The sequence below is a fragment of the Tsukamurella sp. 1534 genome, assembly GCF_000312385.1.
Classification (GTDB): domain Bacteria; phylum Actinomycetota; class Actinomycetes; order Mycobacteriales; family Mycobacteriaceae; genus Tsukamurella.
Genome location: NZ_HE997628.1, coordinates 630,201 through 729,203 on the forward strand (window position 1 = coordinate 630,201; position 99,003 = coordinate 729,203).

Consider the following 99,003-nt stretch of genomic DNA (forward strand, 5'->3'; position numbering starts at 1 on the left):
GATCACCAGCCGCGCGGCCGACCGCGGCGAGTACCTGCGCCGCCCCGACCTGGGTCGTGCGCCCGCGGATCTCGGGTCGGTCCCGCGCGTCGAGGCCGATGTCGCCCTGGTGCTCGCCGACGGCCTCTCGCCGCGCGCGCTCGCCGATCACGGTGTCGCGCTCGCGGCCGCGATCCGCGATGCGCTGCCGCCCGACGTGGTCCTCGCGCCGCCGGTGATCGCGACGCAGGCGCGGGTGGCGCTGGGGGACCACGTCGCCCGCGCGCTGGGAGTGCGCACCCTGCTGGTGCTGATCGGGGAGCGTCCGGGGCTGTCCGTCGCGGACAGCCTGGGCATCTACCTCACGCACCGCGCCGACCCGGAGGACTTCGGCGCAGGGGTCACCGACGCGCACCGCAACTGCATCTCCAACATCCATCCGCCCGAAGGGCTGGGATACGCGGACGCCGCGCGGATCGCGGCCGGCCTCGTGGTGGGCGCGCGCCGGCTCGGCCGGTCCGGCGTCGACCTCAAGGACACCTCGCGCGGTGCGATCGCACAGGCCGACGACCTGCGCGGACTCGCCGCTGAATGACCGGCCACGGGGCTACGCTGGCGGCATCCACGCGAAGGAGAGCCCCATGGTTGCGGACCGGATCAAGGACAACATCGACGCGGCGACGCGGATCGCCACCAACGCCGTGCACAAGGCGGGCGACATCGTCGAGGGGGCGTCGGAAGTGCTCAAGGGCGATGTCAAGGCCGGCGCCGGCAAGATCGCGGCCAGCGCCGCGAACATCGCGACCACCTCGGCCTCCGAGGGCGTGAAGATCGCGAGCCAGAACCTCGACGGGGTCCGCGAGGCCGCGGATTCCGTGGCCGACGAGGTGAACAAGCCGCGCTGACCGGGTCACGCAGCAGCGGCCTCGATGAGCGAGTGCACCTGCCCCTCGCGCACCGAGACCCGGCGCAGCCCCGCGGCGGCGAAGAGCCCGTCGAACTCCGCGACGGTGCGTTGCCTGCCGCCGTCGGTGTGCACCAGCATGGTGAGGTCCACCAGCGGGACCAGCGGATGTGCGCGTTCGGGGTTCTGCAGGACCTCGAAGAGAACGAGGCGGCCGCCCGCCTGCATCGCGGCCCGCACCGATCGCAGGATGGTGGTCGCGCGGTCGTCGTCCCAATCGTGCAGGACGTCCTTGAGGAGGAACACGTCCGCCGAGACGGTGAGCGGTGTGAAGAAGTCGCCCACCGTGGCGTGCACCCGTCCGGTCAGCCCGCGCGCGGCGAGGAAGTCGGCCGATTCGGCGATGGGGCCGGCCTGGTCCACGAGCTCACCGCGCAGGCTCGGATCGCGTGCCAGCACGTGGGAGAGGAGCGTCCCCACCCCGCCGCCCACGTCGCACACCGTGGAGCGGGCCCGCCACGGGTACGCGGCGGCAAGGGCGGGGCCGTTGTAGTCGCAGACCGCCCGCATCGTCGCGGCGAAGTTCTTCTCCTCGTCGGGGTGGTCGGCGAACCACTGCCACGAAGTGGACCCGTTGGCCGCCTCGAACTGGGGGAGACCCGACGCGACCGCCTCGGTCAGGCGCGTCCAGGCTCGTCGGGTGGACGTCGCGTGGGAGTACCGGACGAACGGCGCGACGCCACCGGTCTCGGTGTCGCGCAGCGCATCCCCCATGGCGGTGAGGCGATAGCGGCCCGCGGCGTCGTGGCGCACCGCGCCGATCGATTCGGCGACGCGGAGCAGACGCAGGAGGGCGGCCCCGTCGGCGTCGATCCGCTCCGCGAGGTCGGGCGGCGTGAGAGCGCCGTCCGCGAGGGCGCCGGGAATGCCGAGGCGGACGAGGGCGATGAGGACCTCCGCCTCGTAGGCCCGGTTCAGGGTCAGCAGGACGCGCATCTCCGGAGGGACGGGGGCGTCCGCCACGGTGTGGAGGAGGCGACTCAGCGCGGCGCCGGTCTTGACCGCGAGAAGGGGAAGGTTCATGCCTCGATAATAGTCAGAGAGACTGACTATTGGAAGAGGTCGTCCGATATCCACCCGGAGTGAAGCCCAGCACCTTGCGGAAGTCCCGGATCAGGTGCGCCTGGTCCGCGTAGCCGAGTTCCGCCGCGATGGTGGCGATCGGCAGGCCGGCCTCCAATCGCAGTCGTTCCGCCGCCTGCTGCAGGCGGCGCCGGTGGATCAGGGCGAGAGGGGGCAGCCCGACGTACCGCTTCGTGAGCCGCTGCGCGGTCCGGGGCGACATCGCGAGCGCCGCCGCGGCGTCCTCCACCGTCGCGATCGCCGCGTCCTCCTCGATCAGCGCCACCAACCGGTTCGCCAGCTGCGCCTCGTCGGGCACCGTCGGAACCCGTGCGGCGAACCAGGATTCGAATGCTGCGCACGCCCCGGGGATGTCGCCGCGCCCCATCGGCTCCGCGACGGCGGCGTGCAGATCGGGCAGTGCGACGGGGGAGTAGTCGTCGAGCCTCGCCGCGGGGTCGTCGGTGACGGCGGCGGTCGCGGCGGGCCGGAGCAGGGCGCCGACGGCCCAGCCGGTACCTGCGAGGTCCTTGTGGCTGCGCACCGTCGTGGCGCCCTGGAGACCCACGAACTCAGGCTCCACCACGAGGTTCAGGGCCGGGAAGCACAGCACTTCCTGGCGCGAGCTCCGGCCGGGCGCGATGTTCCACTGCGACACCCAGAACCACCGCACCAGGGCTGTGACCGACGGCGCCGGCGGGCGGCGCTCGAACACGGGGAGGGCAGCCGGATAGAGGACGCCGCGGGGGTTCATGCACCGATCCTAGAAGCTGTCGCGAATGTTCAATCGGCGACGCCGGTCCGGCTCGTAATGTCGTGGACATGACAGAGAACATCACCGCCGCGAACGGCGCACACACCACCCACGGCGTCCCCCACTCCTTCACCTCGCTGACACCGTTCCTCGCGGTCCCGAACGCCAAGGCGGCCATCGACTTCTACATCGACGTGTTCGGCGCGCGCTCCCTGGGCGTCACCGAGATGGGCGGCGTGGTGGTCCATGCCGAACTCGACTTCGGGCGGGGCCGGCTGCAGCTCGGCGAACCGAACCCGGAGTTCGGCCTCGTGCCGATGCCCGACGGCGACGCGGACTGCTACTCGTTGGGTCTCTACTGCCCGAACGTCGACGAGGTCGTCGCCAAGGCCGAGGCGGCGGGCGCCACGATCCGGGAGCCGGTCGCGAACTTCGTCTCCGGCGACCGGTTCGCGAGCATCCGCGACCCGTTCGGCGTCCGGTGGTCGATCATGACCCGGGTCGAGGACCTCAGCGACGAGGAGAGCGCGGCCCGGGTCGAGGAGTGGGCCTCGACCCAGGCCTGACGATCAATCCGCGACGGGCCCGGGGATCGGGTCGAGCGGACGGGGCGGCGACTGCGGCATCGTCTGGAACCGGACGTCGGCCTGCCCCGTCGGGGCGGCGTTCGGGTCCCCGGGGTTGAGCCACTTGAAGCGGATGGTCGTCTGCCCCGGCGCCGAGCTGCCGAGCACCTCGGTGAACGCGTCGCCCTTCGGGGTGGGCGTGCCGGCGAACTTCTGGTGATCGAAGAGAAGAACCTGGACGGGCGAGCTCCCGGTGCCGCCCGGGGTGTCCAGCTTGACCCAGTTGAGGGTGCAGTCGACCGAGCCGCCGTGTGCGGTCGGCTGCCAGCGCGCGCCCGGCAGCGGCGGTGCGATGTGGTCGATCGCCGAATCGATCCGGTCCTGCGGGATCGGCGCGCACGGCGCCGGCGTCGCACCGGCGGCGCCGAGCGTGCTGACGGCGGCGGCCCCGGTCAGGGCGGTCGCCGCTGCCGTCGCGGCGGCGAGGCCGAGGGTGGCGAGGGGATTGCGCATGTTCTTCGTCCTTCCGTGCGGGGAACGCCGACGCGGGCTCCATCGACTCGACATGGGGACTATCGGCGACCTCGGCCGGGTCCGTTACGGTCCGCGCGGGATACGGTGGAGGGAAGGCCACCGACGATTCCGCACGGAGCGAGGAACCATGAGCTACTACGACCCCCGCAACGAGAGCACCCGGCGGTACACCTCTGCGGATGCCTACCAGCAGGGGTACGACGACGGGTACGGGTACGAGCCGACGTACCAGCAGCCCACCTACCAGCAGCAGCCGCAGGCCCCGCAGCCGCAGCAGCCCCCGATGATCGACCTGCCGAAGTACGCCATCGGGTCGATCCTCGTGACCGTGGTCATCACGCTGGCGGCGTGGCTGCTGACCGCCGTGATGAACGCGATCTTCCGGTTGTCCGACGCGCCCGCGTTCGCGGCGGCCCAGCGGCCCTTCGACATCACCGTGATCGCGGTGGCGCTGTTGACGCTCTGCGGAGCGGGCCTGCTGGCGATGCTCATCCACACGGCGCCGCGCCCCGGGATGTTCTTCCTCCTCATCGCGGGCCTCGCCGGGCTCATCGTCACGTTCGGGCCCGTGCTGATGGGCACCGCGACGTGGCAGACGTGGGTCGCGACGGGCGTGATCAACGCGATGCTCTCGTTCCTCGTGCCGTACCTGCTGCTCAAGGTCGCGAAGGCCACCACCGATCCGCGGCGCGTCCAGCTCTGAGCGGTTCCTGCGCCTACCCTGGGGCCATGAGCGACGACGCACCCGAGGAGCAGGGCTCCTACGTCCTGGCCGACCAGCCGTACGAGCGGGACACCCGCTACATCGAGACCCGCATCACCCGCGACGGCCGGGACGGTTACCCCGTGGAGGCGGGCCGCTATCGGCTGGTGGCCTCGTACGCGTGCCCGTGGGCCACCCGCACGATCATCGTGCGCCGCCTGCTGGGACTCGAGGACGCGATCTCGCTCGGGATCTGCGGTCCCACGCACGACAAGCGGTCCTGGACCTTCGATCTCGATCCCGACGGGGTCGACCCCGTGCTGAAGATCCCGCGCCTGCAGGACGCGTACTTCGCCCGGATTCCGGACTATCCCAAGGGCATCACCGTTCCCGCGCTCGTCGACGTGCCGACGGGCGCGGTGGTGACCAACGACTTCCCGCAGATCACGCTCGACTTCTCCGGCGAGTGGGGCGAGTTCCACCGGTCCGGCGCTCCGCGGCTCTACCCGGAGGACCTGCGCGCCGACATCGACGAGGTGAACGCGCTGGTCTACCGCGACGTGAACAACGGGGTGTACCGGTGCGGGTTCGCCGGCTCCCAGGAGGCCTACGACGCCGCCTACGACCAGCTGTTCTCCCGGCTCGACTGGCTGTCCGAGCGACTTGCGAACCAGCGGTACCTGGTGGGCGACACGATCACCGAGGCCGACGTGCGGCTCTTCACCACCCTGGCCCGGTTCGACCCGGTGTACCACGGGCACTTCAAGTGCAACCGCGAGAAGCTCAGCGAGATGCCCGTGCTGTGGGCGTACGCGCGCGACCTGTTCCAGACCCCGGGCTTCGGTGACTCGACGCACTTCGACCACATCAAGCGGCACTACTACGAGGTGCACCGCGACATCAACCCGTCGGGCATCGTGCCGAAGGGGCCCGACCTGGAGAACTGGTTCACCCCACACGGCCGGGAGAAGCTCGGCGGCAGCCCCTTCGGCGCCGGCACGGCGCCCGCGCCGCTACCGATCCCCGCAGGCTGACAGGACGCCCGCGCGCGGGTAGTCGGTGTACCCGTGGGCGGTCCGCCCGTACAGGCCGTCCTCGCGGATGGGCGCCAGCGGCAGGCCGTCCCGGATGCGGTCGACCAGATCCGGGTTGGCGATGAAGGACCGCCCGAACGAGACGAGGTCGGCGTGCCCGTCGGAGAGGGCGCGTTCGGCCGCCGCGGCGGTCGTCGGGGCGCGGTTCTCGCCGACGTTGGCGATGACGGTGCCGCCGAACCGCGGCCGGAGGTCGGCCAGGGCCGCGTAATCGTCGTGGTCCGTGAGGTGCAGGTACAGCAGCCCGCGCCGGTCGAGTTCGGTGACCAACGCGCGGTAGAGCGGCGCCGGATCGCGTTCGACCATGGAGAACTGCGGATTGCCGGGGGAGAGGCGGATCGCGGTGCGCTCGGCCCCGATCTCGGCGGCGACCGCGTCCACGACCTCCAGGGCGAACCGCATCCGCCCCGCGATCGATCCGCCGTACCGGTCCTCCCGCTGGTTCGTGTTGTCGGCGAGGAACTGGTGGATCAGATAGCTGTTGGCGCCGTGCAGTTCCACCGCGTCGAACCCGGCGGCGATCGCCAGCCGCGCGGAGGCCGCGTACTGCCCGACGGTCTCCTCGATCCGCTCTATGCTCATCGCCTCGGGGGACGGCCACGCCGCCTTCGACCCGTCGATCAGGTGCAGCACGTCGCCGTCGGGCACGGCGGACGGGCCCGCGGGCACGGAACCGTCGATCCGCGCCCGCGGGTGGCCCTTGCGCCCGCCGTGCATGATCTGCGCGGCGATGCGGCCGCCCTCGGCGTGCACGGCGTCGGCGACGCGCGACCAGGCCTCGGCGTGGGCGTCCGTCGCGAGCCCGGGCACCCACGCCTCGCTCTGACCGGAGGAGTGCGGCCAGATCCCCTCGGTGACGATGAGGCCGGCGCCGGCCCGCTGTCGGTAGTACTCGGCCACGTCGGTGGTGGGCGACCCGTCCCCGTGGGAGCGCAGGCGCGTCATCGGCGCCATGACGATGCGGTTGGCGAGATCGAGTCCGTTCGTGCTGTAGGGAGTCAGTAGCTTCATGCCGGTAGGCTAAAACCTGACATCAGTGTGAGGGGCAAGCGATGCGCATCGGTGAGCTGGCGGAGCGGACGGGCGTGAGTGTGCGGTCTCTGCGCTACTACGAGGAGAAGGACCTGCTCGCGTCCACGCGGACGCCGAGCGGGCAGCGGGTCTACCCGGAGGCGGCCGTCGACCGGGTGGTGCGGATCCAGGAACTGTTCGCGGCGGGTCTGGCGAGCCCCGTGATCGCGCAGTTGTTGCCGTGCATCCACGACGAGGACGGTTCGCCGAACGCATCCGCGACGCCGTGGCTGTCGGAGACTCTGCGGGCCGAGCGGCGGCGCGTGGACGCCGCGATCCGCGATCTGACGCGGGCCCGCGACGTCCTGGACGGGGTGATCGGCGCGGCGCAGGACGGGGTGGCGGATTAGCCGAGCTCGGCCCGTGCCAGGTCGGCCACCGCGAAGTCGCGTTCGAGTTCCTGCCTCTCGCCGTCCTCGGCGAACCACGCCGCGGAGAGGCCGGCGAAGGCGATGACCCAACGCAACAGGCGTTCTCGTTCCAGCGCCGCCGCCTCCACGATGACGTCGAGCTGCCGCCGGAACCGGCGGGGATCCGCCGCCGTCACCAGTTCGGGGTTGGTGAGCAGGTTCGCGTAATCGAATCCCCGCTCGCCGGACACAGCCTTGGGATCGATCGCGAGCCACCCGCGGTCGCCGAAGTCGAGCACGTTGCGGTGGTGCACGTCGCCGTGCAGCACGACCTCGTCGCGCGGCGCGGCGAGCAGCTCGTCGGCCACCGCCCAGGACCGCGCGAACCGCGGGTCGGCTCCGTGGGCCTCACGCAGCGACGCGAACCAGGGGCGCAGCGGCGACAGCGCGGTGTCCGGTCCGCCCGGCCGCGGGCGGTGCAGGTGTTCGACGGTGCGGCACAGGATCCGGGTGGCCTCGTCGTCGTGGCCGTCCAGGGCCATCGCGAGGAGGTCACGCCCGCCGGTGGCCCGCTCCATGAGCACGGTGTCCCCGTCGCTCTCGTAGACCGCGGCGGCGCCGTCGCCGTTCCACCAGCGCAGGACGCGCGCACCCGCGCGTTCCTCCGCGGTGTCCGCCCGCTTGAGCATCGCCGGCCGGCCGCGGTACCGCACCGGCTGGAGGAGGCCGCCCGGTGTGGCGAAGGGCGGCCCGTCGGGCGCCAGGCCCCAGCGCGGGAAGAGCGCGGCCCAGTCCTCGGTCGTCGTCATCGCGCTCCACTGTAAGTGCGCGCATGATGGACGGCGTGAGCGATTTCAATCAGGGCATCATCGACGAGTTCCACGAGAACAACGGCACCGTGACGGCGATGGGCTTCGGCCGATCGTTGATCCTGGTGCACAACAGGGGCGCGAAATCGGGTGCGCCGCGCACGAACCCGGTAGCGGGGATGCGCGACGGCGACGGCTGGCTGATCCCCGCGTCCGCGGGCGGCTCTCCGAGGAATCCCGCCTGGTACCACAACCTGCTCGCCCATCCGGACGTGGAGATCGAGTACCCGAACGACGACGGCGGGATCTCCGCCCTCGCCGTCACGGCCACGGAGTTGACGGGCGCCGACCGGGACGCGGCGTGGGCCCGCTTCGTCGACCGGGCTCCGGCGTTCGCCCAGTACGAGGAGACCGCCGGTGATCGGGTGATCCCGGTCCTGCGCCTCACGCCGCGCTGACGTTTCGGGGTCCGTCAGCAGGAGACGGGTTCCGGGGCGGTGCGGCGCTCCCGCAGCACGATCGCCGCCGCCACCGCGGTGGCCACGAGCAGTACGCCGGACACGCCGACGGTGGTGCTCACGGCGTCCACCCAGGCCGAGCGTGCGGTGTCGGCGAGCGACGCACCGTCGAACCCGCCCTGCGCATCGGCGCGTTCCAGCGTCTCGCCGAGCGTGCGCGACATGCCGTCCCGGCTCGTGAAGACCGCGGTGGCCACCGAACCCAGCACGGCCAGTCCGAGCGCCGTGCCCAGCTCGAAGCTCATCTCGGAGATGGCCGAGGCCTGGCCCGCGCGCTCGGGCGGCGCCGCCGCCAGGGCGGTCTCGGAGACGAAGGTGAACAGGGTGCCGTACCCGGCGCCCGCGATGACGGTGCCCAGGACGTACAGCCACGCGGGCCCGTCGATACCGAGCCCGACGAGGAGGAACTGGCCGGCCGCAGCGAGGAGCAGCGCGACCACGAACGTGGCACGACGCCCGAGGTACCGAGTGATCCACGGTGCGCGCATCGAGAAGTACGCCACCACGGCGGCGGCCGGAAGCCCGAGCAGGGCCGCGGCCAGGACGTCGAAACCCACCACCGACTGCAGGTAGATCCCCGCGAGGTAGGACATCGACCCCAGCGTGGACAGCGCCACGATGGTGCCCGAGATGGCCATGGCGAACGTCCGGTTCCGGAACAGGTCGAACGGGATCAACGGGTGCGCGGCGCGGCGCTGCTGGGTGATGAAGGCGCACAGCATCGCTGCGCCGGCCACCGCGGCGACCACGGTGGTGGCGGTGATCCCGTGCCCCGCCGCGGTCTTCACGGCGTACACGAGCGGGAAGATCGCGGCCATCGAGAGCGCGACCCCGAGCAGGTCGAACCGGGCCGACGTGCGCGAGCGGTACTCGTCGATCAGCAGCGGGCCCGCCACCAGGAACGCGAGGAACACCGGTGCGTTGATGAGGAACACCGAGCCCCACCAGAAGTGGTGCAGCAGGACTCCGCCCAGGACCGGGCCCACCGCCATGCCGAACGAGAACGCGGCGGTCCAGATGCCGACGGCGATTCCGCGGGCCTTCGCGTCGTGGAAGGTGTTCGCGATGAGCGCCAGGCTCGCCGGGAGCAGCGTGGCGCCTCCGATGCCCATGAGGGCGCGCGCAGCGATGAGCAGGGCGGGCGTGGGTGCGAACGCGGCGAACACCGACGCGATCCCGAACAGCGCGGCGCCCCACGTCATGAGGCGTCGCCTGCCCCACCGGTCGCCCAGATTGCCCATGGTGATCAGCAACCCGGCCAACATGAACGGGTAGATGTCGAGCACCCACAGCTGCTGCTCGGGCGTCGGTCGCAGCGCGGCCGTCAGGTGCGGCATCGCGAGATACAGCACGGAGGCGTCCATCGAGACCAGGAACACGGGTAGCAGCAGTGCGGCGAGTCCGGCCCAGGCGCGGCGCGGGGTGGTCGACACGGTCGTCTCTCCTTGGGAACACAGTGATGGAGCGCAGCGCGTACGGCGTACGCAGCGGGCGTGAGTACACTGTACGCACGACGATCGGGCGAGGTCAACGGAGAAGGAGCGCACGTGGCCGAGAGCACCCTCACGCGGGAGGCGATCATCGCCGAAGCGGTCCGCCTGGCCGACGAGGGCGGGCTGGAGAAGGTGTCCATGCGGCGGATCGCCGACGCGCTCGGCACCGGCGCCATGTCCCTGTACCGCCACGTCCCGGACAAGGATGCGCTGATCGGCGAGATGGCCGCCACGGCCGGTGCCGATTACCTGTACCCCGAGGAACTGCGCGGCGATCCGGACTGGCGGCGCCGCGTGCACATCGTCGCGGAGACGGACATGCGCCTGTATCTGCGTCACCCGTGGGTGTTGTTGGCGCACACGGTGCCCCGTGCGTCGATGTCCAGCTCCTCGGTCACCTGCTTCGAATGGATGGTGGAAGCGCTCACGCACCTCACCGGGGCCGTCGACGAGTCCGCCGAACTGGGACTGCACGTCTGGAACTTCGTGCAGGGCGCGGGCCTCGGGGCCGTGGGCAGCAGGCTGCTCGTCCCCGGGGCCTCGCCCGACGGGGCCGGATTCATCGCCGGCCTCGCGGACAATCCCCTCATCGAGGACCTGCCGCTCCTCCGCGCGCTGTCCGAACGCCCGCACCCCGACCTGGGGGCCGCGATGCCGCTCTTGCACTCCGGCATCGACGCCCTGTGCGATGGGTTCGCCGCGCGCTACGATCGCTGAACCTTTCCTGCGGCGTTCAGGGCACTGCAACCACCGGTTAAACCCGGTGCGACAGCGTGGCGCGCGTGAGCTTCGCATCGAGTCGGCGGGCGTTCCTCAGGGCGGCGATCGCGTCGGGAGTGGGGGTGGGCATGGGAGCGTTGCCGGATTCGCTGACCGCGGCCCTCGCCGAGCCGGCGCCGCCCGGCGGGCTGGGCGAACTCCGGCACGTGATCTTCCTGATGCAGGAGAACCGATCCTTCGATCACTATTTCGGAACGCTGCGGGGCGTACGGGGCTTCGCCGACCCCGGGGCGATGCGGCTGCGCGGCGGGCGCAGCGTGTTCGAGCAGCCGACCCGGTCCGGGCTCGCGGTGCAGCCCTTCGGTGTTCGCGGGGCCGCGCAGCGTCAGGACATGGACGCCGAGAACATCGACGCGCTCGACCACACCTGGGAGGGCGGCCAGGCCGCGCTGGCGGGTGGCTGGAACGACGGGTGGATCCGCGCCAAGACCGATTCGACGATGGCCTACTACGACCGCGCCGACCTCCCGTTCCACTACGCACTCGCCGACACCTTCACGATCTGCGACCACTACTTCTGTTCGGCGCCCACGTCGACCTCGCCGAACCGCAACTTCTTCTTCTCCGGCACCACCGGATTCGAGCCGCGCACCGGCGAACGCGCCGTGGGCAACGACGCGTACGACGAGGGGCACCCCGGATACGACTGGCCCTGCATCGGCGAGATACTGCAGGGCGCCGGCGTCGACTGGCGGGTGTACCAGGAATGGGACACCTTCACCGACAACAACATCGAGTACTTCCGCAGATTCAAGAAGGTCTCCGCCGCGGTGTTCGGCAGCATCGAGGCAGGTCCGGAGAAGTTCTACCAGGCGCTGCGCGACCTCCCGGCCGACGAGGCGCGGCGCCGTTCCGACGAGATCGACGCCCGCGCACGCGCGCTGCCGCAGCCCGACCGGGACCTGTTCTTCCGCGGGCTGCGGCGCACCGCGACAGGCACCCTCACCGACCGCATCGCCGCCGACGTCCGGGCCGGCACCCTGCCGACCGTCAGTTACGTCGTCGCGTCGGAACGGGAATCCGAGCACCCCAGCGGATCCTCGCCCCGCGCATCGGCGAACCTCGTGCACCGCATCCTCACCGCCCTCGGCGACGCACCGGACGTGTGGCGGCGCACGGCCCTGTTCCTCACCTACGACGAGAACGACGGCTACTTCGACCACGTTCCGCCACCGCGGCCCCCGCGTGAACAGACCGACGAATGGGTCGGCGACCTGCCCCTCGGGCTCGGCAACCGGGTACCCATGACGGTCGTCTCCCCGTGGACCGTCGGCGGATTCGTGGCCTCGGAGACGTTCGACCACACCTCGAATCTGCGCTTCCTCGAGCGCTGGCTCGGCATCGAGGTCCCCGCGATCTCCCCGTGGCGACGAACGGTCGCAGGGGATCTCACCAGCGTCTTCGACTTCCGTACACCACGTTCGCCGGCGACCCCGCCTCGCCCCGCAGCGACCGGGGCGCTCGTTCCCCGTTGGAAGCCGCACGCCCCCGGCGCCGGCGGGATGCCCGCTCAGGAGCCCGGCATCCGGCCGTCGCGCCTGGTTCCGTACCGTCCCGACGCGCACGCCGAGGCGGCCGCCGGAGTGCTCCGGGTGCGGCTCACCAACTCCGGGCCGCGGAGCGCACACTTCACCGTGTTCCCCTACCACGCACCGGATACGGAGCCGATGCACGCCGATGTGCTCGGCTCCCAGGACATCGCCGTACCCGCCCCGGGAGGGCGCTTCGACGTCGCTGTCCACGGCCCGACGGGGGAGCGGTGGCACTTCCTCAGCGAGGCGAACGCAGCCGCCGGATGAACGCCGCGGTGTGGGCGATCCGCGTGTCCTGGTCACCCGCCAACCGTGACAACGCCGAATCCGCCGCGGCACCCGGGATCTCAGCCACAGCCTGCACCACCCGCTGGCGCACGGCGTAGTCGACGGCGGCATCGAACGCCGCCGTCAGAGCGTCCACGATCGTCTCCTCCGCATCGGCGAGCGCGGCGATCGCGCCCAGCGCCTCGGCGGCCGGCACGTCCCGCACCCCGTCGACCACCATGGTGACGAGCTCGGTGGTGGCGGCGGCGTCCCCGCGGAGCCCCAGCTCCACGGCGATGATCGACCGCACGTCGCGGTCCGGGTGCGCCAGTGCCGACCGCAGTGCGCCCGACCGGTCGGGCAACTCGGCGAGGGCCTCCGCGGCACGGCGGCGGACGGCGCTATCCTCGTCGTCCAGCCCCGCCGCGAGGTCGCGTGCTTCGGCCGCGCCCGACTGTGTCAGCGCCCAGCGGAGCGCACCCGCGACGTTCGGGCTCTCCTCCTGCAGGAGCGCTTCGGTGAGCGCGCCGACCGGGGCGCTGCCGTCGCCCGCAGCGAGTGCCGCGTGCTGACGGGCACCCGGCGAGCGTGAGCCCAACTCCGTCAGCAGCGCGACCGCGGCGAGGACCTCCTCCCACTCCTCGGGCCCCGTCCGCGCGACGTGCCCGAGGCGGCGCAGGAGCTCCGTCTCCAGCCGGATCCGCTCCTCGGTCCGTTCGATCAGGTCCGCCACCAAGGTCGACGGGGCGAACTCGGGGTCGTCGAGGGCCCGCCCGATCTCCTTGAGGCTCAGTCCCAGCGACCGCAGGCTCTCCACGTGGAAGATGCGCCGGAGATCGGGCTCCGAGTACTCGCGGTACCCGGACCCCGACCTACCGGACGGGCGGACCAGCCCCAGTGCGTCGTAGTGCCGCAGCATGCGCGCGCTGACCCCGGAACGCCGTGCCATCTCGCCGATCCGCACCGTTCACTCCTCACCGCGCGGGCCGAGCGCCGCCAGCCGGCGGGCTTCGTGCACCGCGTCGTGCAGCCCCGAATCGGGGTCCTGCATCAACCGGATCGTATCGGCGACGTGCTCCGCGACGCGCGGATCCGCCGCGCCCTCGGCGGCGACGAGCGCCTCGACCCCCTCCTCGTCGAGGCCCATCAGGGCGCGGCTCAGGCTCCGCCGGGTCTCCCCGTCGCCGTGCCCCAGCCGGCCGGCGAGGGCGCGGGCGGCGGACCGTCGGGCATCCTGCGGAACCAGCGCGACGACGGTGCGCCACGCGGCCCGGGCCACATCGTCGTCGCGGTCGCCGACGAGCGCGAGCACGGCGGTCCAGGTGCTCGCGGCGTCGGCGCGACCGATCTTCGAGAGCGTGTGCAGCGCCTGGCTGCGCGCCTGCGGCACGGCCGAATCCAGCTCGGCGTGCAGCAGCGGGACGGTGACCGGCGCGGGCATCCGCGTGAGGGCCCAGGTGAGCATGTCGCGGACGAAGAAATCGGGCTCGACCGCGCACCGCGAGATCAGCTCGGCGGCGCGATCCGGATCGGGCGCGGATCCCGCCGCGAGCGCGGCACGCAACCTGATCGAGGAATTCGGGTGATCGATGTGTGTCTGAGCCATGACGGCACCTCCTTCGGTGCGTCCAGTGCAGACCTTGTCACAGTGAGAAGGTCAAGCGCTGCAGGTCAGACGGGTCGGGGAGGGCATCGTGTGCGATGCCCTCCCCGGAACCGGAAGTCAGTGCGACGACTACTTTTCCTCGACGTCGAGCACCTTGGCGCCCTCGGCTGCGCGCTGCACGGCCGCGGCGCCGTCGTGCGCGCCCTTGCGCGACGAGTACGCCTGACCGGTGGCCACGACCTCGCCGTTGCCGGCCTTGAGGCGGAAGCGGAACTTGCCGGCGTTGTCCTCGTACACCTCGAACTTGCCTGCCATGGTGTGCACCTTTCGTCATCGACGGTCCCCGTCATCAGGGCCGTTTCGCAGCCTATGTGCTCGTTCCGGCGAACGCTGCGTGAAGCGAACGACATGCCGGGGAGGATTCGGTGATAACGGAAATCCCGTACCAGCGGGGTCCCAGCCGGCGCCAAGCGCTCTGGCTATCGTGGAATCAGACACCCGCGAACCGAGGGGATACACATGGGGATCATGGACAAGGTCCGTGGCGAGCTGGTCGACATCATCGAGTGGCTCGAGGACGACCGCTCCACGATGGCGTGGCGCTTCCCGCGCTACAACAACGAGATCAAGAGCGGCGCACAGCTGATCGTCCGCGAGGGGCAGCAGGCGATGTTCGTCTACCGCGGGCAGCTCGCGGATCAGTACGGGCCAGGTGGCTACACGCTGGTCTCGGAGAACATGCCGATCATGTCCACCCTGCAGGGCTGGCCGCACGGGTTCAAGAGTCCGTTCCGCAGCGAGGTGTACTTCGTCAACACCCGGCCCATCACCGATCTCCGGTGGGGAACACCGAATCCTGTCACCATCCGGGACAACGACTTCGGCATGGTCCAGGTGCGCGCCAACGGGCTCTGCGTGGTTCGCGTCGTGGACCCGCCCACGTTCCTGCGCCAGGTGATCGGCACCGACTCCAATGTCGACTCCGACGAGATCGCCGAACTGCTGCGCCGCACCATCGCGACGGCGTTCTCCGAGATGCTGCTCGAGACCGGCGTCGGCGCGATCGATCTGCAGGGCCGCCAGCGCGAACTGGCCGCGAAACTGCAGGAGTACGTCCAGTCCAAGATCCAGCAGCAGTACGGGCTCGCGTGCGAAGCCGTCGAGATGAACATCTCGTTGCCCGACGAGATCACCACCGCCATGACCCGCGGAGTCGCGCGCGGCGTGGAGGAGAAGGGCTACTACGGCAACGTCGGCGACATGAACCGCTTCCAACAGGGCCGGGCAGCGGACTCGATGCTCGGCGCCGCCACCAACGAGGGCGGCGGCGGAGCCGGCCAGTTCCTGGGCGCGGGCATGGGCATGGCGATGGGGCAGCAGTTCGCGCAGAACTTCCAGAGCCGGCAGGGCGCGCCGAACCCCCAGGCACAGCAGGCCTCTCCGCCGCAGGGGCAGGCCGTGCCGCCACCGCTGCCGGGCGCCGAGGTGTTCCACGTCGAGCGGAACGGGCAGGCGGCCGGCCCGTTTCCCGTCGACCAACTGCGCGGCATGGACCTCACGCCGCAGACCCTGGTCTGGTCTCCGGCGCTGCCCGCGTGGACACCGGCCGGGCAGGTGCCCGCCCTCTCCTCGCTGTTCGGCCCCACCCCGCCGCCCCTGCCTCCGCGATGACGGTGCCGCCCCCGCTGCCGGAGGGGCCGCGCCGCCCGCCCGCCGAACAGCGCCCGCCCGCGCCCCCGCCGCTCCCGACCAGGCCGGCGCCGCCCGCCGTGCCCGCGATGTCGCCGGCACCGTCGGCGAACGATCGCGCGATGGTCCAGCCCACCGAGCAGACCCGTACCTACCCGTGTGCCAACTGCGGCGACGCGCTGGTCTACGACCCGGCTCTGGGGGAGCTGCGGTCTCCCAGTTGCGGCAGCACGTACCCGGTGGTCCTCGACGGCGAGCGGTACATCACGTCGCACCCGCTCGAGCCCACGATGGACGCGCTGCACGAGCAGGCACGACGATCCTCCGCACCGCGGGTCGTGGACCACGAGGTGGTGTGCCAGAACTGCGGTGGGCACACGCTTTTCGCGGGCACCCTCACCGCGACGCGCTGCCCCTACTGCAACACCCCGATCCAGCGCACCGACATCCAGGTCGCGCCCGCGCGGCTGCCCGTCGACGGCATCCTCCCGCTGCGAGTGGGGCAGGACCAGGCGCGCACCAACATCGAGGCGTGGGTCAACAGCCGCTGGTTCGCGCCGCGGGAGTTCAAGAAGTACCGCGTGCTGGGATCCTTCACCAGCGTCTACCTCTCGTACTACAGCTACGACGCCGAAGTCACCACCGACTACTCGGGCTCCCGCGGCGTGCACCGCACGCGCAGGGACCGCGACGGCAACATCCAGACCTACACCGACTGGTGGCCCGTCAGCGGCCGCGTGCACGACAGCATCCGGCACCTCACGGAGTGCGCCAACCTGGGGCTCGACGAGCCGCGGGTGCGCGAACTCGAACCGTGGCCGGCTGAGCACGCCGTCGCGTACACCCCCGAGTTCGTCGCCGGCCACCTGGCGCGCACCTACGACGGTGACGCGGGCCAGGTCTTCGAGCGCCAGGCCCGGCCGCGCATCGAGGGCATCGTCGAGAACACCGTGCGCCGCGACATCGGCGGCGACGAGCAGCGGATCAGCCGGATGAATCCCGTCTTCCAATCGATCGACTTCGTCTACCTGCTGATGCCCGTGTGGCTGCTCACCGTGACCTTCGCCGACAAACCCTTCCAGGTGTTCGTCAACGGGATCACCGGCGAGGTCCAGGGCCAGCGCCCCTGGAGCGCGATCAAGATCACGATGGCGGTGCTCGCCGGTGTCCTTCTCGTCGCGCTGGGGGTATACCTCTACATGCAGACGCGAGGAGGGTGAGACATGCCGTGGTTGATCGTGGTCCTGTTGATCGTCGTGGTGCTCGCGGTCCTCGGGGCGACGGCCTTCGCCGTGGCCCTGGTGCGGAACAGCCGCAAACAGCAGCAGGCTGAGGCGGCGATGCCCTTCCCGTCGCGCGCCCCGATCGCGTGGTCGGGCTCGCACGTGCCCGAGGCACGGCTGCACCGCCGGATCCGGAAGTCGCTGCTCGCGTTCGAGCAGCCCGCGGGTGCCCTGACGGCGGCGCAGCTCGACGCGCAGGTGACGCTCACCGTCGCCGCGCAGGAACTGGACGACCGACTCGTGACGATCGCGTCGCTCCCGGAGACGGAGAAGGGGCCGGCGCTGGAGTCGGCCACCGCCGACGTCTCGGACCTCGAGCGACGGATCGCGGAGACCGTGGTCGTGCGGCCGAAGCTGCCGCCCTCGGCGACCTGACGAAACCTGTCGGTGGAGATCACTAGACTGCCGGTGTGACTTCTGCGAACTCCCCGTCCACCGTCGCGCCCACCTCAGCATCGGCGGCCGGTTCGCCCGGGGAGGCGGGCGAGAAGCCCACCATGCTGCTCATCGACGGGCACTCGATGGCGTTCCGCGCGTTCTTCGCGCTGCCGCTCGACGGCGGGCGGTTCCGCACCAAGTCGGGGCAACCGACCAACGCGGTCTACGGCTTCACGTCGATGCTCATCAAGATCCTCGGCGATGAGGCGCCCGGATACGTCGCCGCCGCGTTCGACGTGTCCCGGCAGACCTTCCGTGCCGAGATGTACCCCGAGTACAAGGCGCAGCGCTCCTCCGCCCCGGACGACTTCCGCGGCCAGGTGGACGTCGTCAAGGACGTGCTCACCGCGATGGGGATCCCGGTGATGGCGCAAGAGGGCTACGAGGCCGACGACATCATCGCCACGATGACCACGCAGGCGCAGGAGCAGGGCTTCAAGGTGCTCATCGTCACGGGCGACCGGGACGCGTTGCAGCTGGTCAACGAGAACGTGACCGTGCTCTACCCCCGCAAGGGCGTCTCGGACCTCACGCGGTTCACGCCGGAGGAGGTGGAGACCAAGTACGGCCTCACTCCGTCCCAGTACCCGGACTACGCGGCGCTGCGCGGCGACCCGTCGGACAACCTCCCCGGCATCCCCGGCGTGGGCGAGAAGACGGCGGCCAAGTGGATCCGGGAGTACGGCGATCTCGAGGGGCTCGTCGAGAACGTCGACAAGGTGAAGGGCAAGGTGGGGGACTCGCTGCGCGAGAACCTGGCCACGGTCCAGCTGAACCGCCAGATCACCGAGATGGTCCGGGACATGACGCTGCCCTACACGCCGCAGGACCTCGCGCTGCAGCCGTGGAACCGCGAGGCGATCCACCAGCTCTTCGACGATCTGGAGTTCCGCGTGCTCCGGGACCGGATCTTCACCGAGCTGGCCAGTTCGGAGCCCGAGGCCGACGAGGGCTTCGAGATCTCCGGCGGCATCGTCGCCCCCGGCACGGTCGCGGAATGGATCGCCGAGCACGGCGCGTCCGGGGAGCGGTCCGGGCTCGGGGTGGTCGGTCCCGGGGTCGTGTTCGACGGTGACGCCGAGGCCGTCGTCGTCGCGGCGCCCGACGGGGAGGGCGGGTACTTCGAGCTGTCCGGCCTCGGTCCGGAGGACGAGGCCGCCCTCGGCGCGTGGCTCGCCGACGCGGAGCAGCCCAAGGCGGTGCACGAGGCCAAGTGGGCGATGCACGCGCTGGAGAGCCGCGGCTGGCGCCTCGGCGGCCTCACCTCGGACACGTCGATCGCCGCCTACCTGGTGCGGCCCGGCCAGCGCAGCTTCAACCTGGACGATCTCTCCGTGCGGTACCTGCACCGCGAGCTCCGGATCGACGCGCCGGGCGGCACGGACGACTCGCAGCTGTCGCTGCTGGACGACCCGGACGACACCGCTGCGGAGAAGGCCCGCGAGCAGATCCTGCGCGCCCGCGCCGTCGTGGATCTCGCAGCCGCTCTCGACGAGGAGCTCGCCAAGATCGAATCGGGCCCGCTGCTCGCGGAGATGGAACTGCCGTTGCTGAAGGTGCTCGACGTCATGGAGAGCACCGGTATCGCGATCGACACGGATCACCTCGAATCGCTGCACAGCGAGTTCAGCGAGCGGATCCGCGCCGCGGAGGCGTCGGCGTTCGAGGAGATCGGGGAGCAGATCAACCTGGGCTCGCCGAAGCAGCTGCAGGTGATCCTGTTCGACAAGCTCGGCCTGCCGAAGACGAAGAAGACGAAGACCGGCTACACGACCGACGCGGCCGCGCTGGAGGCGCTGTACGAGAAGGAGCCGCACCCGTTCCTGCAGCACCTGCTCGAACACCGGGACGCGACGCGGCTCAAGGTCACCGTCGAGGGCCTGCTCAAGTCCGTCGCCTCGGACGGGCGGATCCACTCCACGTTCAACCAGACCGTCGCCGCCACGGGACGGCTGTCGTCGACGGATCCGAACCTGCAGAACATCCCGGTGCGTACCGAGGCGGGCCGGCAGATCCGGCACGCCTTCGTCGCGGGCGAGGGCTACGAGACGCTGATGACGGCGGACTACAGCCAGATCGAGATGCGCATCATGGCGCACCTGTCGAACGACGAGGGACTCATCGAGGCCTTCAAAACCGGTGAGGACCTGCACAACTACGTCGGGTCCAGAGCGTTTGGCGTGCCGATCGACGAGGTGACGCCCGATATGCGGCGGCGGGTCAAGGCCATGTCGTACGGCCTCGCGTACGGGCTGTCCGCCTTCGGTCTGGCCGCGCAGCTGAAGATCTCGCGCGACGAGGCGAAGGACCAGATGGAGGCGTACTTCTCCCGGTTCGGCGGCGTCCGGGACTATCTGCAGGACGTGGTGGTCGAGGCCACCCGCAACGAGTACACCGAGACCATCTACGGCCGCCGCCGGTACCTGCCGGACCTCACGTCGACCAATCGGATGCGGCGTGAGGCCGCGGAGCGGATGGCGCTCAACGCGCCGATCCAGGGCAGTGCCGCCGACATCATCAAGGTGGCCATGATCCGGCTCGACGAGGCGATCCGCGATGCGGGCCTGCGGTCCCGGATGCTGCTGCAGGTGCACGACGAGCTCGTGCTCGAGGTGGCCGCCGGGGAGAAGGACCAACTGGAGAAGCTGGTCCGCGAGACCATGGGCCACGCCGCCGAGCTCTCGGTCCCGCTGGAGGTGTCCGTGGGCTACGGCCGCAGCTGGGACGACGCCGCGCACTGACCACCCTGCGGCGACATGAATGAATGCGGCAGCAGGGTCGACATCTGGCGGGACGGTCCGTATCGCCCGATCGCGTAGGGGCTTTCGTCGTGATCAGTGCTCGGACCGTCCCTGGAGAGCCGAGGACACGAGGTCGCTCTTCTCCAGTGCGCTGCCCGTACCGATTGCCGAGATCCATGCGTGGGTGTCGGCGACCGCGGCCCAGTTGGAGGCGAGCAGCACCAGGAGCGTCTCGTGGATCTGCTGTGCCGAGGCGCTGCCTGCGGCGTTCGCGAGGTGGACGGCTCCGGTGGCGTCCGAGAGGACCTCGACCGCCAGGCCCTCGGTCTCGGCGCCCGCCGCGCTTGCGAGGACGCAGTTGTTGGTCATGTAGCCGACCAGGGTGACGGTGTCGATGCCGTTCTCGCGCAACCATTCCTGCAGACCGTCGGCAGCGAACACGCTCGATTGCCGCTTCACCACATGGTTTGCCACGACAGCTGTTCGCGCCTCCACCTCGGGGTGCAGGCGGGCACCTTCGGATCCCTCTGCGAACACGGGAGAGCCCTCGGGCCACACGTGCGCGACGGTGACCACGGGTACGCCGGCGTCGTATGCGGCGTCCATCGCGGAGAGCACCCGCTTGAGCGAATCGTCGCGGGGAGGGTATGCCACGGCCAGCGGCCGGTCGGCATCGAAGTACTCGTTCTGAACGTCGATCACGACGAGTGCGCGTCGGGGGTGCGTCATGGAATCTGCTCCTGTGCATCGGGTTTCTGGGGCGGCGGTGTGAATCGGATCCGCTCGGTGTCCATCGTGGCTCCACTCCGCGGGGTACCGTGAGTGGCAGAAATGACTATCTTCGATGGATTCAGGACAACACCGTGCGCATCGCTGTACACGCCTTCGAGGGCATCTCGATGTTCCACCTCTCTACTCCCCTCATCACTTTCGGCGAGGTCGACAGACTCGGGCTCGCGCCGGACTGGACCGTGCGCATCTGGAGCGCGGAGGGCGGCCCCGTGCGTGGCGCGGACGGGGTCACGATCGACACCGCGGACGGATCGGCGGCGCGCGAGGCGGACCTGCTCGTCTTCCCCTCCTGGCCCACCGATCTGCCCGATGCGGATGTCGATCTCGTCGAGGAGATTCGGGCCGCCCACGCGCGGAGCGCGATGATCGCGGGCCTCTGTCTCGGAGCCTTCCCCGTCGCGGCTTCCGGAATCCTCGACGGTCGTACGGTCACCACCCACTGGGCGTCCGAAGTCGAACTCGCGCAGAGGTATCCGCGGGTCGCTGTCCGGGCGGAAGGCCTCTATGTGGACCACGGCGACGTGCTGACCTCCGCCGGGACCGCTTCCGCGCTGGACGCCTGTCTGCACATCGTGCGAACGCGGATCGGATCGACGGCGGCGACCGCCCTCGCGCGCTACCTCGTCATCGCGCCGCACCGCGACGGCGATCAGGCCCAGTACATCGACCGCCCCGTCCCGGCCGCCGGTGACGGACCGATAGGGGAGGTGACGACGTGGGCGCTGGCCAACCTGGACGCGCCGCTCACCGTCGAGAGTCTCGCGGAACGAGCCGGCATGAGCCCCCGGAACTTCGCGCGGAGATTCCAGGAGAGCGCGGGTGTCAGCCCTGCCAGGTGGGTCCTGCGCCGCCGGCTCGACGAGTCGCGCAGGCTCCTCGAGAACACCGCCTGGAGCATCGACCGCATTTCTCGGGAGTGCGGATTCGCGAGCACCGTGACGTTCCGGCAGAACTTCGTGCGCCAGTACTCCACCACGCCCACGTCGTACCGGCACCGGTTCACCGAACCGTCGTGATCCACGGGCCTCGGGCGCGGTACCGGCGTCGCGGATCGGTAGCGTGGACGGTCGTGTTCACCATCGGATTCGACCTGGACCTCACGCTCATCGATTCCCGGCAGCGGATCCTCACCGCGGCCCAGCGGTCGTTCGCCGACCTCGGCCATTCGGTGGCCGACGAACTGCTGCTGCCCCACATGGGTGTCCCGATCGACGACGTCGCGGTGCACCTGGTGCCGGAGATCGATCCGGTGGCCTTCCTGGCGCGCTACCGCGGCCACTACGACACCGATGAGACGACGCCGGTGCCGGTGCTCGCCGGCGCGCACGAGCTCCTCGAAGCGATACGCGAGCGCGGCGGTCGGTCCGTCGTCGTATCGGCCAAGCAGCAGGCCGCGGCGGAGCGGGCCGTCGCGGATGCCGGACTGGACGTCACCACCGTGGTCGGCGGGCACTTCGGCGCCCGCAAGGGCGAGGCGCTGTTGCGCTTCGAGGATGTGCGCGCCTACCTCGGCGACCACGTCGAGGACGCGGCGGCCGCGAAGGCCGCCGGGTGCCCGTTCATCGGCGTCACGACCGGCGAGTTCGGGCGCGACGCGTTGACGGCGGCCGGAGCACGGTGCGCCGTCGACGACCTGGCCGAGGTGGTAGCACTGCTACCAGAGTTGGTGTAAACGGCTCCCGTCGGAGTTTCGCGAGCCCTCTGACCTGCCCATTTTGAACTGTGCGATTGCAACACAACATATAGGGCAGACAACGGGCCGACTTTGCGACAGCGTAATGCTGATGAGCGGTCCGGAGATCGACTGGGAGACGTACGGCCACGCCCTCGCGCGCCGACTCGTCGTGCTGCGCAAAGCGCGTGGGTACTCGCAGGAGCGGCTCGCGCAGCTCGCCGGAATGCACCGGAACCAGATCTCGAACATCGAGCGCAACGTCAGCTCGAACGAGCGGTACGCGGACCCGCACATGTCCACCGTCTACCGGCTGGCGGCGGCGCTCAGTGTCGCCCCTTCGTTCCTCCTGCCGGACGTCGGGGTCTGCGTGCAGATGCGGTCATCGGAACAGGAGTCCGAGGAGTCGGCCGGCGCCGTCGAATCGGCCGTGCGCGCCGGTATGGGGCCCGTCGTGTACGTGGCCACCCACGACGCGTTCGAGGTGTCCACGCACGACGCCCCCGGGGCGGCCGCTCCCGATCCGGTCGAGACGGCCGTTCCCGAGGGCGTCGGCGCGGAGTGAGGCGGGCCGGAGCCCTGCCGCTGGACTACTTCTTGGCGCTCGCGCAGTTGCGGTACGCGTCGGAGACCGCCCGCTCCACGTTCGCCTGATCGTTCAGCAGGCTGAAGCCGACACCGGACTGCTGGAACGCGAGGCCGGCGACCCGGAACTGACGGGTGAGCGGGTCCGAGGTGGCGATGTCGGCGAACTCCTTGGGGCCGCCGGCGGCCTGCTCGAGCTTCTGCACGAGGCCGGGGGACGAGCGGTCGATCGAGGCCCGCAGCTGTCCGACGTTGCACTTGGTACCGGGCACGGCGCGCACCGAGTTCTTGTCGGCGGGCTTCGGCGCGGGGCTGGGAGCCGCGGCGGCGATGGGAGCACCGACGAGAGCGAACGCTCCGAGAACGGCGGTGGTCGCGGCGAAACGACGGAAGGTCATTGTGCGGGCCTTTCGGTGGTGTGTCAGTACTTGTGGCACTCGGCGATGACCTTGGCGATCTTCGCGTCGACCTGGGCGCGGTTGGCCTTGTAATACGAGGCCGCGGCGGGGTTGTCCTTGGCGAGCTCGGCGATCAGCTTCTCGCGCTCCTTGGGCGGGGCGGCGAGAACCTTCTCGGCGTTCGCGCGGCCGCCCGGGGTTCCGTTCATGACGGCGATGGCCTCGGGGGCGATCACCTGGGTGGCGCGCTCGACCTGAGCGACCGTGCAGTTGGTGCCGGCGACCTTGTCGGTCGGCGCGGCGGAGGCCACTGCGGGGGCGAGGGTCAGGCCGGCGGCCGCCACGGCCGCCGCTCCAGCGATGATGCGCGTGCGAATCATGACACTCTCCTTCTCTGCGGCCGCCTCGATGTGGTGAGGGATGACGACTGCCCGAGCGAGAATACCGGGTTCGTATGAACAACAACAGGACGTCGCCGGGCAAAGGGAACCGGGTGGTAGTCAAGGGGTACCCGGGTACCGGCTCGACTTGCAGATGGCCTCGACCTGCTCGATCCCCGGTCGGGCCTGCGTTTTCACGCGCCTTCGCCCGTTCTTCGCGCTATCGCGGCTTCTCGCAGCAGAAGATCGCGGTGCCCGGGAAGATCGCCCCGCGCAGCGGGCTCCATTGGCCCCACTGCTCCTCGAAGTCCTCGGGCCACTCGGGCTCGACGATGTCGACGAGGCGCAGGCCGGCGCTCACGACGTCCCGGACCCGATCGCCGACGGTGCGGTGGTGCTCGACGTAGGTGGGCGTCCCGTCGGCATCCGTCTCGACGTACGGCGACCGGTCGAAGTACGACAGGGTCGCGACCAGGCCGTCCGGCCCGGGATCGTCCAGGAAGATCCACCGCATCGGGTGATTGATCGAGAACACGAGGCGGCCGCCCGGCCGCAGCACCCGCGCCGCCTCGGCCATGACCCGCGCCGGATCCGCGACGAACGGGATCGCGCCGAACGCGGAGCACACCACGTCGACGGTGCCGTCGGCCACCGGCAGGTTCTCCGCGCCGGCCTGGACCAGGAGCGGGATCCCGTGCCGGACGTGCGGAAGGCCGCGCCGGAGCATCCCGGCCGAGATGTCGAGTCCCACGACGGAGGCGCCCTGCGCGGCGAGCCAGCGCGAGCACGGCGCGCTGCCGCATCCGATCTCCAAGGCGACGGTGCCCGGTCCGATGTCGCCCAGCAGCCCGGCCTCGGACTCGCGGACGCCCTCGGGGCACCAGACGAAGTCACCGTCAGCGGTGTCGACGCCGAGGAACGCCGCGTGCTCCTCGTGGTACGCCTCCGCGTCGGAGTCCCACCACGACCGATTGGCGGCCTCGGAGCCGGCGCTGTCGTTGCGCATGTCCGGTTTCGGTCGATAGGTCATCGGCCTGAACCTCTCTCGGGAGGGCGGTTTGCCCAGCTAGCACCCGGCGGAGTAGCCTGGGGCACGCGTGTGCCCATGCGCACGCGATCTCGACCCAACTACGAGCACCTTGTCCGGAGCAATTTACCCAATGCCCACCTCTACTGTTACGTCCCCGCAGGTCGCCGTCAACGACATCGGCTCCGCGGAAGACTTCCTCGCTGCGATCGACGCGACGATCAAGTACTTCAACGATGGCGACATCGTCGAGGGCACCATCGTCAAGGTCGACCGTGACGAGGTCCTCCTCGACATCGGTTACAAGACCGAAGGCGTCATCCCGTCCCGCGAACTGAGCATCAAGCACGACGTCGACCCGTCCGAGGTCGTCAACGTCGGCGATGCCGTCGAGGCCCTCGTCCTCACCAAGGAGGACAAGGAAGGCCGTCTGATCCTGTCCAAGAAGCGTGCGCAGTACGAGCGCGCCTGGGGCACGATCGAGGAGCTCAAGGAGAAGGACGAGGCCGTCAAGGGCACCGTCATCGAGGTGGTCAAGGGTGGTCTGATCCTGGACATCGGCCTCCGCGGCTTCCTCCCGGCTTCGCTGGTCGAGATGCGTCGCGTGCGCGACCTCCAGCCGTACATCGGCAAGGAGATCGAGGCCAAGATCATCGAGCTCGACAAGAACCGCAACAACGTGGTCCTGTCGCGCCGTGCGTGGCTCGAGCAGACCCAGTCCGAGGTCCGCAGCGAGTTCCTGCACCAGCTGCAGAAGGGGCAGGTCCGCAAGGGCGTCGTGTCCTCCATCGTCAACTTCGGTGCCTTCGTGGACCTGGGCGGCGTCGACGGCCTGGTGCACGTCTCCGAGCTGTCCTGGAAGCACATCGATCACCCGTCCGAGGTGGTCACCGTGGGCGACGAGGTCACCGTCGAGGTCCTCGACGTCGACCTGGACCGCGAGCGCGTCTCGCTGTCGCTCAAGGCGACCCAGGAGGATCCGTGGCGCCAGTTCGCCCGGACCCACGCCATCGGCCAGATCGTGCCCGGCAAGGTCACCAAGCTCGTCCCGTTCGGCGCGTTCGTCCGCGTCGAGGAGGGCATCGAGGGCCTCGTCCACATCTCGGAGCTGGCCGAGCGCCACGTCGAGGTTCCGGACCAGGTCGTCTCGGTCGGCGACGATGCGATGGTCAAGGTCATCGACATCGACCTCGAGCGTCGTCGTATCTCGCTGAGCCTCAAGCAGGCCAACGAGGACTACACCGAGGAGTTCGACCCGTCGAAGTACGGCATGGCCGACAGCTACGACGAGAACGGCGAGTACATCTTCCCCGAGGGCTTCGATCCCGAGACCAACGAGTGGCTCGAGGGCTTCGACAAGCAGCGCGAGGAGTGGGAGGGCCGCTACGCCGAGGCGGAGCGTCGCCACAAGATGCACACCGCGCAGATGGAGAAGTTCGCCGCCGACGAGGCCGCCGAGGCCGCTGCCGGTGGTCCCGCCGCTTCGGGTGGCGCGAACTACTCGAGCGAGACCAACGCCGAGCGCACCGAGTCCACGCAGAGCGCCGGCGGCTCGCTGGCCAGCGACGCGCAGCTCGCTGCTCTCCGCGAGAAGCTGTCGGGCAACGCCTGATTCGCCTTCCGCGCAGCGTAGGAACGCCCCGCATCCCGATCATCGGGATGCGGGGCGTTCCCCGTTCCGCGGTCAGTTCAGGCGCTCGCCCGACTCGGGATCGAAGAGGTGCACGGCGCGGTCCGTCTGACGCAACCGCACACCGTCGCCGATCCGTGCGGGGGTGCGCCGCGGGCACCGCGCCACGAGAGTCACCGGCGTCCCGTCGAGCGTCGTGACGTCGGGGTCCTTGAGGCCCGCGTAGAGGAACGTATCGCTGCCCAGGTCCTCCAGGAGCGCGACCTCCGACGAGACGCCCTCCGCGTCGGCCAGGGCCAGGCTCTCGGGGCGGATCCCCACGGTGACCCTCGACAGGCCGGTTCCGCGGAGCAGGGCCGCGGTGTCGTCGTCCAGGTCGACGGTGCCGCCGCCCACCGCGATCGCGCCGTCGGACACCGGTGCCGTGAAGAGGTTCATGGCGGGGGATCCGATGAATCCGGCGACGAAGGCGTTGCGCGGGCGGTCGTACAGCTCGGCCGGGGAGGCGAACTGCTGCAGTTGCCCGAACTTGAGCACCGCGACCCGGTCACCCATCGTCATGGCCTCGACCTGGTCGTGCGTGACGTAGACGGTGGTCGTGCCGAGCCGCCGCTGCAGCGCCGCGATCTGGGTCCGGGTCTGCACCCGCAGCTTCGCGTCCAGGTTCGACAGCGGCTCGTCCATGCAGAACACCTGTGGCTCGCGCACGATGGCGCGGCCCATGGCCACCCGCTGCCGCTGCCCGCCGGACAGGTTGGCGGGCTTGCGGTCCAGGTACTCGGTGAGGTCGAGCAACTTCGCGGCGTCCGCGACCTTCGCGGTGCGCTCCGCCACGGGGACGCCGCGCATCTTCAGGGCGAATCCCATGTTCTCGCCCACCGTCTTGTTCGGGTACAGCGCGTAGTTCTGGAACACCATCGCGATGTCGCGGTCCTTGGGGGCCACGCCCACCATGCTGCGGCCGCCGATCGAGATGGCGCCCGAGTCGATCTCCTCCAGTCCGGCCAGCATCCGCAGCGCGGTGGACTTCCCGGAGCCCGAGGGGCCGACCAGGACCACGAACTCGCCGTCGGCGATGTCCAGGTTCAGCGAGTCGACGGCCAGCTTGTCGGCGCCGGGGTAGACGCAGCACGCGTCCTCGTAGGTGATGGAAGCCATTTCTCTTGCTCTCCTGATGATCTCGGTCGGTCTACTTGATGGCGCCGAAGGAAAGGCCGCGCACCAGCTTGTTCTGGGCGACCCATCCGGCGATGACGACGGGCAGTGCCACCAGCACGGAGGCGGCGGACAGCTTCGCCCAGAACAGGCCCTGACCCGACATGAAGCCGGTGAGGGCCACGGGGGTCGTCTGCGCGTTGACCGCGGTGAGGTTCACGGCGAAGAAGAACTCGTTCCACGAGAAGATCACGCAGATCAGCGCGGTCGCGGCGATGCCGGGGGAGATGATCGGGAGGATCACCTCGCGCACCGACGTCCACAGACTCGCACCGTCCATGCTCGCCGCTTCGAGCAGCTCGCCGGGAACCTCGAGGAAGAACGAGCGCATCATCCACACCGCGATCGGCAGGTTCATCGCGGTGTACAGGATCACCAGGGTCCAGATGTTGTCGAGCATGCCGATCCTGCCGACGATCACGTACAGCGGGATGATCGCGGCGACGATCGGCAGCATCTTGGTGCTGATGAAGAAGAACAGGGCGTCCTGCGTCTTGCGGACCGGCCGCAGGGACAGCGCGAACGCCGCCGGGATGCCCAGCATCAGCACGAGCAGCGTCGAGACGACCGTCGCGAAAACCGAATTGAGCAGCGGCGTCCCGATGCCGGCGTCGAAGACGGCGCGGAACTGGTCCAGGGTGGGGACGAAGAAGAACGTGGGCGGCTTGGTCGCGGCCTGGCTCTCCTGTTTGAACGCGGTGAGCACCATCCACAGCACGGGGAAGAAGAAGCCCACGGCGATGATCCACGTGAGGGCGGTGAGCGCACCGCCCTTGGGATCGCGGTTACGCCGCGCTACGACGGTGCCCGCCGTAGCGGGTGCTGTGCTTGTCGCGGTCATCACGCCGCCTCCTGTCCTGCACTGAAACTCTTGAAGATCAACCGGATCGCGACGGTGGACACTGCGATCGTGCCGACCACCGTCACCACGCCCATGGCGGCGGCCTGACCGATGTCGAAGCCGAGGAACGCGCGTTGGTAGATGTAGTAGGGGAGGTTCGAACTCGCCACGCCGGGCCCGCCCGACGTCATCATGTAGACCGCGTCGAACGTGTTGACCAGGTAGATCGCGCCCAGCACCGAACCGAGCTCGATGAAGCGGCGCAGGTGCGGCAGCGTGATCTCCCGGAACAGCCGCACGCTGGTGGCGCCGTCCACCCGGGCCGCCTCGGCGATGTCGCGGGGCATGGACTGCAGTCCTGCCAGGATCAGCAGCATCATGAACGGCGTCCACTGCCACACCAGTTCGGCGATCACCGATGCCAGCGGGAACTCGCTGAGCCAGTCGACGTGGATTCCCAGCGGACCCAACGCCCAGTTGACGAGGCCGTTGGTGGGCGACAGCAGGCTGGTCTTCCACAGCAGCGCCGAGGCGACCGGGGTCACCAGGAACGGGGTGATGAGCAGCGTGCGGACCACGCCGCGGCCCAAGAACTTCCGGTCCAGCAGCAGTGCGAACGCGAGGCCCAGCAGCACCGAGATGATCACGGTGCCCACGATCAGCAGGACCGTGTTGAGGGTGACGGTCCAGAACTGACTGTCACGGAAGACCTCCACATAGTTGGACAGCCCGGCGAATTCGCGTGAACCGGGCCGCACCAGGTTCCACGACTGCGTCGAGTAGTACAGCGTGAACACGAACGGCACCTGCGTGACCACGAGCATGAAGATCAATGCGGGCAGCAGGGGGCCCCGGCGGCGCCATCCCTCGGCGCGGGACACGGTGTCGCGCTTGGATCGGATCGGCGCGGTGCGCGGGCCCTCGGAAGCCGGGGAGACCGATGTTGCGGCGGTCATGGCGATCACCCCTTCCTCTGATAGCTCTTGCCGACGACTTCGGCGTACTTCTGGGATTGGGTGAGCGCGTCCTCGACCGAGATCTGCCCCGCGATGGCGGCACTGATCTGCTGGCTGACGCGCGTCCCCAGGTCCTGGAACTCGGGGATGGCCAGGAACTGGATGCCGGTGTAGGGCACGGGCTGCACCGTGGGGCGGCCCTGATCGGCGGCGAGCATCGCGTCGAGGGTCGGCTTACCGAACGGGCCGGAGATCTCCTTGTACGCGGGGAGCTCGTACGTCGACATCCGGCTGCCCGGTGGGACGTGGCTCGGGCCGAGCTTCTCCGCGACGTGCTCGATGTACTTCTTGTCGGTCATCCAGGAGATGAACTTCCAGGCGTCGCCCTTGCGTTCACTGCTGGACGGGATACCCAGCGACCAGGTGTACAACCAGCCGTTGCCGCCCTTGGCCATCTTCGGCGCCGGCAGGTAGCCCACGTCGCCCGCGATGGTCGAGGTCTCGCGGCTCTCCAGGGAGGACACGGCTGCGGTGGAGTCGTACCACATCGCGGCTTGGCCCTGCGCCAACAGGTTTCCGCATTCCTGGAACCCGGTCGACGCGGCGCCCGCCTCGCCGTACCGGCGCACCGTGTCCACGTAGAACTTCACCGCGGCGGCCACCTCGGGCGAGTTCAACTGCGCGTTCCACTCCTCGTCGAACCAGCGACCGCCGTACGCGTTGATCACGGTGTCGAGCGGAGCGAGCACCTCACCCCATCCGGGCTTGCCGCGCAGACAGATTCCGGCGACGTCCCGGCTGTTCAGCTTGGCCGCGGCGTCCGCCACCTCCGGCCACGTCGGCTCGGCGGGGAGCTGGATCCCGTTGGCCGCGAACAGGCGTTTGTTGTACATGAGGAACGAGGATTCGCCGTAGAACGGCGCCGAGTACATGCCGCCGTTGTACGAGAGCGCCTCGCGCAGCGTGGGGATGAAGTCTCCCGCGTCGTACCCGGAGTCCGCATCCATGTACGGGGACAGGTTGGCCAGCCAGCCGTTCTCCGCCCACATCCGGGTCTCGTAGTTGCTGATCATGACGACGTCGAACTCTCCGCCGCCGGTGGACACCGATGCCGTGATCTTGGCGCGAGCCTCGTTCTCGGACAGCGTGATGAACTTGAGCCGGACGCCGGGGTTGGCGCGCTCGAACTCCGGCGCCAGACTCACGGCGTCGGTCATCTGCGAGTTCGAGACCATCGCGACGGTGACGGAGGAACCGCCTCCGCCGGACAGCGCGCCCGCACCGGAACAGCCGGTGGCGCCGACGGCGAGGGCGGTGAGGGCCGCCGCCGCGCCGAGCAGGCGCCGGGTTGATGATCTGCGGATCACCGATTCGCCTCCTGTTGTCGGAGGAGCCACGTCGCGGTGGGGTGATCGGTGACCAGAACGGTCGCGTACCCGCCGCGGAGGGCCCCGAGGATCGATTCCCGGCGGTGTTCCCCGCCGGAGATGAGGATGGACGCCGGGCAGGCCCGGACGTCGTCGAGGGGAACGGAGACCGTCCGCTCGACCAGGCTGGATTCGACGGCCGTCCCGTGGTCGTCGTAGAACCGGCCGCCGATCTCGCCGACCGCACCCAGCGCGCGCAGTTCGTCGAGGACCGTCGCGTCGATGTAGGCGCCCTCGAACAGGGTGGTGGACGTCGACACCGAGCCGACGCCGAAGAGCATCACGTCGGCGGACCGCGCCGCCTCGAGTGCCCGCGACACGATCGAGTCGCGGGCCAGAGCACGCACGGTGTCCGGATCGGCGAACAGGGGAGCCACCAGCCGTACCGGCCGAGCGCCGAGGCGCTCGGAGAACAGCGCGAGAGCGTGGTCGACACCGGTGTGGTACTCGACGGAGGTCATCGAGCCGTCCATCTGGACCACGCGGGCGCAGCGTCCGACTCCGCCCGTCGCGTCCGCCACGGCCACCTGTTCCGGCCCCCAGGTGAAGCCGAGCGTGTCCGTGGGCTGCAGGCGACGGGACAGTACCGCCGCTCCCGCACGGCCCAGCGCGGCGTCGCCGGAACGCGTGCCGTCCGCCGTGTCGTCGATGATGAGCGCCTCGGAGAGGCCGAACACACGCTCCAGGTCCGCCTCGGCCTCGGGGTGGATCGAGCCCGCGAGGTGGTCGGGAGCGGAGACGGTGACCCGCACGAGGCCCTGTGCGCGGGCCCGGGCCACGAGCCGGCCAGCGGTGGGGCGGGAGACGCCGAGACGCTCCGCGATCTGCGCCTGTGTGAGGCCCTCGAGGTGGTACATCGTGGCGGCGCGCACGAGGAGGCGCAGGTCGTGGCCGCTCTCGGTGGCGCTGCGCTGCGGGGATTCCATCCGGTGCTCCGTCGATCGGTGAGCATATGCGCATGCTGCGTGATTCTGCTCACTACGCTAGCATCGAAGTATGACCCAGGCCACACTTTTTTCGATACCGGCCACGATGCGCGCCGCCGTCCTTCATCCGGATCTCTCGCTGACCTGCGAGGATCGCTCCGTTCCTTCGCCCGCCGCGGGGGATGTGCTGATCCGCGTCGCCGCCGTGGGAGTCTGCGGCTCCGATACCCACTACCTGCGCCACGGCCGGATCGGCGACCACGTGGTCATGGGCCCGATCGTGCTCGGCCACGAGGCCTCGGGGACGATCGTCGCCGTCGGGGAGGGCGTCCCGTCGGGCCGGATCGGCGAGCGCGTGTCCATCGAGCCCCAGCGCCCGGACCCGGACAGTGCCGAGACGCTGCGCGGCGAGTACAACCTGTGCCCGGCGATGCGCTTCTACGGAACTCCGCCGGTCGACGGTGCGCTCGCCGAGTACGTCACGATCGGGGCTGCCTTCGCACACGCGATCCCGGACACGGTGAGCGATGAGGCGGCGGCGTTGTTCGAGCCCCTGTCCGTCGGCATCGCCTCCGTGCGGAAGGCGGGCATCGGGCTGGGCGGATCGGTGCTCATCGCGGGCGCCGGGCCGATCGGGCTGTTGTGCGCGCAGGTGGCGTCCGCCGCGGGCGCCACCCGGGTCGTGGTCACGGACCTGGACGCCGGTCGCCGGGAGGCGGCGCTGCGATTCGGTGCGACCGCGGCGCCGGACGCGGGGGAGGATCCCGGAGCCGGATTCGACGCCTTCATCGACGCGTCCGGTGCGCCGGCGGCGATCCGGTCGGGGCTCGGCGCGGTCCGCGCGGGCGGCCGGGTGGTGCTCGTCGGGATGGGTGCGGACGCCGTCGAGATGCCGGTCCCGCTGATCCAGAACCGCGAGCTGATCCTCACCGGTGTGTTCCGCTACGCCAACACGTGGCCCGCCGCGATCGCTCTCGCCGCGTCCGGCCGGATCCGGCTGGACGACATGGTGACCGCTCGGTTCGGGCTCGCCGAGACCGAAGCCGCGCTCAACGCCGACCGCATTCCCGGCACCATCAAAGCGGTCGTCGTTCCCGGCGCCGCCACCGAACACGAGGAGGACGCATGACCGTCCAGCCGCTCCGCGCATCGGCCCTGCCCACGTCGATCCCCGTCCCCGAGTACCGATCCCGCGGCGTTCGCGCCGGGATCGTGCACTTCGGTGTCGGTGGGTTCCACCGCGCGCATCAGGCCATGTATCTTGACAGGCTGCTCGCCGCCGACGCCGCGGCGGGGGACTGGGGCATCTGCGGGATCGGGGTGCGCCCCGCCGATGCAGCGATGCGGGACGCGCTGGTGCCGCAGGACGGTCTCTTCACGCTCACCCTCAAACATCCCGACGGTGCCGTGGACACGTCCGTCGTCGGCTCGATCGTCGACTACCTGTACGGGCCCGATGATCCGGAGGCCGTCGTCGAGCGGCTCGCCGCGCCCGAGGTGCGCATCGTGTCGCTCACAGTGACCGAGGGCGGGTACAACTTCTCGCCCAGCACCGGCGAGTTCGACGCGGCGAACCCCGCCGTGGTCGCGGACCTCCGCGCGGGCGCCGCGCCCGGAACCGTTTTCGGGTACGTCACCGAAGGGCTCCGTCGGCGCCGCGACCGCGGCCTACCGGCGTTCACGGTGATGTCCTGCGACAACATCCAGGGCAACGGCGAGGTCGCGCGCGAGACCTTCCTCGCCTTCGCACGCCTGGCCGATCCCGCGCTCGCCGACTGGATCGAGGCCGAGGTGAGCTTCCCGAGCTCCATGGTCGACCGGATCACCCCCGCCACACCGGAATCCCTCCGGGCCGAGGTCGCCGAACGCACGGGCGTCGACGACCTCTGGCCGGTGGTGGCGGAACCGTTCACCCAGTGGGTCCTCGAAGACGCGTTCTCCGCCGGCCGGCCCGCCCTCGAGACGGTGGGCGTGCAGGTGGTCGACGACGTGGCGCCCTACGAGCTGATGAAGCTGCGCCTGCTCAACGCCGGACACCAGGCGCTGGGGCACTTCGCCCGGTTGCTCGGCTACGAGTACGTGCACGACGCGGCGCAGGACCCGGATATCCGGGAGTTGTTGCGGCGCTATATGAACGACGAGGGCAGGCCCACCCTACGGTCCGTGCCGGGGATCGATCTCGACGATTACGTCGAGACGCTGCTCGACCGGTTCTCGAATCCCGCGATCGCGGACACCGTCGCCCGCCTCTGCCAGGACGCCTCCGATCGGATTCCGAAGTGGCTCGTCCCCGTGATCACCGAGCGGCTCGCCGCAGGCGCCTCCGCGCCGCTCGCGGCCGCGGTCGTGGCCGCGTGGACCCGCTGCTCCGAAGGGCGCGACGACGCGGGGGCCCCGATCGTCATCGCGGACAGGCTGGCCGACGATCTCGCGGCGCGCGCCGAACGCTCTCGCACCGAGCCGCTCGCCTTCGTGGCCGATCCTGAACTGTTCCGCGACCTGGCCTCCCGACGGGAGTTCGCCGAACCGTACGCCGCGGCGCTGGCCTCGCTCCGGGCGCGCGGCGCCCGGGAGACGCTGCGGGAGCTGCTCGCCCGCTGACGGTCAGGGCCGGTTCAGTACGGACTCCGCCGCCGACCGGTAGCGGGCGTAGACCTCGGGCGTCGGCGCCGCCGAGAAGGTCTGCGCCGCGGGGCGTTCCCATGCGGGCGGCTCCTGGCCGCCCGCGAGCGCCCAGGCCGCCTGGCGCGCGGCGCCCCGGGCCACGTACTCGCCGTCGGCCAGGAAGTCCACATCGCGCCCGAACACCGACGGCGCCACGGCACGGACCGCGGACGAGCGCGCGCCGCCGCCCACGACGATGATCCGCCGCACCCAGGTGCCCTGCGCCGCAATGGCGTCCATGCAGTACACGAGCGAGCACAGCAGGCCCTCCACCGCCGCCCGGGCGATGTTCGCCGGGGTGAGGTTCTCGCTCGTGAGCCCGTGGAAGGCGCCGGTGGCGTCCGGCAGGTTCGGGGAGCGCTCGCCGGCGAAGAACGGGACCACTGTCAGGCCCTCCGCGCCCGGCGGAGCGGTCAGCGCCAGGCGGGCGAACTCGTCGAGGTCCACGCCCAGCATCCGGGCGGTCGCCGACAGCACCGGAGCGCCGTTCAGGGTGCACACGAGCGGCAGCTGATGCCCGGTGGCATCGGCGAATCCGGCCACGATGCCCGACGGGTCGCGCGGCGCCGAATCCGTCACCGCGCTCACCACCCCGGACGTGCCGAGGGAGACGATGCAGTCGCCCGGCCGCGCGTCGAGCCCCAGGGCGGCGCCCGCGTTGTCCCCGGCGCCCGCGCCCAGCAGCGTGCCGGGGCGCAGCGGACCGTCGAGTTCGGTGACGGGAATCGATTCGGACGGCCGCAGCACGCGCGGCAGCCGAGGCGTGCGGCCGCGGAACGCGAGTTCCAGGAGGTCCGTTCGGTATTCGCCGGTGGCGGCGCTGAAATAGCCGGTGCCGGAGGCGTCCGAGGCGTCCGTGACGAGTGCCTCCGGGCCGCCCCCGGCGAGCCGCCACGTCAGCCAGTCGTGCGGGAGGCACACCGTGGAGGTGGCATCCGCGTGCGCGGGCTCGGCGTCGGCGAGCCAGCGCAGTTTGGCCGCGGTGAACGCGGCCACGGGAACCACCCCCACCGCGTCGGCCCACTGCTGTGCTCCGCCGAGATCGGCGACCAACTGCGCGGCGGCGGGCGCGGATCGGGTGTCGTTCCACAGCAGCGCGTCTCGGACCACTCCGTCACCGGAGTCCAGGCAGACCATCCCGTGCTGCTGTGCGCCCACCGATGCGGCGGCCACGTCGGCGAGGCCGCCGGCGGACCGCGCCGCGATGCCCAGCGCCTCCCACCACGCCGCGGGCGGCACCTCGGTACCCGGCGGGTGAACCGCGGACCCGGTCCGCACGACCTCGCCGGTGTCGGCGTCGCACACCACCACCTTGCACGACTGTGTGGACGAATCGATTCCGGCGACGAGCGGCATGAGCGCGATTGTTCCAAAGCGCGCCCCGCACCGGGTGCATATGCACGAGTAGACATGCGGCTTTTTGACAATGATTTTCACCACTCGCTAGACATCTCCCATGACGACCCACCGACGTATCGCAATCCCGCTGCTCGCCGCAGCTCTCCTCGCCGCCGGCTGCGGTGGCGCGACCGACGACGGCGCGGCACCGTCCGGCAGCGCTTCCCGGGCGGCGGGCTCCGACGCCGACACCCCCGAGGGCGCGACCGAGGAACGACGGCCCGCCGCTCGCCTCGCCTACGCCTACGAGGGCGGAGTCCAGATCCTGGACGCCGCGACGTTCGCCACGCTCGCGGACTTCCCCGCGAAGGGCTACCTCCGCGTGAACCCCGCGGGCGACGGTCGCCACGTGTTCGTCTCGGAGGACGACGGATTCACCCTCGTCGATACGGGCGCCTGGTCTGTTCCGCACGGCGATCACCAGCACTTCTACTCGGCGCAGCCGCGCAAGACCGACGTTCGGATCGATGCGCCGGAGCCGGGCCACGTCGTGCCGCACGACGGGACGACGGTGCTGTGGTCCGACGGGGAGGGAACGGCGACGTCCATTCCGACGGACAGGATCGCCGAGGCCGACGCACCCCGTTCGGTGTACACCGCACCGAAACCGCACCACGGCGTCGCCGCACAGCGGGCGGACGGCTCGCTCCTGGTGACGATCGGCGACGAGAAGACGAGGACCGGGGTGGCGATCCTGGACAAGGAGCACAAGGAGATCGCCAAGAACGAGCAGTGCCCCGCCGTACACGGCGAAGGGACCGCGGAGGGCGGGGTGACCGTCTTCGGCTGCGAGGACGGCATCCTCACGGTGCGCGGCAACGAGATCACCAAGACTGCTTCCCCCACGCCGGGGTACGCGCGGATCGGCAACATCGCGGCCACCGAGGCTCACCGGGTCGTGCTCGGCGACTACAAGGTGGACAAGGCCGCCGAACCCGAGCGACCGACTCGAGTGAGCCTGCTCGACACCGCCTCCGGACAGCTCAAGCTGGTGGATCTGCCCGCCTCCTACAGCTTCCGCTCGTTGGCCCGGGGCCAGTTCGGCGAGGCCCTCGTCCTGGGCACCGACGGGGTGCTCCGCATCCTGGATCCGAACACCGGCGCCGTCACCCGCGAGGTCAAGGTGACCGGCCCGTGGGTCGAGGACGCGGAGTGGCAGGTCCCGCGTCCCGAGGTGTACGTCCAGGGCTCGACCGCCTACGTCACCGACCCGGCCACGAAGTCGATCGTCGCGATCGACGTGCCCAGCGGCAACGAGGTCAAGCGCGGCACCCTCGAGCACGCGCCCGACGAGCTCACCGGCGTCCCGGGGGCGAAGTCCTGACCCACGCGGATCGCCCCGCCCGATTCGCCGTGCGGGGCGACCCACGCCGGTAGGTTCGTGGGTGTGGATTACCTGCTGGGCATCGATATCGGCACGGGGAGCACCAAGGGAGTGCTGGTGACGCCGGACGGCGTCGTGGTCGAGACCCGGGTCATCGCGCACGGGATGTCGTTGCCGCAGCCGGGCTGGGCCGAGGTGGACGCCGAATCGACGTGGTGGGCGGAGATCTGCGAGATCAGTCGGCATCTCATGGGGTTCGTGGGACCGTCCGACACCGTGGCGGGGATGTGCGTCAGCGGCGTGGGGCCGTGCCTGGTCCTGTGCGACGACGATCTCCGGCCGGTGCGGCCCGCGATCCTCTACGGGATCGACACGCGTGCGGCGGACGAGATCGAGGCTCTCACCGTGGAGTTCGGCGACGAGGCGATCCTCGAGCGCGGCGGCACCCGGCTGAGCAGTCAAGCCGTGGGGCCCAAGATCGAGTGGGTCCGGCGCCACGAACCCGAGGTCTTCGCGAGGGCGCGGCGCTGGTACGGATCGAACGCGTACATCGCCGCGAAGCTGACCGGCGAGTACGCGATCGACCACCACACGGCCAGTCAGTGCGATCCGATGTACGCGACACGCGAGTTCGCCTGGGACGCGGGGTGGTCGGCGCGCCTGGCCGGGCACCTCGAGATGCCCAGGCTGGCATGGCCCTCGGAGGTCGTCGGTCAAGTCCACGCGCAGGCATGCGCCGCGACCGGGGTGCCGGAAGGCACCCCGGTGTGCGCGGGGACGATCGACGCGTACTCGGAGGCCTTCTCAGTGGGAGTCCGTCAGCCCGGAGATCTGATGCTCATGTACGGGTCGACCATGTTCCTGGTGCAGGTGATCGACCGGTTCAGCAGCGATCCCGCACTCTGGACCACCACCGGGGTCGAACGCGGCACCCTGGCTCTGGCGGCCGGTACCTCCACGGCGGGAAGCCTGACGCAATGGTTGCAGGCCGTGACCGGCGACGCGCCCATCGAGGAACTGATGACCGAAGCCCGCGTCGTTCCGCCGGGCAGCGACGGTCTCGCCGTCCTCCCGTACCTGGCCGGCGAGCGGACTCCGGTGTTCGATCCGCACGCGCGCGGTGTGGTCGCCGGCCTCACTCTGCGGCACACCAGGGGGCACCTGTTCCGTGCTGCGTACGAGGGGATCGCGTTCGGGATCAAGCAGATCCTGGAACGGTTCGACGCGGTGGCCCCCGCCCGTCGCGTCGTCGCCGTCGGCGGTGGGCTGCGGAGCCCGATCTGGGCGCAGACCGTCAGCGACGTCACGGGGCGGCGGCAGCAGATCCCCACCCAGGCGATCGGTGCCAGCTACGGCGACGCGCTGCTCGCCGCGATCGGCGTGGGGTTGGTGCCGCCGGAGACCGACTGGGCGACGATCGAGCGGGAGTTGGAACCCGATCAGGACAACGTCGAACTGTACGAGCGGATCTACCCGGTGTGGTCGTCGTTGTATCCCGCTACGAGGGAGCAGGTGCATCGCCTCGGCGGGCTGTGAGCCGCGCCGAGTCCTGATGCGAGGCCCCTCGGTCAGCCCATCGTGTAGCCGCCGTCGACCGGGAGGTCGACGCCCGTGATCATGCTCGCGGCGTCGGATGCCAACCAGACGACGGCGTCCGAGACCTCGCGGGGGATCGCGAACCGCCCCAGCGGGATCCGCGCCAGCATCGGTGCGCTCTTCTCCTCGGGACCCCACACCCTCCTGCCCATGTCGGTGAGGACCACGGTGGGGCAGACCGTGTTCGCGCGGATCCCGTGGGGCCCCAGCTCCTGAGCCAGCACCTTGGTGGCCATGAGAAGCCCGGCCTTGGTGGAGCTGTAGGCGTAGTGCTCGGCGAGCGGAGCCAGTGCCGCGGCGGAGGCGATGTTGACGATCGCGCCTCCCGTGCCCTGACGGACCATCGCGGCCCCCACCGATGCCGCCAGGAGGGCCGGGGCGCGGAGGTTCACCGCCATCGTGCGATCGAAGGCCTCCGCCGTGGTGTCCACGACTCGTTCGGGGAAGGACACCCCGGCGTTGTTCACGAGCACGTCGAGCCCGTCGAACGCGGACAGTGCGCGGTCTGCCAGGGCCGCGGGACCATCCGCGGTGGAGAGGTCGCAGGGCGCAGTCGCGGTGCGGCACCCGTGCGCGGCGGCCAGCTCGTCGCTCAGCGCGTTCAGTTCCGACTCGTCGCGCGCGCTCAGTACGACATCCGCTCCCGCCGCGGCGAGCGCGCGGGCGACGTCGGCGCCGATCCCCTTGGTGGCGCCCGTGACGAGTGCTCGGCGTCCCTCGAGTGGTCGGTCGTTCATGCGGTGCTCCTCCGCTGTCGTCATCGGGGGGACGGCGATTCGGGGTCGAGCCGGGCGAGCAGGCTCGCCGCGGTGCCCGGATCGGTCACCAGTTGGTTGAAGTAGCCTCCTCGGGCGCCGGCGATGATCGAATCCGCCTTCTCGGGTCCTACGGCGACCGCGATGGACACCGGGATCCGGCGTAGCGCTTCGAGTTCGACGGCCATCAGTCGGTCATCGCCGTCGAAGTGCACGGGCTCGCCGTCGCGATCGTAGAACCGGGAGCACACGTCGCCGACGGCGCGGCGCAGCTCGGCGGACTCCATCGGGACGAACCTGGGGATGTCGGAGCGGGACAACGGCGGAGCACCGACGCCCATCAGCGCGCACCGCGCATCGGGCCACAGGTGGAGGACCCTCTGGATCGACGGATCACGGACCAGTGAGTCGTGCAGGTCGGGCCCGGGAACCGCAGGAGCGAAGAGGTAGGTGGCCCTGCCTTCTACACGATCCGCGACCAATCGGGTGATCTCGTTCGTCTGATACCAGCCCTCGGGCTGGTCGTTGCCGCCGACGGTCGGCGCGACGAGGACACCCGGGAGCGCCGGGAGCGGGTGTTGTGCCACTTCGTAGACCGTACGGCCGGAGCTCACGAGCAGGACGTCGCCACTCACGAGCCCCGCGCCCGAGAGGGCTCGACCGACGGCCGGCGCGAGGACCGGGCCCATGGCCCGGAGCGGGTCCACCCGGGCGTCGCCGCCGGGCAGGGGGGCGCTCAGGTGCACCGCGGCGAGTCCGAGTGCCCGGGACAGGCGTTCGGCGATGTCACCGGGCGCTCGGCGGTCGGGGGAGACGACTTCGATGCGGACGATGCCCCGTCGCTTCGCCTCCGAGAGGAGCCTGCTCACGGTGGGGCGACTCACGCCGAGGGTCTCCGCGACCTGTGCCTGCGTCGCGTCGTTCTCGTAGTACTCGCACGCGGCTCGGTAGAGAAGCGCGTCGCTGAACCGGGATCCCTCGTCCGGCGCGTGCGATCCGATCGCCGGACCATTCCTCACCATCGTTCGAGTATGCCTCTTCGCGTCCGGGCGCACAGATGTTCAGCCATATTCGTTCCACTGAACAGATTCTCTGGACAGATGTGCCGAAGCGTGATTACTGTGAGCTGCGACACGTCAGAGGTGGTGTGTTCAGTGGCAGAGGAGGCCGAGATGGCGGAGCGGATACCCGAGACGATGAGTGCCGTGGTGTGCCACGGCCCGGAGGACTACCGGCTCGAGGAAGTGCCCGTGCCGAAGCCCGGACCGGGAGAGGCGCTCGTCCGGGTGGAGGCGGTGGGGATCTGCGCGAGCGATCTCAAGTGCTACCACGGCGCCGCGAAGTTCTGGGGCGACGAGACCCGGCCGGCGTGGGCCGAGACCGAGGTCATCCCCGGCCACGAGTTCGTCGGTCGGGTGGTGCAGTTGGACGCGGCGGCCGCCGACCGGTGGGGGATCGCGGTCGGTGACCGGGTGGTCTCCGAGCAGATCGTGCCCTGCTGGGAGTGCCGGTACTGCCGGCGCGGGCAGTACCACATGTGCCAGCCCCATGACCTGTACGGCTTCAAGCGCAGGACTCCCGGTGCCATGTCGAGCTACATGGTCTATCCCGCAGAGGCTCTGGTGCACAAGGTGTCCGGTGAGATTCCCGCGCACCATGCCGCGTACGCGGAGCCCCTGTCGTGCGCGCTGCACGCCGTCGAGCGGGCACAGATCCTCTTCGAGGACGTCGTCGTCATCGCGGGCTGCGGGCCGATCGGCCTCGGAATGGTGGCCGGCGCGCGCGCGAAGAACCCCGGCACGGTGATCGCACTCGACATGTCCGACTGGAAGCTGGAGCTCGCGGCCGCGTGCGGCGCGGACCTGACCATCAACATCGCGGAACAGGATCCGGTCGCGGTGATCAAGGAACTCACCGGCGGCTACGGCGCCGACGTCTATCTGGAGGGCACCGGCCACCCGTCCGCCGTCCCACAGGGGCTCAATCTCCTGCGGAAGTGCGGCCGGTACGTCGAGTACAGCGTGTTCGGCAGTGATGTCAGCGTCGACTGGTCGATCATCAGCGACGACAAGGAACTCGACGTGCTCGGCGCGCACCTCGGTCCGCACTGCTGGCCCGCGGCGATCGCGATGATCGAGTCGGGGGTCCTCCCGATGAACGAGATCTGTTCACACCAGTACCCGTTGACCGACTTCCAGGAGGGCCTGGACATGGTCTCGCGCGGCGACGAGTCCATCAAGGTCTCCCTGCTTCCGGCGTGAACGAGGAGTTGCACACCATGACAGGCGATCCCATTGCGGGCAGGATGACGAGGCGCGATCTGCTCCGCCTCCTGGGCGCCGGCGCGGGCGCGGCGCTCGGCACCGCCGCATTCTCCGCATGCGGAGTCGGCGGCGGACCCGCGGCACCGAACGGTGCGAGCGAGGTGAGCGGTGGATTCGACTGGCGCAAGGCCGCGGGCACCACGATCCGAGTCCTGCAGACGCCGCACCCCTACCAGTTGGCCTACCAACCGCTCCTGAAGGAGTTCACCGAACTGACCGGAATCGAGGTCGTCGTCGACCTGGTTCCCGAAGCCGACTACTTCACGAAGCTGAACACGGAGCTCGCGGGCGGTACCGGACGGCACGACGCGTTCATGCTCGGGGCCTACTTCATCTGGCAGTACGGCCCGCCGAACTGGCTCGAGGATCTGCAGCCCTGGCTGGAGAACTCGGCGGCGACCGCGCCCGATTACGACTTCGAGGACGTCTTCGAAGGGTTGCGCACCTCCACCCGATGGGACTTCCGCGTCGGGAGCCCGCTCGGCACCGGCGGGCAATGGGCCCTGCCGTGGGGGTTCGAGAACAACGTGGTCTGCTACAACAAGCAGTACTTCGACCAGCGCGGGATCACCCGTCTCCCCGATCGGTTCGACGACTTCGTGCAGCTGGCGATCGACCTGACGGATCGGAGCGAGAACCGGTACGGGATCGCGACCCGCGGATCGAAGTCCTGGGCCACGATCCACCCCGGGTTCATGACGCAGTACACGCGGGAGGGCGCCACCGACTACCGGGTCGAGAACGGGCAGCTCGTCGCGGCGATGGACTCGTCGGCCTCGATCGACTTCACCCGGAAGTGGATCGAGATGCAGCAGAAGGCCGGCCCCACGTCGTGGACCACGTACGACTATCCGCAGGCGACGGGCGATCTCGGCGACGGAACGGCGATGATGGTCTACGACGCGGATTCGGCGACGTACCCGAAGAACAAGCCGGGTGCCAGCCGCATGGCCGGCAATCTCGCCTGGTACCCGGGCCCCGCGGGACCCGACGGCAATTACGCGACCAACCTGTGGACGTGGTGCTGGGCGATGAGCTCGCGATCGCAGAACAAGCTGGCGGCCTGGCTCTTCATGCAGTGGGCGACGGGGAAGGCCGCGATGGCCAAGGCCGTCGCGGGCGGCACCTATGCGGACCCCGTCCGGGCGTCGGTGTTCGATTCCACCCTCAAGCGCGTCGCGGCCGATCAGGTGGGCTACCTCGAGACCTTCGAGACCGTGATCGCCTCGGCCAAGATCCAGTTCACCCCGCAGAAGGCCTTCTTCGACACCACGATGAACTGGGCGGTGGCGCTCCAGGACATCTACGGCGGCGATGACGTGGCCTCGCGGCTTCGCAGCGTCGCGAAGACCAACACGTCCAAGGTCAACCTCTAGGAGCGCCGCCCATGTCAACGTCAACTCCAGCGTCCTCCGTCTCGCCGTCGCCGTCGGCCCCGGCCGGGGAGGCCCCGCGGACCGTGCCCACGGTGCCGGGCTGGCGGCGTCGCCTCCGCCCGTACCTGCTGTCGCTGCCCGCGCTCGTCGTGGTCGTCGGGATCCTGTACCCGTTCGTGGTCGGTGCGTACTATTCGCTGCTCAATTACGCTGCGGTGAACCCCGATCCGCATCTCGTGTGGTTCAAGAACTACGCGTCCGTCCTCGGGGACCAGGTCTTCTGGTCGTCCGTCGCGACGACGGGCCTGTTCGCCGTGGCGGCGACCGCGATCGAAACGGTCCTCGGGGTCGGGCTGGCGCTGCTCCTGAATCGATCCTCGACGGTCGGCCGGATCTTCGAGAAGGTGCTGATCCTGCCGCTGATGATCGCGCCGGTGATCGCCGGTGTGATCTGGAAGCTCATGTTCAACCCCCAGTTCGGCGTTCTCAATCACATGCTCGGCCTGGGCAACACGTTCGACTGGCTGTCCCGGTCCAACGCGTTGTGGTCCGTGATCCTCGTCGATACCTGGATCTTCACGCCGTTCGTCGCGATCCTCGTACTGGCCGGCATCCGATCACTGCCCAAAGAACCGTTCGAGGCCTCGGAGGTGGACGGCGCACCGTGGTTCTACATGTTCCGCAAGCTCATGCTGCCCATGATCTGGCCCTACATCCTGGTGGCGGTGATCTTCCGGTTCATGGACAACCTCAAGGTGTTCGACCACATCTACGTCCTCACGGCCGGCGGACCGGGCGTCGCGACGCGCTCGCTCCAGATCGGCGCGTTCGAGGATTCGATCATCAATCTCAACTACTCCCGCGGCAGCACCTACATGTTCCTGCTGTGGATCATCGTGTTCATCACGGCACGCGTGCTCGTCGGCGTGCTGGGCAAAGCGCAGCGTCGAGCTGCCGGAGCGGAGTCCTGACATGCCCGCATCGAGGAACTTCCTCGCCCCCACGGATCTCCTGCCCGGGCGGAAACGCCTGACGCCGGGGTCGGTGGCCGGCGACCTCACGTTGATCGCCTGGTTCGTGTTCTCCCTGTTCCCGATCATCTGGATGGTGATCCTGGCTCTCAAGAACAGCGAGCAGCAGACGACCACCTACTTCCGGTTCTCCCCGACATGGTCCAACTTCGCCACGGTGCTCTCCGACAAGGGCACGGCGATGACCAGCGTCGATTTCAAGACCTCCCTGTTCACCAGTCTCCTCAATTGTGCAGGTGCCGTTGTGGTCTCACTGGTCATCGGCATCCCCGCCGCATACGCGGCAGGACGCTGGAAGTTCCGGGGCAGCGAGGACCTGATGTTCAACATGCTGTCCTTCCGGTTCGCACCGGAGCTCATGGTGATCGTCCCGTTGTTCGTCATCTACAACCAGATCGGGCTCTTCGACACCACTGTCGGCATGATCTGGGTGCTGCAGTTGGTCACCATGCCGCTGGTCGTCTGGATCCTGCGTTCGTACTTCCAGGATCTGCCCGAGGATCTCGAGCAGGCGGCGCTCCTCGACGGCTACACCCGCACACGGGCGTTCGTGATGGTCGCGCTACCGATCGTGCGGCCCGGCATCGCCGCTGCGGCGCTACTCGCGTTCATCTTCGCGTGGAACAGCTACATCTTCCCGCTGATCCTCGCCGACTCGAACGCGAGCACAGTGACCGTGGCCATCACCAAGTTCCTGGGCGGAGGCGGCCAGGCCTACTACAACCTGACCGCGGCGGCCGCGGTGATCGCCGCGCTACCACCGTTGATCCTCGCCCTCACCATCCAGCGGTACCTGGTGCGCGGCCTCTCGTTCGGGGCGGTGAAGGCCTGATGGCGACGATCGAGCTCACCGAAGTCGCGAAGCGCTTCGGGAAGACGACGGCGGTGGACGGCGTCACCGCGTCGATCGGGAACGGGGAGTTCTTCGTGATCCTCGGCCCCTCCGGCGCGGGGAAGACGACCACCCTCAAGTCGATCGCCGGACTGGTCGACGTGGACGGCGGCAGCGTACGGATCGGCGGGGTCGACATGACCCTGGCCGAGCCGTACCACCGGAACGTGGCGATGGCCTTCGAGAGTTACGCCCTGTACCCGCAGAAGACGGTGAGCGAGAACCTCGCCTCGCCGCTCCGCTCGGGGCGCACGGGCACGTACTCGAGACAGGAGCAGGAGGAACGGATCCGGCAGGTGACCACCACACTGGGGATCGAGCACCTGCTCAGGCGCTTCCCGCGCGAGCTGTCGAACGGCCAGCGCCAGCGGGTGGCGCTCGGCCGGGTGCTGGTGCGCCCGGCGGACGTGTACCTGCTCGACGAGCCGCTCAGTCACCTCGACGCCAAGCTGCGCGCCGAGATGCGAGCCGAGCTGAGGCAGTTGGGCGCGGTATCGGACACGACCACGGTGTACGTCACCCACGACTACCAGGAGGCGCTCTCCCTGGGAGACCGGATCGCGGTGATGCGCGACGGGCGGTTCGTCCACGTGGGCACGCCGGAGGAGGTGTGGCACCGCCCGGCCGACACGTTCGTCGCGCGCTCGCTCGGCCAGCCGGAGATGAATCTCGTCGACGCCGTGGTGGGTGCGGGCCGGATCTCGTTCGGCCGGGCGGGAGCGACGGTTCCGACGCCCGCCGGGCTGCGCGCGGAGCCCGGACGCCCGGTCAGACTCGGCCTGCGGCCGTGTGACCTGCACGTGGACACCGATGACGCGGACGCGGGGATTCCCGCGACGATCACCCAGATCGAGCGGCTCGGCCGCGACGTGGAGCTGGCCGTCGACGTGGGCGGCGTCGAGCTGATCGTGCTGGCATCCGCCCGGCGGGGGCTGGCCGAGGGCGACCGCGTGGCGCTGACGGTCGCCGCCACCGATGTGCACGTCTTCGAGGCGGGCGACGGAGATACCCCGCGCCTGGAACAGGCCGGCCGCACCGAGGAGGAATCACGATGACAGAAGCCACGACGGCACCGTCCCGCGGCGCGCGCGGGCTCACCCTCACGGACCTCGTGAAGACCTACTCCGCCCGCGGCCGAGAGGAGTTCCAGGCCGTCAAGGGGATCGATCTCGACGTCCGGCCGGGAGAGCTGGTCGCGCTGCTCGGTCCGTCCGGCTGCGGCAAGACGACCACGCTCCGCATGATCGCCGGCCTCGAGACGGTCACCAGCGGTTCGATCCGGATCGGCGATACCGAGGTGTCGCAGATGCCGGCCGCCAAGCGCGGCATCGGCGTCGGGTTCGAGAGCTACGCGCTCTACCCGCCGCTGGACGTGCGTGAGAACCTGCTGTACGGCCTCAAGGCGCGCAAGGTTTCCGGTGCCGAGCAAATGGTGGATTCGATCACCGCTCGGTTGGAGATGGAGGACCTCCTGCCGCTGCGCCCGGCAGGACTGTCCAGCGGCCAGAAGCAGCGCGTCGCCCTCGCGAGGGCACTGGTGCGTAATCCACCTGTGCTCCTCCTGGATGAGCCGCTCAGCCACCTCGATGCATCGGCACGGAACCGGGTGCGCCGCGAACTCAAGGCGCTGCAGCGCGAATTCGGGTACACGACGATCGTCGTCACGCACGACCAGGTGGAGGCGTTGTCCCTCGCGGACCGGCTCGCAGTGATGAATCAGGGTGTCGTGCAACAGTTCGGCACGCCCGACGAGGTCTTCGACGACCCGGAGAACCTGTTCGTCGCGGAGTTCGTCGGCGAGCCGAAGATCAACGTGATCGCCGGCGCGGCGGGAGACGGCGGAGCGGCCGTGCGGATCGGCGACGGCGGATCGTTCGCGACGTCGGTACGCGGGTCGCTCGGCGCGGAGGCGACCGTCACCGTCGGCCTGCGTCCGCAGGATTGTGCGCTCGTCGCGGACGACGGCGCCGACGGCGTGCGTTGCCGCGTGACCTATTTCGAGCACCTGCTGGAGTACGGGCTGGCGACCGTCGCGGTTCCCGGCGTCGCCGATCCCGTCGTGGTCGTGACCCCGGCCCAGGACCGGTTCGAGCCCGGTGACGACGCCGTCGTCACCGCGCCCCCGGAACGGGTGTACCTGTTCGATGCCGAGACCGGAGGGAGACTCCGATGACCAAGCTGTACAACGATCCGGCCCGGTTCACCGAGGACGCGCTGGCCGGATTCCTCGATGCGCACGCGGAGCGCGTGGTCGGGGTGGACGGCGGCGTGGTCCGTGCCACCACGACACCGCCGGGAAAGGTCGCCGTCGTGGTCGGGGGAGGTTCGGGCCACTACCCGGCGTTCTGCGGTGTGGTGGGGACCGGATTCGCCGACGGAGCCGTGGTGGGGAACGTGTTCACCTCGCCGTCCGCCCGCGAGGCGGAATCGGTCGCTCGGGCAGCGCACGGTGACGCCGGCGTGCTGCTCACCACCGGGAACTACGCGGGGGACGTCATGAACTTCACCCTCGCGGTCGATCATCTCCGCCGCGACGGGATCGAGGCCGAGTACTTCGCCGTCACCGATGACGTGGCCTCCGCGCCCCGGGGCGAAGAGACCCGGCGCCGCGGCATCGCAGGCGATTTCACCGTCTTCAAGTGCGCGTCGGCGGCAGCGGAGTCGGGGATGGACCTCGCGGAGGTGGTCCGCGTGGCCCGCGCCGCCAACGACGCCACGCGAACCCTCGGCGTCGCCTTCGACGGCTGCACCATGCCCGGCGCGGACACGCCTCTGTTCAGCGTTCGGCCGGGTTCGATGGGCGTCGGCCTCGGGATCCACGGCGAGCCGGGGATCGCGGACAAACCGATGACGTCGGCGGCCGAGCTGGCAGGGCTCCTCGTCGACGGTGTGCTGGAGGACAGGCCCGGTGTGCCGCCCGGGAGAGTCGCGGTGATCCTCAACGGCCTGGGACGGACCAAGTACGAGGAACTGTTCGCGGTGTGGGCCGAAGCCTCGAAGCTGTTGCGGGAGCGGGGGTACACCGTCGTCGAGCCCGAAGTCGGCGAGTTGGTGACCAGCCTCGACATGGCGGGATGCTCGCTCACGGTGATGTGGCTCGACGACGAGTTGGAACGATTCTGGCGCGCCGCCGCGGACGCCCCCGCGTACCGCAAGGGAGCCGTCGATCGTGCCGGCGCGCGACGGTCCGCCCGCGACGCAGCGGCCCCGGCGGAGGTCGCGGCCGGAGGGGCGGGGACGGAGGCCGACGAGGCCGGGGCGGCGGCCGGGACGGACGCCTCGTCGGTTCTCGCGGAGCTCGCGGACCTGCTCGCGGAGCGCGAGAACGAGCTCGGCCGGATCGACGCGGTGGCGGGCGACGGCGACCACGGCCGGGGCATGGCGAAGGGATCGGCCGCGGCGGCCGCGGCGGCGGCGAGCGTCGCGGCGGCGGGGGCCGGACCGGCGTCCGTCCTCTCGGCCGCGGGCCGGGAGTGGGCGGCCCGGGCGGGCGGCACCTCGGGGGTCCTGTGGGGCGCCATGCTGGAGGCGTTCGGCGGGGAACTCGGCGATGCCGGCACACCCCGCTCACACGAGGTCGCACGTGCGGCGGCCGCGGCACTGGACGCCGTCCTGCGGCTCGGTGGTGCCCGGCCCGGGGACAAGACGATGGTCGACGCCCTGTCGCCCTTCGTGACGGAGTTCGAGAGGGACGTCGCCGGCGGCACCCGGTGGACGACGGCGTGGGCGAACGCCGCGCAGGTCGCCGTCCGAGCCGCGGCGGACACCGCGGCTCTGGTTCCGAAGATCGGCCGTGCGCGCCCCCTGGCGGAGAAGAGCGTCGGGACCCCCGACGCCGGCGCCGTGTCCCTGGCGTTGTGCCTCGAGACGGTGGGACGCCATTACCAGGAAGGAGAGAGGCGATGAGCCTGCGCATCGTGGTGGGCGCGGACGACGCCGGGTACGAGTACAAGGAAGCGCTCAAGCGTGATCTCGAGGCCGATCCGCGGGTCGCGTCGGTCACCGACGTCGGCGTCGGCGGCGACGAACACACCGCCTACCCGCACGTCGCGGTCGCGGCCGCACGGCTGGTGGTCGACGACGTCGCGGACCGCGCACTCCTGGTGTGCGGCACCGGGCTCGGCGTGGCGATCGCGGCCAACAAGGTCAAGGGCATCCGCGCGGTCACCGCGCACGACAGCTTCTCAGTGGAACGCGCGATCCTGTCGAACGATGCGCAGGTGCTGTGCTTCGGACAGCGCGTCGTGGGCTTGGAACTGGCGCGGCGGCTGGCGCGCGAGTGGCTCGCCTACGAGTTCGACCCGCACAGCCCCTCGGCGGAGAAGGTGTGCGCGATCGGCGAGTACGAGTGAAGCCACTACTGTAGGTCGCATGTTGCGGATCGGGCTCACGGGCGGAATCGGCGCGGGCAAGTCGACGGTGGCGCGGGAGCTCGCCGCCCTCGGGGCCGTGATCGTGGACGGCGACAAGATCGCCCGCGAGGTGGTGGAGCCGGGCACGCCCGGACTCGCGGCCCTGGTAGAGGCCTTCGGCGACGGGATCCTCGCCGAGGACGGCAGCCTCAACCGGCCCGCCCTGGCGGCGATCGCCTTCTCCGACGACGAGTCCCGTGCCAGGCTCAACGCCATCACCCACCCGCTCGTGGGCGCGCGTTCGCAGGAGCTGATCGTGGCCGCGGGGCCCGATGCCGTGATCGTCCAGGACATCCCGCTCCTGGTGGAGAACCAGGCGGCTCCGATGTTCCACCTCGTGATCATCGTGTGGGTCGATGCCGAGGAGCGGGTGCGGCGTCTGGTGGAGTCCCGCGGCATGGCCGAGGAGGACGCCCGGGCACGCATCGCGGCCCAGGCCACCGACGAGCAACGCCGCGCCGTGGCCGATGTCTGGCTCGAGAACACCGGGACCGAGGAGGAGACCCGCGAGGCCGTCCGCGCCCTGTGGTCCGAGCGCATCGCGCCGTACGCGGCCAACGTCAATTCTCGGCGGGCCGCCGAGGACGCCCCCGCGGTGCAGGACCGCGCCTACGGGGAGCGCCTCGTGGGCCGGCTCTGGGTCACGCTCGGTGCCGAGGCGACGCGGGTCACGGCCGTCGGCGACACCGGAGCGGCCGCGGAGGTCGTGCTCGCCGACGGGGTCGCCACCGGCGACGTGGCGGGCCGCCTCGGCGAGGCGGGCTTCGCCCGCGTCGGCGACACCGACGAGTTCCGGGGCTCCGACCCGGGCCGCGCGGTGACGGTCCGGGTCGCCGCTCAGGGCCCCGCGGGGGCGTAGTAGTCCCGCGCGTGGAGCGCCGCCAGCGGCGTCCAGCGCGGCACGGGCCGCGCCCGCCCGGCTTCGTCGGCCGGTGCGCCCGAGCCGCCGGCGGATTGGATGGCGAGTGCGGTCACCGGCTCGTGGTCGACGAGCGCGGCGAGCGCGTACAGCGCCGCCAGCACGTGCACACAGGCCGTGGACCGGGCCCGGCAGGAGCAGTCGGCCGCCTCCAGCACCGGCGCGGGGCGCAGTCCCGCGGCGACGAGCGCCGCGTGCGTCGCATCGTCGGGTTCGTGCCGATTGCCCAGCGTCGCCCGCAGGGCCGTCGCCGTGGCGGGGGCCATGGCGGCGAACTCCAGGTGTGCGAGCGATGCCAGGCTGCCGCTGTGGACGCGGGCCGTCACCTGCCGGCCGTCGGTCTCGAGGGCCACGCCGCCGTTGCGCGCGATCATCCGGGCGCGGGGCGCCGCGGTGTTGGGGCGGCTCGCCGTGACCGGCTCGGCGATCCGGACCAGGTCGAACCCCCATGCGGTGAACCCGAATCGAGGTGTGGTCATGCTTCCTCCCGGTTGCGGCGTAGGACGTCGAGCAGGCGGTCGTCCGCGAGCGAGGCCAGTTCGGAGACGATGGACCGGTCGTCCGCGTGCACGCCCAGAAGCGCTTTCCGGCGGTGCATCCCGTCGATGTGCTCCTCCAGCGTGGTGGCCGTCGTCAGCGTGGTCACCGTGACCGGCCGGTCCTGCCCGATGCGGTGCGCGCGGTCCGTAGCCTGCGCCTCCACCGCGGGGTTCCACCAGCGGTCGAAGTGCAGCACGTCGCACGCGCGGGTCAGGGTGAGCCCGGCGCCGCCTGCTTTGAGGCTCATCACGAGCACCCCCGGCCCCTCACCGGATTGGAATCCGTCCGCGATCGCCGCCCGTTCCTCAGTCGACAGTCCGCCGTGGAAGAACGGCACCTCCTCGCCGGCCGCGGCGGAAGCGGCGCGGGCCAGCAGCGCACCCGTGTCCCGGTACTGCGTGAACACCAGCGTCGGTCGGTCCGAGGCGATGTTCGCCTCCAGGATCTCCATCGCCACGTCGAGCTTGCCCGACCGCCCGGGTTCGCCGGCGGGCGGAACGCCGGTGGGCAGCGCGGGGTGATTGCAGATCTGCTTGAGCGAGGTCAGAACCGCGAGTAGGCGCCCGTGGCGCGCGACTCCGGTCCCGAAGCCGTCGTCGGCGGCGCGCGCCAGGCACGCGTCGTAGGCCCGGGCCTGCTCGTCGGTGAGGTCGCAGAGCACCGGATTGTCGATCTTGGGCGGCAGGGCTCCGGCGGCGCGTTCCTTGGTGCGGGCGAGCATCACCGGGGCCACGGCCGCGCGGAGCCGGCGGAGGGCGCCGTCGTCCCCCGCGGCGACGGCCTTGGTGAAGCGCCGCCGGAACACCGCCCGGACGGGGAACATCGCCGGGGCGACGACGCGCAGGATCGACCAGAGGTCGTCGAGCGTGTTCTCGATGGGCGTGCCCGTCAGGGCGATCCGCGCCCGGGCGTCCAGCTCCCGCGCCGCGCGCGACACCTGGGTCCGAGGGTTCTTCAGCGTGTGCGCCTCGTCGAACACCACCGCGCCCCAGCGCTTCTCCGCGAGTTGCGCGCCCGAGAGGCGGAGCCGCGCGTAGGAGATCACGGTGATCTCGCCGGCCAGTGCCGGTGCGAATCGCGCGATCTCACGCCGCCAATTGGTGACCAGGCTGGTGGGGCAGACCACGAGGTGGGGGCCGGGGTCGAGGAGGGACAGTGCCGCGACCGCCTGCATCGTTTTGCCCAGCCCCATCTCGTCGGCGAGGAGTGCGCCGCCGTGATCCTCGACGGCGCGCAGCAGCCAGGCGACCCCCGCGAGCTGGTAGGGGCGGAGCGTCCCGTCGATGGTGTCGCCGAGCGGCCCCGCCAGGGCCGCCGCGTCCGAGAACGCCCGGGCGGCGTACTCGGGTGAGGTGACGGCCGTCGCCGTGGGGTCGGGTTCGGCGTGTGCGGCGATGGGCAGCGGACCGTCGGCGCCGGGGGAGGAGACCCGCTCGGCCCAGGCGGCGTGCGACGCCGACGGACGGGCGGCGGCGGGCAGCGCCGTGATGTCGACGACGTCGCAGCGCACGTCCCGGACTGCGAGCGCACCGTCGACGGGGACGGCGAGCGGTACCGCGGTCGTGCGGGCGGGGGTGTCGAGGTCGTGCGACGACCACAGGGCGAACTGGTGGAGATCGGAGAGGTAGGTGACTTCGAGGCTCAGCGGGGTGTCCTTCGGGCCGATCCGATTTAAGATACGTTGTACGGAGTACTCGAACAGTATACACAGTACGGAGAAAATCGCCATGACTCCCGATGACGAGGCGCGCGCCCTGGTCCGCCTGCTCTGGCGTGCGGAGACCGGAGGTCCGGCGCTGCCGCGCAAAGGGCCCAAACAACGGCTCACGGTCGACCGGGTGGTCGCGGCCGCGATCGAACTCGCCGACGCCGAAGGGCTGCCGGCGGTGACGATGCGCGCCCTCGCCGCGCGCCTGGGTGTCGGGCCGATGAGCGTGTACACCTACGTGCCGACCCGGGACGTTCTGGTGGCGCTCATGGTCGACGCGGTCGCGGCGGGGCAGCCACCCGTCGTGCGCCTCGCCACGCTGCGGGACTCCCTCATGGCGGTCGTCCGCGCGCGCCGCGACGAGTACCTCGCGCACACCTGGCTACTCGAAGCGCCGTCCTGGCGCGACGTGCTGGGGCCCGGGAGGATCGGGCAGTACGAGGCGCAACTCGCGCTGCTGGAGGAGGTGCCGATCGGCGACCTCGAACGCGACTGGCTGATCGTGCTCCTCGAGAGCTTCGCCGCAGGTGCGGCGCGCAGTTCCGGCGCGCGCGGCGCGGCGTCCCGGCCGATGACCGATGCGCAGTGGTGGGAGGTCGTCGGGCCGGAGATCGCGACCCTCATGCCGTCCGGGAGGTACCCGCTCGCTGGGCGCGTCGGTTCCGTCGTCGGACAGCACTACAGCGGCCCCGGCGATCCGGATGCCGGCTTCGAACTGGGCCTCATGGTGCTGCTCGACGGGCTGGAATCGAGGATTCCGGGCCTCAGCGCCAGCTGACCGGCGCGCCCGCCGCGGCGAGCCACGCGTCGACGTTGTGTCCGTGGGCCGTCACCCCCGCGACGGCGCGGGTCGCGGCGCGGATCGCGCGTTCGGCGGTCGCGGTGTCCAGGAGCTGCGCCGCCGACGCGGCGAGCAGCTCGTCCACGTCGATCAGCTCAACGGGCCGTCCCGGATGCTCGACCAGATCGAGGTACCAGTCCTCCGTGCGCCACACCGCCCCCTCGCGGGAGACGCCGGCGATGTCGAGGTAGACGCCCTGATCCCGCTCGTTGCCGGCGGTGAAGTGGAAGACGTTCGCCCGCACGTCCAGCCCGGGCAGCAGCCAGGATTCGAGCGCGTCGAACCTCGGATGGTCCGACCGCCGGAACATGTACAGCCCGAACGGTTCCTCCCGGAACTCCTCGACCTCCCGGACGAAGCCCTTGGGGTCGGTGTTGGTGCGCGCCGCCGTCTCGAAGGCCTCGCGCTTCGGCGCGTGCACCCCGCCGTCGTCCACTGCGGCGTCGTCGCCCGGGCGCAGTACGAGCGTGGTCTCCACACCTCCGCGCGGCCGCCCGGATATCGCGCCCGACGGGCGGAAACCGTTGCGCCGCAGCAGCGCGGACAGGGCCTCGTCCGAAGTGCGGAGCAACACGCCGTCCAGCCCGGCGGCCCGCCCCCGCACCTCGTCGAGCAGCGCCGGCACCGCGTCCTCCGCGGCGTCCGCGACGTGCAGGTCGAGCCAGCCGCCCGCGACCGACGCGACCGCGGCCGCCCCGTCGACGTTGATCTCGAACGATGCCGATTCATCCCGGAGGCCCACCATCACACCACGATACGACGCGCGGACCCCCGTGACCCCGGGACCGGAATCGCGTCCGGCGGCTCCGTGCTCGTACGATTCCGCACGTGCCCCAGTACCTCCTGCTCCCCGCACCGTCCGCCAACCGCGTCTACGCCGACGGGGCGTCGGCGATGGTCCGCGCCGAACTCACGGCGCTCGGGGCGGCGCTCGGTGGGCGGATCGGCCCCGTCGAACCCGAGTCCGTGGCCGGCGTCGAATACCTCGCCTTCCACATCGACGAGCCCGAACGCGGTGACCTCGCGTTCCTCGCGCTGACGTCCGCGTTCTACGCGCTCTTCGAGCGCGAGGGGAACCTGCTGCGGCCCGTCGAAGCGCCCTCGGCGGAGCGGTACCCGTCGGACCTGAAGACGATCCTGAAGTACCAGGGCAAGACGAACGAGCAGTTCACCCGGCTGCTGCTCAACGTCACCGCCGCCGCGACCGCCCGCCCCGAGCGGCTCCTCGACGGCGCGCTGCGGGTACTCGACCCCGTGTGCGGGCGGGGCACCACCCTGAGCCAGGCGGCCATGTACGGGCTGGACGCCGTGGGCGTGGACCTCGACGCCAAGGACTTCGAGCTGTACTCGTCGTTCCTCACCACCTGGCTCAAGGACCACCGGCTCAAGCACCGTGCCTCCACGACCCCCGTCCGCCGCGACAAGGCCGTGCTGGCGAAGAAGTTCGAGGCCGTGTTCGCGCCGGACAAGGCGGCCTACGCCGCGGGCGACACCCGGTCGGTCACGTTCTACCTCGCGGACACCCTGCGAACGGCCGAGCTGATCCGGCCGGGCACCGTCGACGTGGTCGTCGCCGACCTGCCGTACGGGGTTCAGCACGGTAGCCGCGGCCCGCGCGGGCTGGTCCGCAGCCCGCTGGAACTGCTCGACGGTGCGCTCCCGGGCTGGGCGTCGACGCTCCGCTCCGGGGGTGCGGTGGGCCTCGCCTGGAACGACCGGGTGGCGCCCCGTGCGCAGGTCGCGGAGGCGCTCGAGTCCGCGGGCCTGACGGTGCGCGGCGGGCCCGGATACGACGAGCTGCGGCACCGCGTGGACCGCTCCATCACCCGGGACGTGATCGTCGCGGTGAAGGGCTGAGCCTGCGGCGGCGAACTTGTCGGTGGGTCGGCCTACCCTTGGGGTATGGCCTTCGCTGCAGAGCAACCCGTCGTAGCGCACTCCGAGTTCCGTCCCATCGGAGAGATCGAACGCGCCACCGCGGACTTCACGGTGGTCAGCGAGTACGAGCCCGCGGGCGACCAGCCCCAGGCGATCGAGGAACTGGCGCGCAGGCTCGGTGACGGGCAGCGGGACGTCGTGCTGCTCGGCGCCACGGGCACCGGTAAGTCGGCCACCACGGCCTGGCTGATCGAGAAGGTGCAGCGCCCCACGCTGATCATGGCGCCCAACAAGACCCTCGCGGCGCAGCTCGCGAACGAGTTGCGGGCGATGCTGCCCAACAACGCGGTCGAGTACTTCGTCTCGTACTACGACTACTACCAACCCGAGGCGTACATCGCGCAGACGGACACCTACATCGAGAAGGACTCCTCGATCAACGACGACGTGGAGCGCCTGCGGCATTCCGCCACCTCGTCGCTGCTGTCCCGCCGGGACGTCGTGGTGGTCGCGTCGGTGTCCTGCATCTACGGCCTGGGCACCCCGCAGAGCTACCTGGACCGGTCCGTGCAGCTCGAGGTGGGGATGGAGGTGGACCGGGACCGGCTGCTGCGATTGCTGGTGGACGTCCAGTACAACCGCAACGACACGGCGTTCACTCGCGGCAGTTTCCGCGTGCGGGGCGACACCGTGGAGATCATCCCGTCGTACGAGGAGCTCGCGGTGCGGATCGAGTTCTTCGGCGACGAGATCGAGGCGCTGTACTACCTGCACCCGCTCACGGGTGACGTGGTCCGCCAGGTGGACGACCTGCGGATCTTCCCCGCCACCCACTACGTGGCGGGGCCCGAGCGGATGTCCCGGGCGATCGAGGGCATCGAGAAGGAACTCGAGGAGCGCCTCGCGGAGTTCGAGCGGCAGGGGAAGCTGCTCGAGGCCCAGAGGCTGCGGATGCGCACCCAGTACGACATCGAGATGATGCGGCAGGTGGGCTTCTGCTCCGGCATCGAGAACTACAGCCGGCACATCGACGGGCGCGAGGCTGGCTCGGCGCCGGCCACACTCATCGATTACTTCCCGGAGGACTTCCTCCTGGTGATCGACGAGTCCCACGTCACCGTGCCGCAGATCGGGGCCATGTTCGAGGGCGACACCTCGCGCAAGCGCAACCTCGTCGACTTCGGCTTCCGGCTGCCGTCCGCCGTCGACAACCGCCCTCTGACCTGGGAGGAGTTCACTCAACGGATCGGGCAGACGATCTACCTCTCCGCGACCCCCGGCCAGTACGAGCTGGGGCAGTCCGGCGGCGAGTTCGTCGAGCAGGTGATCCGCCCCACCGGGCTGGTGGACCCGGAGGTCGTCATCAAACCGACCAAGGGCCAGATCGACGACCTGATCCACGAGATCCGCGAGCGCACCGAGAAGGACGAGCGCGTCCTGGTGACCACGCTGACCAAGAAGATGGCGGAGGATCTCACCGATTACCTGCTGGAGGCGGGAATCCGCGTCCGGTACCTGCACAGCGACATCGACACGCTGCGCCGGGTGGAGCTGCTGCGGCAGCTGCGTCTCGGGGAGTACGACGTGCTGGTGGGTATCAACCTGCTGCGCGAGGGACTCGACCTGCCAGAGGTGTCGCTGGTGGCGATCCTCGACGCGGACAAGGAGGGCTTCCTCCGGTCCACCACGTCGCTCATCCAGACGATCGGCCGCGCGGCCCGCAACGTGTCCGGCCAGGTGCACATGTACGCGGACAAGATCACCGACTCGATGCAGTACGCGATCGAGGAGACGGACCGCCGTCGCGAGAAGCAGATCGCCTACAACAAGGAGAAGGGCGTCGATCCGAAGCCGTTGCGCAAGAAGATCGCCGACATCCTCGACCAGGTGTACACCGAGGCGGACGACACCGAAGCGGCGATCGGGGGGTCCGGCCGCAACAGCAGCCGCGGCCGGCGCGCACAGGGCGAGCTGCGCCCGGCGTCGGCGGTGAGCGCGGGCGTGTACGAGGGCCAGGACGTGAAGTCCATGCCGCGGGCAGAACTCGCGGACCTCATCTCCGAGCTGACCGACCAGATGATGAACGCCGCGCGCGATTTGCAGTTCGAGCTGGCGGGCCGGATTCGTGACGAGATCGCGGACCTGAAGAAGGAGCTCCGCGGAATGGACGCCGCGGGTTTGAAGTGACGAATGCGGTGCAACGGGTGTGTTCCCCGCCGCAATACGCCTGTTCCCCGTACCGTGGCGGTTATTGTGTCCGGGAAGTATGTCGAAGGCACACGTCTTCTCGAGAGATCTAGAGAAAGAGAGACTCGATGAGTGGCTACAGCACGGTTGTGGTCGGCACCGACGGCTCGGAGTCGTCGCTGCGCGCCGTGGAGCGTGCCGCGGCGATCGCCGGGCAGAACATCAAGCTGGTGATCGCGTGCGCGTACCTGCCGAGCGAGGCCCCGGATCCGGCTGCCGCCGACGTCCTGCGTGACGAGGCGTACCAGCTGCAGGGGGCCAACCCCGTCAACGACATGCTCCGCACCGCCGAGGCCCGCGCCCTGCAGGCCGGCGCGGGCAACGTCGAGAAGCGCGCCATCAAGGGGCAGCCCGTCGAGGCGCTGCTCGATCTCGTCAAGGCGCAGCCGGAGCCCTCGCTCCTGGTCGTCGGCAACAAGGGCATGAACTCGCTCACCGGGCGACTGCTCGGCTCCGTCCCCTCGGACGCCGCCCGCAAGACCTCGGTGGACATCCTCATCGTCCACACCACCTAGAACGCGGATCCGCCTTCAGGCGGACTCCAGCGCGCGCATGGCGCGCGGAAGCGACCCGGACGTGACCACGGTCAACGTCTGGGTCGCTCGCGTCAGCGCCACGTACAGGTCCCGTAGGCCGCGGTCGAACTCCACCTCCGCCGGTTCGCCGACGATCAGCCCGGGCTCCACCACGACCACGTGGTCGAACTCGAGTCCCTTGGCGTCGCGCACGCCCATCACCCGCACGTTCCGCGCCGTCAGGCGGCGCAGTGGCGCAACCAGGTCCGACGGTGCAAGCACCGCCGTCAGCCGATCCTCGTCCTCGGGCAGCGCCGCCCGGACCGTCTCCACCAGGGCCGGCCCGCCCCCGTCGGCCCGGAGCAACCGCGGCGGCTCCGCGCCGGACCGCACCGAGGTCGGGGGCGCCAGCCCCGGATCGATCTCCGCCAGAACGTCCGCCGCGAGATCCATGATCTCCTTGGGGGTGCGGTAGTTCACCGTGAGCTCCGACAGCTGGAAGCGGCCGGGCACGTACGGATCCAGAGCCTCGCCCCAGCTGGTCAATCCCGCCGCATCGCCGGTCTGCGCGGTATCGCCCACCAGAGTCATCCAGCGATTCGGGCTCCGCCGCATCAGCATTCGCCAGGCCATCGCCGAGAGTTCCTGCGCCTCATCGATGATCACATGGCCGAAGGTCCACGTTCGGTCCTCGCGGGCGCGATCCGCGGTGGTATTGAAATCGCGGACCGTCTGCCGCTCGGCCAGCTGCTCCGCGTCGATCAGGTCGTACGCCATGAGGATCTCGGCGTCGAACTCGTCGTCCAGGTCCTGCGGGGCGGAGCCGGTGAGGATGTCCAGCGCCTCCTGCGCCTCCTCCAGGCGCTCGCGCCACTGTCGCTCCGCCTCGTCGGCGTCCGCGTCGTCGTCGCCGAGGAACTCCGCGATCTCGTCCAGCAGTGGCGCGTCCGCGGGGGAGAACGCAGGCTTCCCGTTCGCGTCCGTCGCAAGCTCGCGACGGAGGACCGCGCGGTCGGCGTCGGAGAGGCCGGGCGAGGCGTCGGCGAGGCGGTCCTCGTCGCTCCACAGCTCGGTCAGTACCCGTTGCGGCGTCAGCGCCGGCCAGAGCGCGTCGAGTGCGCCGAGGACCTCGCGGTCCTGTGCGAGCTCGTCGCGGATGTCCGAGATGTCCGTGCGGGAGAGCAGCATCGTGTTGTCCACCACCGACGAACCGATCGTCGCGGCGTGCTGCGCGGCGAGGGCGTCGAGGGCGGACTGCCGGAAGATCGCGCGGGCGGTGTTGTGCGGGCGGCGCGAGGATCGGGCACGGCCGCGGGCACGGGTGGCGATCTTCTTGTCCAGGACCAGCGGGTACCCGTCGAATCGCAGCTCGATCGGCTCGTCGGGCACGGTCTGCCACCCGCGGACCGCCTGCTTCATCACCTCGACCATGTCGGTGGAGCCCTTGAGCCGCGCGGCGGCGGCGCTGTCGGGGAGCGTCGCGATCACTCCGGGGAACAGGTCGCCGACGGTGCTGAGCAGGACTCCCGTCTCGCCGAGGCTGGGAAGGACCTGGCTGATGTAGGTCAGGAACGTCTCGTTCGGCCCCACGATGAGGACGCCGGTGCGCGACAGGTTCTGCCGGTACGTGTACAGCAGGTAGGCGGCGCGGTGCAGCGCCACCGCCGTCTTGCCGGTGCCCGGCCCGCCCTGGACCACCAGGACGCCGCGGTGCTCGGAGCGGATGATCGTGTCCTGCTCGCGCTGGATGGTCTCGACGATGTCGGTCATGTGTCCGGTGCGGGCGCGGTTGAGCGCATCGACCAGCGCGGACTCACCGGCGACGTTGGTGCCGGGGCCGTCCGTGGCGGCCGCCGCACCGTCGGTCAGGGTGAGCCGCTCATCGATGACGTTGACGAGTTCCCGGCCGCGGGTGCGCACGTGCCGGCGCACACGCACCCCCTCCGGCTGCGCCGGGGTCGCGAGGTAGAACGGCCGCGCGAGCGGTGCGCGCCAGTCCAGGAGGAGCGTCGAGAGGTCCTCGTCGTCGTCGAGGACCCCGATGCGGCCGATCCGCCGCACGGTGTCCTGGGCGCCGGGCGATTCGGTTCCGTCGGTCATGTCGAGCCGGCCGAAGTAGAGGTTCTGCTCGGCGGCGTCGTACTTCGCGATGTCGTCCGTGTACAGCTGGTGGTACGAATCGCGCTCCGAGATCTCCTGCGGGTTCTCGCCGACCTCCTGCAGGTTGTCGGCGCGGCGCCGGGCCGCGGTGTCCCGCATCGAGTCGATCCGGGCGTACACCCGGTCGAGATGCTCCTGCTCCTCGGTCAGCAGGGGATTGTGTGTCACGGTGCTCCTCGTGGACTCGGCTCCGTCGAATCAGACCGTCCATTGTCCACGATCGGCGGTGCCGCCGCTGCGATCGGCTTCGCGCAGCCGCGTCAGCCCGGGAGCGACTCGCGCCGGGGGCGCCAGAACGCATCGAGCAACCTGTCCCGGTCGGCGTAGAGCAGGCCTCCGAGCAGCACGGTGTAGCCCAGCGAGAAGTACTTGACCGCGGGGAACCCGAACGCGAAGTCCATGAGGGTGATGTTGAGGGAGACCGCGAACAGCGCGGCGGCACCGAGCGTGGACGTTCGTCGCCACAGCAGCAACATCGCGGGCACGAGTTCGAACAGTCCGGTGAGGCGTCCGTACACGGGGGAGTACCCGTAGAACGCCCACACCACACTGGTGCCGTCGGTCGCGCGCTTGTCGATGATCCAGTCTCCGTAATCGAACTGGCCGCCCGACAGCTTTACGCCGCCGTACGCCGCGAACACCGCCGCGAGTCCGTAGCGCACCGCGCCGAGCAATCGTCGCTTCGTCGAGATCGACATCCGTTCTCCCTGAGGTCGGTTTCCGAGGGTGTGACAGGTGGGGCCGACCCTAGCCAGTCCCGCGCCCGGGTGGCGCCGTGCCGAGAGAACCCGGGTGGCGTCGGTCGGGCCCCGGCCCCCGCTGCCCCCGGACCGCCGGTGGAGAGACAGAGACAGGGATTCGTCGTGCGGCCGGCCGCTCTCGGGAATCATCCGGAAACCCGGGGGTGGGCGCGAAAAGCTTCGATCACCGACTGTTTTTGATCTTCTGTGCGTGGTGTAGCGTTCCGGGCCGGAAGCCGCACGACGACTGCGGCCGCGCGCTTGAAGAACCCCGAGCGATGGAGTCCCCACCCCGTATTCCGGGTGGCGGAACGACTTCTCACGAAGGGGAAACGTGCACGACCTCATCGGTTCGCAATCGCAGGGAATCGCCTGCGTTCTCCTCCTCGTACTCGCGTCGTTCCTCCTGCTGCGCCGGAATTGAACGGATATGTCCGGGAGAATGCGTATCGCTGCCTTCGAGTGCACGTCGAGAATGGTGGAATTCGCGGAACTCCGGACCCTGGTCTCTGTACTGCCGCGGCCGGACGCCGCGGCGGGGCGGCGCGGGCATGGGATCCGATCGGCAGCGCAACCGACGTGCATGGAAGGCCACGGTTCGTGAGCGCAGGTATCATCGGCGATGATGCCCGGGCCGGGACGCGCCGGGCGTCGCGCCGAATCACCGTCACGATTTCCGAGCACGCACGCGAGACAGCCGCAGAAAAGATCTGAGACATCTCACATCATGAATGGTCGCACCTCCCGCCCCGTTCTCAGTCAACCCGTGTTCTGGAACGGCCTGTGCGTGGGGTTGATCGTCATCGCGCTGATCACGATGTACCTCGAGACCGTTCCCGCGGAATGGACCATCCTCTTCGGCGGCGCCGGCGTCGTCTGCGGCCTGATCGGCATTCCTCTGTACTTCGCGGGGCTGTTCGCTGCGCGACGCTCGCCGGAGTCGACGCCGGAGCCGGATTCGGGGCCGGGGGCGCTACCCGGCCCGGAGCGCGCGGCGGAGCGGACCGACGCCACCTCGGAGTCGGGAGGAACGGCCGTCCCGGCGACGGCGGGTGAGCCGCCGCGTTCGTCCGCGGCATCCTCGGAGGTCACGGTCGAGGAGCCGCACGGCGGCGCAGTCGGGGAGCGGCGCGATGCCGAGGAGGCCCACGCCGGCGGCGAAGGCGTCGCCGGTGGGGACGCCGCCGACACCGACGGCGAGAAGGCCGTCGACGAGAGTGCGGAGGACGAGAGCGCGGAGGACGATAGCGCCGTCGGCGAGCACGGCGGCGACGAGAGCACCGTCGGCGTCACGGGCGCGGCGGCGGAGGACCAGCCCCGCGACGGGGCGCCGGACACCGTCGAACGGTGCCCCTGCCACGGCCTGCCCGCGCACCCCACGCCGACGACCGCGGCCGAGCCGAGCTGACGTTCTCCCGTGCGGTCCGGCAGTGATCCGGGTCACCGAGGGGCGTGACCTTCGCCTCGCGGCTCCGTCCCGGCCGAGACGGCTCCGTACGTTCCGACGGCCCGGTCACCTGGGCCTGAAAGCGCTGTCCGCCAAGGGATCAACAGTTGCGACGGAGTCGTGTGGCGATGGTGGCCGCGGACCGTCGGGCGTTGCTGCGGGGGCGATGGACGTTCCGGCCCGGTCCCGCCGCCCGGTACAGTCGTCGTACATGCGAGAGAGCGATTGGACGGGCGACGTCGACAGCGACGACGACCTCGACGAGATGGATCCACCGGATCCCATGGTCACCGCGCTCCGATGGCTGGGGATGCTCCTGCTCGGCGCGCTGGCGGTCGTCGTGTACCTGCTCTACGGCGCCTGACGCGCTACCAGCCGCGCTCGCGCCACTCGGCCAAGTGCGGGCGCTCGGCACCCAGCGTGGTGCCCTCGCCGTGGCCCGGATGCACGACGGTGTCGTCGCCGAACCGGTCGAAGAGCTTGGTGGTGACGTCCGCGTAGAGGCGGTCGAAATCGCCCGGCTGCCAGGTCTTGCCGACCCCTCCGGGGAACAGGCAGTCACCCGTGAACAGGTGGACGGGCGCACCGTCGAACTCGGGGCGCAGGGCGAGGGCGACGGACCCGGGCGTGTGCCCGACCAATTCGATCACGTCGAACACGAGATCGCCCACGGTGAGCACCTCGCCGTCGGACAGCGACCGGTCGGTGGGCACGGGGATGCCCTCGGCATCGTTGACCCCGGCGGCCGACGGTACGCTCAGGCCCGCCTTGACCTCGGCGAGCGCCTGCCAGTGGTCGGGGTGCCGATGAGTGGTGAGGATCAGCTCGACCCCGCCCACTTCGCGGGCGGCGGCGAGCACCTCCTCGGCGTCGTTGGCGGCGTCGATGAGCAGCGTGTGGCCGCCGGAATCGCCGACCAGGTACACGTTGTTGTCCATGGGGCCGACGGAGAGCCGGCTGATCGTCGTGGTCACGGCCTCACGGTACCGCTCGACGAAAAACTTGTCGGTGGGCTTGCCTAGCATTGATCGGGGCCCGTGTGTGGGCCTGCAATGAGGTACGGACGAAAGGAACACGGTGGCTGATCGCCTGATCGTGCGCGGTGCGCGCGAGCACAACCTGCGGGGTGTCGATGTGGACCTCCCGCGCGACAGCCTGATCGTGTTCACGGGCCTGTCCGGCTCGGGCAAGTCGAGCCTCGCGTTCGACACGATCTTCGCCGAGGGGCAGCGCCGCTACGTGGAGTCCCTGTCCGCGTACGCGCGGCAGTTCCTCGGCCAGATGGACAAGCCCGACGTCGATTTCATCGAGGGGCTCTCGCCGGCGGTGTCCATCGACCAGAAGTCCACGAACCGCAACCCCCGGTCGACCGTCGGCACCATCACCGAGGTCTACGACTACCTCCGCCTCCTCTACGCCCGCGCCGGCACGCCGCACTGCCCCGAGTGCGGCTCGGTGATCGCGCGGCAGACGCCGCAGCAGATCGTGGACCAGGTGCTCGACATGGAACAGGGCACGCGCTTCCAGGTGCTCGCCCCCGTGGTCCGCACGCGCAAGGGCGAGTTCGTGGACCTGTTCAACCAACTGCAGACCCAGGGCTACTCCCGCGCCCGGATCGACGGCATGGTCCACCAGCTCAACGATCCGCCCAAGCTCAAGAAGCAGGAGAAGCACGACATCGAGGTGGTCGTGGACCGCCTCGCCGTGAAGACCTCCGCCAAGCAGCGCCTCACCGACTCGATCGAGACGGCGCTCCGCCTGGCGGACGGCATCGTGGTGCTCGACTTCGTGGACCGCGAGGAGCACGACGCCGAACGCGAACGCCGCTTCTCCGAGAAGATGGCCTGCCCGAACGGGCACCCCATCGCCGTGGACGATCTGGAACCCCGCGCCTTCTCCTTCAACTCGCCGTACGGCGCGTGTCCCGACTGCGACGGCCTCGGCGTGCGCAAGGAGGTCGACCCGGAACTGGTGATCCAGGACCCCACGATGTCGCTCACCGAGGGCGTGATCGCCCCGTGGTCCGTGGGGCAGAGCGCCGAGTACTTCCTGCGGCTCCTGTCGGGCCTGGGCGACGCGATGGGCTTCGACCTGGACACGCCCTGGAAGGACCTGCCCGCGAAGGCGCGGAAGGCGGTGCTCGAGGGATCGGAGCACCAGGTGCACGTCAAGTACCGCAATCGTTACGGCCGCACCCGCTCGTACTACGCCGAATTCGAGGGCGTCATGCCGTTCCTGCACCGCCGGCTCGAGAGCACCGAGTCCGAGCAGATGAAGGAGCGGTACGAGGGCTACATGCGCGACGTGCCGTGCCCCGCCTGCCAGGGCGCGCGGCTGCGGCCCGAGATCCTCGCGGTCACGCTCGATCACCCGCGGTTCGGCGAGAAGTCCATCGCGGACGTCGCGTCGATGTCGGTGGGGGACTGCGCCGACTACCTGTCGGACCTCAAGCTGGGGGCGCGCGAGGCGGCGATCGCCGGCCGGGTGCTCAAGGAGGTCCAGGCCCGGATCGAGTTCCTGCTGGACGTGGGGCTGGAGTACCTGTCGCTCTCCCGGGCCGCGGGTTCGCTCTCCGGAGGCGAGGCGCAGCGGATCCGCCTGGCCACGCAGATCGGCTCGGGGCTCGCGGGCGTGCTGTACGTGCTCGACGAGCCGTCGATCGGCCTGCACCAGCGCGACAACCGCCGCCTCATCGACACGCTCGTGCGGCTGCGGAACCTCGGCAACACGCTGATCGTCGTCGAGCACGACGAGGACACGATCCGCACCGCGGACTGGGTGGTCGACATCGGCCCGTACGCCGGCGAGCACGGCGGCAAGGTGGTGCACAGCGGCACCTACAAGGCGCTGCTGAAGAACAAGGACTCGCTCACGGGCGCGTACCTCGCAGGTCGCAAGGCGCTGCCGGTGCCGGCCATCCGCCGCCCGATCGACAAGAAGCGCCAGCTCAAGGTCGTGGGCGCGCGTGAACACAACCTCCAGGACATCGACGTCGCTTTTCCCCTGGGCGTGCTCACCGCGGTGACGGGTGTCTCGGGGTCCGGTAAGTCCACCCTGGTCAACGACATCCTCGCGACCGTGCTCGCGAACAAGCTCAACGGTGCGCGGCAGGTGCCGGGACGGCACAGCCGGGTCACCGGCCTGGGAGACCTGGACAAGCTGGTCCAGGTGGACCAGTCGCCCATCGGCCGGACCCCGCGGTCGAACCCCGCCACGTACACGGGCGTGTTCGACAAGATCCGCACGCTGTTCGCGGCCACGACCGAGGCCAAGGTCCGCGGCTACCAGCCGGGGCGGTTCTCGTTCAACGTCAAGGGCGGCCGCTGCGAGGCCTGTTCGGGTGACGGCACCATCAAGATCGAGATGAACTTCCTGCCGGACGTCTACGTCCCGTGCGAGGTGTGCAACGGCGCGCGGTACAACCGCGAGACGCTCGAGGTGCACTACAAGGGCAAGAACATCGCCGAGGTGCTCGACATGCCGATCGAGGAGGCTGCCGAGTTCTTCGAGGCCGTCACGTCGATCCACCGCTACCTCAAGACGCTGGTCGAGGTGGGCCTCGGGTACGTCCGCCTGGGGCAGCCGGCCACCACGCTGTCCGGCGGCGAGGCGCAGCGTGTGAAGCTCGCCGCGGAACTGCAGAAACGCTCCAACGGGCGCACCGTGTACATCCTCGACGAGCCCACCACGGGCCTGCACTTCGAGGACATCGCCAAGCTGCTGCAGGTGATCGACGGGCTGGTGGACAAGGGCAACTCGGTCATCGTCATCGAGCACAACCTGGACGTGATCAAGACCGCCGACTGGATCGTCGACATGGGGCCGGAGGGCGGCAACGGCGGTGGCACCGTCGTCGCCCAGGGCACGCCCGAGGACGTGGCCGCCGTGCCCGAGTCCTACACAGGCAAGTTCCTCGCGGAAGTCCTGTCCACGTAGCGCGGCGTGTCGGCCTGGGGATCGTTCTGTGGATCGACGGTGGACGGGTTGGGGACCGCTGTGGATCATCATCCACAGCATCTTGTGCAAATTGCAGGCATGTGACACAAGATGTAGTGTTATTGGCATGAGCAGCGTGACCGTCTACACCAAGCCCGCGTGCGTGCAGTGCACCGCGACCTACCGCGCCCTCGACAAGGCGGGCATCGGCTACACCTCGGTGGACATCAGCGAGGACTCCGATGCGCGGGACTACGTCCTGGCGCTCGGCTACCTGCAGGCACCCGTCGTGGTGATCGACGGTGGCGACCACTGGTCCGGCTTCCGCCCCGATCGCATCAAGGCGTTGCAGGCCGCCTGAATCCCGCGCGGATCACGCGCGCACGCGAACGGGCCTTCAGTCACGGGGATGTGACTGAAGGCCCGTTCGCGTCACGGCCCGTCCGGTCTACTCAGTGGGGTGCTCAGCGGTGCGGATAGCAGCGGCCGGGCTGCCAGTGGCCGGGCACGTACCGGCCGTTCTCCCACCAGCCCTGGTGCCAGCGGGGTGGCACCCAGTAGCCGTGGTGCCAGCCGTTGTGGTCCCACCAGCCCGGGCGCCAGTAGCCGGGCTGCCACCAGCCGTTGTGCCACCGGCCCGGGGTCCAATAGCCGGGAACCCACCGGCCGGGTTCACACCAGCCGTGCCCCGGGTGCTGCACCGCAGGGGTGGGCGAGGCGGCCGCCGTTGCAGCGGTCACCGATCCCAGCGGTACCAAGAGTGCGGATGCGACCAGTGCGCCGGCCGCGAGCGACTTCATCCTGTTCATGAGAGGACGGTACGCCCGCTGTGGCCTGGAACACTAGATGTATTTATCGAGGTCAGGGTAGGTTTGGGGGAGAACCCTGAGTGTTAGCTGTACACAGGTCCGGTGTACTTCTCTCCCGGCCCCTGGCCCGGCTCGTCCGGATAGGTGCTGTATTCGCGGAACGCCAGCTGCAGCGACTTGAGGCCGTCGCGCATCGGGCCGGCGTGCGGGCCGAGGTACTCCACCGATGCCGTCACCAGGCCCGCGAGTGCCGTGATCAGGCGTCGAGCCTCGTCGAGGTCGAAATGCGGGTCCTCGCGCGGCTCCGCGGAATTGAGCCCGAGCTTCTCCGCCGCGGAGCTCATGAGCATCACCATGGCGCGCGACATGACCTCGATCGCCGGGATCTCGGCGAGGTCGCGGTCCGGCGGTTCTGTCGAATTCTGATTCTCGGTCACGACTGCTACACTGTCATGTGCGACCGCTCCGGCTCCACGCCGGGGCAGCAAGTGGAGTCCACTCCCACCACGTCGACCCCGGGTCGGCTGGTCCGGTCGCCACGGTGGGTGTTCCCCAGGGAATACTCGTCGTGGTCTCCTCGTTGCAGGAGGGGTCGATCGCCGGTGTACGCCGCGACGGCCCGAATCGGTCGGTGTGGGCCCCGTCAGGCAATCGCCTGGTCGGGGCCTTTTCGCTGTGTTGGGACACTGAGGGCCTCAGGCTGCGCGGCGGTCTACGAGTGAAGACCGCTCGCCTGAAGAACACGAGCACCTAACTGAGGAGGCCCCATCAGCACTGAGACACGCACCAACGGTCAGATCCGCGTCCCCGAGGTCCGCCTTGTCGGCCCCGGCGGTGAGCAGGTCGGGATCGTGCGCGTTGATGATGCGCTCAAGCTGGCATACGAGGCGGATCTCGACCTTGTCGAGGTGGCACCGAATGCGCGCCCGCCCGTGTGCAAAATCATGGACTACGGAAAGTTCAAGTACGAGGCCGCGCAGAAACAGCGCGAGTCCCGCAAGAACCAGCAGATGACCGTGATCAAGGAGCAGAAGCTCCGCCCCAAGATCGACGACCACGACTACGAGACCAAGAAGGGTCACGTCGTCCGGTTCCTGGAGCAGGGCTCCAAGGTGAAGGTCACGATCATGTTCCGCGGCCGCGAGCAGTCGCGACCGGAACTGGGTTTCCGCCTCCTGCAGCGCCTGGGCGCCGATGTGGCCGAGTACGGCTTCATCGAGACGTCCGCCAAGCAGGACGGCCGCAACATGACCATGGTTCTCGCCCCGCACAAGGGCGCGAAGACCCGCGCCAAGGCGCAGCAGGACAAGGAGCGCCCCCGGGGCTCGGAGTCCGCGGCCGAAGCCAACTAAGAGACAGAATCGAGACCGATATGCCGAAGAACAAGTCCCACAGCGGTACCGCGAAGCGCTTCAAGATCTCGGGCAGCGGCAAGGTGATGCGCCAGAAGGCCGGCCGTCGCCACCTGCTGGAGCACAAGAGCTCGCGCGTCACCCGTCGCCTCGACGGCAAGGCCGAGGTCGCCCCGGCCGACGTGCGCCGCGTCAAGAAGCTGCTCGGCAAGTAAGCCGCCTCGCCACCACCCGCTCGAACTTTTCATCACGTAAGGACGAAGACCTATGGCACGCGTCAAGCGCGCAGTGAACGCTCAGAAGAAGCGTCGTTCCATCCTCGAGGCGTCGAAGGGCTACCGCGGCCAGCGGTCGCGCCTGTACCGCAAGGCCAAGGAGCAGCAGCTCCACTCGATGACCTACGCGTACCGCGACCGTCGTGCGCGCAAGGGCGACTTCCGCAAGCTGTGGATCACCCGCATCAACGCCGCGGCGCGCGCCAACGACATCACCTACAACCGCTTCATGCAGGGCCTGAAGCTGGCCGGTGTCGAGGTCGACCGCAAGAACCTCGCCGAGCTCGCCGTCTCGGACGCCGCCGCGTTCACCGCGCTGGTGGACATCGCCAAGAAGGCCCTCCCGGCCGACGTGAACGCGCCCGCCGCGTAACTTGGCACAGCATTCGCAACGACCCGCGGACCAGCTCTTCACGGAGCGGACCCCGCGGGTCGTTGCCGCTTCCAAGCTCCTCCGCGCCGCGGGCCGCCGGAAGGCGGGGCGATTCCTCGCGGAGGGCTCCAACGCGGTCACCTCGGCGCTGCGGACCGGGCTGGTCGAGGAGGTGTTCGTCACCGTCGACGGCGCCGAGCGCTACCCGGAGTTACTGACCGGCCGCGAGGCGTACGTGACGGACCGGGCCATGCGCGGCCTGTCGGACACCGTCACCCCGCCCGGCATCGTCGCCGTGTGCCGGTCCCTGCCGGAGGCCGGTACGCCCGACGGCGCGCGTCTGGTCGCCGTCCCCGTCGACGTCGCCGAGCCCGGCAACGCGGGCACCCTCATCCGCGTGGCCGACGCCGTCGGCGCCGACGCGGTCGTGCTCGCCGGTGACTCCGTGGACCCGATGAACGGCAAGGTCGTCCGGGCCTCCGCGGGCTCCGTCTTCCACCTGCCCATCGTGCAGGAGCGCGACCCGTCGGCCGCGATCGCGGGCCTCCGTGCCGCCGGGCTCTCCGTCCTCGCCACCGCCGCGGACGGCGAAGTAGTACTCGACGACGCCGACGACCTGCTCTCGGGGCCCGTGGCGTGGCTGTTCGGCAACGAGGCGCACGGCCTGCCGGGCGAGCTCCAGGACCTCGCCGACCACCGCGTGCGCATCCCGATCCGCGGCCGCGCCGAATCGCTCAACCTGGCCACCGCCGCGTCGATCTGCCTCTACGCCGCCTCCCGCGTGCAGAATCGGAGCTGAAAGCCCCCCACGCGGCCCGCGTAGGACTACTCATCCGCATCGCGCGGCGCTCCGGAAGCATGGTGGACATGACGCTCCTCCCTCCCCGTTCCGCGGTCATCCAGGGCACGCCGGCATCCCGCGACCGCGCCGTCGACGTGGCCAGGCTCGTGAGCCTGTTCGTCGTGATGTTCGGGCACTGCGCCCTGCTGCTGGCCACCGTCACCCCGAAGGGCGTGTGGGTGGGCAACACCCTGGGTGCCGAGCCTTCGCTGCAGCCGATCACCTGGGTGCTCCAGGTGATGCCGCTGTTCTTCCTCGCGGGCGCGGCGTCCGCGGCGTACGGGATCAAGCCCGGAACCAGCTGGGGCGGATGGCTGTTCGGTCGCGCGCAGCGGCTCGCCCGGCCCGTGTTCTGGTACCTGGGATTCTGGTCGCTCGCGCTCGGCGTGGTGCGGGTCGTGCTCGGCGCCGCCAGTGCCGAGCGGCTGGGGCGGGAGAGCGTCGCGCTGCTGTGGTTCATCGGCGTGTACCTGCTGGTGCTCGCGTTCGTGCCGCTCCTGACGAGGGCCGGCGGCCGCGTGCTGGCCGGCGTCGCCGGCGGGCTGCTGGTCCTGGCAGGGATTTTCGACGGTGCCCGGCTCGCCACCGGTGCGATCGAGTGGGGCTTCCCCAACTTCCTGCTCGTGTGGCTGGTGCCGGTGGTGATCGGCGTGGCCTACGCGCGACGGCTGATCCCCGCGCGGGTCGTGCTGGGCGCCGCGGCGCTCGCGTTCGCCGCGGCGGTGGCGGCCGTGGCGTTCGGCCCGTACGACGTGCCGCTGGTGGTGACGGGCACGGAGACCTTCTCCAACACCACGCCGCCGACGCTGCTCCTGGGTCTGCACTGCGTGTGGGTGAGCCTGCTGTTCGTGGCGGCCGCCCCGGCCATCGGACGATGGGCCCGCCGGCCCGCGGTCTGGTACCCGGTGGCCGTCGGCAACGGGGGAGCGATGACGCTCTACCTGTGGCACATCCCGGCCATCGCCGTGGCGGCGTTCGGCCTGCACGCCGTGGGGATCGACGCGGTGAATCCGGATCAGAGCGGGTTCTGGGGGCTGATGGCCCTGCGCGGCCTCGTGTTCGCGGTGGTGATGTTCTCACTGTTCCTCGTCCTGTCGCCGCTGGAACACCGTCGCCTGCCGTGGTGGGACGACGCGGTGGCGGCGTCCGGCACTCGCGGGGCCGTCGTGGGCGGGCTCGTGTGCCTGGCCGGCGTCGCGGTGCTCCTCATGGCCAAGGAGGGGATCGGCGGCCCCACCGGGTGGGCGGCGCTCACAGTGTTCGTCGCGGCGCTCCTCGGCGCCCGGGCGGCGGCGTACCGTCGGACCCATGGCGAGGAAGGCTCGACACGAGGACGTGGCCGAGATCGCGATGTCGCTCCCGCGGGCGCAGGAGATCGCGGCGTGGGGCGGCAGGCCGGCCTGGCGGGTGAGCGGAAAGGTGTTCTGCGGTAATCGCTCGCCGCGGCCGGACGCCGTCGACGAGGACGGCGCCCGCCTCGACGACGTGATCCTGATCAGGACGCCGGACGAGTCCGACAAGCTCGCGCTGGTCCAGGCCGACGGGCCGTTCTTCACCACCCCGCACTTCGACGGCTACAACGCGGTGCTGGTCCGGGCCTCGCGGCTGCGGGAGATCACGCGCGACGAGCTGGCCGAGGTGATCACGGACGCCTGGTGCTCCTGCGCCCCGAAGACAGTGGTCACGAAGTGGCTCGCCGAACGCGATCAGTGACCCGGTCCTGGGTCCGATCCTCGGTCCGGTCCTCGGCGAGCATCGCGAGGTGGACGAGGAGCGGAACGACCATCAACGCGATGTTGGGCGCCCACCACGCCGCGTCGAAGTCGCCGTAGAAGGCCCAGAACGACACCGCCATGAATCCGGCGCAGAACGTCAGCGTCAGCCCGACGGTGAGTACCGAGCGGCCGACCCGCGACCCCGTGGTGGCCATCCGGACGCCCGCCAACCCGCACGCGACGGCGAGGAGGTCGAGGGGGAGGAACGACCAGTTCCACGCCTGAACAACGGGGTTCGAGTAGTCGCGGAAACGCTGCGCCTCGGGCAGGAGGTCGGCGATCACCGCGACCCAGTACGCGACGAGGGCGACGTCCACGACGACGAGGAGGGTCTTCGCAGTCCGGATGCGCACGGCGTCAGTGCTCCGAGACCGACAGGTTGATGATGACGACCCCGACGATGGTGATGGCCATGCCGATCACGGTCATCAGCGAGATCCGGTCGCGGAACAGGACGGTGGCGAGTGCGGTGACGAGGACGGTTCCCGCGGCCGCCCAAATGGCGTAGGCCACGCCCACGGAGATCTCGCGGAGCGACATCCCGAGGAACGCGAAGGCGCCGATGTAGCCCGGCACCACGATGAGCAGCGGCCACAGGTTCTTGAAGCCGTCCGTCGCGCGGAGCGACAGCGTCGCGATCACCTCGCAGGCGACGGCGAGGGTGAGCTGAATCAGTGCTGCGCGTGACATCCGCCGTCCACTCCTTCTACTAAACCAGACTGATCGGTATGGTCTATTGCGAAGGACCAGCCTGTCAACCCCGGAGACACTGATGCAACGACGTGCGGCGGAGACCCGCGATCGCCTACTCGACGCCGCGGCCGCGGTCCTCGATGCGCGGGGCTACGACGGTGCGTCGCTCGCGGACATCCTCGATTCCGCTGGCCTGACGAAGGGGGCGCTGTACCACCACTTCCCGTCGAAGGCGGCGTTGGTCCGCGCGCTGATCGACGATCAGTTCTCGCCGGAACTGGCGAAACCCGCGGTGGCGGATCTGCCGCTCGTGCACGTCGCCGAGGTCACCGTCCAGGCCATGATCGCCGCCGCGGAGGACGTGCGCTTCCGTGCCGCGTTCGGTGTGATCGTCGACAGGCCCCACGCGGACCTCGGGCCGGTGGACCGGCCGATCGAGGAGTGGACGCGGACGTTCTCGGGGCTGTTCCGGGACGCCGCACAGCGCGGCCATCTCGGGGACGGGATCGCGCCTCCCGCCGCGGCCCGTTCGGTGGTCGCGGAGGTGATCGGGCAGTTCTGTCTCGCGAGGTCCGCGACGACGGAGCGGTCCGGGGTCGCCGCGACCGCTGAGTTCTGGCGGGGATTCTTCGGGCAGTGCGTCCCGCCTCGATGGCGCGATGAGCATCTTCGCGCCGTGGACGTGATCCTCGAACGCCACGCGAGCCCGGACCAGCGGTAATGCGTTTTCGGCGTGGGAGGGCCGTCGACTACGCTGGACGGGTCGAAACCCGCAGCGAATCGAGGAGCCGCGCACCGTGTCTGATGCCCCCGCGTCGGAGAACATTGCCCCGCAGGCCGGCGGCGACGCCGCTGACCTGAGCGAGGCCGCGCTGGGCGCGGCCGCCGAGGCGGCGGCGCAGGCGTTCGCGGCCGCGAGCACGCTCGACCAGCTCAACGAGGCGCGGCTCGCGCACCTCGGCGAGAGGTCGCCGCTCGCACTCGGCAAGCGCGCGCTGGGCTCCATCCCCAAGGCCGACCGCAAGGACGCGGGCAAGCGCGTCAACGTGGCGCAGGGGCAGGCCCGCGCCGCGTACGAGGAGCGCAAGGCCGTGCTCGACGCGGAGCGCGACGCCGCGGTCCTGGTGGCCGAGTCGATCGACGTGACGCTGCCGTCGGCCCGCCGGCCCCAGGGCGCCCGGCACCCCGTCAGCATCATCTCCGACCAGGTGGCCGACTTCTTCGTGGGCATCGGCTGGGAGATCGCCGAGGGCCCCGAGGTGGAGACCGAGCACTTCAACTTCGACGCCCTCAACTTCCTCCCGGACCATCCCGCGCGCTCCATGCAGGACACGTTCTACGTCGCCCCGGAGGGCTCGCGGCAGGTGCTGCGCACGCACACCTCCCCGGTGCAGGTGCGGTCCATGCTCACCCGCGACGTGCCGATCTACGTCGCGTGCCCGGGCCGCACGTTCCGCACCGACGAGCTGGACGCCACGCACACGCCGGTGTTCAGCCAGGTCGAGGGCCTCGCCGTCGACAAGGGGCTGACGATGGCGCACCTGCGCGGCACCCTCGAGGCGTTCGCCAAGGCCATGTTCGGCGAGGAGACCACCACCCGCATGCGGCCGAACTACTTCCCGTTCACGGAACCGTCGGCCGAGGTGGACGTGTGGTTCCCGAACAAGAAGGGCGGCGCGGGCTGGATCGAGTGGGGCGGCTGCGGCATGGTCAACCCCAACGTGCTGCGGGCCTGCGGCATCGCCCCCGAGGAGTACTCGGGCTTCGCCTTCGGCATGGGCCTCGAGCGCACGCTCCAGTTCCAGACGGGCCTGTCCGACATGCGCGACATCGTCGAGGGCGACGTGCGGTTCACCCTGCCCTACGGCGTCCAGGGCTGACACCCGCCGCGCCCACCAGCCACCGAGCACACCAGTAGAAGGACGTACCAGTGCGAGTTGCACAGTCATGGCTCACCGAGATCCTCCGGCGCGACACCCCGGAGTGGGGCATCACCGCGGAGGAGCTGGACGCCGGGTTCGTGCGCGTCGGCTTCGAGGTCGAGGAGGTCGACTCACTCGACGTCGTGACCGGGCCGCTCACCGTGGGCCGCGTGCTGCAGATCGAGGAACTCACGAACTTCCGCAAGCCGATCCGGTACTGCCAGGTGGACGTGGGCGAGGCGGAGCCGCGCGGGATCGTCTGCGGGGCACGGAACTTCGCCGAGGGCGACCTCATCGTGGCCGCCCTCCCGGGGGCGGTGCTGCCCGGCGGTTTCGAGATCGCCGCCAGGAAGACCTACGACCACGTCTCGGACGGCATGATCTGCTCCGTCAGCGAGCTGGGCATCGGCAGCGACCACTCGGGCATCCTCGTGCTGCCCGAGGGCACCGCCGCGCCCGGCGACGACGCCAAGCAGGTGCTGGGCCTCGACGACACCGTCATCGAGCTCAACGTGACCCCGGACCGCGGCTACGCCTTCTCCGTGCGCGGCCTCGCCCGCGAACTCGCATGCGGCTTCGACCTGCCCTTCACCGATGTCACCACTCCGTCGCTCGAGCAGGGCACCGGCGCGGGCGGCGTCGACGTGACCGTCGAGCCGGAGTCGGGCTGCACCCGCTTCACCGCGCTGCGGGTGGAGGGCGTGGACCCGAAGGCCGTGACCCCGTGGTGGATGCAGCGCCGCCTGCTCACTTCCGGCGTGCGCCCGATCAGCCCCGCGGTCGACGTGACCAACTACCTCATGCTGCTCAGCGGTCAGCCGCTGCACGCCTTCGACGCCGATCGCGTGCAGGGCGGCCTCGTGGTGCGCCCGGCCCGCCCCGGCGAGAAGCTCGAGACCCTCGACCACGTCGAACGCGCCCTCGATCCCGAGGACGCCGTCATCGTCGACGACAGCGGACCCGTCTCGCTCGCCGGTGTCATGGGCGGCGCCTCCACCGAGGTCGGTGACGACACGGTGAACGTCATCCTCGAAGGCGCCGTGTGGAACCCGGTGAAGGTGTTCCGAACGGGCAAGCGGCACAAGCTCAGCTCGGACGCGGCGAAGCGGTACGAGCGCACCGTGGACCCCGCGATCTCCGTGTGGACCGTCCGCGAGGCGGCTCGCCTGCTCACCGAGATCGCGGGCGGGACCGTGGTCGGCGAGATCACCGACCACGGCTCCTACGCCGACCGCCCGCAGGTGGTCATCGCCGCGGACCGCCCGGATCGCGTCGCCGGGATCACCTACGCGCCGGGGACGACGGTGCGCCGCCTCACCCAGATCGGTTGCCGGGTGGACGGTTCGGAGAACCTGACGGTGACGCCGCCGACGTGGCGTCCCGACCTGAACATGGTGGCCGACCTGGTGGAGGAGGTGCTCCGGCTCGAGGGCCTGGAGCAGATCCCGCCGGTGCTGCCCGCCGCCCCGGGCGGTCGTGGGCTCGATGCGCGCCAGAAGCGGCGGCGCGTGCTCAGCCGAACGCTGGCCCATACCGGCCACGTCGAAGTGCTCACCAGCCCGTTCCTGCCCGCCGGAGTCTTCGACACGTGGGGGCTCGCGGACGACGACCCGCGGCGCACCACCACGAAGGTGCTGAACCCGCTGGAGGCCGACCGGCCGTCGCTCGCGACCACGCTGCTGCCCGGGCTGTTGGAGATCATGGCGCGCAACGTGTCCCGCGGCCAGCGCGACCTGTCGCTGTACACGATCGCCGAGGTCGTGCTCCCGTCGGAGAAGACCGGTGCCGTGGACCCGATCCCGGTGGACCGCCGGCCCACGGAGGCGGAGGTCGCGGAGCTGGACGCATCGCTGCCGGAGCAGCCCGAGCACGTGGCCCTCGTGTTCACCGGAATGCGTGAGCCCTCCGGGCCGTGGGGCCCCGGGCGCGCCGCCGACGCCACGGACGCGTTCGAGGCGGCCCGCGAGATCGGCCGCGCGAGCAACGTCGAGGTGACGCTGCGGGCCGCGCAGTACGCGCCGTTCCATCCCGGACGGTGCGCCGAGGTGGTCGTCGGCGACCGGGTCGTGGGGCACGCGGGCGAGCTGCATCCGGCCGTGCTCGAGCGCGCGGGCCTGCCGCCGCGCACGTGCGCCGTCGAGGTGGATCTCGACGCGATCCCGCTGACCGAGATCCACCCCGCCCCGCAGATCTCGCCGTTCCCGGCCGTGCTGCAGGACGTCGCGGTCGTGGTGGACGCGGACGTCCCTGCCACCGACGTCCAGGCCGCCCTCGCCGAGGGCGCGGGCGACCTGCTCGAGGCGATCGCGCTGTTCGACGTCTTCACCGGCGCGCAGGTGGGGGAGGGCCGGAAGTCGATGGCCTTCTCGCTGCGCTTCCGCGCTGCGGATCGCACACTCACCGAGGACGAGGCCTCCGCCGCGCGCGACGCCGCGGTGGCGAAGGCATCGGGCACCGTCGGCGCCGTGCTGCGCTAGTCCGAACATGGAGCCGGCCCCGGCGACGCATCGTGTGCTGTCGCCGGGGCCGGAGTCTGTGCGGGCTAGCTGGTGTGGTGCACCTCGGCCAGCTGGTAGACGGGGGTGTCGAGCCCCTCGTAGCGCGCCTTGAGCTGCAGCGCCAGGTACAGCGAGTAGTGCCGCGACTGGTGCAGGTTGCCGCCCATCATCCAGAGACCGGGCACCTGCGTCGGCTTCCACATGTTGCGCTGCTCGCCCTCCCACGGGCCGGGGTCCTTGGTGGTGTCGGAACCGAGGCCCCAGCACTTGCCCAGCTTGTCGGCGGTCTCCTGGTCCATCAGGTCGGCCGCCCAGCCGTTCATCGAGCCGTACCCGGTGGCGTACACGACGAGGTCCGCGGGGAGTTCCTGGCCGTTCTCGAGGACCACGCTGTTCTCCGTCAGGTGGTCCACCTGCCCCTTGGCCAGCTTGATCGACCCGTCGATGATCAGCCCGGCCGCGCCGACGTCGATGTAGTAACCGGAGCCGCGGCGCAGGTACTTCATGAACAGGCCGGAATCGTCGTCGCCGAAGTCCAGCTCGTAGCCGGCGTCCTCCAGCCCCTTGTAGAAGTCGGCGTCGATCTCGCGGACCTTGTCGTAGATCGGCTTCTGGAACTCGTTCATGATCTTGTACGGCAGCGAGGCGAAGATCATGTCCGCCTTGTCCGTGGTCACGCCGTTCGCGAGCGCCCGCTCGCTGTAGAGGTCGCCCAGGCCGTGCTCCATGAGGGACTCGGACTTGATGATGTGGGTCGAGCTGCGCTGCACCATGGTGACCACGGCACCGGCCTCGATCAGGGCCTTGCTGATGTCGAGCGCCGAGTTGTTGGCGCCGATGATGACGACCTTCTTGCCCGTGTAGGCGTCCGGGCCCGGGTGCTTCGACGAGTGGTGCTGCTCGCCGGCGAAGACGTCCATGCCGGGGAAGTCCGGAATGTTGGGCTTGCCCGACATGCCGGTGGCGAGGACGAGTTGCTTGGGGTGCAGGGTCAGCTTCTCGCCGTCCTTGTTCACCTCGACGGTCCACTCGCCCTTCGCCTCGTCGTACGACGCGGACAGGGCCTCGGTGCGCGACCAGTACGGCACCTCCATGACGCGGGTGTACATCTCCAGCCAGTCGCCGATCTTGTCCTTGGGCGCGAACACCGGCCAGTTGGCGGGGAAGGGCAGGTACGGCAGGTGGTCGTACCAGACCGGGTCGTGCAGGCACAGCGACTTGTAGCGGCCGCGCCACTGGTCGCCGGGGCGGTCGTACTTGTCCACGACGAGCGCGGGCACGCCCAGCTGGCGCAGCCGGGCGCCCAGTGCGATGCCGCCCTGGCCGCCGCCGATCACCAGGGTGTCGGGCTGGATGGAGTAGCCGAGCTCGGCCTCCTCCTGCTCGCGGCGCTCGGCCCACGTCGGGGCGGCGTTGTGGGCGCCGTGCACCGCGCCCATCGGGCGGTTCGCGCCGAACGACTCCTCGTGCCCCTTGAGCTCGCGGAGCGTGGTGAGCAGCGTCCACGCGCGGTCGACGCCGTCGTCGCCCCGGCGGATCCGCACGTGGCCCTTGGCCCGGCCGACGCCGGTCTCGAACCCGATGAACGCCTCGGCCACCTCGTCGCCCGACGCGGGGTCGGTCGTGACGAATCCGCTCGGGTCGGTGTCGTCGAGCCGGTCGCCGAGCATCGCGGCGATCTGGTCCCGGCCCTCGCTGGTGTGCAGGTTCCAGGTGAACGACACCAGATCGCGCCAGAAGCCCCCCGGTTCGAACAACTCGGTCACTCCGGCAACGTCGCGCGCCGCCAGCGCCGACTCGAACCGCTGCAACCAGGCGTCCACCCGCTGCTGCGGATCGGTCCCGGTGTTCACTTCCGCATCTGCGATCGCGGTCATCTGAAGCTCCTTCGGCTTGGACGTACAAAAACGTTGTGGCGTGAATCACACGCCCCGTGCGACGGGTGGGGCAAGGGTTGCGTCCGGTTGCAACCTGAGATCCGTCGAGACGCACCGGGGGAGGAATCGCGTCGCCGGGGCAGTGACCTGAGGCACAATCGACGGGTGGCACAGATTGCGGAGCCCGCGGTGGCTCTCGGCGACGACCCGCGCACGTACGCGCGGCTGCTCGCCGCTGTCTACGACGCGACGATGGCGGGCGAACGCCCGCCGGCCCGTCCGCGTGAGGTGATCGGCGAGTCCTGGCAGCGGGTCCTCGCCGCGGGCCTGCAGCCGGACGACGACGCCGGCCCGGCGATCCACTCGGCCGACCTCGCGCGGTTGCGCCGCGAATCGGGGCTCTCGGGGATGATCGAGGAGTTCGAGGCGGGGCTCGCCCCGCTGACGGACGCCGGTTCCAGCATCCTGGTCGTGTCCGACGCCGAGGGGCGCCTGCTGTGGCGCACCGGGGCGCCCCGCGTGTTGCGGCAGGCCGACCAGCTGGGTTTCGTCGAGGGCGCGGCCTGGACCGAGGGCGACGTGGGCACCAACGCGATCGGCACCGCGCTCGCATCGCGCACCGCCGTGCAGACCTTCTCCGCGGAGCACTTCGCCCGCAATCAGCACCCGTGGACCTGCTCCGCCGCCCCCATTCGAGACCGCCGGTCCGGCAAGCTGCTCGGGGTGGTCGACGTGAGCGGTCCGGCTTCGACGGTCCACCCCACCACCCTCGCGCTGGTGGCCACCGTCGCTCGGCTGGCCGAGTCCCGCCTGCACGAGTCGCATCTCGCCGGACTGGACCAGTTGCGCACCGTCGCCGCGCCCTTGCTCGCGGGGATGCGGGGCCCGGGCCTGGTCGTCGACGTGCACGGCTGGGTCGCCGCGGTCGGCGAGCTGTCACCCCGGTCGAGGGTGGGCCTGCCCGAGGTGATGGACGGGTCCCACCTGTGGCTGCCCGAGCTGGGGCAGTGCACCGTCGAACCCCTGCCCGGCGGGTGGCTGCTGCGGCCCGTGGCGGAGGAACCGCGCGCGGGCGCGACCAGGGTGACGCTGGACCTGCGGTCCGAGCGGTCGCCGTCGGTCACCGTCGCCGGGATCACCGGCGAATGGCGGCACCAACTCACCCCGCGGCACGCCGAGATCCTGACACTCCTCGCGGACGGCGCCGGGCGCACCGCGGCGCAGGTCGCCGAGGCGCTGTTCGGCGACGCGGGCCGGGTGGTCACCGTGCGCGCGGAGATCTCGCGCCTGCGGCGCGTGCTGTCCGGACTGATCGCGGCACAGCCGTACCGGTTCGCCGACCACGTCGTGGTCGAAACGCTGCGCTGACCCGGCCCGTCGCACCCGCCGAACGGGGCCGTCCCGCCGGGGCGGGAGTGCAACCCCACGCAACCTTTGCCGCGTGTGTTCCACGTCACATAGACCGGTGGTGACGACACTTCGAGAAGGGACGCACGATGGCTGGAATCGCACTGGTGACCGGGGCCGGACGGGGAATCGGGGCCGGGATCGCCCGCCGGCTCGCCGCCGACGGATTCGACCTCGCGCTCGTCGACCTCACGCCGGACGGGGTGGAGGCGGTGGCCGAGGAGCTGCGGTCGACGGGCCGTCGTGCCGCGGCGTTCACCGCGGACGTGTCGGACCGCGACGCCGTGTTCGGTGTGGTCTCCTCCTGCGTGGAGGAGCTGGGCGGTCTCGACGTGATGGTGAACAACGCCGGCGTCGCGCTCGTGGGACCGGTCTCGGATGTCACCCCGGAGGAGCTCCGGCGGTTGTTCTCGGTCAACGTCGACGGGGTGCTGTGGGGGATCCAGGCCGCCGCGGCGTCGTTCATCGACCGCGGGGTGCGCGGCAAGATCGTCAACGCCTCGTCGATCGCCGGGCACGAGGGGTTCGCCATGCTCGGCGCGTACAGCGCCACCAAGTTCGCGGTGCGGGCGTTCACGCAGGCCGCGGCGAAGGAGTACGCGACGCACGGGATCACCGTGAACGCGTACTGCCCGGGCGTCGTCGGCACCGACATGTGGGTGGAGATCGACCAGCGCTTCGCCGACCTGACCGGCGCGGCGGTCGGGGAGACCTACGAGAAGTTCGTCGGTGGCATCGCCCTCGGCCGGGCGCAGACCCCCGAGGACGTCGCGGCGTTCGTCTCGCACCTCGCCGGGCCGGACTCCGACTACATGACCGGCCAAGCGGTGCTCATCGACGGGGGCCTGGTCTACCGCTGACCGCCGGGCCTCGAGGCGCTGCGCGGCACGGAATTCGGACGAGAAGGGAGGATCGCATGACGGAAGCGGCGATGTCGGCGGGGGAGGACCCGCGGCGCTATGCGCGGCTGCTGTCGGAGGTCTACGACGCGACCATGAGCGGCACCCGCCCGCCGGCCCGCCCGCGCGGCGTGATCGGTGATTCGTGGGACCGGGTCCTCGCTGCGGGCCTCGCGCCGGATGCCGACCCGGGGCCCGCGATCGGGACGGCCGACCTCGAGCGCGGTCGCCAGGACTCCGGGCTCGCCCTGGTCCTGGAGGAACTCACCGCGGGGCTGGCCCCGGTGACCGCCGACGGCGACAACATCCTGGTGATCGCGGACCGTCGGGGGCGGGTGCTGTGGCGTTCGGGCGCGACCCGCGTCCTCTCGCACGCCGACCGGCTGGGATTCGTCGAGGGCGTCGGGTGGGCCGAGGATCAGGTGGGCACCAACGCGATCGGCACCGCCCTCGCCTCGGGCGAGCCCGTGCAGATCTTCTCCGCCGAGCACTTCGCGCGCAGCCACCACGCGTGGACGTGCGCCGGCGCGCCCATCCGGGACGTCCACACCGGCCGGATCCTCGGGGTCGTGGACGTGTCCGGCCCCGCCGCCTCCGTCCATCCGACGACACTCGCGCTGGTCTCGGCCGTCGCGCGGCTCGCCGAATCACGTTTGCGCGAAGTGCATCTCGCGGGTCTCGACCGGCTGCGATCGGTGGCCGCCCCGATGCTCGCGGGTCTCGGCCGGCCGGGCGTCGCGGTCGACGTCAACGGCTGGGTGGCGGCGGTCGGCGACCTCCCACCACGGACGAGGATCACCCTGCCCACCGACCTCGCCGGGCCGTCCGTGTGGCTGCCCGAGCTCGGGCTCTGCGCCGTCGATCCGCTGCCCGGCGGGTGGCTGCTGCAGCCGGACACGGGAGCCGGGGCGGATCCTGTCACACGGGTCACGGTGGATCTGCGCCCCGCCCGGCCGGCCGAGGTCGTGGTCGCCGGGGCGGCCGGCTCGTGGCGGTACCGGCCGTCGCCGCGGCACGCGCAGATCCTCGCCGTTCTCGCCGACGGTGCGGGGCACACTGCGGCGCAGTTGGCGCAGGCCCTGTTCGGCGACGATTCGCGCGTGGTGACGGTCCGTGCCGAGATCTCCCGGCTGCGGCGCGTGCTGTCCGGGTTGATCGCCGCGCAGCCGTATCGGTTCGCGGACGGCGTGTCCGTCGAGTTGCTGCGCTGATCCGCCCCGACCTCTAGCGTGGTCGACGTGAGCGATCCGCAGATCTTCCCCGAGGACTGGACCACCGCGCTCGTGCTCGTCGCACATCCGGACGACCCGGAGTACGGCATGGCGGCCGCCGTCGCACGGTGGACCGCGCAGGGCAAGAACGTGATCTACGGATTGGCGACCTCCGGGGAGGCGGGCATAGCGGGCATGTCCCCGGGGACGGCGGGGCCCGTGCGCGAGGAGGAGCAGCGACGGTCCGCGGCGGTCGTCGGGGTCGACGAGGTGCGGTTCTGGGGCTACCCGGATTCCGAGCTGCGCAACACCGAGGAACTGCGGACGTCGGTCGCGAAATCGCTGTCGCGCTACGACCCGGACGTGGTGATCACGCTGTGGGGCGGGCCGGACTGGGGCAACGGCGTCCCGAACCAGAGCGATCACATGGAGTTCACCCGCGCCGTGGCCCAGGTGGTCGCGGACCGCGACCTCCGCGCGTTCCAGACATCGCCGTACCCGACGCTCATCGTGGACGTGAGCGGGTACGTCGAACGCGCCGTGGAATCGCTGGCGGAGCACCGCCAGTATCTGTCTGTTCTGGACCCGCAGACCCCGGTCATCGAGCAGTCGCGGGCGCAGGTGGCGTCGGCCACCGGGCCGCGCGGCGAGTTCCGCCACGCCGTGGGCTTCCAGCCGCTGGGCTAGAGCCCATGGGCGTGCTCAGGCCGTGGCGCGGGCCGGCCGGGAGGACGATCGGCGCGCGCGGGTGCGTCTGCGGTGCGGCGGAGCGAGTGGGTCCGGGCGGTGGCGTCAGCCCAGGTGGAAGGCCTGGGTGATGTGGTTGCCGCGGCGGTGGTCGCCCACCAGGCTCGGGCGTCCGTTGCCCATCTTCACCAGCATCGCCCGGTTCTCGACGCGGGGCGCGACGGTGTCGAGCATGCGGTTGACGGTGCCGCGGATGCCGCGCTCACGGCGCGTGGCCAGCGAGAGCGGCTGGGTCATGGCGTTGGAGGTGTCGCTGTGCATATGAGGTCTTTCGGGTCGGTCCGTCGGTTCGTTACTCCTTTTGAGGGTGCCGACCGCTCCTGACCCGGGGCTGGGGGAAACCTGTGGGATCCCGACCACCCGTGTGAATAGGATTGCATGGTCGTGCATAATCATTGCATGACTGTTTCCGTGGCCATCGCGGGCGCGAGCGGATACGCCGGGGGAGAGATCCTGCGGCTGCTGCTCGGCCACCCGAAGTACGAGACCGGTGAGCTCACCATCGGTGCGCTCACCGCCGGCGGCAACGCCGGCAGCACGCTGTTCGAGCACCACCCGCACCTGCTCCCGCTCGCCGATCGCGTGCTCGAGGAGACGACCCCCGACACGCTGCGCGGCCATGACGTGGTGTTCCTCGGCCTGCCCCACGGCAAGTCGGCCGAGATCGCGGAGGCGCTGCCCCCGTCGACGCTCATCATCGACTGCGGCGCCGACTACCGGCTCAAGGACGCGGGGGATTGGGAGGCGTTCTACGGCAGCGAGCACGCGGGCACCTGGCCCTACGGCCTGCCCGAGCTCCCGGGCAACCGCGAGGTGCTCGCCGGTGCCTCCCGGATCGCCGTCCCGGGCTGCTATCCGACGGTGTCGACCCTCGCCTTCCTGCCCGCCGTCGCCGCGTCGATCGTCTCTCCCGAGATCACCGTCGTCGCCGTCAGCGGCTCGTCGGGCGCCGGCCGGTCGACGCGCGTGGACCTGCTCGCCTCCGAGGTGCTCGGCTCCGCGCGGGCCTACGGCGTGACCACCCACCGGCACACCCCCGAGATCTCGCAGAACCTGTCCGGCGTGGCGAACGCCCCCGTCGCCGTCTCGTTCACCCCGATCCTGGTCCCCATGGCCCGGGGCATCCTCGCCACCGTCTCCGCGCCCACCAGCGCGACGGCCGAGCAGGCGAGGGAGGTGTACGAGAAGGCCTACGCCGACGAGCCGTTCGTGCACCTGCTGCCCGCGGGGGTGCAGCCGCAGACCTCCTCGGTGATCGGCAGCAACGCCGTACACGTCCAGGTGGCCGTCGACGAGCGGGCAGGCCGGCTCGTGGCCACCGCCGCGATCGACAACCTCGCCAAGGGCACCGGCGGTGCCGCAGTCCAGTCCATGAACCTCGCGCTCGGCTGGCCCGAGACCGCGGGCCTGTCCACCGTAGGAGTCGCACCGTGAGCGAAGGAAACACGTCCAGCGCGGCGAGCGCCTTCAAGCTCGTTCGCACCCAGGGCGTCACGGCGCCCCTCGGGTTCAAGGCCGCGGGGATCGCGGCCGGGATCAAGGCGTCGGGGAAGCCCGATCTGGCTCTCGTGCTCAACGAGGGGCCGCACTACGCGGCGGCCGGCGTGTTCACGCGCAACAAGGTCAAGGCCGCTCCCGTGCTGTGGAGCGAGCAGGTGCTCAAGGACGGTCACCTGCGCGCCGTGGTCCTCAACTCCGGAGGCGCCAACGCCTGCACCGGGCCCGGCGGCTTCCAGGACACGCACGCCACCGCCGAGAAGGTCGCGGACGCGTTGAGCCACTGGGGAACCGACACGGGGGCCGGCGAGGTCGCCGTGTGCTCCACCGGGCTGATCGGAGACCGGCTGCCGATGGAGAAGCTGCTGGCCGGCGTCACCGAGATCGTGCACGAGATGGGCGGCGGCCTCACCGGCGGCACCGACGCGGCGCACGCCATCATGACCACCGACACCGTGCCCAAGGAGGCCGCGCTGCACCACTCCGGCGGGTGGAACGTGGGCGGTATGGCCAAGGGCGCGGGGATGATGGCGCCGTCGCTCGCGACCATGCTCGTGGTGCTCACCACCGACGTGCACGCCACGCCCGAGCAGCTCGACGAGGCCCTGCGGCACGCCACGTCGTACACCTTCGACCGGCTCGACGTGGACGGCGCCACGTCCACGAACGACACGGTGCTCCTCCTCTCCAGCGGCGCCAGCGAGAAGTCCTGCACCCAGGAGGAACTCAACGCCGCGGTGCGCGAGGTCTGCGACGACCTGGCCGCGCAGCTGCAGGGCGACGCGGAGGGGGTGACCAAGCGGATCCTCATCACCGTGACCGGCGCCGCTTCCGAGGAGGACGCGCTCATCGGTGCCCGCGCCATCGCCCGCGACAGCCTGGTGAAGACCGCGCTGTTCGGCAGCGACCCCAACTGGGGCCGCGTCATGGCCGCGATCGGCATCGCGCCGATCGAGCTGGTGCACGACAAGCTCACCGTCGCGTTCAACGGGCAGCCGATCGCCGAGAACGGCTGCGGCGTACCGGGTGCCCGTGAGGTGGACCTCGCCGGCCCCGAGATCGACGTCACCGTGGACCTCGGGCTCGGGCGCGGCACCGCGACGATCCGCACGACGGACCTCTCGCACGCCTACGTCGAAGAGAATTCGGCGTACTCCTCATGACCGCACCCGATCTCACGCCGCTCGACAAGGCCGGCGTGCTCGCCGAAGCCCTGCCCTGGCTGCTCGACTTCCACGGCAAGACGGTCGTGGTCAAGTACGGCGGCAACGCGATGGTGGACGACGAGTTGAAGCGCTCCTTCGCACAGGACATGGTGTTCCTGCGGACCTGCGGCCTGCACCCCGTCGTGGTGCACGGCGGCGGTCCGCAGATCAACGCCATGCTCACGCGGCTCGGCATGGAGGGCGAGTTCCGCGGCGGCTTCCGCGTGACCACCCCCGAGGTGATGGACGTGGTCCGCATGGTGCTGTTCGGGCAGGTCGGGCGCGAGCTCGTCGGGCTGATCAACTCGTACGGGCCGTTCGCGGTGGGCATGTCGGGCGAGGACGCGCACCTGTTCACTGCCACCCGCCGGGAGGTCGTGGTCGACGGTGCGCCCACCGACATCGGCCTGGTCGGCGACGTGACGTCCGTGAGCCCCGACGCCGTGAACGATCTCATCGCAGCGGGCCGTATCCCGGTGATCTCGACGATCGCCCCGGACGCGGACGGTGTGGTGCACAACATCAACGCCGACACCGCCGCGGCGGCCCTCGCCGAGGCGCTCGGCGCGCAGAAGCTGGTGGTGCTCACCGACGTCGAGGGCCTGTACACGAACTGGCCGGACCGGTCGTCACTCACCTCCGAGATCGACACCGACGCGCTGACGGCCCTGCTGCCGAGCCTCGACTCCGGAATGGTGCCGAAGATGGAGGCGTGCCTGCGAGCCGTGCGCGGGGGCGTCCCCACCGCGCACGTCATCGACGGGCGGGTGCCGCACTCCGTGCTCCTCGAACTGTTCACCACCAAGGGCATCGGCACCATGGTCACCGCGCCGAAAGCCTCTGAGAAGACCTGGATCTGAGAGACATGACGAACCAAGAGATGCAATCGCGGTGGAACGCCGCCGTGATGGACACCTACGGCACGCCGCCGATCGCGCTCGTGTCCGGTCGCGGCGCGGCCGTGACCGACGCCGACGGCAAGGAGTACGTGGACCTGCTCGGCGGCATCGCCGTCAACGCGCTCGGCCACGCGCACCCGAAGATCGTCGAGGCAGTCACGCGGCAGGCCTCGACCCTCGGGCACGTCTCCAACCTGTACATCAGCGAGCCCGTCGTCCGCCTCGCGGAGCGGCTCACCGAGGCCGTCGGGGTCCCCGGAACCCGCGTGTTCTTCAGCAACTCGGGCGCGGAGGCCAACGAGGCGGCCATCAAGATCGGTCGCCGCACCGGCCGCACGAGGATGGTCGCCGCCGACGGGGCCTTCCACGGCCGCACCATGGGCTCGCTGTCCCTGACGGGCCAGCCCGGCAAGCGGGAGCCGTTCGAGCCCCTCGTCGAGTCCGTGACGCACGTGCCGTACGGGGACGTCGACGCACTGCGCGCGGCGGCGGAGAACGCCGCCGCGGTGTTCCTCGAGCCGATCATGGGGGAGGGCGGCGTCGTGGTCCCGCCCGAGGGCTATCTCGCCGCCGCGCGCGCCGCCGCCACCGACGCGGGCGCGCTGCTGGTGTTCGACGAGGTGCAGACCGGAATCGCGCGCACCGGAGCGCTGTTCGCGTATCAGCGGGCCGGCGTGACGCCCGACGTGTTCACCCTGGCGAAGGGGCTCGGCGGCGGCCTGCCCATCGGTGCGACGGTGGCCGTCGGCGCCGCAGGCGAGTTGCTCACGCCCGGTCAGCACGGAACAACGTTCGGCGGCAACCCGATCGCCGCGGCCGCGGCCAACGCGGTGCTCGACGTCATCGAGTCCGAGGGCCTGGCGGAGCGCGCGGACGCGCTCGGAAAGCACATCTCCGCGTCGATCGAGGGTCTCGGCCATCCCCTCGTGACCGGCGTGCGCGGTTCGGGCCTGCTGCTCGGCATCACGCTGAACCGGCCCGCCGCCAAGGCGATCGAGACGGGCGCGCGCGATGCGGGCTTCCTCATCAACGCCGCCCAGCCCGACGTGATCCGGCTCGCCCCGCCCCTCGTCCTCACCGACGAGCAGGTGGACCGGTTCCTCTCAGCCCTGCCCCCTCTGCTCGACTCAGCCCAGGAGACACCATGACCCGCCACTTCCTCCGCGACGACGACCTGTCGCCCGCCGAACAGCGCGAGGTGCTCGCGCTCGCGGCCGAGCTGAAGGCCCAGCCCTTCTCGCGCCGTCCGCTGGAGGGACCGAAGGGCGTGGGGGTGCTGTTCGACAAGAACTCCACCCGCACCCGGTTCAGCTTCGACGTGGGCATCGCGCAGCTCGGCGGCCACCCCGTCGTGGTGGACAGCAAGTCCACGCAGATGGGCCGGGACGAGTCCCTCGCGGACACCGCCCGGGTCCTGTCGCGCTTCGTCGACGCCATCGTCTGGCGCACCTACGCGCAGGAGGGCCTGGAGGAACTGGCCCGGCACGCGACGGTCCCCGTCGTTAACGCCCTGTCCGACGATTTCCACCCCTGCCAGATCCTCGCGGACCTGCAGACCATCGCCGAGCGCAAGGGGGCCGAGGGCACTGGTTCCGTCGCCGGTCTCAAGCTCACCTACCTCGGCGACGGCGCGAACAACATGGCGCACAGCTACATGCTCGGCGGCGTGACCGCCGGGATGGACGTGACCATCAGCGCACCGTCGGGCTTCGAACCCGACGAGCGGTTCGTGGAGGCGGCCCGGGCCCGGGGGAGGGAGACCGGCGCCGAGGTCAGCGTGATCTCGGACCCCGTGCTCGCCGTGGCCGGCGTGGACGTGGTGGTCACCGACACCTGGGTGTCGATGGGGCAGGAGGACGACGGCGTCGACCGCAACGCGCCGTTCCGGCCCTACCAGATCAACGCGGAACTGCTCGCGCACGCCGATCCCGACGCGATCGTCCTGCACTGCCTGCCCGCCCATCGTGGCGACGAGATCACCGACGAGGTGATCGACGGGCCGCAGTCGGCGGTGTTCGACGAGGCCGAGAACCGGCTGCACGCGCAGAAGGCGCTCCTGGCCTGGCTGCTGGAGCGGTCGTGACCCGGGAGGAACCATGACCGATCAGCCGCTCGCCACCCGCGCCGGCCGCCAGGCGGCCGTCGTCGAGATCCTCGCCAACCATCAGGTGCGTAGCCAGGCCGAGTTGCAGGCGCTGCTCGTCCGCGGCGGGTACGAGGCGACCCAGGCGACGATCTCGCGCGACCTGGACGAGCTCGGCGCGGTGAAGCTGCGTGGCGCCGACGGCGGCACGGGAGTGTACGTGGTGCCCGAGGACGGTTCGCCGGTACGCGGCGTCTCCGGCGGCACCGAGCGGCTCTCCCGGCTGCTCGGCGAACTGCTCGTCTCCACCGACCACAGCGGCAACATCTGCGTGCTGCGCACCCCGCCGGGTGCGGCCAACTTCCTCGCCAGCGCGCTCGACCGCTCGTCGCTGCCGGAGGTGGTCGGCACCGTCGCGGGCGACGACACCGTGCTCGTCATCGCCCGCGAGCCCCTGACCGGCAAGGACCTCGCCGAGCGCCTGGTGGCGCTGGCATAGCAATGCACCGACTCTCACCAGATAGGCTCTACAACCATGTCTAAGGTTCTCTCCGCCCTGCCCGTCGGCGAACGCGTCGGCATCGCCTTCTCCGGCGGCCTCGACACCTCCGTGGCCGTCGCCTGGATGCGCGAAAAGGGGGCCGTCCCCTGCACGTACACGGCCAACATCGGCCAGCCGGACGAGCCGGACATCGACGCGGTCCCCGATCGCGCGAAGGAGTACGGCGCCGAGATCGCGCGCCTGGTGGACGTGCAGCCGCTGCTGGTGCAGGAGGGCATCGCCGCCCTGCAGACCGGCGCCTTCCACATCCGCTCGGGCGGAAAGACCTACTTCAACACCACCCCGATCGGCCGCGTCGTGACGGGCACCATGCTGGTGCGCGCCATGAAGGAGGACGGCGTCGACATCTGGGGCGACGGCTCCACCTACAAGGGCAACGACATCGAGCGGTTCTACCGCTACGGCCTCATGGCCAACCCCGCGCTGCGGATCTACAAGCCGTGGCTCGACGCGCAGTTCGTCAAGGAGCTCGGCGGCCGCAAGGAGATGAGCGAGTGGCTCGTCGCGCACGGCTTCCCGTACCGCGACTCCACCGAGAAGGCCTACTCGACCGACGCGAACATCTGGGGCGCGACCCACGAGGCCAAGGACCTGGAGTACCTCAACACCGGCGTCGAGATCGTCGAGCCCATCATGGGCGTCGCGCCGTGGGACGAGTCCGTGGCCATCCCGGCGGAGGACGTGACCGTCACCTTCGAGGCGGGCGTCCCGGTGGCCATCAACGGCGTCGAGTACACCGATCAGGTGGAGCTCGTCCGCGAGGCCAACCGGATCGGCGGCCGGCACGGGCTGGGCATCTCGGACCAGATCGAGAACCGCATCATCGAGGCCAAATCGCGGGGCATCTACGAGGCGCCCGGCATGGCGCTGCTGCACGCCACCTACGAGCGCCTGGTGAACGCGATCCACAACGAGGACACCATCGCCACGTACCACAACGAGGGCCGCCGCCTGGGCCGCCTGATGTACGAGGGCCGCTGGCTGGACCCGCAGTCGCTCATGCAGCGCGAGGCGATCGTGCGCTGGGTCGCGTCCGCGGTCACCGGCTCCGTCACGCTGCGCCTGCGCCGCGGCGACGACTACTCGATCCTCGACACCACAGGCCCCACCCTCTCGTACCACCCCGAGAAGCTGTCGATGGAGCGCGTCGGCGACGCCGCCTTCGGCCCCGACGAGCGGATCGGCCAGCTGACCATGCGCAACCTCGACATCGCGGACTCGCGGTCGCGGCTCGAGCAGTACGCCACCCAGGGCATCGTCGCGGGCGAGACCGCCGCGCTGGTGGGCGAACTCGAGCAGGGCGGTGCCGACGCCATCGTGGCGGGCGGCGAGCGGACCCCGTCGAACTTCGACGAGGTGGGCAACCACGCAGCGTTCGACCTCGGCACCGACTAGGAGACACGGTGAGCGACAAGCCTGCGGATCAGCCGTCCGATAAGCACGGCACCAACGAGGGCAGCCTGTGGGGCGGACGGTTCGCGTCCGGCCCCGCCGAGGCGATGGCCGCGCTGAGCAAGTCCACGCACTTCGATTGGGCGCTGGCGCCGTACGACGTGCGCGCCTCGCAGGCCCACGCCCGCGTGCTCAACCGGGCGGGCCTGTTGTCCGATGAGGACCTGGCGTCGATGATCGCCGCGCTCGAACAGCTCGGTGCCGATGTGGCGTCCGGCGCGTTCCAGCCGGCGGAGACCGACGAGGACGTGCACGGGGCCCTGGAGCGGGGCCTGATCGAACGCGCGGGCCCCGAGGTCGGCGGCCGGCTCCGCGCCGGGCGTTCGCGGAACGACCAGGTGGCCACGCTGTTCCGGATGTGGCTGCGCGACGCGGTGCGGCTCGTGGCGGTCGGCGTGCTCGACGTGGTGGACGCGTTCGTCGCCCAGGCGGAGGCCAACCCCGAGACGATCCTGCCGGGCAAGACGCACCTGCAGGCCGCGCAGCCGATCCTGCTCTCGCACCACCTGCTCGCGTACACGCACCCGCTGCTGCGCGATGTGCAGCGGCTGCAGGACCTGGATAAGCGGATCGCCGTGTCCCCGTACGGTTCCGGCGCGCTCGCCGGCTCCTCCCTCGGCCTGGACCCGGACGCGATCGCCGCCGACCTCGGCTTCCACTCCGCGGCGGACAACAGCCTCGACGCCACCGCGTCCCGTGACTTCGCGGCGGAGGCGGCGTACGTGTTCGCGCAGATCGCCGTCGACCTCTCGCGCTGGTCCGAGGACGTGATCCTGTGGAGCACCGCCGAGTTCGGCTACGTGACACTCGCCGACGCGTGGTCCACGGGTAGCTCGATCATGCCGCAGAAGAAGAACCCGGACGTCGCCGAGCTGTCCCGCGGCAAGGCCGGCCGGCTCATCGGCAACGTCTCCGGCCTGCTGTCGACGCTCAAGGCGCAGCCGCTCGCGTACAACCGCGACCTGCAGGAGGACAAGGAGCCGGTCTTCGACTCGGTGGAGCAGCTGCGACTGCTGCTGCCGGCCGTCGCCGGGCTCACCGCCACCCTCACCTTCCATCCAGAGCGCATGGTGGAGCTCGCTCCGGCCGGCTTCACCCTGGCCACGGACGTCGCGGAATGGATGGTGCGCCAGGGCGTCCCGTTCCGGATCGCGCACGAGGCGGCGGGGGAGTGCGTGCGTGCCGCGGAATCACGCGGCACGGGCCTGGACGGGCTCACCGACGAGGAGTTCGCCGCGGTGCACCCGGCGCTCACCCCCGCGGTCCGTGAGGTCCTGACGGTGCGCGGTTCCGTCGCCTCGCGCAGCGCGCGCGGCGGGACGGCCCCGTCGGCCGTCGCCCGACAGCTGGAGACCGTCACCGCGGCCACCGCTCCGCTCCGCACCTGGGCGGAGGCCGCCCCCGGCGCCTGACCGCCGTCCTCGCCGAAGTGAACACCGTGACGCTGCCGCCGACCTGGGCGAGCGCTCGGCGTAGCGGTGTTCAATCGGTTGCGGGGGTGGGCAGGGGGCCGGTGATGACGGACTGCAGCGGGGGCGCGGCGAGAGCGACGGCGGCGTCGGTGGGGAGCGAGGCGAGCGGCTCGAAGCGCATCACGTAGCGGGCGACGATGAGCCCGAACACCTGCGCCACCATCAGATTCGCGCGCAGCAGCCCGTCGCCCGTCCGCGCGTCCATGCGTTCGATGAGCTCGGGGAGCGCGATCTCCAGAAGGAAATGGCGCACGAGCGCGGGGTCACCGTCGCCGCCGAGGTGGGTGCGGACCAGCGCGAGGCCCGCGTCCTGCATCGGGCCGTCCCACATGGTCAGCAGCGCCGTGAGCAGCGCGCGGGCGGTGTCCTCGAGACGTGCCTCGCGGAGCGGCTCCCGTACCACTTCGGGATCGACGGGGATCGCCAGCGCCGCCAGGTACAGCTGCTGTTTGGTCCCGAAGTAGTGGTGCACCAGGGCGGGATCGACCCCCGCCTCGTCGGCGATCGCGCGGACCGTCGTGCCGGAGAGGCCGCCGCGCGCGAATCGGGCGCGCGCGGCGGCGAGGATCTCGGCGCGGGTGTCCGGACTGCCGCTCCGGCGCCCCGTCCGGCGGACGCTCACGCGACCCGACGGGGCAGCGTCGCCGCGGCGAGACCGAGTCCGGCGACGGCGAACGCCGCGACCACCGAGAGCGAGACCCACATGGTGGAGGTCGGTGCGGCGTGCGCGCCGACCTCCTGGAGTGCCTTGACCGCGTAGGTCATCGGCATCACGTCGGAGATCGCCTCGAGCCACCCGGGCATCTGCTCGCGCGGGACGAGGAGGCCGCACAGGAAGATCTGGGGCACCACGACCACCGGCATGAACTGCACGGCCTGGAACTCCGTGCGTGCGAACGCGCTGCACAGCAGGCCGAGTGCCACACCGAGCCAGGCGTCGACCACCGCGATGAGAACCACGAGCCACACGCTGCCGGCCGTGGTCATGCCCAGCAGGTAGGCGGCCACCGTGGTCGCGATCGCGGCTTGGGCGGTGGCGGCCACGGAGAACGCCGCGGCGTAGCCGAGCAGCAGGTCGGCTTTGGCGAGGGGGGTGGTGAGCAATCGCTCGAGCGTGCCCGAGACCCGCTCGCGTTGCATCGCGATCGAGGTGACGATGAACATCAGAGCGAACGGCAGGACGCCGAGGAGCACGAGTGCCACGCGGTCGAACAGCAGTGCGCCGCCGGGTGAATCGCGGTACAGGAAGTACAGGAGGGTGAGCAGCAGCGTGGGGACCACGACGATCATCGCGATCGTCCGGGGATCGGCCTTGAGTTGCCGGAGCACGCGGACGGCGGTGGCGCCGGTGATGGTGGGATTGAGGATCGCCGAGGTCATGCCGCTTCCTCCTGCTTGCGGACGAGCGCGAGGAACGCGTCGTCGAGGGTGGGGGCCCCGGTGCGCTCGGTGAGTTGCGCGGGGGTGAGTTCCTCGATGAGCCGGCCCTCGCGCAACAGGATGAGCTGCGCGCAGTGGGCCGCCTCGTCCATCACGTGGCTCGACACCACCAGGGTGGTGCCGCTCGCCGCCATCGCGGAGAAGCGTTCCCACAGTTCGGCTCTCAGGAGTGGATCGAGGCCGACGGTGGGCTCGTCGAGGATGAGCAGTTCGGGGTGCGCCACCAGGGCGCAGGCGATGCTGACCCGGGAGCGCTGCCCTCCCGAGAGGGCGTCCGCCCGCCGGTCGGTGAACGGTCCCAGGCCCACGGCGGCCACGGCGTCGGCGACGTCGGTCCTCGCGGTCGCACGGCGGTCGGGGTAGAGCGCGGCGAAGTAGGCGACGTTCTGCTCCACGGTGAGGTCGCCGTAGACGGCGGGGGATTGTGTCACGTACCCGACGCGGGAGCGCAGTGCCGCGGAACCGGCCGGGCTGCCGAGGACCGTCGCGGTGCCGCCGGTGATCCTCTGCGCGCCGACGATCACGCGCATCAGCGTGGTCTTTCCGCAACCGGACGGCCCCAACAGGCCGGTGATCTCGCCGGCCGGGATCTCGGCGTCGATGTGGTCGAGCACCGTGTTGCCCGACCGCACGACGGTGAGCTCGTCCAGGGTGATGGCGCTGGTCATGGGCGTCTCCTGAAATTCACTGAGCGATGAATTCATTACATGATGAATTGTGCGCCCGGCGGGCGTCCGACGTCAAGCCCCGGCGCCGGGCGTCGACGGTGCGGGGCTCGGCGGCGCTGTGCCGATGTGGGAGTGGATCGGCGACGGCGCGACCTCGTTCAGCTCCTGAACGTGTTCTCGTTTCCGGTCGCGCGCCGGAGAATCCTGGATAACATCGAGGGATGACCGCTGAACGTACCGTGCGCGATCTCATCGACGCGCCCCGCGAATCCGCCCCCGCCGAACTGGCCGCGCTGTTCGCCCGGCTCGAGCCCGTGACCATCGACTTCCTCCTCGGCGACTGGCGCGGCGGGGAGCTGCGGTCCGGGCATCCGATGGACGGGGCGCTCGGCAGGGCGCGCTGGTACGGCAAGAGCTTCCGCTCCGCGAACGACGTGCAGCCGCTCGTCTGCCTCGATGAGGAGGGGCGCAAGTACTCCAACGTCGATCTGGGCAAGGGCGAGGCGAGCCTGCGCGACGTGGAGTTCGAGGGGCGCGTGACGGCCTCGATGATCTACGACGGCCAGCCGGTGATCGACCACTTCGTCAAGGTGGACGACGACACCGTCATGGGGATCATGACGGGGAAGAAGCTGCGCGCCCCGTACTTCTACTTCTATCTGGAGCGAGACGACGGGCCCGCCGCGTCCGGCGGCTGCCTGGAGGCGGACCGGTGAACCGCACCGTCGCCCACGTGGTCGCGGAGCAGGGCGCCGCACCCTCGCCCCTCGACGTCGATATCCCGGACCCGACCGGCCATCAGGTGCTCGTGCGGATCGCCGCGGTCGGGGTCTGCCACACCGATCTCACCCTCGCCGCGCAATGGCCCGAACAGGGCCTCCCCGTGATCCTCGGGCACGAGGGCGCCGGGGTCGTCGAGGCGCTCGGCCCCGATGCGACGGGGCTCGCCGTCGGCGACCGGGTGTGCCTCACCTTCGACAGCTGCGGCACCTGCGAGTTCTGCGCCGGCGGGACGCCGGGCTACTGCGAGCAGGCGATCGTGCGGAATTACCTGGGGACGCCGGGTATCCGGGCGGGGGAGACGCCGGTGACCGGCGGGTTCTTCGGCCAGTCCAGCTTCGCGGGCCTCGCGCTCGCCACCGACCGGAACGTGATCCCGATCGGCGACCTCCCCTTCGACGTCGCGGCGCCGCTCGGCTGCAGCGTCCAGACCGGGGTCGGCACCGTGACCAGGGCGCTGGCCGTCCAGCCCGGGCAGTCCGTCGTCGTGTTCGGAACCGGCGCCGTGGGGCTCGCCGCGGTGATGGGGGCGAAGCTCGCCGGGGCGGAGACGGTCGTCGCCGTGGACCCGCGGGCGGACCGTCGCGAACTGGCGCTCTCGCTCGGTGCGACGCACGCGGTCGAGGCGGGCTCGCAGGCCGCGCAACAGGTGATCGAGGCGACGGGCGGCGGCGCGCACGCCGCGGTGGACACCACGGCGCGACCGGACGTCCTGACTCAGGCGGTTCTCGCCCTGCGTCCACGCGGGGCGCTCGCGGTGGTCGGCCTCGGTGCCGCGGCCGCCGAGTTGCCGGTCATGCTGATCATGACGCGGGGGCTGCGTGTGGTCGGCGTCATCGAGGGCGATTCGGAACCGTCGGAGTTCCTGCCCGAGTTGGCGCGGGCGGTGCGCGAGGGCAGGCTCCCGGTGGACCGGATCGTCGCCTCCTTCACCGATTTCGACGAGGCGTGGGCCGCGGCGAAGGAGGGGGCGGTGGTCAAACCGGTGTGGCTGCCGGGCGCGTAGGTAGCATGTCGGAATGGCCATCGACGCGACGCTGCTGAAGATCCTCGCCTGCCCGCAGGACAAGGGACCGCTGGTGTACGTGCCCGACGAGCTGTTCTACAACCCCCGCCTGCGCCGGGCGTACCCGATCGAGGACGGTCTGCCCGTGCTGCTGATCAGCGAGGCCCGCGACGTGGCGCCCGAGGAGCATGACGCCATCCTGGCGCGCGCGGCTGGCTGAGCACCCGCTGCGCGCTGCGCAGCTGGTGCTCGGTTCGACCCTGGTGGCCGGCGGCGTCCGGGCGCGGATCGTCGAGGTGGAGGCCTACGGCTCGCCGGAGGGCGGGCCCTGGCCCGATCCGGCCGCACACACCTACCCGGGGCCGACCCCGCGCAACGAGGTCATGTTCGGTCCGCCCGGGCATCTGTACGTGTACCTGTCGTACGGCATCCACCTGTGCATCAACGTCACGGCCGGCCCCGATGGCACGGGGAGCGGGGTGCTCATGCGTGCGGCGGAGATCGTCGACGGAGTCGACCTGGTACGGGAGCGTCGTGGTGTGCGCGACCCCGATGCCCGGCTCGCGGCCGGTCCCGGCCGTCTGGGACAGGCGATGGGGATCACCTTGGCGGACAAGGGGACCGACCTTCTGGAACCCGCATCCGCGATTCGCCTGGAGGTGGCCGCCCGACGGGGCCCGGTGGCCTCCGGTCCGCGGATCGGGATCAGCAAGGGCGTCGAATCGCCGTGGCGGCTGTGGTTGGCGGGGCATCCTTCGGTCAGCCGGTGACGGGCGCTACGTCACAATGGTGGGGTGAGTGCTGACATTCTCGACGAACTGTCCTGGCGCGGCCTGATCGCGCAGTCCACCGACCTCTCCGCCCTGCGGGAGCGGCTCGAGAAGGGAAGCCTCACCCTCTATGCGGGCTTCGATCCCACGGCCGCCTCCCTACACGCCGGCCACCTGGTGCAGTTGCTGACGCTGCGCCGGTTCCAGGAGTTCGGCCATCGGCCGATCCTCCTGGGTGGAGGTGCGACGGGCCAGGTCGGCGACCCGCGCGATGTGGGCGAACGCGTCCTGAACTCGGTGGACACCGTCGCTGAGTGGGCGTCGCGCATCGACGGGCAGCTGCGTCGCTTCGTGGACTTCGACGCGGCGGACAACGGCGCGATCCTGGTCAACAACCTGGACTGGCACGGGAAGATGAACGTGCCCACCTTCCTGCGCGACGTGGGCAAGCACTTCTCCATCAACGTGATGCTTGCGCGGGACACGGTGAAGCGCCGGCTCGACACCGACGGGATCAGCTACACCGAGTTCAGCTACATGCTGCTGCAGGCGTACGACTACGTGGAGCTGTCGCGCCGGTACGAGTGCGAGCTGCAGATCGGCGGTTCCGACCAGTGGGGCAACATCGTCTCGGGCGTGGACCTCAACCGGAAGATCGACGGTAGGCACGTGCACGCCTTGACGACGCAGCTGGTCACCTCGTCCGACGGGAAGAAGTTCGGCAAGTCGACGGGCGGCGGCTCCCTCTGGCTCGACCCGGAGATGACCACGCCGTACGCCTGGTACCAGTACTTCGTGAACACCGCGGACGCCGACGTGATCCGCTACCTGCGCTGGTTCACCTTCCTCACCCGCGACGAGATCGCGGAGCTGGAGCGGGAGACGGCGGAGGCGCCGCAGAAGCGCACCGCGCAGAAGCGGCTCGCGGCGGAGATGACCACGCTGGTGCACGGCACCGAGCACACCCGCGCCGCGGAACTCGCGTCGCAGGCGCTGTTCGGCAGGGGCGAGCTGGGCGACCTCCCGGAATCGACGCTCGCCGCCGCGCTCGAGGAGGCATCCGTGGTGGAGGTGGGGGAGGGCGATCCCCGCACCATCGTCGATCTGCTCGTCGGTTCGGGACTCACCGAGTCCAAGGGGGCCGCACGTCGTGCCGTCAAGGAGGGCGGCGCGTACGCGAACAACGCGAAGATCGAGTCCGAGGAATGGGAACCCGCCGCCGCGGACCTCCTCCACGGGCGCTGGTTGGTGCTCCGTCGTGGCAAGAAGTCCTTTGCGGGAGCCCGTTTCACCTGATTCCTGCTGGTCATGACCACTGAGGCCGGTCCGACGCTCTGTTCGGACCGGCCTTTGTGCTGCGGATCACATCGATGGGATTTCCCGCCACTCAGCGTCTCGGAGCATCCTGACCTGCGCAGATGAACACCACGTTACGGCCTGACCTGCGGATTTGATTCTCCGTTCCACGGTGCGTAACTTATTCGAAGTCAGCGAGACACGGACCAGGACGGGGCCGAAAAGCCCAGGTCAGGACGGGGAAATCGCAGACATGGCTTCGATCGAGGAGCCGGCCCCGGTTTGACACCGAGACCACTTCCGATCTAAGTTAGAACGGTTGCTCCGAGCGAGTCGCTTTGACAAGCGGAACGCGAAGATGTAGCCTGGACAGCCTGCGAAGGTGCGGATCACTCCAGATGGAGTGGTC

At 70.4% G+C, this 99,003-nt stretch carries 100 protein-coding genes (1 of these 100 cut by a window edge); 64 read left to right on the forward strand and 36 right to left on the reverse strand.

Annotation, left to right across the window (positions count from 1 at the left end):
- Nucleotides 1–574, forward strand: partial view of an ethanolamine ammonia-lyase subunit EutC gene (gene eutC, locus BN39_RS21065; RefSeq protein WP_019204432.1) — the 3' portion only. It extends 245 nt beyond the left edge of the window; the window shows 574 of its 819 coding nt (coding positions 246–819); its start codon lies off the left edge, out of view; the stop codon is at nt 572–574.
- A gap of 46 nt (nt 575–620) precedes the next feature.
- Nucleotides 621–884 carry a hypothetical protein gene (locus BN39_RS21070; protein WP_019204433.1) on the forward strand — a complete coding sequence of 88 codons (264 nt, stop codon included), beginning with the start codon at nt 621–623 and terminating at the stop codon, nt 882–884.
- A gap of 5 nt (nt 885–889) precedes the next feature.
- On the opposite strand, the gene BN39_RS22500 is transcribed toward BN39_RS21070, so the two are convergent.
- Together BN39_RS22500 and BN39_RS21080 are read right to left on the reverse strand one after the other, a co-directional pair.
- Complete coding sequence (locus BN39_RS22500) at nt 890–1,966, reverse strand: methyltransferase (RefSeq protein WP_019204434.1); 1,077 nt, start codon at nt 1,964–1,966, stop codon at nt 890–892.
- A 13-nt stretch (nt 1,967–1,979) separates the two neighbouring features.
- Nucleotides 1,980–2,759: a helix-turn-helix transcriptional regulator gene (locus BN39_RS21080; protein ID WP_019204435.1), complete on the reverse strand. Its 780-nt coding sequence runs from the start codon at nt 2,757–2,759 to the stop codon at nt 1,980–1,982.
- 68 nt (nt 2,760–2,827) lie between these two features.
- On the opposite strand from BN39_RS21080, the gene BN39_RS21085 reads away from it, so the two are divergent.
- Nucleotides 2,828–3,325: a glyoxalase/bleomycin resistance/extradiol dioxygenase family protein gene (locus tag BN39_RS21085; RefSeq protein WP_040769066.1), complete on the forward strand. Its 498-nt coding sequence runs from the start codon at nt 2,828–2,830 to the stop codon at nt 3,323–3,325.
- A gap of 3 nt (nt 3,326–3,328) precedes the next feature.
- Here BN39_RS21085 and BN39_RS21090 read toward each other — a convergent pair whose 3' ends face one another.
- Entirely contained in the window at nt 3,329–3,838 is a 510-nt protein-coding gene (locus BN39_RS21090; RefSeq protein WP_019204437.1) for an LppP/LprE family lipoprotein, read from the reverse strand.
- Nucleotides 3,839–3,986: 148 nt separating this feature from the next.
- On the opposite strand from BN39_RS21090, the gene BN39_RS21095 reads away from it, so the two are divergent.
- A complete protein-coding gene (locus BN39_RS21095) occupies nt 3,987–4,562 on the forward strand; it encodes a hypothetical protein (RefSeq protein WP_019204438.1) in 576 nt (191 codons plus the stop codon).
- Nucleotides 4,563–4,588: 26 nt separating this feature from the next.
- A complete protein-coding gene (locus BN39_RS21100; protein ID WP_019204439.1) occupies nt 4,589–5,596 on the forward strand; it encodes a glutathione S-transferase family protein in 1,008 nt (335 codons plus the stop codon).
- Here BN39_RS21100 and BN39_RS21105 read toward each other — a convergent pair.
- Nucleotides 5,576–6,667 carry an alkene reductase gene (locus BN39_RS21105; RefSeq protein ID WP_019204440.1) on the reverse strand — a complete coding sequence of 364 codons (1,092 nt, stop codon included), beginning with the start codon at nt 6,665–6,667 and terminating at the stop codon, nt 5,576–5,578. The two genes, BN39_RS21100 and BN39_RS21105, sit on opposite strands and share 21 nt — an antisense overlap.
- A gap of 41 nt (nt 6,668–6,708) precedes the next feature.
- On the opposite strand from BN39_RS21105, the gene BN39_RS21110 reads away from it, so the two are divergent.
- A complete protein-coding gene (locus tag BN39_RS21110; protein WP_019204441.1) occupies nt 6,709–7,077 on the forward strand; it encodes a MerR family transcriptional regulator in 369 nt (122 codons plus the stop codon).
- Here the strand turns inward: BN39_RS21110 and BN39_RS21115 are convergent.
- Entirely contained in the window at nt 7,074–7,886 is an 813-nt protein-coding gene (locus BN39_RS21115) for an aminoglycoside phosphotransferase family protein (protein ID WP_019204442.1), read from the reverse strand. The two genes, BN39_RS21110 and BN39_RS21115, sit on opposite strands and share 4 nt — an antisense overlap.
- Before the next feature lie 26 nt (nt 7,887–7,912).
- On the opposite strand from BN39_RS21115, the gene BN39_RS21120 reads away from it, so the two are divergent.
- Nucleotides 7,913–8,344 (forward strand): nitroreductase/quinone reductase family protein, encoded by a 432-nt coding sequence (locus BN39_RS21120; protein WP_371190644.1) that lies wholly within the window; start codon nt 7,913–7,915, stop codon nt 8,342–8,344.
- 14 nt (nt 8,345–8,358) lie between these two features.
- Here the strand turns inward: BN39_RS21120 and BN39_RS21125 are convergent, their stop codons facing one another.
- A complete protein-coding gene (locus tag BN39_RS21125) occupies nt 8,359–9,837 on the reverse strand; it encodes an MFS transporter (RefSeq protein ID WP_019204444.1) in 1,479 nt (492 codons plus the stop codon).
- Between the two features lie 114 nt (nt 9,838–9,951).
- Between BN39_RS21125 and BN39_RS21130 the strand changes: the two genes are divergently transcribed.
- Together BN39_RS21130 and BN39_RS21135 are read left to right on the forward strand one after the other, a co-directional pair.
- Entirely contained in the window at nt 9,952–10,614 is a 663-nt protein-coding gene (locus tag BN39_RS21130; protein WP_019204445.1) for a TetR/AcrR family transcriptional regulator, read from the forward strand.
- Between the two features lie 65 nt (nt 10,615–10,679).
- Nucleotides 10,680–12,476 carry a phosphocholine-specific phospholipase C gene (locus BN39_RS21135; protein WP_040769078.1) on the forward strand — a complete coding sequence of 599 codons (1,797 nt, stop codon included), beginning with the start codon at nt 10,680–10,682 and terminating at the stop codon, nt 12,474–12,476.
- Here the strand turns inward: BN39_RS21135 and BN39_RS21140 are convergent.
- From BN39_RS21140 to BN39_RS21150, 3 genes are all read right to left on the reverse strand, one after another.
- Nucleotides 12,448–13,425, reverse strand: coding sequence for a HEAT repeat domain-containing protein (locus BN39_RS21140; protein WP_237741743.1), 978 nt, complete (start codon nt 13,423–13,425; stop codon nt 12,448–12,450). The genes BN39_RS21135 and BN39_RS21140 overlap by 29 nt on opposite strands.
- An 18-nt stretch (nt 13,426–13,443) precedes the next feature.
- On the reverse strand, nt 13,444–14,082 hold the full coding sequence (locus tag BN39_RS21145; RefSeq protein WP_019204449.1) for a HEAT repeat domain-containing protein: 639 nt from the start codon (nt 14,080–14,082) through the stop codon (nt 13,444–13,446).
- A gap of 129 nt (nt 14,083–14,211) precedes the next feature.
- The gene (locus tag BN39_RS21150) at nt 14,212–14,397 is read right to left on the reverse strand and encodes a DUF1508 domain-containing protein (protein WP_019204450.1); all 186 of its coding nucleotides are present in this window, start codon (nt 14,395–14,397) and stop codon (nt 14,212–14,214) included.
- A 204-nt stretch (nt 14,398–14,601) separates the two neighbouring features.
- Between BN39_RS21150 and BN39_RS21155 the strand changes: the two genes are divergently transcribed.
- The 4 genes from BN39_RS21155 to polA all read left to right on the forward strand — a co-directional run bounded on the left by BN39_RS21155 (nt 14,602) and on the right by polA (nt 20,233).
- On the forward strand, nt 14,602–15,753 hold the full coding sequence (locus BN39_RS21155; protein ID WP_019204451.1) for an SPFH domain-containing protein: 1,152 nt from the start codon (nt 14,602–14,604) through the stop codon (nt 15,751–15,753).
- 140 nt (nt 15,754–15,893) lie between these two features.
- Complete coding sequence (locus tag BN39_RS21160) at nt 15,894–16,991, forward strand: hypothetical protein (RefSeq protein WP_019204452.1); 1,098 nt, start codon at nt 15,894–15,896, stop codon at nt 16,989–16,991.
- Nucleotides 16,992–16,994: 3 nt separating this feature from the next.
- The gene (locus tag BN39_RS21165; RefSeq protein ID WP_019204453.1) at nt 16,995–17,429 is read left to right on the forward strand and encodes a hypothetical protein; all 435 of its coding nucleotides are present in this window, start codon (nt 16,995–16,997) and stop codon (nt 17,427–17,429) included.
- A gap of 35 nt (nt 17,430–17,464) precedes the next feature.
- Nucleotides 17,465–20,233 (forward strand): DNA polymerase I, encoded by a 2,769-nt coding sequence (polA, locus tag BN39_RS21170; RefSeq protein ID WP_019204454.1) that lies wholly within the window; start codon nt 17,465–17,467, stop codon nt 20,231–20,233.
- A gap of 93 nt (nt 20,234–20,326) precedes the next feature.
- Here polA and BN39_RS21175 read toward each other — a convergent pair whose 3' ends face one another.
- Entirely contained in the window at nt 20,327–20,962 is a 636-nt protein-coding gene (locus BN39_RS21175; RefSeq protein ID WP_019204455.1) for an isochorismatase family protein, read from the reverse strand.
- A gap of 134 nt (nt 20,963–21,096) precedes the next feature.
- On the opposite strand from BN39_RS21175, the gene BN39_RS21180 reads away from it, so the two are divergent.
- From BN39_RS21180 to BN39_RS21190, 3 genes are all read left to right on the forward strand, one after another.
- A complete protein-coding gene (locus tag BN39_RS21180; RefSeq protein WP_019204456.1) occupies nt 21,097–22,041 on the forward strand; it encodes a GlxA family transcriptional regulator in 945 nt (314 codons plus the stop codon).
- Between the two features lie 53 nt (nt 22,042–22,094).
- Nucleotides 22,095–22,697, forward strand: coding sequence for an HAD family hydrolase (locus BN39_RS22895; RefSeq protein WP_019204457.1), 603 nt, complete (start codon nt 22,095–22,097; stop codon nt 22,695–22,697).
- A gap of 112 nt (nt 22,698–22,809) precedes the next feature.
- Nucleotides 22,810–23,262 (forward strand): helix-turn-helix domain-containing protein, encoded by a 453-nt coding sequence (locus BN39_RS21190; RefSeq protein WP_081586246.1) that lies wholly within the window; start codon nt 22,810–22,812, stop codon nt 23,260–23,262.
- Nucleotides 23,263–23,287: 25 nt separating this feature from the next.
- Here the strand turns inward: BN39_RS21190 and BN39_RS21195 are convergent, their stop codons facing one another.
- From BN39_RS21195 to BN39_RS21205, 3 genes are all read right to left on the reverse strand, one after another.
- Nucleotides 23,288–23,680, reverse strand: coding sequence for a hypothetical protein (locus BN39_RS21195; protein ID WP_019204459.1), 393 nt, complete (start codon nt 23,678–23,680; stop codon nt 23,288–23,290).
- Between the two features lie 23 nt (nt 23,681–23,703).
- Complete coding sequence (locus tag BN39_RS21200; RefSeq protein ID WP_019204460.1) at nt 23,704–24,060, reverse strand: hemophore-related protein; 357 nt, start codon at nt 24,058–24,060, stop codon at nt 23,704–23,706.
- Between the two features lie 220 nt (nt 24,061–24,280).
- Nucleotides 24,281–25,090 (reverse strand): class I SAM-dependent methyltransferase, encoded by an 810-nt coding sequence (locus BN39_RS21205; protein WP_040768798.1) that lies wholly within the window; start codon nt 25,088–25,090, stop codon nt 24,281–24,283.
- A 130-nt stretch (nt 25,091–25,220) separates the two neighbouring features.
- Between BN39_RS21205 and rpsA the strand changes: the two genes are divergently transcribed.
- Nucleotides 25,221–26,699, forward strand: coding sequence for a 30S ribosomal protein S1 (rpsA, locus tag BN39_RS21210; RefSeq protein WP_019204462.1), 1,479 nt, complete (start codon nt 25,221–25,223; stop codon nt 26,697–26,699).
- 72 nt (nt 26,700–26,771) lie between these two features.
- Here rpsA and BN39_RS21215 read toward each other — a convergent pair whose 3' ends face one another.
- From BN39_RS21215 to BN39_RS21235, 5 genes are read right to left on the reverse strand one after another with little or no spacing between them, the layout of a single operon-like run.
- Nucleotides 26,772–27,875 carry an ABC transporter ATP-binding protein gene (locus BN39_RS21215; RefSeq protein WP_019204463.1) on the reverse strand — a complete coding sequence of 368 codons (1,104 nt, stop codon included), beginning with the start codon at nt 27,873–27,875 and terminating at the stop codon, nt 26,772–26,774.
- Nucleotides 27,876–27,906: 31 nt separating this feature from the next.
- Nucleotides 27,907–28,773, reverse strand: a complete 867-nt coding sequence (locus tag BN39_RS21220) for a carbohydrate ABC transporter permease (protein WP_019204464.1) — start codon at nt 28,771–28,773, stop codon at nt 27,907–27,909.
- Complete coding sequence (locus BN39_RS21225; RefSeq protein ID WP_040769086.1) at nt 28,773–29,729, reverse strand: carbohydrate ABC transporter permease; 957 nt, start codon at nt 29,727–29,729, stop codon at nt 28,773–28,775. The genes BN39_RS21220 and BN39_RS21225 overlap by 1 nt, the downstream gene beginning before the upstream one ends.
- A 5-nt stretch (nt 29,730–29,734) precedes the next feature.
- Entirely contained in the window at nt 29,735–31,069 is a 1,335-nt protein-coding gene (locus BN39_RS21230) for a sugar ABC transporter substrate-binding protein (RefSeq protein WP_040769088.1), read from the reverse strand.
- A 23-nt stretch (nt 31,070–31,092) separates the two neighbouring features.
- Complete coding sequence (locus tag BN39_RS21235; protein ID WP_019204467.1) at nt 31,093–32,082, reverse strand: sugar-binding transcriptional regulator; 990 nt, start codon at nt 32,080–32,082, stop codon at nt 31,093–31,095.
- 106 nt (nt 32,083–32,188) lie between these two features.
- Between BN39_RS21235 and BN39_RS21240 the strand changes: the two genes are divergently transcribed.
- A complete protein-coding gene (locus BN39_RS21240; RefSeq protein ID WP_019204468.1) occupies nt 32,189–33,211 on the forward strand; it encodes an NAD(P)-dependent alcohol dehydrogenase in 1,023 nt (340 codons plus the stop codon).
- Nucleotides 33,208–34,683: a mannitol dehydrogenase family protein gene (locus BN39_RS21245; RefSeq protein WP_019204469.1), complete on the forward strand. Its 1,476-nt coding sequence runs from the start codon at nt 33,208–33,210 to the stop codon at nt 34,681–34,683. Before BN39_RS21240 ends, BN39_RS21245 begins: the two co-directional genes overlap by 4 nt.
- A 3-nt stretch (nt 34,684–34,686) precedes the next feature.
- Here BN39_RS21245 and BN39_RS21250 read toward each other — a convergent pair whose 3' ends face one another.
- Nucleotides 34,687–36,102 carry an FGGY family carbohydrate kinase gene (locus BN39_RS21250; RefSeq protein ID WP_019204470.1) on the reverse strand — a complete coding sequence of 472 codons (1,416 nt, stop codon included), beginning with the start codon at nt 36,100–36,102 and terminating at the stop codon, nt 34,687–34,689.
- Nucleotides 36,103–36,202: 100 nt separating this feature from the next.
- On the opposite strand from BN39_RS21250, the gene BN39_RS21255 reads away from it, so the two are divergent.
- Together BN39_RS21255 and BN39_RS21260 are read left to right on the forward strand one after the other, a co-directional pair.
- Nucleotides 36,203–37,468 carry a hypothetical protein gene (locus tag BN39_RS21255; protein ID WP_019204471.1) on the forward strand — a complete coding sequence of 422 codons (1,266 nt, stop codon included), beginning with the start codon at nt 36,203–36,205 and terminating at the stop codon, nt 37,466–37,468.
- Between the two features lie 63 nt (nt 37,469–37,531).
- Nucleotides 37,532–39,004 carry an FGGY-family carbohydrate kinase gene (locus tag BN39_RS21260; protein WP_019204472.1) on the forward strand — a complete coding sequence of 491 codons (1,473 nt, stop codon included), beginning with the start codon at nt 37,532–37,534 and terminating at the stop codon, nt 39,002–39,004.
- Nucleotides 39,005–39,036: 32 nt separating this feature from the next.
- Here the strand turns inward: BN39_RS21260 and BN39_RS21265 are convergent, their stop codons facing one another.
- Both BN39_RS21265 and BN39_RS21270 read right to left on the reverse strand, forming a co-directional pair.
- The gene (locus BN39_RS21265; protein ID WP_019204473.1) at nt 39,037–39,825 is read right to left on the reverse strand and encodes a glucose 1-dehydrogenase; all 789 of its coding nucleotides are present in this window, start codon (nt 39,823–39,825) and stop codon (nt 39,037–39,039) included.
- Entirely contained in the window at nt 39,822–40,841 is a 1,020-nt protein-coding gene (locus BN39_RS21270; RefSeq protein ID WP_019204474.1) for a sugar-binding transcriptional regulator, read from the reverse strand. The genes BN39_RS21265 and BN39_RS21270 overlap by 4 nt, the downstream gene beginning before the upstream one ends.
- Before the next feature lie 150 nt (nt 40,842–40,991).
- On the opposite strand from BN39_RS21270, the gene eltD reads away from it, so the two are divergent.
- Genes eltD through coaE form a run of 9 tightly spaced genes read left to right on the forward strand, consistent with a single transcriptional unit; the run spans nt 40,992 to nt 50,713 of the window.
- A complete protein-coding gene (gene eltD / locus BN39_RS21275; protein WP_019204475.1) occupies nt 40,992–42,080 on the forward strand; it encodes an erythritol/L-threitol dehyrogenase in 1,089 nt (362 codons plus the stop codon).
- A 44-nt stretch (nt 42,081–42,124) separates the two neighbouring features.
- Nucleotides 42,125–43,519, forward strand: a complete 1,395-nt coding sequence (locus BN39_RS21280) for an extracellular solute-binding protein (protein ID WP_371190640.1) — start codon at nt 42,125–42,127, stop codon at nt 43,517–43,519.
- An 11-nt stretch (nt 43,520–43,530) separates the two neighbouring features.
- Entirely contained in the window at nt 43,531–44,490 is a 960-nt protein-coding gene (locus tag BN39_RS21285) for a carbohydrate ABC transporter permease (RefSeq protein ID WP_040768803.1), read from the forward strand.
- A 1-nt stretch (nt 44,491) separates the two neighbouring features.
- Nucleotides 44,492–45,382, forward strand: coding sequence for a carbohydrate ABC transporter permease (locus tag BN39_RS21290; RefSeq protein WP_019204478.1), 891 nt, complete (start codon nt 44,492–44,494; stop codon nt 45,380–45,382).
- On the forward strand, nt 45,382–46,497 hold the full coding sequence (locus tag BN39_RS21295) for an ABC transporter ATP-binding protein (RefSeq protein ID WP_019204479.1): 1,116 nt from the start codon (nt 45,382–45,384) through the stop codon (nt 46,495–46,497). Before BN39_RS21290 ends, BN39_RS21295 begins: the two co-directional genes overlap by 1 nt.
- Complete coding sequence (locus BN39_RS21300) at nt 46,494–47,615, forward strand: ABC transporter ATP-binding protein (protein ID WP_019204480.1); 1,122 nt, start codon at nt 46,494–46,496, stop codon at nt 47,613–47,615. Before BN39_RS21295 ends, BN39_RS21300 begins: the two co-directional genes overlap by 4 nt.
- Nucleotides 47,612–49,348 carry a dihydroxyacetone kinase family protein gene (locus BN39_RS21305; RefSeq protein WP_019204481.1) on the forward strand — a complete coding sequence of 579 codons (1,737 nt, stop codon included), beginning with the start codon at nt 47,612–47,614 and terminating at the stop codon, nt 49,346–49,348. Before BN39_RS21300 ends, BN39_RS21305 begins: the two co-directional genes overlap by 4 nt.
- The gene (locus tag BN39_RS21310) at nt 49,345–49,794 is read left to right on the forward strand and encodes a ribose-5-phosphate isomerase (protein WP_019204482.1); all 450 of its coding nucleotides are present in this window, start codon (nt 49,345–49,347) and stop codon (nt 49,792–49,794) included. The genes BN39_RS21305 and BN39_RS21310 overlap by 4 nt, the downstream gene beginning before the upstream one ends.
- 19 nt (nt 49,795–49,813) lie before the next feature.
- Complete coding sequence (gene coaE, locus BN39_RS21315; RefSeq protein WP_019204483.1) at nt 49,814–50,713, forward strand: dephospho-CoA kinase; 900 nt, start codon at nt 49,814–49,816, stop codon at nt 50,711–50,713.
- Here coaE and BN39_RS21320 read toward each other — a convergent pair.
- The gene (locus BN39_RS21320) at nt 50,692–51,252 is read right to left on the reverse strand and encodes an SWIM zinc finger family protein (RefSeq protein WP_019204484.1); all 561 of its coding nucleotides are present in this window, start codon (nt 51,250–51,252) and stop codon (nt 50,692–50,694) included. The genes coaE and BN39_RS21320 overlap by 22 nt on opposite strands.
- On the reverse strand, nt 51,249–53,042 hold the full coding sequence (locus tag BN39_RS21325; protein WP_019204485.1) for a DEAD/DEAH box helicase: 1,794 nt from the start codon (nt 53,040–53,042) through the stop codon (nt 51,249–51,251). Before BN39_RS21325 ends, BN39_RS21320 begins: the two co-directional genes overlap by 4 nt.
- On the opposite strand from BN39_RS21325, the gene BN39_RS21330 reads away from it, so the two are divergent.
- Nucleotides 53,041–53,799 carry a TetR/AcrR family transcriptional regulator gene (locus tag BN39_RS21330; RefSeq protein WP_019204486.1) on the forward strand — a complete coding sequence of 253 codons (759 nt, stop codon included), beginning with the start codon at nt 53,041–53,043 and terminating at the stop codon, nt 53,797–53,799. The genes BN39_RS21325 and BN39_RS21330 overlap by 2 nt on opposite strands.
- On the opposite strand, the gene BN39_RS23740 is transcribed toward BN39_RS21330, so the two are convergent.
- Nucleotides 53,786–54,298: a DUF402 domain-containing protein gene (locus tag BN39_RS23740; protein ID WP_040769095.1), complete on the reverse strand. Its 513-nt coding sequence runs from the start codon at nt 54,296–54,298 to the stop codon at nt 53,786–53,788. The two genes, BN39_RS21330 and BN39_RS23740, sit on opposite strands and share 14 nt — an antisense overlap.
- Before the next feature lie 392 nt (nt 54,299–54,690).
- On the opposite strand from BN39_RS23740, the gene BN39_RS21340 reads away from it, so the two are divergent.
- The 3 genes from BN39_RS21340 to BN39_RS21350 all read left to right on the forward strand — a co-directional run bounded on the left by BN39_RS21340 (nt 54,691) and on the right by BN39_RS21350 (nt 58,502).
- Nucleotides 54,691–55,719, forward strand: coding sequence for a TRM11 family methyltransferase (locus BN39_RS21340; RefSeq protein ID WP_019204488.1), 1,029 nt, complete (start codon nt 54,691–54,693; stop codon nt 55,717–55,719).
- Nucleotides 55,720–55,764: 45 nt separating this feature from the next.
- Entirely contained in the window at nt 55,765–57,927 is a 2,163-nt protein-coding gene (gene uvrB, locus BN39_RS21345) for an excinuclease ABC subunit UvrB (RefSeq protein ID WP_019204489.1), read from the forward strand.
- Between the two features lie 128 nt (nt 57,928–58,055).
- Nucleotides 58,056–58,502, forward strand: a complete 447-nt coding sequence (locus BN39_RS21350) for a universal stress protein (protein ID WP_040768804.1) — start codon at nt 58,056–58,058, stop codon at nt 58,500–58,502.
- Nucleotides 58,503–58,517: 15 nt separating this feature from the next.
- Here the strand turns inward: BN39_RS21350 and BN39_RS21355 are convergent, their stop codons facing one another.
- Both BN39_RS21355 and BN39_RS21360 read right to left on the reverse strand, forming a co-directional pair.
- On the reverse strand, nt 58,518–60,761 hold the full coding sequence (locus BN39_RS21355; RefSeq protein ID WP_086010346.1) for a 3'-5' exonuclease: 2,244 nt from the start codon (nt 60,759–60,761) through the stop codon (nt 58,518–58,520).
- A 161-nt stretch (nt 60,762–60,922) separates the two neighbouring features.
- A complete protein-coding gene (locus BN39_RS21360) occupies nt 60,923–61,360 on the reverse strand; it encodes a hypothetical protein (protein WP_019204492.1) in 438 nt (145 codons plus the stop codon).
- 769 nt (nt 61,361–62,129) lie between these two features.
- Between BN39_RS21360 and BN39_RS21365 the strand changes: the two genes are divergently transcribed.
- Both BN39_RS21365 and BN39_RS23590 read left to right on the forward strand, forming a co-directional pair.
- Complete coding sequence (locus BN39_RS21365) at nt 62,130–62,810, forward strand: hypothetical protein (protein WP_148281553.1); 681 nt, start codon at nt 62,130–62,132, stop codon at nt 62,808–62,810.
- 250 nt (nt 62,811–63,060) lie between these two features.
- Nucleotides 63,061–63,213: a hypothetical protein gene (locus tag BN39_RS23590; RefSeq protein WP_159103268.1), complete on the forward strand. Its 153-nt coding sequence runs from the start codon at nt 63,061–63,063 to the stop codon at nt 63,211–63,213.
- 4 nt (nt 63,214–63,217) lie between these two features.
- Here the strand turns inward: BN39_RS23590 and BN39_RS21375 are convergent, their stop codons facing one another.
- Nucleotides 63,218–63,787, reverse strand: a complete 570-nt coding sequence (locus BN39_RS21375) for an MBL fold metallo-hydrolase (protein WP_237741755.1) — start codon at nt 63,785–63,787, stop codon at nt 63,218–63,220.
- Nucleotides 63,788–63,926: 139 nt separating this feature from the next.
- Between BN39_RS21375 and uvrA the strand changes: the two genes are divergently transcribed.
- Both uvrA and nrdH read left to right on the forward strand, forming a co-directional pair.
- Nucleotides 63,927–66,785, forward strand: a complete 2,859-nt coding sequence (gene uvrA / locus BN39_RS21380) for an excinuclease ABC subunit UvrA (protein WP_019204496.1) — start codon at nt 63,927–63,929, stop codon at nt 66,783–66,785.
- A gap of 127 nt (nt 66,786–66,912) precedes the next feature.
- On the forward strand, nt 66,913–67,146 hold the full coding sequence (gene nrdH, locus BN39_RS21385) for a glutaredoxin-like protein NrdH (protein ID WP_040768808.1): 234 nt from the start codon (nt 66,913–66,915) through the stop codon (nt 67,144–67,146).
- Nucleotides 67,147–67,249: 103 nt separating this feature from the next.
- On the opposite strand, the gene BN39_RS21390 is transcribed toward nrdH, so the two are convergent.
- Nucleotides 67,250–67,594, reverse strand: coding sequence for a hypothetical protein (locus BN39_RS21390; RefSeq protein ID WP_148281554.1), 345 nt, complete (start codon nt 67,592–67,594; stop codon nt 67,250–67,252).
- A gap of 83 nt (nt 67,595–67,677) precedes the next feature.
- Nucleotides 67,678–68,031: a DUF1844 domain-containing protein gene (locus tag BN39_RS21395; protein ID WP_019204498.1), complete on the reverse strand. Its 354-nt coding sequence runs from the start codon at nt 68,029–68,031 to the stop codon at nt 67,678–67,680.
- Between the two features lie 330 nt (nt 68,032–68,361).
- Between BN39_RS21395 and infC the strand changes: the two genes are divergently transcribed.
- From infC to BN39_RS21425, 6 genes are all read left to right on the forward strand, one after another.
- Nucleotides 68,362–68,946 (forward strand): translation initiation factor IF-3, encoded by a 585-nt coding sequence (gene infC, locus BN39_RS21400; protein ID WP_081586225.1) that lies wholly within the window; start codon nt 68,362–68,364, stop codon nt 68,944–68,946.
- Nucleotides 68,947–68,966: 20 nt separating this feature from the next.
- Nucleotides 68,967–69,161 carry a 50S ribosomal protein L35 gene (rpmI, locus tag BN39_RS21405; RefSeq protein ID WP_019204500.1) on the forward strand — a complete coding sequence of 65 codons (195 nt, stop codon included), beginning with the start codon at nt 68,967–68,969 and terminating at the stop codon, nt 69,159–69,161.
- A 52-nt stretch (nt 69,162–69,213) separates the two neighbouring features.
- A complete protein-coding gene (gene rplT, locus BN39_RS21410; protein ID WP_019204501.1) occupies nt 69,214–69,594 on the forward strand; it encodes a 50S ribosomal protein L20 in 381 nt (126 codons plus the stop codon).
- 1 nt (nt 69,595) lies between these two features.
- Nucleotides 69,596–70,393, forward strand: a complete 798-nt coding sequence (locus BN39_RS21415) for an RNA methyltransferase (protein ID WP_019204502.1) — start codon at nt 69,596–69,598, stop codon at nt 70,391–70,393.
- Between the two features lie 68 nt (nt 70,394–70,461).
- The gene (locus tag BN39_RS21420; protein WP_371190641.1) at nt 70,462–71,868 is read left to right on the forward strand and encodes an acyltransferase; all 1,407 of its coding nucleotides are present in this window, start codon (nt 70,462–70,464) and stop codon (nt 71,866–71,868) included.
- On the forward strand, nt 71,843–72,148 hold the full coding sequence (locus tag BN39_RS21425) for a hypothetical protein (RefSeq protein ID WP_371190642.1): 306 nt from the start codon (nt 71,843–71,845) through the stop codon (nt 72,146–72,148). The genes BN39_RS21420 and BN39_RS21425 overlap by 26 nt, the downstream gene beginning before the upstream one ends.
- Here BN39_RS21425 and BN39_RS21430 read toward each other — a convergent pair.
- Both BN39_RS21430 and BN39_RS21435 read right to left on the reverse strand, forming a co-directional pair.
- Complete coding sequence (locus tag BN39_RS21430; RefSeq protein ID WP_019204505.1) at nt 72,117–72,563, reverse strand: DUF5360 family protein; 447 nt, start codon at nt 72,561–72,563, stop codon at nt 72,117–72,119. The two genes, BN39_RS21425 and BN39_RS21430, sit on opposite strands and share 32 nt — an antisense overlap.
- Nucleotides 72,564–72,567: 4 nt before the next feature.
- Nucleotides 72,568–72,900 (reverse strand): multidrug efflux SMR transporter, encoded by a 333-nt coding sequence (locus tag BN39_RS21435; protein ID WP_019204506.1) that lies wholly within the window; start codon nt 72,898–72,900, stop codon nt 72,568–72,570.
- Between the two features lie 82 nt (nt 72,901–72,982).
- On the opposite strand from BN39_RS21435, the gene BN39_RS22505 reads away from it, so the two are divergent.
- From BN39_RS22505 to pheT, 3 genes are all read left to right on the forward strand, one after another.
- A complete protein-coding gene (locus BN39_RS22505; protein WP_019204507.1) occupies nt 72,983–73,624 on the forward strand; it encodes a TetR/AcrR family transcriptional regulator in 642 nt (213 codons plus the stop codon).
- Between the two features lie 76 nt (nt 73,625–73,700).
- The gene (gene pheS / locus BN39_RS21445; protein ID WP_019204508.1) at nt 73,701–74,783 is read left to right on the forward strand and encodes a phenylalanine--tRNA ligase subunit alpha; all 1,083 of its coding nucleotides are present in this window, start codon (nt 73,701–73,703) and stop codon (nt 74,781–74,783) included.
- 50 nt (nt 74,784–74,833) lie between these two features.
- Nucleotides 74,834–77,302 (forward strand): phenylalanine--tRNA ligase subunit beta, encoded by a 2,469-nt coding sequence (gene pheT, locus BN39_RS21450; RefSeq protein ID WP_019204509.1) that lies wholly within the window; start codon nt 74,834–74,836, stop codon nt 77,300–77,302.
- 65 nt (nt 77,303–77,367) lie between these two features.
- Here the strand turns inward: pheT and BN39_RS21455 are convergent, their stop codons facing one another.
- Nucleotides 77,368–79,200 (reverse strand): NAD(P)/FAD-dependent oxidoreductase, encoded by a 1,833-nt coding sequence (locus tag BN39_RS21455; protein ID WP_019204510.1) that lies wholly within the window; start codon nt 79,198–79,200, stop codon nt 77,368–77,370.
- Between the two features lie 165 nt (nt 79,201–79,365).
- Here BN39_RS21455 and BN39_RS21460 point away from each other — a divergent pair, with 165 nt between their 5' ends.
- From BN39_RS21460 to BN39_RS21475, 4 genes are all read left to right on the forward strand, one after another.
- Nucleotides 79,366–80,568: a helix-turn-helix domain-containing protein gene (locus BN39_RS21460; protein ID WP_040768812.1), complete on the forward strand. Its 1,203-nt coding sequence runs from the start codon at nt 79,366–79,368 to the stop codon at nt 80,566–80,568.
- A gap of 128 nt (nt 80,569–80,696) precedes the next feature.
- Nucleotides 80,697–81,467 carry an acetoin reductase gene (locus BN39_RS21465; protein WP_040768814.1) on the forward strand — a complete coding sequence of 257 codons (771 nt, stop codon included), beginning with the start codon at nt 80,697–80,699 and terminating at the stop codon, nt 81,465–81,467.
- Between the two features lie 56 nt (nt 81,468–81,523).
- On the forward strand, nt 81,524–82,717 hold the full coding sequence (locus BN39_RS21470; RefSeq protein ID WP_019204513.1) for a helix-turn-helix domain-containing protein: 1,194 nt from the start codon (nt 81,524–81,526) through the stop codon (nt 82,715–82,717).
- A 27-nt stretch (nt 82,718–82,744) separates the two neighbouring features.
- On the forward strand, nt 82,745–83,404 hold the full coding sequence (locus tag BN39_RS21475; RefSeq protein WP_040769120.1) for a PIG-L deacetylase family protein: 660 nt from the start codon (nt 82,745–82,747) through the stop codon (nt 83,402–83,404).
- 105 nt (nt 83,405–83,509) lie between these two features.
- Here the strand turns inward: BN39_RS21475 and BN39_RS21480 are convergent, their stop codons facing one another.
- Nucleotides 83,510–83,725 (reverse strand): hypothetical protein, encoded by a 216-nt coding sequence (locus BN39_RS21480; protein ID WP_019204515.1) that lies wholly within the window; start codon nt 83,723–83,725, stop codon nt 83,510–83,512.
- Between the two features lie 138 nt (nt 83,726–83,863).
- Here BN39_RS21480 and argC point away from each other — a divergent pair, with 138 nt between their 5' ends.
- From argC to argH, 8 genes are read left to right on the forward strand one after another with little or no spacing between them, the layout of a single operon-like run.
- A complete protein-coding gene (gene argC / locus BN39_RS21485; RefSeq protein WP_081586226.1) occupies nt 83,864–84,898 on the forward strand; it encodes an N-acetyl-gamma-glutamyl-phosphate reductase in 1,035 nt (344 codons plus the stop codon).
- Nucleotides 84,895–86,124, forward strand: coding sequence for a bifunctional glutamate N-acetyltransferase/amino-acid acetyltransferase ArgJ (gene argJ / locus BN39_RS21490; RefSeq protein WP_019204517.1), 1,230 nt, complete (start codon nt 84,895–84,897; stop codon nt 86,122–86,124). Before argC ends, argJ begins: the two co-directional genes overlap by 4 nt.
- Complete coding sequence (gene argB, locus BN39_RS21495; RefSeq protein WP_019204518.1) at nt 86,121–87,026, forward strand: acetylglutamate kinase; 906 nt, start codon at nt 86,121–86,123, stop codon at nt 87,024–87,026. The genes argJ and argB overlap by 4 nt, the downstream gene beginning before the upstream one ends.
- 5 nt (nt 87,027–87,031) lie before the next feature.
- Complete coding sequence (locus BN39_RS21500) at nt 87,032–88,213, forward strand: acetylornithine transaminase (protein ID WP_040768815.1); 1,182 nt, start codon at nt 87,032–87,034, stop codon at nt 88,211–88,213.
- Nucleotides 88,210–89,148, forward strand: a complete 939-nt coding sequence (gene argF / locus BN39_RS21505) for an ornithine carbamoyltransferase (protein WP_019204520.1) — start codon at nt 88,210–88,212, stop codon at nt 89,146–89,148. Before BN39_RS21500 ends, argF begins: the two co-directional genes overlap by 4 nt.
- A 13-nt stretch (nt 89,149–89,161) precedes the next feature.
- A complete protein-coding gene (locus tag BN39_RS21510; protein ID WP_019204521.1) occupies nt 89,162–89,647 on the forward strand; it encodes an arginine repressor in 486 nt (161 codons plus the stop codon).
- 36 nt (nt 89,648–89,683) lie between these two features.
- Complete coding sequence (gene argG, locus BN39_RS21515) at nt 89,684–91,105, forward strand: argininosuccinate synthase (RefSeq protein ID WP_019204522.1); 1,422 nt, start codon at nt 89,684–89,686, stop codon at nt 91,103–91,105.
- A gap of 8 nt (nt 91,106–91,113) precedes the next feature.
- A complete protein-coding gene (argH, locus tag BN39_RS21520; RefSeq protein WP_019204523.1) occupies nt 91,114–92,574 on the forward strand; it encodes an argininosuccinate lyase in 1,461 nt (486 codons plus the stop codon).
- A gap of 70 nt (nt 92,575–92,644) precedes the next feature.
- On the opposite strand, the gene BN39_RS21525 is transcribed toward argH, so the two are convergent.
- The 3 genes from BN39_RS21525 to BN39_RS21535 are packed head-to-tail and all read right to left on the reverse strand — an operon-like array spanning nt 92,645 to nt 94,742.
- Nucleotides 92,645–93,256 (reverse strand): TetR family transcriptional regulator, encoded by a 612-nt coding sequence (locus BN39_RS21525; RefSeq protein ID WP_019204524.1) that lies wholly within the window; start codon nt 93,254–93,256, stop codon nt 92,645–92,647.
- A complete protein-coding gene (locus tag BN39_RS21530; protein ID WP_019204525.1) occupies nt 93,253–94,014 on the reverse strand; it encodes an ABC transporter permease in 762 nt (253 codons plus the stop codon). The genes BN39_RS21525 and BN39_RS21530 overlap by 4 nt, the downstream gene beginning before the upstream one ends.
- Entirely contained in the window at nt 94,011–94,742 is a 732-nt protein-coding gene (locus BN39_RS21535; protein WP_019204526.1) for an ABC transporter ATP-binding protein, read from the reverse strand. The genes BN39_RS21530 and BN39_RS21535 overlap by 4 nt, the downstream gene beginning before the upstream one ends.
- 221 nt (nt 94,743–94,963) lie before the next feature.
- On the opposite strand from BN39_RS21535, the gene BN39_RS21540 reads away from it, so the two are divergent.
- From BN39_RS21540 to tyrS, 5 genes are read left to right on the forward strand one after another with little or no spacing between them, the layout of a single operon-like run.
- Nucleotides 94,964–95,458, forward strand: a complete 495-nt coding sequence (locus BN39_RS21540; RefSeq protein WP_019204527.1) for a DUF4334 domain-containing protein — start codon at nt 94,964–94,966, stop codon at nt 95,456–95,458.
- Entirely contained in the window at nt 95,455–96,528 is a 1,074-nt protein-coding gene (locus BN39_RS21545) for an NAD(P)-dependent alcohol dehydrogenase (RefSeq protein ID WP_019204528.1), read from the forward strand. Before BN39_RS21540 ends, BN39_RS21545 begins: the two co-directional genes overlap by 4 nt.
- Nucleotides 96,529–96,541: 13 nt before the next feature.
- The gene (locus tag BN39_RS21550) at nt 96,542–96,748 is read left to right on the forward strand and encodes a Trm112 family protein (protein ID WP_019204529.1); all 207 of its coding nucleotides are present in this window, start codon (nt 96,542–96,544) and stop codon (nt 96,746–96,748) included.
- A complete protein-coding gene (locus BN39_RS21555; protein WP_019204530.1) occupies nt 96,717–97,298 on the forward strand; it encodes a DNA-3-methyladenine glycosylase in 582 nt (193 codons plus the stop codon). The genes BN39_RS21550 and BN39_RS21555 overlap by 32 nt, the downstream gene beginning before the upstream one ends.
- Nucleotides 97,299–97,322: 24 nt before the next feature.
- Nucleotides 97,323–98,594 (forward strand): tyrosine--tRNA ligase, encoded by a 1,272-nt coding sequence (gene tyrS, locus BN39_RS21560; protein ID WP_019204531.1) that lies wholly within the window; start codon nt 97,323–97,325, stop codon nt 98,592–98,594.
- Nucleotides 98,595–99,003: the final 409 nt, after the last annotated feature.

Bases quoted from the DNA above. Each gene is read 5' to 3' on its own strand.
- BN39_RS21070 (WP_019204433.1), top strand. From the start codon at position 621: ATGGTTGCGGACCGGATCAAGGACAACATCGACGCGGCGACGCGGATC.
- BN39_RS22500 (WP_019204434.1), bottom strand. From the start codon at position 1,966: ATGAACCTTCCCCTTCTCGCGGTCAAGACCGGCGCCGCGCTGAGTCGC.
- BN39_RS21080 (WP_019204435.1), bottom strand. From the start codon at position 2,759: ATGAACCCCCGCGGCGTCCTCTATCCGGCTGCCCTCCCCGTGTTCGAG.
- BN39_RS21085 (WP_040769066.1), top strand. From the start codon at position 2,828: ATGACAGAGAACATCACCGCCGCGAACGGCGCACACACCACCCACGGC.
- BN39_RS21090 (WP_019204437.1), bottom strand. From the start codon at position 3,838: ATGCGCAATCCCCTCGCCACCCTCGGCCTCGCCGCCGCGACGGCAGCG.
- BN39_RS21095 (WP_019204438.1), top strand. From the start codon at position 3,987: ATGAGCTACTACGACCCCCGCAACGAGAGCACCCGGCGGTACACCTCT.
- BN39_RS21100 (WP_019204439.1), top strand. From the start codon at position 4,589: ATGAGCGACGACGCACCCGAGGAGCAGGGCTCCTACGTCCTGGCCGAC.
- BN39_RS21105 (WP_019204440.1), bottom strand. From the start codon at position 6,667: ATGAAGCTACTGACTCCCTACAGCACGAACGGACTCGATCTCGCCAAC.
- BN39_RS21110 (WP_019204441.1), top strand. From the start codon at position 6,709: ATGCGCATCGGTGAGCTGGCGGAGCGGACGGGCGTGAGTGTGCGGTCT.
- BN39_RS21115 (WP_019204442.1), bottom strand. From the start codon at position 7,886: ATGACGACGACCGAGGACTGGGCCGCGCTCTTCCCGCGCTGGGGCCTG.
- BN39_RS21120 (WP_371190644.1), top strand. From the start codon at position 7,913: ATGGACGGCGTGAGCGATTTCAATCAGGGCATCATCGACGAGTTCCAC.
- BN39_RS21140 (WP_237741743.1), bottom strand. From the start codon at position 13,425: ATGGCACGGCGTTCCGGGGTCAGCGCGCGCATGCTGCGGCACTACGAC.
- BN39_RS21145 (WP_019204449.1), bottom strand. From the start codon at position 14,082: ATGGCTCAGACACACATCGATCACCCGAATTCCTCGATCAGGTTGCGT.
- BN39_RS21150 (WP_019204450.1), bottom strand. From the start codon at position 14,397: ATGGCAGGCAAGTTCGAGGTGTACGAGGACAACGCCGGCAAGTTCCGC.
- BN39_RS21155 (WP_019204451.1), top strand. From the start codon at position 14,602: ATGGGGATCATGGACAAGGTCCGTGGCGAGCTGGTCGACATCATCGAG.
- BN39_RS21160 (WP_019204452.1), top strand. From the start codon at position 15,894: ATGGTCCAGCCCACCGAGCAGACCCGTACCTACCCGTGTGCCAACTGC.
- BN39_RS21165 (WP_019204453.1), top strand. From the start codon at position 16,995: ATGCCGTGGTTGATCGTGGTCCTGTTGATCGTCGTGGTGCTCGCGGTC.
- BN39_RS21175 (WP_019204455.1), bottom strand. From the start codon at position 20,962: ATGACGCACCCCCGACGCGCACTCGTCGTGATCGACGTTCAGAACGAG.
- BN39_RS21190 (WP_081586246.1), top strand. From the start codon at position 22,810: ATGAGCGGTCCGGAGATCGACTGGGAGACGTACGGCCACGCCCTCGCG.
- BN39_RS21195 (WP_019204459.1), bottom strand. From the start codon at position 23,680: ATGACCTTCCGTCGTTTCGCCGCGACCACCGCCGTTCTCGGAGCGTTC.
- BN39_RS21200 (WP_019204460.1), bottom strand. From the start codon at position 24,060: ATGATTCGCACGCGCATCATCGCTGGAGCGGCGGCCGTGGCGGCCGCC.
- BN39_RS21205 (WP_040768798.1), bottom strand. From the start codon at position 25,090: ATGACCTATCGACCGAAACCGGACATGCGCAACGACAGCGCCGGCTCC.
- rpsA (WP_019204462.1), top strand. From the start codon at position 25,221: ATGCCCACCTCTACTGTTACGTCCCCGCAGGTCGCCGTCAACGACATC.
- BN39_RS21215 (WP_019204463.1), bottom strand. From the start codon at position 27,875: ATGGCTTCCATCACCTACGAGGACGCGTGCTGCGTCTACCCCGGCGCC.
- BN39_RS21220 (WP_019204464.1), bottom strand. From the start codon at position 28,773: ATGACCGCGACAAGCACAGCACCCGCTACGGCGGGCACCGTCGTAGCG.
- BN39_RS21225 (WP_040769086.1), bottom strand. From the start codon at position 29,729: ATGACCGCCGCAACATCGGTCTCCCCGGCTTCCGAGGGCCCGCGCACC.
- BN39_RS21235 (WP_019204467.1), bottom strand. From the start codon at position 32,082: ATGGAATCCCCGCAGCGCAGCGCCACCGAGAGCGGCCACGACCTGCGC.
- BN39_RS21240 (WP_019204468.1), top strand. From the start codon at position 32,189: ATGCGCGCCGCCGTCCTTCATCCGGATCTCTCGCTGACCTGCGAGGAT.
- BN39_RS21245 (WP_019204469.1), top strand. From the start codon at position 33,208: ATGACCGTCCAGCCGCTCCGCGCATCGGCCCTGCCCACGTCGATCCCC.
- BN39_RS21250 (WP_019204470.1), bottom strand. From the start codon at position 36,102: ATGCCGCTCGTCGCCGGAATCGATTCGTCCACACAGTCGTGCAAGGTG.
- BN39_RS21255 (WP_019204471.1), top strand. From the start codon at position 36,203: ATGACGACCCACCGACGTATCGCAATCCCGCTGCTCGCCGCAGCTCTC.
- BN39_RS21265 (WP_019204473.1), bottom strand. From the start codon at position 39,825: ATGACGACAGCGGAGGAGCACCGCATGAACGACCGACCACTCGAGGGA.
- BN39_RS21270 (WP_019204474.1), bottom strand. From the start codon at position 40,841: ATGGTGAGGAATGGTCCGGCGATCGGATCGCACGCGCCGGACGAGGGA.
- eltD (WP_019204475.1), top strand. From the start codon at position 40,992: ATGGCGGAGCGGATACCCGAGACGATGAGTGCCGTGGTGTGCCACGGC.
- BN39_RS21280 (WP_371190640.1), top strand. From the start codon at position 42,125: ATGACGAGGCGCGATCTGCTCCGCCTCCTGGGCGCCGGCGCGGGCGCG.
- BN39_RS21285 (WP_040768803.1), top strand. From the start codon at position 43,531: ATGTCAACGTCAACTCCAGCGTCCTCCGTCTCGCCGTCGCCGTCGGCC.
- BN39_RS21290 (WP_019204478.1), top strand. From the start codon at position 44,492: ATGCCCGCATCGAGGAACTTCCTCGCCCCCACGGATCTCCTGCCCGGG.
- BN39_RS21295 (WP_019204479.1), top strand. From the start codon at position 45,382: ATGGCGACGATCGAGCTCACCGAAGTCGCGAAGCGCTTCGGGAAGACG.
- BN39_RS21300 (WP_019204480.1), top strand. From the start codon at position 46,494: ATGACAGAAGCCACGACGGCACCGTCCCGCGGCGCGCGCGGGCTCACC.
- BN39_RS21305 (WP_019204481.1), top strand. From the start codon at position 47,612: ATGACCAAGCTGTACAACGATCCGGCCCGGTTCACCGAGGACGCGCTG.
- BN39_RS21310 (WP_019204482.1), top strand. From the start codon at position 49,345: ATGAGCCTGCGCATCGTGGTGGGCGCGGACGACGCCGGGTACGAGTAC.
- coaE (WP_019204483.1), top strand. From the start codon at position 49,814: ATGTTGCGGATCGGGCTCACGGGCGGAATCGGCGCGGGCAAGTCGACG.
- BN39_RS21320 (WP_019204484.1), bottom strand. From the start codon at position 51,252: ATGACCACACCTCGATTCGGGTTCACCGCATGGGGGTTCGACCTGGTC.
- BN39_RS21330 (WP_019204486.1), top strand. From the start codon at position 53,041: ATGACTCCCGATGACGAGGCGCGCGCCCTGGTCCGCCTGCTCTGGCGT.
- BN39_RS21325 (WP_019204485.1), bottom strand. From the start codon at position 53,042: ATGGCGATTTTCTCCGTACTGTGTATACTGTTCGAGTACTCCGTACAA.
- uvrB (WP_019204489.1), top strand. From the start codon at position 55,765: ATGGCCTTCGCTGCAGAGCAACCCGTCGTAGCGCACTCCGAGTTCCGT.
- BN39_RS21350 (WP_040768804.1), top strand. From the start codon at position 58,056: ATGAGTGGCTACAGCACGGTTGTGGTCGGCACCGACGGCTCGGAGTCG.
- BN39_RS21355 (WP_086010346.1), bottom strand. From the start codon at position 60,761: ATGCGGGACACCGCGGCCCGGCGCCGCGCCGACAACCTGCAGGAGGTC.
- BN39_RS21360 (WP_019204492.1), bottom strand. From the start codon at position 61,360: ATGTCGATCTCGACGAAGCGACGATTGCTCGGCGCGGTGCGCTACGGA.
- BN39_RS21365 (WP_148281553.1), top strand. From the start codon at position 62,130: ATGAATGGTCGCACCTCCCGCCCCGTTCTCAGTCAACCCGTGTTCTGG.
- BN39_RS23590 (WP_159103268.1), top strand. From the start codon at position 63,061: ATGCGAGAGAGCGATTGGACGGGCGACGTCGACAGCGACGACGACCTC.
- BN39_RS21375 (WP_237741755.1), bottom strand. From the start codon at position 63,787: ATGGACAACAACGTGTACCTGGTCGGCGATTCCGGCGGCCACACGCTG.
- nrdH (WP_040768808.1), top strand. From the start codon at position 66,913: ATGAGCAGCGTGACCGTCTACACCAAGCCCGCGTGCGTGCAGTGCACC.
- BN39_RS21390 (WP_148281554.1), bottom strand. From the start codon at position 67,594: ATGAACAGGATGAAGTCGCTCGCGGCCGGCGCACTGGTCGCATCCGCA.
- rpmI (WP_019204500.1), top strand. From the start codon at position 68,967: ATGCCGAAGAACAAGTCCCACAGCGGTACCGCGAAGCGCTTCAAGATC.
- rplT (WP_019204501.1), top strand. From the start codon at position 69,214: ATGGCACGCGTCAAGCGCGCAGTGAACGCTCAGAAGAAGCGTCGTTCC.
- BN39_RS21420 (WP_371190641.1), top strand. From the start codon at position 70,462: ATGACGCTCCTCCCTCCCCGTTCCGCGGTCATCCAGGGCACGCCGGCA.
- BN39_RS21435 (WP_019204506.1), bottom strand. From the start codon at position 72,900: ATGTCACGCGCAGCACTGATTCAGCTCACCCTCGCCGTCGCCTGCGAG.
- BN39_RS22505 (WP_019204507.1), top strand. From the start codon at position 72,983: ATGCAACGACGTGCGGCGGAGACCCGCGATCGCCTACTCGACGCCGCG.
- BN39_RS21455 (WP_019204510.1), bottom strand. From the start codon at position 79,200: ATGACCGCGATCGCAGATGCGGAAGTGAACACCGGGACCGATCCGCAG.
- BN39_RS21465 (WP_040768814.1), top strand. From the start codon at position 80,697: ATGGCTGGAATCGCACTGGTGACCGGGGCCGGACGGGGAATCGGGGCC.
- BN39_RS21470 (WP_019204513.1), top strand. From the start codon at position 81,524: ATGACGGAAGCGGCGATGTCGGCGGGGGAGGACCCGCGGCGCTATGCG.
- BN39_RS21480 (WP_019204515.1), bottom strand. From the start codon at position 83,725: ATGCACAGCGACACCTCCAACGCCATGACCCAGCCGCTCTCGCTGGCC.
- argC (WP_081586226.1), top strand. From the start codon at position 83,864: ATGACTGTTTCCGTGGCCATCGCGGGCGCGAGCGGATACGCCGGGGGA.
- argB (WP_019204518.1), top strand. From the start codon at position 86,121: ATGACCGCACCCGATCTCACGCCGCTCGACAAGGCCGGCGTGCTCGCC.
- BN39_RS21500 (WP_040768815.1), top strand. From the start codon at position 87,032: ATGACGAACCAAGAGATGCAATCGCGGTGGAACGCCGCCGTGATGGAC.
- argF (WP_019204520.1), top strand. From the start codon at position 88,210: ATGACCCGCCACTTCCTCCGCGACGACGACCTGTCGCCCGCCGAACAG.
- BN39_RS21510 (WP_019204521.1), top strand. From the start codon at position 89,162: ATGACCGATCAGCCGCTCGCCACCCGCGCCGGCCGCCAGGCGGCCGTC.
- argG (WP_019204522.1), top strand. From the start codon at position 89,684: ATGTCTAAGGTTCTCTCCGCCCTGCCCGTCGGCGAACGCGTCGGCATC.
- BN39_RS21530 (WP_019204525.1), bottom strand. From the start codon at position 94,014: ATGACCTCGGCGATCCTCAATCCCACCATCACCGGCGCCACCGCCGTC.
- BN39_RS21535 (WP_019204526.1), bottom strand. From the start codon at position 94,742: ATGACCAGCGCCATCACCCTGGACGAGCTCACCGTCGTGCGGTCGGGC.
- BN39_RS21540 (WP_019204527.1), top strand. From the start codon at position 94,964: ATGACCGCTGAACGTACCGTGCGCGATCTCATCGACGCGCCCCGCGAA.
- BN39_RS21550 (WP_019204529.1), top strand. From the start codon at position 96,542: ATGGCCATCGACGCGACGCTGCTGAAGATCCTCGCCTGCCCGCAGGAC.
- BN39_RS21555 (WP_019204530.1), top strand. From the start codon at position 96,717: ATGACGCCATCCTGGCGCGCGCGGCTGGCTGAGCACCCGCTGCGCGCT.